Below are 113,665 nucleotides of genomic sequence, written 5' to 3' on the forward strand. Positions count from 1 at the left end.
ATTCTGTCACCTGGTCCAGGACATCCCGTCAGGATTGAAAGAGAAAAAAACGATAACAACAGAGAATTAATCTTAATAAAATAATTACGTCTCACCATGGAAATCCCCTCAGAGCATTTTTATATCCCTCACGTATCACCGACTCAGAAGTATCCCCATCGAGGGTAATATCGGGATATCTTTTATTTTCAAGGTGACTCCAAATTTCATAACCAAATGTTTGCAAAACAAAATTATCTGCAATTATCTGCGCCTGCTGCTCCATCGGATATTCGCTTAAGAGACGACCATCAAGGGTGTAACGATAACTCACCATCCAACTCACCAGCCCTCTGAAGATGACATTCATTCCTTTTGCACGCTGCCAGACATGCCCCATTTCATGGATAAAAAGATGTTGAAAATCGTCAGTTGTCTGTGAGAAATCATCGAAATATTGATTGCGGAAATAGATCTCTCCATTCGGAGTCATCGCCGTATCTTCATTTTGCAGATTAAAAGGCAGGTAACCTGCTCTGTGGATCCATATTTTCGAATAATCAATAGTGGATAAAAAAACAGATTGTGCCAGCCGTATCTCACCCGTCGTAAGTAGCCTGACACCCTCTTCTTTAATTCTGAATTGATCCTGAGTTTCTTCAGTCATGTTTAAACTCCAGCACAGTACCCTCTTCCTCATCCCAGCCAAGCGTCAGGGAGCGTGGTTTCTGCTTCGCCGCCATGTGGGTCAGCAGCTGTTGACTCAGCACCGGCAGAATTTGCTGGTTGAGCAGGCTGTCAACGTTGCGCGCGCCGGTATCCGGCAGCAGGCAGGCGGCGGTCAGCGCGTCATACAAGTTCTCATCAATATGCGTGGTCAGGACGATGTAAGCGCTTGCTGACCTGCTCCAGTTTCATCTGCACGATGGTGCGCATCGTGGTTTCGGCTAACGGACAGTAAATCACGGTCTGGAAACGAGCCAGCAGCCAGTACTCAGGCAGAATTTCCGCATGGGCGCGGGTCTGACAGAGCGAGGCAATCCCTCCCATCGCGCGGGCACAGTACGGATTCAGACGACGTAACAGGATGGCTGGATTTTCCATTTTCTCTCTCTTGATGGCTTCCGGGCACGCTACCGCCCTTCGCTGTTTCCCGTTCAGGGGACCAAAGCGCATATGGCCGGGCAGGCAGATTGTGGGGTTCTTTGCTCAACGCCCCTGCGGGCAGACGCTCAGCAAAAAAGCGGACAGGGAACTCTGCCCGCATCGGGCTTACGCGGTGGCGCGTTCGTTCCAGGAATCGGAATGAATGATGTTGCCGTCTTTGTAGGTCCAGGTGATTTTTTCGTAACGCAGCTCAATCTGCTCGAGGTGGTTGTGCTTCTCGAAAGAAGGATCCTTGACGTCGTGCATCACAGGGTTCACTTTCACCACTTTCACGTTTTCTAACTTCGTGTTGAAGTACTCCACTTCCTGGCCCGCGTCGTTGATTTTGTACCACTTGAATTCCGCAGACTTGAGGGTCTGACCGGTGGTCACAGCCTTGTACAGGTACGAGCTGGACGAGTCGATTTCCTTGGTGAACAGGAACGGGGTGTGAATACGGGTACCGGTCAGTTTGCCGGTGTTGTTGTCAGTCGGGATGTACAGGTTATGTTCCTGAGCGACAACTTCGATGCTGCCGTCACGATCCTGAACGTCCACAGACCCTTTAATGTCCGCACCACCGTCGTCTTTCAGCCAAAGATAAACAGGAATTGCCATCGGATTTACTCCATTAATGTTGAGAAACGTCATCATCCTGCGATGACGCCTGGGCGTTGCCCGGTATCTGGCAGGCATCGGCCTGCGGAACCAGACTGATTTCGACACGGCGGTTGAGCGCTCTGCCCTCCGGGGTGTCATTGGCTGCGACCGGGCGGCTCTCGCCATAGCCCTGCACCGCAAAACAGCTTTCCGGCACATCGCCGGTGTCCCGCATCCAGTCGCGCACCGCTTCGGCACGCTTCAGGGATAACGTTTGATTGAGTTTCGGGTTGCCGGTGTTGTCGGTATGCCCGCTGACCACAATCAGCCAGCCCGGCTTTGCCTTGATACCAACCAGAGAAGTCACCAGCATTTTGGTGGAGCCAGCCTTTAGGTCAGATTTGCCGGAATCGAACAGCGACATGCTGTCGAGGCGAATAGTTTTCGGACCCTGAATGATTTTCTTAATGACAGGTGGAGGCGGTGGCGGAGGTGCCCAGTCACTGATGGCGGCCTCAACGGGCGGAACCAGACGCAGTCCCTGATACAGACCCAGGCGATAACGCAGTGGCTCCCCACGACGCTGCCAGTCATCCAGTAATGCGCCATCGGCGCGCAGACGCTGCTGAGCGCGGAGTTTCGGCGCAACCGGCGTGCCGGTGAGATGGTGGTATAAGGCAAGATGGTCGCCAACATTGCGGATGAGACTCTGGTTGTTCATCCAGGACGCCAGCATCGCCAGCGCGAGGAAAATCCCGCCCACTAATCCGGCGTAACGCCAGAACACCATTCTGCGGCTGACGCCGCGTCGGCGTGGTAACGCCGGCAGCAGCAGTTCAGGCAACGGCAAAGGCTCACCGTTTCCGTTCACATCAGGCGGCAATGCAGTGACAGAGGCTATGTGTTGCTGCCAGAGGTTACCGGCAACACCGTTAACCGGCACCATGCACAACCCCTGCACGCAGGGCTTCATAACCGGCAGCTCGCCCCGTCGTACCGACAGCAGGTCATTCACAGCGGTATTCTGCCAGGCAAGCAGACTGTCCAGCCACAGGCCCTGGCTCAGACGGGAAAGACGTCCGTCTGACCCGGTCTCCCGGGTCCACTCCGTCAGTGACACATTGCCCTGACCGGGCTGATACACCTGGATACAGGTCCGTTGGCTTACGGTGGTAAACCAGACCGGCTCTGCCTCCGCGCAGGCCGCAGGTGGCGATATCCAGGTCACGGTCCACAGCGGGGGGATCGTGCCAAACGCCGCACGGCACTGGACGACAGCACGCTGCCAGCCCCGCAGAGACTGGGTAAAATCATCCCCTGATGTGTGCCGCTCAGGTACCACAGCCAGCATGACGGTGATTTGCGACACCAGTGCCGGGCGGATCAGGCTCAGGTGTTGAGCAAACAAGGGCAGCTGTTCTGCGTCTTTTACCCGCAGATACCAGCCCTGTCGGGTTTCACGATGCAGTGCAGACTCAGCGAACAGCGCGCTGTTATCGCCACACACCAGAATGACCGCGCCCTGAAAATCTTCCGGGGGCAGACTCTCGTCCACAATATCTCTGAGAGCCTGTGCCCGCAGCTGTGATGCCAGGCGCTGACGCCAGAACATCGCCCCGCACACCAGAATGACCAGCAGACTGAATGCCACACGGCTCCCGACCGACAGCGGCCAGAAGCCCAGGATAAGCCACAGCGCCAGTACGCCCGCCAGGGCGATTAACAGACTCCGGTAAACATCACGCATCCTTTACCCCGGTCTGACCGTCTGACTCACCAGTTCAGTGAGGGAGGAGGAGAGGAAGAACCACAGCGTCGCCAGTAGTGCCGCCCCGAGGACCCAGGAGATCCAGTACAGACGACGGCCGCCGCGCAGGCGGGATACCCTGACGACAATCGGTGCATCCTGCGAAAGCGTAAAGGCAGGCACCCGCTCACCTAACGCCCGTACCACATCTTCACGTCGTTCATCGTCTTCAGCCCGGTACTGTCCGACAAAGCCCAGTTGCAGGGTACGGTACATACAGGTCAGAATCGCAATGTCAGGTGCCGTTTCTTTAAGCAGATTGCGAATACGCTCCCATAACTCTTCGCCGGCATTCAGGGTGCCGAAAAAATGCGCCTGTAGCGGATCGCGCCGCCACGTCAGGTAGCCGTCGTCCGTGGTTCCCCGGTTGAGGACACTCTCATCAAGCAGTGCGCACAGGGCATACACCATATGATCACGGCTGATGTCGCTGTAACCTGCCTCCATGAGCATCGCTTTCGCCTGCTGTATCAGGCGGCAGGCCCGGCGATAGAGCCCTTCCCCGTCACGGACTTCCTGACCGCCCCGCAGCTGGCTGGCCATCAGCCAGCCCGGGTAGAAGATACGTTCTATCTGGCTGAGTTCGGATTTATTCATGTGCGTAGCACCGCAAAGAGTTCAAGATCCACATCCCCCAGTGAGCGCGGGGTATAGAAGGTGCAACTGCCCATCTCAAGCATCGCCCGTGCCGCCTCAGTACTCAGATCCAGCGAGAAATACTGATTCTCAAGACGTAACGGAATAGCGGCCGGAACATGCGTCAGAGGCTTGATAAGCATCCCGCTGAGGGCCACATTCACCACATCCGAAACATCATCAAAGCTGCCCGCTTTACACAGCTGCGGGAACTTCGTCTGAAGCTCATGGTTCGGCATGGAGGAGCGTACGGAAAGGTAAAAGTCCGCCCCTTCGCGCAGGCGCGCATCGTGCAGGACACCTTTCCAGATCTGGTCCTGATGCTCCAGGTGGATGCTCACCACCCGCGACGGCAGGCTCGCCTCCAGCAGTTTATCGAGCAGCGTGAGCAACGGTGGGAACACCCGTTCCGGTGCATCGTGCTGATATGCAGGAATGTCCCCGGCGTCGTGCTCCAGGGAGAACGTCAGCAGGCTGCCGCCCAGACGAGTCAGCTCGCGGTACAGTAACTCCGGGTGACGATCCGGTGTCTGCAGGAGTTCCGACAACACCGGCTCGGCGCTGTTCAGGGCATTGAGCAGCCAGAACAGGGACACATCCGCGACCGCAAAGTCCGCCATCCGCTCATTACTCTCACGGCGCATGGCCATCAGACGCTTACGTCGTGCCTGCAGGCGAACCAGCAGATCACCCAGTTCGGTGGTCAGCAACGGGCTTGCAGAAACGGAAAGCATCGGCGGAATGAAAGCCGGATCCCGGCTCCATTGCCCCTTTGCATTACGCACCAGACGGGCGACCGGACAGGTCAGGTATGCGGTATTTTCCTGAGTGGACAAACGCAGCGTGATGGCATTACGCAGAATGGCCAGTTCACCGCTTTCATGACCAGCAAGTTCCTGCACCACCACACGTTCCGCTTTCCAGCGACGCGGGCGTTCACTTTCCTGCCCGTTATCGAGGTTGCCACCACTGGCGCTCAGCAGCGGCAGCGCGGCAACCACCTCAACAGCCTCAGAGCCATTTGCGACGGATAAATCACAGACCGGCGGAAGATTATCTGCCAGATCCGTATCAACAATCGTGCCATCCTGGAAACGCACCACCAGACGGGTGGCATTCAGGCGCGACAACGCCAGGGCTGCATCATCAAACTCTGCCGCAACCACGCCCCAGGGATGAGAAATACCCATACGGGCGACCATGCTGGCAACGTGCTCACTCCAGCGGATCTGCTGCTGGAACTGTTGCGGGGCCAGAGCGGCCCCATCCTCCCAAAGCGGACGATAAATTTTCATCCCTGATTTCCCCTCACCTTACGATTTTGCTTTCGGCATCTGGGAAACCAGTGACAGATTGACGTCCATCCCTTCCACCTGGAAGTGCGGCACAGCGTAGAGCTTCATGCGGAAGAAACCGGGGTTGTCCTCAATGTCTTCCACCACCACCTTCGCGTCTCGCAGCGGGTGAGAGGCCTGCAGCTCATCGCCCGGATCGGTCATTTCGGTGACCAGACCACGAACCCAGGTGTTGAGCTCCAGCTCCAGCAGACGCCTGTCCTTGGTGGTGCCGATGTTTTCACGCTGAATAAGCTTCAGGTAGTGGGCGATACGCGACAGCAGGAAGATGTACGGCAGACGCGCGTTGATACGGCTGTTTGCCGTGGCATCGGCGGTATCGTAGAGTGCCGGCTTTTGGGTGGAATTGGCGCTAAAGAAACAGGAATAATCTCTGTTCTTATAATAGCTTAGAGGAATAAAGCCCAGATTCGCAAATTCAAATTCGCGGGTTTCCGGGATCATCACCTCACTCGGGATCTTCACCTGATTACCGGTGCCCAGATCGTAAAGATGGATAGGCAGGTCCTGAACGGCACCACCGGCCTGCGGGCCACGAATTTGCACACACCAGCCGTTGTTGATGAAGCTGCGCACCATGTTAGACGCAAAGGCAAACGAGGCGTTGGTCCACAGGTATTTGTCGTGATCCGGCCCCTTCACTTCCTCCACATAGTTGAAGCTACGCACCGGTAAGGTGTCCGGGCCATACGGCAGGCGACCCAGCACGCGCGGCATCACCAGACCGATATAACGGGAATCATCCGTCTCGCGGAAGGATTTCCATTTGATGTATTCAGCACGGTCAAAGTAGTTGCCGATATCCTTGATGGCCGCCACATCCTCCATTCTGTCTTTCAGGAAGAATTTCGGGCCGGCAGAGCCGATAAACGGCATGTGCGCAGCCGCAGACACTTTAGAGATATTGCGCAACAGCGCGACATCCTGCGCAGACGCATCAAATTCGTAAGCAGAAATCAGCGCGGCAATCGGCTCACCGCCCGGGGTGTCATACTCATCAATATAGGTATGTTTATACAGTCCGCTCTGGATGATTTCCGGGCTGTCTTCGAAGTCCTGACGCAGGTCTTCTTTGGACATATCCAGCAGTTCCACCTTCACGTTCTGGCGAAAATCAGTTTTGTCGACCAGGGATTTCACGCCGCGCCACAGACTTTCTACCGCCTGGAATTCTTCGCTGTGCATGACCGCATCAAGCTGACGGCTAATCTGGTAGTCCAGCTCAGCGATATGATGGTCAATCAGATTTTTGTCGAGTTTTTCAACCTTTGAGCCCGCTTTTGTCAGGCATTCCAGGAACACCTGCATCCCGGCCGTTAATCGTTCATCCGCAGTCGCATCCGACATCGCCTGCGCGTCCTGCCAGATGTCCAGCGCACTCAGCTCGGACACCGGATTCAGGTTGATTTTTTCAAACAGGGACGCATAAACCCCACCTGCAGCAGGACGTTCCAGCACCACACTCTCGCCACCCGCGGCATTCTCATTTTTTACAGACATCAACATCTTCCTTATTAATCCGTTAAATCATCGTGACCGTTATGACTGTTTCGGGGCCAGAGCAGACAGCTCTGAGCGAAGTTCTGCGCTTAACGCCGGGTCGAGCAGAATTTTTTCCAGCTCTTTACGAAAAGCCTGGTTGTCCAGCAGGTTAGCTTTTAAATCGCGAAGCAGATTGCGCATGGAAAGCATCGCCTTCAGCTGAGGTATTTGCCGGGAGACCTGCTCCGGTGTGAAATCTTTCATGCTCTGGAATGTCAGACTGATGTTGTCTTCGCTACCGTCATCAGCAAGCGTTTTTTTAACGGTCAGATTGACTTTTGGGGAATACCCGGAAAGCACTGAGTCGAAGTTATTTTTGTTCAGATTAACTTTTTTGCGCTCAGATAGCGGAGCAGACTCCTGACCATTACTGAAGTCGCCCGCCACCAGTAATTTCAGGGGGAGCTCCGTTTTCTTGCTCGCGCCCCCCGTATGCAGGTCAAGCTTTAGATTAATACGTGCCTTTGGCACTTCATTCTGGAAACTGTCAGCCATCTCATTATTCCTCGATTTATCGCGGCGCATAGTTTTCACACGAAACGTCTTTTCACGTGATATTAGAATAATGATCGACCAAAGATCAAATTTACCAATTTTTAATCCGCAATAAGGAAATTCTTAAGAATTTTTCACTAAATGTTAATAGTATATAGTGCTGACACAGCAGTAAAATGAACTATAATCATCACATGAAACAAACGTTTATGTCGCAGTAGTTAAAATTAACAGGAGGTTGTTAATAAAATGAGTTTGAATTGATATAAATCAATATTAAAAAAAATGAAAATACCCATATCTCTTGCAAAGATATGGTTTTAGATCAGAAAGAGATAAAAGGGGCAGCAAGTCATAGCCTTGCTTTAAATGGGAAACACGGCGATAACCATGAGGAAAGCGTCAGGAACATAATCGGGTTTATATCCCGACAGAGGGCGTTTCATTTACTGTCAAGACTGTATAGCAATCCGGTCAGGCGTCAGCATAACGGCAGGTTGTGCGTGGGTCTGGGAAACCGCCGTACAGGCAGACAAGTCACCATCCACAAGAAATTCAACTGGCGCAATCAGTTTGCCCTCATCAGAAAATCCATGGGTCAGGGCTGACTTTCTTACCAGTAGTGCATCAGTATCGCTGTACTCTCCGACCAGATGTTCGCCGTCCCGGTCATCATCACTGACCACTACCTTTATCCAGTCTCGTGATTTCAACTGCTCAATAGCGTAAGTCAGCCGGTATAAATCCGACTGAGCGGGTATCGGCCCGGAGCAGGATGACCGCAGAGACTTCACGCGGTTAAGTAAACTGGCAGCAAGGCCTTTGTTGCGCTCCTGCAGGACACCATTTTTCCAACCTGAATCACAATAAACTTCTTACCGCCACGACGCCTCCTGAAGAAACAGAGGTGTGTCGGGCTGCCAAAAAGAGGCTTACATCCGTTTTTCCAGCAGATGAGCCCTCATTAGCTCTGATGCCATTTGCGCATCTCCCTTTTTAATGTGAGCCAGAATTTCTCTTTGCTTCGCAGCCGTATCAAGGAAATACTGACGATCGTTGGCAGGTAACGATTCACTCGTTTTCTCAAAGTAGGTAATTAAAACATCAGAGAAAACCTGGAGAACGCGGTTGCCGCTCGCCTGTAGCAGGAGTAGATGAAAATCTCTGTCGTGACGATCGGCTTCCCTGGGATTGTCGGCATGTTCCTCAATCAGTCTCAGCTCATTTTCAAGTTTGGAAAGCATGGCCGGAAAAATCCTGCGCGTTGCCAGAGGAATAATGGCACATTCGATCAGGATCCGCGCCTCTGTGAATTCCGAGATATCAAAACCGGACAGATCAAACTGCATTAACAACTGATTATTTATGCTGTGCTGTCCGACATTTTTCAACACACTGCCCCGACGTGGGGAGCGTTCAAGCATTCCCATCTGAACAAGAGTGCTGAGCGCCTGGCGGACTTTGTATCTTGACGTATTAAAGCGAGCAGCAAGTTCAGTTTCTGTTTCAATACGACCATCCGCCTCCCGATTGGCATCATCAAGAAGATAATCTTTAATATTTTCAAATAGTTCGGTTTTCTTATCCATAAACACTCGCTAATTAAAGTGTCAACATATTCATTAGTATAAATAATATAAGAAGTTAGGTTACTTAATATACGGTTATGATAAAATCATAATACTTTATTATTCAAATTATATTAAGGCATTTGTTAATAAAAAGGAATTCATTATGATGTTGTTCGTCACTCAGTTTGCGATAGTTCTGACATGTATAGGGATAGGCGGGCGTTTTGGCGGGATCGGCTTAGGGGCAGCCGGCGGATTAGGACTTGCTATTCTGACTTTCGGATTTGGACTCCCTCCCGACTCACCACCGATTACCGTCATTTCAATTATTCTTGCTGTTATCACCTGCATCACCATTCTACAGGCCGCCGGTGGACTTGATTTATTCGTCACGATGGCGGAACGGATCCTGAGAAAATGGCCGGGCGCTATCACCTTTCTGGGACCCGCGGTTGCTTACCTTTTTACTGCTATATGTGGAACAGGATATGTCGCTTTTTCCGTTTATCCTGTGATTGCAGAAATTGCAGCTGATGCCAGGGTACGGCCAGAACGCGCCATGTCGATGTCCGTTATTGCCGCCAATTTTGGGCTCATTGCCAGCCCCGTCAGTGCGGTCGTGACAGGGACAATTGCCGTTCTTGCCGGATTACATGTATCTGCTTTTGATATCCTGTCAGTCACCGTTCCGGGAACTTTCCTTGGCTGTCTGGTTGGTTGCCTGTTTGTTCTTAAAAGAGGACATGAGCTCGAAAATGATCCTGAGTTTCAACGCAGGGTTGCCGAAGGTGAGTTTGAATCGGTAAAAGCGGAAGAGCGAACTGCCAGCATAGTGACAAAAGAGGCGAAGAGAGGATTGCTGATTTTCCTCACCGGTATCATCCTGGTCGTACTGTTGGGGTCCGTGCCTGAATTACGTCCCGTCTGGAATAGCGGCACCGGGACAGAACGCATGAGTATCCCGACAACATTGCAAATAATCATGCTGACAACGGCGTGTATCATTATGGTGGTATGCCGAATTTCACCGTCAAAACTCGACTCAGGTTCCGTTTTTAAAGCAGGCCTGGTGGGGGTCGTCGCCATATTTGGGTTGTCATGGATGATGAACTCCTTCTTTGAAGCCTGGCATGAATTATTTAATACCGCGTTTCACGGTTTTCAGAATCCAATTCTTTTCGGCATTATTGTGTTTGGTCTTTCCGCCGTGATTTACAGCCCGGCGGCTACCGCTGTGGCGCTATTTCCGGCTGGCGTATTAATGGGGTATCCAGCCGAAACCTTGATAGCCCTTCTTCCGGTAACCTGTGGATCGTTTATTATTCCGGGTGGTGCGCAGATTGGCTGCGTGGCGTTTGACCGCACCGGGACAACCCGCATTGGTAAGTATGTGGTGAATCACAGCTATATGTTACCAGGCCTGGTTACCGTACTGGCATCGACCCTTTTCTGCTTCCTCTTTTCCAGCATGTTGATATAGCGCTGAAAAGTGACTTAATTGCGTTAATACCTTTATTCGCAGCATCCTCTTCTGATTCAGAGCAGATGAGGATGCCAGCCGTTTAGTTCAGCGAACTACCACTGTCATTTCTCCCGGCGCGTACCTTACAGAATAACCTGAGCGATTAAGTAAGCAAATATCACCTGAGAGATGACCATTACAAAGCCTGGTCGAATATAGCTGTGATTAACAACAAAACGGCCAATTTTAGTGGTGCCTGTTCTGTCAAATGCAACACAACCGATTTGATTCGCCCCAGGGATTATGAAATCACCGCACGTGCAGGCAAAAATGGCAATCAGATAAGGAGCCGGAATTCCCAACGTAACGCCTAATGGCATGATGGCTGCCACCGTTGCTGCCGGGCTCATAATAACCAGGGAGAAGAGAAAAACCACTATCCCAAATAACATCGGTGCCCCGTTCACAATACCACCAAAAACCTTTATCAGTTCTGGCTGATAAGCATCAAAGAACGTTGCTGTCATCCATGAAACCCCCAGAATAGCGACCACCCCCATCAGACCTGCACGGAAGACAGATCCACTATTCAATGTATTACTGGGAACCTTACTGACAACCATAATAAATAAAGCCGCCGTCAGCATAACCATCTGAATAACCATTGGCGTTGATAATCTTTTGCCATCCCAGGAGGGGAGAAGTCCTGTAAACGAACCCAATATAAGTACCAGCACCACACCTAATGCAAAAATAGCGACCCCTTTCTTTGCTCCCGGTGAAGCAATATACTCTTTTTTCTGCTCGGTATGCATGAATTCATATTCACCAGCCGCTACGCGTCGTTGAAATTCAGGATCGTCTTCCAGCTCTTTACCACGCTTATAGACTGAAAAGCTGGTGACAATTGCGGCCATAAAGAACGAAGGGAGAGCAATTGCCAGTATTTGTCCAAGAGAAATGCCTGCATATTCATGCAGAATAGCCAGCATCCCTGCCGTTGCGGCACTCATCGGGCTGGCAGCAACCGCGACACTGGCTGCGATTACCGTTGCGGACAAAGCGCGTTCCGGGCGAACCTTTGCTTCTGCTGCGACCTCTGCGACAACCGGATACAAAGAGAAAGCAACATAAGTGGTTCCGCAGAATAAAGTAAATATTGAAGTTAAAATTGGTGCCACAAACGTAATTGCCTGTGGTTTTTTTCGAAGTAATTTTTCTGCCACACGGACAAGATAATCAAGTCCGCCTGCGGCTTGTAATACACTGACAGCACCAATGACACAAATAATAATTAGCATTGCAGTAATGGAGGGGGAGGATGGTTTGAGTCCAAAACCCAGAACTAATATAGCAACCCCTAGCCCACCACCCGCACCGAGTCCCATTCCACCGTAACGCCCCCCGATACCAATACAGGCGAGTACAATAAATAATTGTATAAAAAATAAAGTATCCATTTTTCACCTCAAAACCCCTCCCGGATATTGCACCCGGGAGGTATTGATTATTATGCGTGGGATTATTTTAAATATTCTTTGGCAATCTCAATCTGTTTTTTAACGGCTTCCGTTCCGGTTCCACCATAAGACATCCTTGCTTCAATACAGGCTTCCAGTGATATATTTTTATAAATATCACCTTCAATTTTCTCATCAAATGAATGGAATTCATCAAGAGTGAGCTCTTCTAACATTTTTTTATGTTTAATACAGTAATTAACTGCACTGCCAACAATATGGTGGGCCTCCCTGAATGGGATCCCTTTACGGACCAGGTAATCAGCCATATCTGTCGCATTTGAAAATCCTCTGGCCGCTGCACCACGGGTATTTTCGGACAGAATAGTCATTTTATCGAGCATAGGCGCCATAATTTTCAGGCTGGTCTGCAACGTATCCATAGAGTCATAGACCTGTTCCTTATCCTCACTCATATCAGTATTATAGGCGAGAGGGATCCCTTTCATAATGGTGAGCATGGCCATCAGGCTCCCATACATACGCCCCCCTTTCCCCCGCATTTTTTCAGCGACATCAGGATTTTTCTTCTGCGGCATAATACTGGAGCCGGTGCAGAAATCATCCGACAGCTCAATAAATTTAAAGTCCTGGCTGGAGAATAAAACTAATTCCTCTGATAAGCGGGTAAGGTGCATAAAACACATCGCTGCCGCAGCGGTGAATTCAACCATGTGGTCACGATCGCTGACAGAATCAATACTATTTTCAGTAGGTTTATCAAAACCAAGTTCATGGGCGGTGAAATCGCGATCGACAGGGAAAGTGGTACCCGCCAGGGCTGCCGCCCCCAGAGGACATTCCCCCATACGCCGATACAGGTCACCAAAACGTGTCCAGTCACGACGCAGCATCCAGTAATATGCCATTATCCAGTGGGATAAAAGAATTGGCTGACCTGTCTGTAAATGGGTATAGCCAGGCATAATCGCATTAATATTATTTTCAGCTTTGTTGATAATAACTTTTTGAAGATTAACGATATCCTTCTGGATCTCAAGAATGGTTGCTCTCATGTGCATTTTAGAATCGACAGTCGTCTGGTCATTACGGCTTCGACCTGTATGTAACTTCCCGCCCACGGGACCAATGATTTCTGTCATTCGTCTTTCGATAGCCATATGAATATCTTCATCAGCTGTATCGAAAACAAATTCACCTTCCTCAATCTCTTTATTGACCTGTCTTAGCCCGGCAATAATCGTCTTTGCTTCATCCTGCGTGATAATCCCCTGTCGACCCAACATTGTAGCGTGAGCAATACTTCCCTGGATGTCAAAAGGACAAAGACGTTGTTCCAGCATGATTGTCGCGTTATAGGCTTCGACCAGTTTATTTGTTGGCATATCAAAACGCCCGCCCCATAACTTTGTAGACATAAAGCCTCCAGCGTGGTTGTTGCAAAATAGTTAAAATAAATTCTGTCGGTTTTTAATTCAGTCTCAGGTTACAAAACAGCATTTATAATTGTCAACAAATGAGGTAATTAAATCGATTAATAAAGACATTAATTAGACTTATTAAATGTTACTGTTTATTAATATAAATTCCTCTTAAAAACGGATATAAATCACATTTATGCCTCTATAAAGCGCCAGACACATTCACTATTTTTAACCAGATTGCAATCCCCCCCTATAAATAGCCGACAACAGGCCCATTTTGTCGCCATTTTAGAATCAGAGCCTGGGCATATTGCTCTTGCGCAGCGACCGTTTTGAGTAGGGTGGCCCATTCATACCTTCTTACGCATAGATTCCGTTCTGTCTGGCATGACTTTTTTTTTGTTTTCCTGAATTTTCTAACAAAAAGTTTGGGATTACGCGTGATTCTGATCACTTTTTGTTCATTTATTGATTGCATACCGTCCATCTTTCTCGCTATACAATACAAAAAGTTTGTTTGTCTAACTTAAATTCAGGTTTCTATGGAAAGCATCAAAGAGAATTTAGACTTTTTCATTCCGATGATGGAAGGGATTGCCAACCAGTTTGGTGAGAATTGCGAAGTGGTGCTGCACGATCACTCGCAGGGGCTGGAAAGTAGCATTATTGCCATCATCAATGGTCATGTAACCGGACGCCAGGTTGGAGATCCCAGCAGCAATCTCGGCCTGGAGGTACTGCGCGGGAGCGACGTCAATGGCGATCGCCATAACTATTTTACCCAGACTCGCGACGGTAAGACCCTGCGCTCCACATCGGTCTACGTGCGCAACAGCAATAAACAGGTTATAGGCGCGTTGTGTATCAATCTGGATATCAGTGACATTTTGCTGGCGGAAAAAACCCTCAACAAAATCGCTGGTCGTCCGGACGCCACGCAGGTACGCCAGGGCGAGGTTAATGAAGTCTTTGTCAAAGACGTTAATGAACTACTGGATTATCTGATTGCTGAGTGTATGGCTCTGATTAACGTACCGGTGATCAGTATGACCAAACAGGACAAACTGAATGCTATTAAGTTTTTTGATGACAAGGGAGTTTTTCTTATAAAAAAATCCGGCGAGAAAATTTGCGAGTTTCTGAATATATCTAAATATACTCTCTACGCCTATCTGGGGGAGATCCGAGGTGAAAATACGATAATTGACGGTTAGCCGTCAGGAGGAAATATGTTAACCACCCCTTACGTTATGCTTGACCTGGATATCATGGAAAGGAATATTACTGCCATGACCTCCGGCCTGCTCCGTAATAATATACAACACTGGCCACATATTAAAACGCATAAATCGGTTCGTCTGGCAAAACTGGAGCAACGACTGGGGGCCAGCGGTATTACCTGCGCCAAACTCTCTGAGGCAGAGATAATGGCCGCTGGCGGAATAACGTCCATTCTTCTGGCCTACCCCATAATTGGCGACGATAAATGTCAGCGGTATGCCGACCTGGCACGCAAAATAAATATCCGAACCATTGTTGACAGTCGGTCAGGCGCACAGGGCCTGTCACGGGCCGCAGTGAAGAATGGAATGACATTTAGCATTGATATTGCAGTTGATTATGGCGCTCACCGTGAAGGTATCCAGCCAGAAAATATACTGGATTTTGCGCGCGATGTTGCGGCATTACCTGGCCTGAGAATCGACGGGATCTTTACCTATGCCGGGACAATTTATCAATATCATAACGAAGCGGATATTCGTCAGGCGGCGCGTGATGAAGCGGCATTGTTAATTCGCTGTCGGGACGAACTTAATGCGCATGGTTTTGAGATAAAAACATTATCCGGTGGTTCAACCCTTTCTTCTTTTTATGCCGACGAACTGCAGGGGATAACTGAGTCCCGGGCCGGTAACTTTATTTTTGGTGATATGAATGCCATTAACGCCGGGATTTATACACCGCAAGATTGCGCCCTGACGATTTGTGCAACGGTGGTGAGTATTCCCCTGCCCGGTTATGCCACCGTGGATGCCGGAACCAAATCGCTCACTTCCGATCTCTCTGCCACACCGGGATCCTATGGATTGATCCAGGAGAATCCAGACGTACATTTAGTGAAGCTCAACGAAGAGCATGGCTATTTACGTTATGACCCAGAGAAAGTTTCTCTGACCGTCGGTGAACAAATTCATATTATCCCTAACCACTGCTGTGTCGTGGCCAATCTGGTGGATGAAATATATGGCTTCCGTAATGGAGAATTCAGCGAAACGATCACCGTCGATGCTCGCGGAAAAAGTTATTAACTAATCGGGATTATTAATATGTCTGATATTGAATTAACTGCCGATGACAGGCAGGAGCTGCTTACGCTCCTTTGTAGCCTGATACAGCATCCTTCAGAAAACCCTCCGGGCAATGAAAATGCCGTAGCACTGTTTATTGCCAGTATATTGCGCAGTGAAGGTATCGAAACTGAAATAGAGGAAGTCGCCCCCGGACGTCCAAATGTCATTGCCCATCTGAAAGGAATACAACCTGGCAAGCGACTGATTCTGAACGGTCATACTGATGTGGTGCCGTGTGGTGATGGCTGGTCAGTCGACCCTTTCGCCGCAGTCATTGACGGCGATTGCGTGATTGGGCGTGGGGCTGCAGATATGAAATCCGGCGTAGCCGCGATGATATATGCCGCCATTCTGATTAAACGCCGTCAGTACGCCTTTAAGGGTGAAATTACCCTTTTATTTAATGTTGACGAAGAACGCATTAATCTTGGGATGGAACATTTTGTCGCGCAAGGCGTAGAAGCCGATTTCGCCATTATTGGCGAACCCACCTCACTGGAAATTTGTGTGGCGCACAAAGGAGTAAGCCGTACCCGACTGACCACCCACGGAACGGCGGGCCACGCGGCAAAGACCCGGAACCCGGATAGCGCAATTGACAAGATGGCTCTTTTATTACCGAAATTGCTTGAAGAATGCCTGAGGGTAAAACAAAAATACCATCCGTTGCTGGGTAATGCTTCGATGTTGGTCACCACGATTAACGGCGGGAGTGCGCCCAATATCGTACCGCAGTCGTGCAGCATCGAAATTGACCGTCGGGTTCTGCCAGGTGAATTGCGTAATGAAATTAACAGCAGCCTCCAGGATGCACTCATGGTGGACGGTCTGAGTATGGAGCAGGATTATTCACTGGATAATTATCTCTTCATTCCGGCATCTTCAATTGAAGAATCGCATCCGCTGACAGAGACTGCCTGCCGGGTCGTGAATGCGATAACCGGTAATGCTAAAAAAACCATTTTTGACGCCACCTGTGAAGCCCCCTTCTTCTCCGTAGGCTGTCAAATCCCAACAATAATACTGGGTCCCGGTGATTTGTCTCAGGCCCATGTAAAAGATGAGTTCGTCCGTATTGAGGAACTGCACCAGGCAGCCAAAATATATATATCACTGGCATTAAACTTATTGAAATAAACCATCAGGAAAACTGTAATGAATATTGAAAATCGCTTAGCCGAACTGGGGATCGTACTCAGCCAACCCACTACGCCTGAATTTTCTTATATCCCTGTCAAGCAGGTTGGAAAACTATTATATACATCGGGAAATGATTGTCGGATAAACGGTGAACTTATTTACCAGGGGACACTAGGTGACGAGTTATCTGTCGAACAAGGCCAGGAGGCTGCCCGTCAGTGTATTATTAATATTCTTTCTTCACTGAAAAGATACCTTGGCGATCTGGATCGTATTTCCGGATGCATTAAGATGCTGGGATTTGTACAGAGCACAAATGATTTTAAACTTCAACCGCTGGTGATGAACAGTGCTTCAGATCTTCTGATAGCGGTATTTGGCGAGTCGGGTAAACATGCGCGCTCTGCTATTGGTACTAACACCTTACCATTTAATACCCCTGTTGAAATTGAATTAATTTTCGAAGTTAACGACTAAATTATATCACTATTACTATCTCCGGAAAGATATCCGGCCCCTCACCACACTTATTTTCACAATGCGAGTGTGGATAACATAACGAAAGGATAATATATGTCCAGTCAAGCAAGCTCTCGCCTGAAGCGTTTGCAAATTATGGCATTGTTGTTTTTGCTCGTGGCGGGTATTATTAATTTTCTCGACAGAACATCACTTTCTATTGCTAATACCACTATTCGCGAAGAAATGGGATTAACAGCAACAGAAATGGGGATGCTACTGTCAGTATTCTCCTTCGGATACGCACTGTGCCAGCTCCCTATAGGCATGGTAATGGAGCGATTTGGCGTTAAAAAAGTATATGGCTTCGGTATTTTTCTGTGGTCTGCCGCCCAGACTATGCTGGGGTTTGTCGGCTCCTTCAGCCAGATGATTGTCGCCCGTATTGTTCTTGGAATTGGCGAATCTCCGCACCTGCCCACCGGCGTTAAGGTGGTCAATGACTGGTACAACATCCGCCAGCGCGGTGTACCGATGGGGATTGTTAACATGTCGTCCACCCTTGCCCAGGCTCTGGCACCGCCCCTGTTGATTGCGATGATGCTCGCTTTTGGCTGGCGCATGATGTTCATCATTATTGGGATCAGCGGAATTATTCTGTCTGTCCTGTGGTTCATTTTCTATCGTAATCGCGAAGATGCAGGATTATCAGCGGCAGATATCGCACACCTTGAAGAAGAGTCATCGCCGTCCAGCAAAGCGAAAGTGACCCTGAAGGACTGGGCCGGATTATTCAAACAAAAATCCATGTGGGGCATGATTATCGGCTTTAACGGCGTAGGCTACATGGTATGGCTGTTTCTGACCTGGCTGCCCTCTTACCTGGAGATGTCCCGTGGTTTAAGCCTGGAAAAGACCGGCTGGGTTGCTGCTATTCCCTTCCTGTTTGGCGCGGCGGGTATGCTGGTAAACGGCATCATCGCCGACTGGGTGATGAACCGGGGCGCAGATAAGATGAAGAGCCGTAAATGGATGATCTGCCTGGGGCTGCTGTGCGCTGCTGGCTTTACGCTTCCGGCGGCTTACACAGAAAGTACCTTTATGGCCGTGGCCTGTATCAGCATGGCCCTGTTCTCCATTCACTTCGCGGGAACATCGGCGTGGGGTCTGATTCTGGTATCCGTACCGTCACGTCTGATTACATCCGTTAGTGGCATTCAGAATTTCGGGGGTTTTATTGGCGGATCTTTTGCGCCGATCATCACCGGTATGATTCTGGATAAAACCGGATCGTTTACCCTTGCGCTCGTCGCGTCCTCTGTCATCGCTTTTATGGCATCACTGGTTTATTTCTTCATGGTGAAAAAACCGGTGGTCGATCCGGCGACCATTAACTAACCAGACATAGACCGCCTCATCAGAAGCGGTCTTTGGTTACTCATTAACCGCCCTTATTCTGACCGCCAGTACAGCGTTGGCCAGTGATGGATTTTCCCCTGTTCCTGCAACTGAGAACAGGGGTTAACCAGCACCACCTCATCGGCAAAAAGACACAGTGGAAGATCGTTGATCGAATCGGTATAAAACGTCAGCTTACTCTCTGGTTCATTGCGCAACGCCATCCACGCTTTAAGACGGGCAATTTTCCCCTCCCGGTAGCTGGGCGTGCCGTCGATAATATTGGTGTAACGGTTATTCACAATATGAACATCAATGCCTGCCGCCTCTTCAATACCCAGCGCACGGGCGATCGGTTTCACCAGCAGGCTGGCCGACGCGGAGATGATCAGCATCTGCTGTTTTTCAGCTTGAAGTTGCTGAATCAGTTTCAGCGCCTGCGGATAAACACGCGGCATAACCTCGTCGCGAACCCATTGTGCGATGCGCTGGTCGGCCTCGGCGATGGTCATTTTCGCCAGCGGCGCCAGGGTGAGCGCCACATACTGGTGGATATCCATTTTACCTTCGGCGTAATCACGCATCAGGGAAGCTTCCTGCACTAAATAACGCGCGTCCTTCACCAGCCCTTCCCGCACCAGATACCTGCTCCACCATGTACTGCTGTCACCCGCAATCAGGGTATGGTCTAAGTCGAAGATATAGAGATGGCGCAACATCTGAACTCCATGGCTAAAAAAGGAAGGTATAGCGACAAGAGATGACAAGCGGATGAAGATCGGTTAAGACGATAGCGCCCCCTGCGGCGCTATCCTGGACTCCCTCGATCACAGAACCTTGCTTAAGAACTCCGCCGTTCGCGGGTTAGACGGCGAAGTAAATAGCGCTTCCGGGGTGCCTTCTTCCTGAATAATACCATGATCGATGAAAATCACCCGATCGGCCACTTCGCGAGCAAATCCCATTTCATGGGTGACAATAACCATGGTCATTCCTTCATTCGCCAGGTTCTTCATCACCTCCAGCACATCGCCCACCAGCTCGGGATCCAGCGCCGAGGTTGGCTCATCAAACAGCATGATTGACGGATTCATCGCCAGAGCACGGGCAATCGCCACCCGCTGCTGCTGCCCACCCGACAGTCGTGAAGGCCACGCATCCCGCTTATCGCTTAATCCGACTTTTTCCAGCAGCTGCTCTGCGCGACTCACCGCTTCAGGGTGAGACAGCCCCTGCAACATTTCGGGAGCCATCAGCAGATTCTGCAAAACGGTCATGTGCGGAAACAGATTGAAGCGCTGAAATACCATCCCTACGCTTTCACGCATTTTGTTGAGATCGGTCCTGCGGTCATGAACGGCAAAACCATTCACCACGACTTCTCCTTCCGTCACCGTTTCCAGCGCATTCATGCAACGCAAAAACGTACTCTTCCCGGAGCCGGACGGACCGATGATGCACACCACTTCCTGCGGGTTGATCTCGCAGTCAATCCCGCGCAGGACGTGGTTATCTCCAAAGTGTTTATGTAAATTTTTAATGTGGATCACTTTTACCAAACCTTTTTTCCAGACGGTTAACCAATTGCGCAAGCAGGAAGGTGAGTACCCAGTAGACCAGCGAAATCGTCAGATAGGGTTCCCAATAGGTCGCATAGGCGCCCGATACGGTACGCGCTGCATAAGCCAGATCGGCAAGCCCAATTGCGGAGGCCAGGGAAGAGTCTTTTACTATCGCGATGGCATTATTACCCAGCGGCGGGAGAATACGGCGGAAGGCCTGCGGGAGGATAACTTTACGCATGGTTTTCCACCACGGCATCCCCAGCGCGCGCGAGGCCTCCATCTGTCCTGGGTCAATCGACTGGATCCCCGCGCGGAAGATCTCGGATACGTACGCCCCGGCGTTCAGCGTGATGGCAACAATGCATGATAAAAACGCGCCATAACCTGAGCGCAACTCACGCGCCATGTCCGCGCTCATCATCCCGCTGGTGACCAGCATGCCGTCACGAGGATTAATAAACAATGGAACCAGCGCGAAATGGACGACCATAATCTGCACAAAAAGCGGCGTGCCGCGGAAGGCGCTGACATAGAAGCGAACCGGATACTGGACGCAGTAGCGAAGCGCATATTTCCAGAAGCCATGTTCGGCTTTTGCCATCCTGCCAAGGCCCAGCGTCAGCCCCCAAAGGGTCCCAAGGATGACACAGATAATGGTACATTTTATTGTCATCCATGCGCCTTCCATAAATAAAGGCGCATATTCCTGGATGATTTCCCAACGAAATCCCGTCATGGTATTACCCTGCAAAAAAAGCTGACGCATAAATTGCGTCAGCCTGAAACGAATGAAAAAAGAGCGTTATTCAGACGGAAGCGTTGGAACTTCGCTATCAAACCAGGTTTGGTAAATTTTAGCGTAGGTACCATCGGCGACGATTTTTTTCAACCCGGCGTTGATCTTCTGCTGTAGCCCGGTATTCCCCTTCGCAACGGCAATACCAAAATATTGACGTTCAAATTTCGCATCCGGCACCAGTTTGAACTGCTTCTCCGGATGCTGCTTGATGTAATACTTCACGACGCCCACATCGCCCACTGCGGCGCTGACGCCATCTTCAAACAGCTCCTGCAACATCAGGGGGGTGTTATCAAAACGCTTGATGGCGGTGCTGTTTTTCCCCAGTACGGAAGAGACAATAATGTCCCCGGTGCTGGAGTTAACCACCCCGACCTTTTCGTTTTTCAGAGAATCCAGGGAGCTTACGTTTGAATCTGAAGGCACAACTATCGACTGCTCGGCAGGAAAATAAGGGCTGGAGAAATCAACCATCTGTTTACGGTTATCAGTGATTGTGATCCCGGAGATAATAATATCGCGATCCCCGGAACTCAGGGTGGCGAAAATGCCTTCCCACGGCGTGTTGACCAGCCTGACGTTGAAGTTTTCTGCTTTAGCGATGGCTTTAATAATATCAATATCAAAACCTTCCAGCTGTTTCTGACTATTTTCGAACTCAAACGGGCGGTAAGTTCCACCTGCGCCGACAACGTAGGTTTCCTGTGCCGCAAATGCGGTTCCCGCCAGGGCCACCATCAGACAACCTGCTTTCATCCATTTACTGAACATGTCATTCCCCTTCTAATTTTTATGCACATTAATTGCATAAAAATACACATTATAATTTCTTTATGCAATCACTATGTGGGCGACTTGTATGTCCTGTGCGCCATGTCCCGCGCCATATCGACGAACGCGCGTGAAGCAGCGGTTCGCCACGCCCCTTTTCGCTGCATCAATACTGCCGTTCGCTCCAGTAACTGCGGCGTGAGGGCGATTGCGTTCAGATCGTCACTCTGCGCGGCAATGGCTGCCGGAAGCAGCGTTGACAGCGACGTACGACGTACCAGCTCCAGTACGGCGCTAATCGAGTTGGCCTCCATCAGCACCTGCGGGCGTACCCCCACCTGCCGACAATAGCGATCAATCTGTTCCCGGGTGGCAAATTCCGGACTCAGTAATATCAGCTTTTCACTATTGAGCACGTTTAACTCGACACTCTCTTGCTGTGCCAGTGGATGATGGTTCGCCACCACCAGCGCGAGGCTTTCGGTCAGCAAAGGCTGCGCGTCGATATCCTGAGAGTGAACTTCCTCGAAAGCAATGCCGATATCCAGTTCGTCATTAGCCAGCAGCGCTTCAATCTTATCCTGCGACATCTCCCTGATCTGTAACGTCACGTTGGGATAGCGACGGTAAAACGCGGCAATCAGAGGCCCGATAAAATAGGCAGTGAACGTCGGCGTGACGGCAACTCTCAGAGAACCGCGACTCAGATCTTCCACATCATGAATGGCGCGTTTGCCCTCTTCCAGTGACTGTAGAGCATGACGGGCATAACCCAGATAAACCTCGCCCGCGTCGGTCAGCCGGGTCGTGCGACCACTGCGATCGAATAACTGCATCCCCAGCGTCTCTTCCAGCTGTTTGATTTGCTGCGAGAGTGCGGGCTGTGAGACATGCAGCGCCGCCGCTGCACGGGTAAAACCCTGGTACTCTGCGACGGCCAGAAAATAGTGAATATGGCGGAATAACATGGCCTGACCTATAAGTATTTCCAATGGACTCTATTATAAATGAGTCTTTTATCTTATGGAATGAAGCGCGTAGCCTGTGTCCAAAGCATTGCAAGACAGAGGATTAATCGTGAAAGAGATTATTGACGGCTTCCTGAAATTTCAGCGCAACGTGTTTCCTGAACGGGCTGAACTGTTCAAACACCTGGCCACCCGGCAAAATCCGCGTGCGTTATTTATCTCCTGCTCAGACAGCCGACTGGTGCCTGAGCTGGTCACCCAGCGCGAACCCGGCGATCTGTTTGTGATCCGCAACGCGGGCAACATCGTACCGTCATATGGCCCGGAACCCGGCGGCGTCACCGCCTCAGTGGAATATGCCGTCGCCGTGCTTCGGGTAACGGATATTGTTATCTGCGGCCACTCCGATTGCGGCGCCATGACCGCCATTGCAGGCTGTCACTGCATGAATACCCTGCCAGCCGTTGACCACTGGTTGCGCTATGCGGATTCCGCCCGCGTGGTCAACGAATCACGAACTCACGGCTCGCTCCAGGAGAAAACCGCGGCGATGGTGCGCGAAAACGTCATTGCCCAGTTAGCCAATATCCAGACCCATCCATCAGTGCGCCTTGCGCTGGAAGAGGGACGCATCGCCTTACACGGCTGGGTGTATGACATTGAAAGCGGCAATATTGCCGCCTGGGACGGTGCAAACAGACGGTTTGTTTCACTGGCAGAAAACCCCGACACCTGCGCAGTATCTCAACGCCCGCAATCGGCAGCCTGAGCGAATTTTCTTAACCTGTAAACAGAGGTTCCAACATGATTCAGTCACTCATTAATCGCGATATTCGTCTGGCTCTGGCAGATCGGATCCTGCTTATTAAAGCCAAAAAAGATTTCACGTTTGCCCAGCTGGCTGACGGCACCGGCCTGTCTGAAGCTTTTGTTACCGCCGCCCTGCTCGGCCAGCACGCGCTCCCGGAGCAAGCGGCACGCCTGATTGGAGAGAAACTGGCGCTCGACAGCGATGCCGTTCTGTTGTTACAGACCATTCCGCTACGCGGCACTATTGACGATCGCGTGCCGACCGACCCGACGATATATCGTTTTTATGAAATGTTGCAGGTCTATGGCACCACGCTAAAAGCGCTGGTTCATGAGAAGTTTGGCGACGGTATTATCAGCGCTATCAATTTTAAGCTGGACGTGAAAAAAGTGGCCGATCCGGAAGGCGGCGAGCGTGCGGTCATTACGCTTGATGGTAAGTATCTGCCGACGAAGCCATTTTAAAAGAACAGAGCGATACGCCCACGCGTATCGCCCCTCCCCACACGGTCACAGGAGTACACGATGTCTTCACATGAACACTATCTGCAACAGGCGCTGACGCTGGCAGCCCGCAACGTTGAACAGGGTGGACGCCCATTTGGCGCCGTGATTGTGCGCAATGGCGAAGCGATAGCACAAGCTGTCAATACGATGCACCTTGATGACGACCCCACCGGTCACGCAGAGCTGAACGGTATTCGGACGGTTTCCGCGCAGTCCGGTAGCGCTGCGCTACGCGACTGCGTTGTCTATGCCAGCGGGCAGCCCTGCCCAATGTGCCTTAGCGCAATGTATCTTACGGGGGTGAAAGAGGTCTGGTTTGCCAACAGTAATGCCGATGGCGAACCATTCCGGCTCTCTACCGCCGCCATTTATCAGCAGTTGCGGTTACTTACTGAGCAACAGAGTTTACCCGTTCATCATCTTCCACAGCACAACGGCATTGCCCTTTATCAGCGCTGGGCCGAAAAACAGTCATGAATAAATCATCCCGCCCGGTCCTGATGTTGCTGGTTCTGGTACTGATTGGCCTGAATATGCGTCCGCTCCTGACTTCCGTAGGGCCGTTGCTTCCACAACTGCGCGCCGCCAGCGGGATGAGCTTCGCCGTCGCATCTCTGCTCACGGCATTGCCGATGATCGCAATGGGACTTCTGGCGCTGGCCGGTGGCTGGATCACCTTGCATATTCGCGAGCGCAACAGCGTGGCGCTGAGTTTACTGATGATTGCCAGCGGCGCGTTATTGCGCGAACTTGCGCCTCACAGCGGGCTGCTACTGAGTAGCGCCCTCCTGGGTGGAATCGGCATCGGCGTGATTCAGGTGGTTATGCCGACGGTGATTAAGCGCCTTTTTCCTCGTCGCATGCCGCAGGTCATGGGCCTGTGGTCTGCCGCACTGATGGGCGGTGGCGGACTGGGGGCCGCGTTAACGCCGTGGTTCGCCCGGCACAGTGAGGTATGGCACCAGTCGCTGGCATGGTGGGCGTTACCCGCCATGATTGCGCTGTTCGGCTGGTGGATGCAGAGTCGTACGCCAGAAACGCCGCACCACAGTGCGGCAACCAGCGCCACCCGCATCGTGCTCAATCCGCGCGCCTGGACGCTGGGCCTCTACTTTGGCGTGATTAACGGCGGTTATGGCAGCCTGATTGCCTGGCTACCGCCTTATTACATCCAGCAGGGAGAAAGCGCGCAGTTCAGCGGGACGCTACTGGCGTTAATGACCGTGGGGCAAACCGCAGGCGCGCTGATTTTGCCGATGCTGGCGCGCCACCGGGATCGCCGTAAGCTGCTCCTCTTCGCCCTTGCGCTACAGTTGACCGGTTTTTGCGGTTTTATCCTCTGGCCCGCACAGTTGCCGATCCTTTGGGCGGTCACCTGCGGCATCGGTCTTGGTGGCGCCTTTCCGCTGTGCCTGGTTCTGGCGCTCGACCACGCCAGCCATCCGGCGATCTCCGGTAAACTGGTCGCCTTTATGCAGGGTATTGGCTTTATTATTGCCGGACTCTCACCGTATCTTTCCGGTATTTTACGCAGTAAAAGCGGGGATTTTCTGCTCGACTGGACGTTTCACGCTGTCTGCGTGGCCGCTCTGATGCTGCTCACGCTGCGCTTTATCCCCGCTCGCTATCCGCAGGAGTGGTCGGTCACCGAATAAGGCGTATATACGCCTTACAGACCGGCATTAAAATTTATAATGCTCTTTGCTCAGGCCATATTTTTTCATTCTGAGATAGAGCTTTTTACGCGGGATTTGCAGGTATTCCGCAACTTCATTGATGCGCCCCTGGTGGATATTAAGCGCTTCGGTGATGATCTGCCGCTCAACGTCTTCAACCCTTCGGTCCAGAGGCGTCGGTTCGCCAACGTGCATTTGCGGGTTCGCCGCCTCCGCGAGCGGCAAGACGCCAACGGCAAACAGTTCCGCCGCATTCGCCAGTTCGCGCACGTTGTTTAGCCATACCCGACGCATCATCCCTTTCAGCAATTCATTATCCACGCCAGGAACCGGGTGATTCAGTCGCTGACAGGCTTTCTGTAAATAGTGATGGAACAGAGGCTCAATATCATCAGGTCGCTGTGACAACGGCAGGCAGCCGATTTGGGTCATGGCAAAACAGTAATAAAGCTCCGCCACAATGCGACTGGTGGATGCCAGCTCGACCAGCGAGGTATTGCCAATGCCAATCAGACGAAATGGACGTCGCTCCAGGCTCTGCAACTGCACCAGATGCTGCTGCTGTTCGCGCGTCAAATGTTCCGGATGGCTTAACACGAGCGTCCCGCCCTGCGCCTGTGCGATCAGCTCATCAAACTGGCGCACATTGTCAGGCGTCAGTTCCCGAAAAACCAGGGGGCCTTGTGCATTACGTCCTAACTGGTGCAGATAGCGCGCGCCGGTCATCCTTCCGGTTCCCGGCTCGCCATAAAACCAGACCGCAATATCCGTTTCCGCCAGTTGCTCCAGGCGTCGGCGATATTGACCGAGCCATTCACTGCGCCCGATCAGCTCAACCAGGAGCTTCTGCTGACAGTACTGGCGGCGGGCAATCACCGATCGCCTCTGGCGTAACGCCTCTTCCACCAGGGACAGCAGCCTGCCGGGATCCACCGGTTTTTGCAGGAAATCCCACGCCCCTTTCTTTACTGCGTCAACCGCCATCGGCACATCGCCGTGCCCGGTAATGAGCAAAATCGGCAACTGTTGATCATCCTGATGAAACAGCGTCATCAAATCAATGCCGGAACAGCCGGGCATACAGACATCGCTCAGCACGATACCGGGCCAGTCTTTCTGTACCCACTGTCTGGCATCAAAGGGATTGTTGCAGGCGCAAACCTGATATCCCGCCTGTTCAAGCAGCTGCGTGTAGGCATCAAGAACATCAGCATCGTCATCAATCAGCAGAATTGAACATTCATTACTCAACATCATGTAGATCCATCAAATTGAATTGCAGTACAACGCACGCATTACGCGTCAGCGTTGATGCCAGACGAAGCTCCCCTTCTATTTGCGTCATTAGCGAAACGCAAATAGAAAGGCCGATGCCAAGCCCAACATCTTTACTGGTGGTAAACGGTTTCAACAACGACGGCAGCAGGGCTTCCGGCCAGCCGGGACCGTTATCGGCAATCAGCACACAGAGCGCACCGCCCTGAACTTGCCAGCTCACCGTAATTTTTGCCTCCACCGGGCAGGCGTCGAGCGCATTGGCCAGCACGTTGACCAATACCTGCTGGATCCGCACTTCATCACCGCGAACCCAAACGCTGTCGTCAGGAAGTAATATCATCCCGTGCTGGGGCTTATGGCGCATCGCCAGCAGCTCCCACGCCGCGCTAAACGTCTGGCGCAAATCAACCGGATGCAGCGGCGTTTCCAGCTCTGCACGGCGGGTAAACTGACGTAACGAACGAATAATTGCATCAATACGGTTAATCAACCCTTCCGCTTTGGCTAAGGTTGTTCGCGCCTGATCGGCGTGCCCTTGTTCAATCGCCCTTCCTGCGGTGAACAGATACATCGACAGTGCGTTCAGCGGCTGATTGATCTCGTGGGCCAGCGTGGTCATCGTCTGCCCGACCACGGCCAGTTTTGCCGTCTGGATCAGTTCGTCCTGGGTGGCACGCAGATCCGCTTCAATCATTTTTCGCTCCGCGACCTCCAGCTCAAGCTGCTGTCGTTGAGCGCTAAGCTGTCCCAGCGTGTGGCGAAGCAAACCGGCGATGCGTCCCAGCTCATCACGTCCATAAACCGGTATACTGGCATCCGTTCGGCCTAACCCAATCTGTACTACCGCCTGATTCAGCGCGGTAAAACGCTTCACCAGCCGCGAGCGGATAAAGTAGTGGTTAAGCCCCCACGCCAGCAGCAGCGCCAGCAACGTCGCTACCAGAATCAATGCGCCACTGACGCGAACAATTTGCTCCATACGCTGATTGAACATCTGCATTTGCTGGTGGCTACTGCCAAGCTGGACCTCCAGTAATGCCCTGAACCGCCCAAGCGTCTCTTCTCTGGCCCGGCTGGCGTCCACTAACGCTTTTTGCGCCGTAACGTAGTCGCGCAGGGTGTCCGGCATCTTATTTTTCACCATCCCGACCTCCAGCAGCTCATCAATAGTCTGCCGCAGGGTGATGGTGCTTGGCCAGTCGTCCAGCGCACGGATATTTTCATCCGCCGTTTTCTTCAGGTTTTCGAGATAACGGATGTGCGTCTCGACCATCATCCCATCATCATTGCCGGATTTAAGCTCGTTAAGCCTGTCGCGGAGATCGTCAACGATTTGATTCTCGATACGGGCGAGGGTGTAGACCTGCTGCTGCTCATTCTGTACCTCGCGGGAGCGTTTCAGATATTGCGACGCATCGCCCTGCCGGGATTCAATCTGATCGAGCAATGTTCCCTGCTGCCAGGTGAAATCCTGTACCAGGGAATTCAGTTCAGTGTTGAAGTCATCATGCAGCCAGTCAATACGCGCCGACAGCTCGCTCACTTTTTCACGGACCAGGAACATGTTGTAGAGCGCTTTATCCAGTTCAGAAAGTAGCGCCCGACTGTCCTGTAAAATCACGACCAGCTGCTGGCGTTCCGGGGAGGATAACCCCTGACTGAGCCGCTCTATCTTATCCAGATGCTGAATAATCTGATTACGCAACTGGAGCCGGACAGTGGTATTCGGCGCCAGCAAAAACTCATTGAGCTGATCCACCACCAGATTAAGGTTCCCTTCAATCTGAAAAGCAGAGTGGATGCGGGGAAAATACTCATCCAGCGAGTAGCGTATCTGTGAGCTTTGCTCATGCCAGGAGTAGAGACTGACGCTACTGACAATCAGCGTCAGCAGCGCCCCCATTAAAAACGCCCCCCGCAGACTGCTACTGATACTGATTTGCCGCAGGCGTTGCAGCAGTGACCCGCTTTTCATTTCAGCTCTTCCAGTTTGTTGATCGCCTGACGCTGGTTATTAAGAAACCAGAGCTGCCACTCCATCATTTGCTGTTCCGCAAAGCTTTTATTGTCGAACCGGGCCAGCCAGGCCCCATCTTCGCTACTTGCCGCATCCACCGGAATGCGGGTTAACAGGGCGCGGATCTCAGGCAGCGGACGCTTCAGCCGCGCCTCCGCGCTGTGCAGCGCCCGCCAGGCATCTTTCAGCTGCGCAAGACGAAAGCTGATGGCGGTATCAAACATGCGCTGCACCAGCCGCTGTCGCTTCAGAATCAATTGATAATTTAACGGCGGTTGATTCATCAGCACCGCCTGTTGCGCCGCACGTGGGTTATCTGCCGCCAGGGGCGTAACCGGATATTTTCCCGTATTGGCATCGGCAAGGATCCGCTGCCCTTCCGGGCTTAGCAGGTAGCGAATAAAACGCCGCGCTTCGCCAGTATGCTGGCTGTTCTTAAGAACAGCCACATAGGTTGGCGAAACGGCTGACTGCGGAAAATAGGTGAAAGCCAGGTGCGGATCGTTCAGCAATAAATTGGCATAGTTATCAATCACCGGTCCCGCCACCCCCAACCCGCTTTTGATCTTATCCGCCACGCCAAAGCTGCGTGATGAGATAGTCACAAGGTTTCCGGCACTCGCCAGCAGCGTTTCCCACCCCTGCGTCCAGCCTTTTTGTTGTAACAGTGATTCCACCATCAAATGGTTGGTATCCGAACGCGACGGGCTGCTCATCAGTAACGTTCCCTGATACCTGGGATCGGTCAAATCATCCCAGTTCACCGGCGCGGGAAGATGTCTGGCCGCCAGCGCCGGACGGTTAATCAGTAAACCAAAGCCTGAAATTGCCACAGCGACAGACGTTGAACGGATGGATTCCGGCACCAAATGCTGGCTGACGGGCGGAGCACCATCGAAAGCGGCGAGCTTCTGATGCTCCTGTAGATGCTGGAGCAGCATCGGCGACGACGTCAGGATCAGATCGACATTTTCCGCATTTGCCGCGTCAAGCAACTGCTCCAGCGAAGCGCTGGTACGGTTGAGCGTGCGGATCATTACCGATCCCGGCTCCGTCTGCCAGCGTTGAATAATCCACGCGGTGGCACCGGGCGAAAATGTCGTTGCCATCACCAGTTCATTGCTTTGTGCCGCACAGGGTCCGAACGCTGCCCCCAGCAGCAGCGCGAGCGTTTTGCTAAGAATCCTGGCCTTGCGAAGAAACATGTTTGTGATCCCGTTCATAAATATCGATTTGTCGCAAAAATAGTATTGAGACAAAACTTACCCGTTTATAACGACTGGCTGACAAAAGAAGGCGGCTGCGGAAATATCCGCTTGAACGCCCGAAAATATCAGTCCAGATTACCAGAGAATGAACAGGGAATTTGTTAATATCCGCACAGGCCAGGGATAAAATCAGGTGAAAATTAATTCCCCCACGTTCCCATCATTCATAAAGAGTCAAAAATAACCTTTTAACTCATCATTTTGAGTCAATTTTGACACATTTCGTCGACTTGAGTTTCCCCACGGCTTATTTCACTCTTCATGTCGAAAACTCCTGATGTTCATATCAATATAAAATACAGGTGACGACATGTTATCAATATTAAAAACAGGGCAATCGGCGAATAAAGTTCCTGATGAAAAAATTCAGGCAACATATAGTCGATACCGTATGCAGGCGCTGCTTAGCGTATTTCTGGGTTATCTGGCGTACTATATCGTGCGTAATAACTTCACCTTATCCACGCCGTATCTGAAAGAGCAGTTAGACCTCAGCGCCACACAGATCGGTCTGCTCAGCAGCTGTATGCTCATCGCCTATGGGATCAGTAAAGGCGTAATGAGTAGCCTTGCGGATAAGGCCAGCCCGAAAGTCTTTATGGCCTGCGGCCTGGTGCTCTGCGCGATTGTCAACGTTGGGCTGGGCTTTAGTACTGCTTTCTGGATCTTTGCCGCACTGGTCGTGCTTAACGGTCTGTTTCAGGGAATGGGCGTTGGTCCCTCTTTTATTACTATCGCAAACTGGTTCCCCCGTCGGGAACGTGGTCGCGTCGGCGCATTCTGGAATATCTCGCATAACGTCGGCGGGGGCATTGTGGCACCCATCGTCGGTGCGGCGTTTGCCATTCTCGGCAGTGAGCACTGGCAAAGCGCCAGCTACATCGTGCCGGCCTGCGTGGCGGTGCTTTTCGCATTCATCGTTTTGCTGCTTGGAAAAGGCTCGCCGCGAGAAGAAGGGCTGCCTGCGCTGGAAGAGATGATGCCGGAAGAAAAGGTGGTACTGAATACCCAACACGCCGTAGCCGCACCGGAGAACATGAGCGCCTTTCAGATCTTTTGTACCTACGTCCTGCGCAACAAAAATGCCTGGTATATCTCTCTGGTTGATGTGTTCGTTTACATGGTGCGCTTTGGCATGATTAGCTGGCTGCCTATCTACCTGTTGACGGTTAAGCATTTTTCCAAAGAGCAGATGAGCGTCGCGTTCCTGTTTTTTGAATGGGCGGCAATCCCTTCCACCCTGCTGGCCGGCTGGCTCTCAGATAAATTGTTTAAAGGACGCAGGATGCCGCTGGCGATGATCTGCATGGCGCTGATTTTTGTCTGCCTGATCGGTTACTGGAAAAGTGAATCCCTGCTCATGGTCACGATTTTCGCGGCGATCGTGGGTTGCCTGATTTACGTCCCACAGTTCCTGGCCTCCGTGCAAACCATGGAAATTGTCCCCAGCTTTGCCGTCGGTTCAGCCGTTGGCCTGCGCGGATTTATGAGCTACATCTTTGGCGCTTCGCTGGGCACCAGTCTGTTTGGTGTGATGGTGGACAAAATGGGCTGGCACGGTGGTTTTTATCTGCTGATGGGCGGAATTGTCTGCTGCATTCTGTTCTGTTATCTCTCACACCGTGGTGCGCTGGAACTCGAACAACAGCGTAAAAAAGTTCAGCAAGAAGAAAGCACGCTGACACTGGCCGATGCACAATAAGCGTTAAACGCTAACACCTCAGGAAAAGAAAGTGCCAGCATACTGGCACTTTTAATCATAGAGACAGTTAATACAGGAGAAATATCTTAACTTAATATTTAATTCTCATTAATAGTACGGCAAATCAATTAACGCTTTCCGTATCCCACCATAAAGCGAATGATCAAACCACATGCCGGAGCAAGAAAAAGAAACAAGCCTGTGACCATTTCATTACCCGCAGTTAACCACATTGTAAAACAGTAAATTAAAGCCGCGAGGATAACCATGCCAATAAAAGACGTTATTGCCCGGGAGATGCCCATTACCTGACCGATATAACCACTGACGCCCACAATACTAAACGCCAGAAAAGCCCATAAGTAGATCATCGCAATACCTCCTGTCTGCTGCCAGAGCCTCTGTAAGTACTTACTCCTTCTACACTTTCTATTTTAAGATAAACCTTATAAACAAAGCAAACTCCATAACAATTGCACAACAATTTCGTTAACGATTTTTGCAACCGGAAAATGCCGTTTAGATTCTTTTATGTTATTAAAAACAATGAATTATAAGCAGACTCATGAAGCGGCTCGTGAACATAGAAATATTTACGCTTCTTGATTAATTATTTCTGGCTGATATTAATCCTCTGGTGATACATTACACAACCAGCATTCATGGATCTCGTGGTTTTGTCCTGACGTATTTTTACACTATTTACAGGAACCATTGTCGTACATGATGGCCTAATAATTAAAGTGTACCGCTGTAGACAATGAATCTTCTGCGATACAACAGTCCGTATCTACAGAAGGTGTTTATGTTTCCACAATGCAAATTTTCACGCGCGTTTCTGCATCCGCGCTACTGGCTTACGTGGTTTGGTCTTGGCGTACTCTGGTTGCTGGTGCAGCTCCCCTATCCTGTTTTGTGTTTCCTCGGTACGCGTACCGGCACGCTGGCACGCCCATTCCTGAAGCGTCGCGAATCGATTGCCCGTAAAAATCTGGAGCTTTGCTTCCCAAATCACTCACAGGAAGAAAGAGAGCGAATGATCGAAGAAAACTTTCGTTCGCTCGGCATGGCGCTGCTTGAAACGGGCATGGCCTGGTTCTGGCCCGATCGCCGCGTACGCAAATGGTTCGACGTTGAGGGCCTGGATAACCTGAAAAACGCGCAGGCGCAACACCGTGGCGTCATGGTCGTTGGCGTGCACTTTATGTCACTGGAGTTGGGTGGCCGGGTCATGGGACTGTGTCAGCCGATGATGGCAACGTATCGTCCACACAACAATCAGCTGATGGAGTGGGTCCAGACACGCGGTCGGTTGCGTTCCAACAAAGCCATGATCGGCAGAAACAATCTGCGCGGCATTGTCGGCGCACTGAAAAAAGGCGAAGCCGTCTGGTTTGCCCCCGATCAGGATTATGGTCCGAAAGGAAGTTCTTTCGCCCCCTTCTTCGCAGTGAAAAATGTGGCAACCACCAACGGTACCTGGGTGCTCTCCCGTTTGTCCGGCGCGGCTATGCTGACGGTGACAATGGTCAGAAAAACGGATAATTCAGGTTATCGCCTGTTTATTACGCCAGAAATGGAAGGTTACCCGGCAGAAGAAAGCCAGGCTGCCGCCTATATGAACAAGATCATCGAAAAAGAGATTATGCGTGCGCCTGAGCAATATCTCTGGATCCATCGACGCTTTAAAACCCGCCCTTTGGGTGAAGCGTCGTTATACATTTAAAAAGGCCGCAAGGCCTTTTTTATTGTCTCCCTCCCTCCGCCCTGCTTAATAAGCTTGATAAATATAGGGTTTTTTAGCGTCGCTGAATAACGATTTATTACCGTCAGAAATTATACTGTCGCCGAATCCCGACACTTGTAAGTTACTAAAAGTAAAAAAGAAAATGCCTCTTGTCTGACTCCATTTTTAGGCGTACATTAGCGCCGTCTGGAGCGATAAAGCACAGAATTCCGAGGTGATGCCAGACGCGCAAAACGAGAGAGTCTCCGTTTTGCCACCGCTGGCATCAGCTCTCTGTAATCAGGTAAGTAAATTCATTCAGGCGTATCAGTGACGACGCGGAGAGATGAAACGTGAAATATTTCTTTATGGGCATTTCATTTATGGTCATTGTCTGGGCCGGTACTTTCGCCCTGATGATCTAAATAAAAAGATGCAGCAAAAAAACAGGAGCCTTTGGGCTCCTGTTTGCATTTCTATTCGGCACTCTCAGTGGCTGACTTCGTGCCGACCGGCAGTAAGCCATCCGCACGGAACATCGATTTGATCCCCCTGACTGCCTGACGGATACGATCGCGATTTTCAATCAACGCAAATCGGACATGCGTGTCGCCGTAATCTCCAAAGCCGATACCGGGTGAAACACACACTTTAGCGTCATTGAGCAGCTTTTTGGCGAACTCCAGCGAGCCCATCGCCGCATAGGGTTCCGGGATTTTTGCCCAGACATACATCGAGGCTTTCGGCGTCTCCACCATCCACCCGGCTTCGTGCAATCCTTTAACCAGCACGTCCCGACGCCGTTTGTACTGCCCGGCGATGTCGCGCACACACTGTTGATCCCCCTCCAGCGCTGCAATGGCCGCCACCTGTAGCGGCGTAAAGGTACCATAGTCGTGGTAGCTCTTAATACGCGCCAGAGCGCTAACCAGCGTTTTGTTACCCACCATAAAGCCGATACGCCAGCCCGCCATGTTGTAACTTTTCGACAGGGTGAAAAACTCCACAGCCACATCGCGCGCGCCCGGCACCTGCATGATCGACGGCGCTTTCCAGCCATCGTAAACAATATCGGCATAGGCCAGGTCGTGAACCACCAGCACATCATAACGTTTTGCCAGGGCGACCACTTTTTCGAAGAACTCCAGCTCAACGCACTGTGCCGTTGGGTTTGACGGGAAACCGAGGATCATCATCTTTGGCTTCGGATAGCTTTCGCGAATCGCCCGCTCCAGCTCACTGAAAAAATCGACGCCTTCCACCAGCGGTACGGAGCGTACCTGCGCACCAGCGATAACCGCGCCGTAAATATGGATGGGGTAGCTCGGGTTCGGCACCAGCACCGTGTCACCGTGATCGAGTGTCGCCAGCATCAGATGCGCCAGCCCTTCTTTTGAACCGATGGTAACAATGGCTTCTGATTCCGGATCGATCTCCACGTCGTAGCGCTCCTGATACCAGCGGGAAATCGCCCGACGCAGGCGCGGAATACCACGAGAGGTTGAATAACCGTGCGTATCCGGGCGCTGCGCCACGGTACAGAGTTTTTCGACAATGTGAGGCGGCGTGGCGCCATCCGGATTCCCCATGCTGAAGTCGATAATATCTTCGCCACGCCGACGCGCAGCCATTTTCAGTTCAGCGGTGATGTTGAAAACATAGGGAGGGAGACGATCAATACGCGTAAAGCGACGTTCAGGGCGGGAGTCAGCCATAATATCCTCAGAGTAACGTTAGCGCCCGGACCGTCCGAGCGACGCTGCCACGATGGTGGCACGCTTAGAAAATAGCCTGATTATTTTCCTTCTGTCGAGAGGTAAGCGAAAATATTTTTCTGTAGCCAAAAGGGGATATTCAAAACTAAAACGGGAAGTAAAGTATTTTTCCATCGGTATATAATCACCATTATTTAACATTTTATTATTAAATACATTACGTTGTGTTCGGTTCTGGCGGACGAGATATTGTAAATACAACAATAACGCAACAATCCCCTTTTAAAAGTGTGGTTTTTCCTCATTACCCCCATGCTGCGGGCATACTGGCGATCCGGGTTCAGGTTACTTATCATAGTGTTTTATCCCTGTCGCAGAGTCATCCGTGCACGAAATATTCAATATGCTGCTGGCGGTATTTGACCGGGCAGCGCTAATGCTGTTCTGTCTGTTTTTCCTCATCCGCATCCGCCTGTTTCGCGAACTGTTGCACAAGTCAGCACACTCTCCCAAAGAGCTGCTCGCAGTGACCGCCGTTTTCTCGATGTTCGCCCTGTTCAGCACCTGGTCAGGCGTACCTGTTGAAGGCTCGCTGGTTAACGTCCGTATTATTGCCGTTATGTCGGGTGGCATTCTGTTTGGCCCGTGGGTGGGGATCATCACCGGCGTTATTGCTGGCGTTCATCGCTATCTTATTGATATTGGTGGTGTTACCGCCGTCCCCTGCTTTATTACCAGCATTCTGGCAGGCTGTATCTCTGGCTTAATCAACCGTAAAATCCCAAAAGCGCAGCACTGGCGAGTGGGGATCTTAGGTGGAATGCTGTGCGAAACGCTGACCATGATACTGGTCATCGTCTGGGCGCCCACCATCGACCTGGGGCTGGATATTGTCTCGAAAATAGGTATCCCGATGATACTGGGCAGCGTCTGTATTGGCTTTATCGTCATGCTGGTACAAAGCGTTGAAGGGGAAAAAGAGGCCAGCGCCGCGAAACAGGCCAAGCTGGCGCTGGATATTGCCAACAAAACGCTGCCGCTCTTTCGCCATGTGGATAGCGAATCGTTACGTCAGGTGTGCGACATCATCCGTCATGATATCCACGCCGATGCGGTTGCTATCACCAACACCCGGCACGTGCTGGCCTATGTTGGCGTGGGGGAAATTAATTATCGCAATAACGATGATTTCATTAGCCCGACGACCCGGCAGGCGATAAATTACGGGAAAATCATTATTAAAAACAATGATGAAGCGCACCGTACACCAGAGATCCACTCGATGCTGGTGATTCCGTTATGGGAAAAAGGCGTGGTAACCGGCACGCTAAAAATCTACTACTGCCATGCGCATCAGATCACCTCCTCATTGCAGGAGATGGCAATAGGCCTGTCGCAAATTATCTCTACACAGCTGGAGGTTTCCCGCGCCGAGCAGCTGCGGGAGATGGCAAATAAGGCAGAGCTGCGGGCGCTGCAAAGTAAAATAAATCCCCATTTCCTGTTTAATGCGCTGAACGCGATCTCATCGTCGATTCGCCTGAATCCGGACACCGCGCGGCAGCTCATTTTTAATTTGTCGCGATACCTGCGCTATAACATTGAATTAAAAGATGATGAGCAGATCGATATCAAAAAAGAGCTGTATCAAATCAAGGACTACATCGCCATTGAGCAGGCCCGCTTCGGCGATAAACTGACCGTTATTTATGATATTGATGAAGAAGTGAGTTGTTATATTCCGAGCCTGCTAATCCAACCGCTGGTGGAGAACGCGATTGTTCACGGTATTCAGCCCTGCAAAGGGAAAGGCGTGGTTACCATCAGCGTTGCCGAATGCGGTAACCGGGTACGCATTGCCGTCAGGGATACCGGCCACGGTATCGACCCAAAAGTCATTGAACGCGTGGAGGCGAACGAAATGCCCGGTAATAAAATCGGCCTGCTGAACGTGCACCATCGCGTTAAGCTTTTATATGGAGAAGGGCTGCATATTCGTCGCCTGGAACCTGGTACAGAGATTGCGTTCTCTGTGCCAAACCAGCGCTCTGCGGATGCCGTTCCGGCCACGTTATTGCTTTAACCCGGAGTTGATTTGTGAAAGTCATCATCGTTGAAGATGAATTCCTGGCCCAGCAGGAACTGAGCTGGCTGATTAAAGAACACAGCCAGATGGAGATTGTCGGCACGTTTGACGACGGTCTGGACGTGCTGAAATTTTTACAGCATAACCGCGTTGATGCCCTTTTTCTGGACATCAATATTCCTTCTCTGGATGGCGTACTGCTGGCACAAAACATCAGCCAGTTCGCCCATAAGCCGTTTATTGTCTTTATTACCGCATGGAAGGAGCACGCGGTAGAGGCCTTCGAGCTGGAAGCCTTTGATTACATTCTCAAGCCGTACCAGGAATCACGCATTGTCGGAATGCTGCAAAAGCTGGAGACAGCCTGGCAACAGCAGCAGGCAGGGACGACGCCAGCCGGATCCGTCATGCGGGAGAATGATACAATCAACCTGATCAAAGACGAGCGGATCATCGTCACGCCGATCAACGAAATCTACTATGCCGAAGCACACGAAAAAATGACGTTTGTCTATACCAAACGTGAGTCGTACGTGATGCCGATGAATCTCACCGAATTTTGCAGCAAACTTCCGGCTGCGCATTTCTTTCGCTGCCACCGGTCATTCTGCGTGAATCTGAATAAAATCCGGGAGATTGAACCCTGGTTTAATAACACCTACATTCTGCGGCTCAAAGACCGGGAGTTTGAAATTCCAGTCAGCCGGAGTAAGGTGAAAGAGTTCAGGCAGTTAATGCATTTATAGCGCGGGAAAGAGTAATGAAAGAGCCAGGCTTACCAGCAGACCAACAATTTTTTGCCGATCTGTTCAGCGGCCTGGTATTAAACCCCCAGCGTCTCGGCCACGTCTGGTTTGCCACCCAGCCCACCAGCTTACCCGGCGGCAGCTTATGCCTTGATTTTCCCCGCCTGGACATTGTGCTGCGCGGCGAATACGGCAATCAACTGGAAAAACGTCAGCATCACCTCAGCGAAGGCGAGATGTTATTTATTCCAGCCCGCGCCGCCAACCTGCCAGTCAGCGATAAACCGGTCATGTTGCTGGGTCTGGTCTTTGCTCCCGCCTGGCTGGGGGTGTCGTTTTATGATAACCGCACCACGTCCCTGCTGCGTCCGATCAGACGTATCGAGCTGCCACACCTGCAGCGCGGCGAAGGCGAAGCCATGCTCACGGCGCTCACCCATTTGAGCCGCTCGCCGCAGCAGCAGGACGTCATTCAGCCGCTGGTGCTCAGCCTGTTGAATCTGTGCCGGAACGTGGTGAGTACGCGCCCGGATTCACCGCTTCCACGTTCAGAATTCCTTTACCAGAGTATGTGCAACTGGATCCAGGACAATTACGCCCAGCCGTTAACCCGTGACAGCGTGGCGCATTTTTTTAATATCACGCCAAACCATCTATCCCGCCTATTTGCCCGGCACAGCACAATGAGTTTTGTGGAATATGTCCGCTGGGTACGTATGGCGAAAGCCCGAATGATTTTACAGAAATATCACCTGTCGATCGGAGAAATAGCGGAACGCTGTGGATATCAGGACAGCGACTATTTTTGTCGCCTGTTTCGCCGTCAGTTTGGTCTGACACCGGGGGAGTATAGCGCGCGTTTCCAGGGATAATGACCGGATGCCGACGCGCCGGAGTTACTCCATGACGCCGAAGTTCTGCCGATGAATGACGCAGAATTTCGGCACGGATTCAGCCTTAAACCTTGAGCAATTTCACCGTAGCATCCACGTCTATCTCATCTTCAGAAAAGATCAACGTCGATCCCTGAAACGTGGTGATCGCCAGTTTTTTTAGCGAGCGCATTTCACCTGGCTTAGCCTCTGATTTCGGCCTGATGCTGCTCATCAGTACCCCCACAGACAGCACCGCATTCTCTTTATCGATACGGGTATCGGCAGGCACTTCTTCGTGATAAACCAGATAAGACTTAATCGACGTCAGCTTCAGACGCTCGCCCGCGATATAGATGTATTTGCTTTCCGGAATAACCTTCACGGCATAGGCTGACAAACCTTTATTATTGGTCGTAGGCTCAAAAGTCACCGCCGCGTCTTTCTTAATCAGCTCAGGATTGGCAACCTTAATCACATGAAAATAACGGTTATCGCCGTTTTCATCTTTGATAAATCCAAAACCTTTATCTTTAAACCATGTTGTGATCGTTCCGTTCATCGCCATTACCACCTGATTAATTGTTTATACTCTAAATAATTCGAGTTGCAGGAAGGCACCCCCGCAGGGGCGATGCCCAGGGATGGGCCGGGTAACAAAGCCAACGCACCAGCAACCTGAAGTATGACGAGTATACTCAGTTTTTGCAGCGCGCAGTGTAAAGCACAACGCCTGCGCAGACTATGCCTTTGGCTTAAGTCTGGATGATAAATTTCGGCTATGCGAGCGAGGGAGAGCCCCCCGATTCGCCAGTCGTGGGAAAATTGGTTATTATCCGTTCCCCTTATCCATCCGGACAGCCTGATGTCTCCGATTGTCGATACTTTTATTGCCCCGCCCTGCCATGAGCAGATAGAGATTCTCTGGCAGGATGATCACCTGGTGCTTATCAATAAACCCAGCGGACTGCTCAGCCTCTCAGGGAAAAATGCGCAAAATCTCGATTCGGTGCATCATCGGCTGGTCCAGCGATTCCCCGGCTGTACTCTGGTCCACCGTCTTGATTTCGGCACTTCCGGCCTCATGGTCATTGCGCGTAATAAGGCGATTAATGCCGCGCTCTGCCACCAGTTCAGCCAGCGCACCGTCACCAAAGTCTACAGCGCGCTGCTTTGCGGACACCTGGCCGACAACGAAGGGGTGATAGACGCGGCAATTGCCAAAGACCCGGCGCGGTTCCCGCTGATGTCGATCTGCTCAATCCACGGTAAACCCGCCCGCTCCCGGTATCTGGTCGTGGAACGCTTTTATCACGCCCTGGAAGACGGAACCTTATTGCCGCTGACGCGAGTACAGCTCACCCCGGAGACCGGACGCACTCATCAGCTACGCATTCACTGTCAGCTGTCAGGACACCCTATTTTGGGCTGTGACCTGTATGGTGGTCGCCTGCTGCCAGGCACTGAGCAAACGCCACGGCTGATGCTTCACGCCAGTGAGTTGCAGTTTGTACATCCCATCAGCAAAGAGTTAATTAAAGCCCGTCATGCCCCTGCGTTCTGAAAGCGGTTTACCACATCAGATCGTCGGGGACTTTGAAATCGGCATACGGATCGTCCTCATCTGCCTCTTCCTGGCTTAGCGCACTATTTAAAACGATACTGTTTGCATCTCGCTGCGCAATTTTATCGGCCACGATCGCAGGGATAATCGCATATTCACTCTCACCACTGCCGTCAGCCACCAAACGCGCAATAGCAAGACGGCCGCTGATCAGCTGAGTCTGAGTCGCCTTATCGACGGCGACCTTTTTAATCACGTTATTATCGGTAAAGTTAAAATCAATATCGCCTCTTGAAACGGTAATCCTGTTCATTTCAATAAGTTGCTTCACCTGGGCTTTGTATTCTTTGGCTAATGCGGCTTGTTTTTGCTGCTCGCTGAGCTGCTTATCGCGCTCGAGCTGCGCTTTTTTATTTTCTTCAACCGCTTCTCTTGCCTCACGAGCCTGAACGCGTGATTTTTTAGCCGTTCTCTGGACTTTGGCCATTTTTTTGCTGCTCACTAATCCCGCTTTTAGCATCTGCTCTTGCAAGGTAAGTTTTGTCATTGTCGTATCTACACTCGCTGAAAAATTTGGAGAATTATACACGAAATTATTCGATTTTCAGGCAGGCGGTGACGCAACAAATCCCCGCCAGGTGACCTGGATAAGTGAGACGCTAACACAATTTAAACAAGCTGAGTGACTAACCCGAGATACGCTTTTACTGTTTCACCAGGCTCCTGACTGCGGCTTATAAGGACAAGATTAGCGGTTAAATCAGGTTCATTCAGACGGCGATAAACCAGGCCTGGAATATGTACCTGTTGCAAAGGCGCGGGGATCAATGCCAGCCCCAATCCGGTTGCAGCGATAGCCAGAGTGCTCAGCGTGCTTCCTGAACGATAAGCAATATGACAATTCGTCCCAAGCCTCTGCGTAAGCAGCACAAACAGATGCTCATGCGTGTCATGGGCTTCATAGAGAACAAGAGGTTGCCCGGCAAGCATTTCGATCGTTAAACAGGAATGCTTAACGAGGGAGTGATCCTCAGGAAGTGCAACGAGGATTTCCCAGTCACCAATGCTTCTGACGGCAATGTCGGGTACCGCAATATTACTGTGCGCCGGGGTATAACCCACATCCAGAAGTCCTGTAAGAATGGCATCGACTTGTTCCTGTGGGCCAACTTCCCGGATAGTCAGTTCTACATCTGGAAAGTTCTTATGAAAAAGGCGCAGGTCAGATATCAACTTCCCACTAAAGATGGCATTCCCGGCAAATCCCACGCGTAGCCGACCCGTTTCTCCGCGAAGAGAACGTTCCGCAGTACGCCTGGCGTGTTCAGCCTGCTCAAGTATCCGCTTTGCTTCAATCTGCATTAATAACCCGGCCTCGGTAAGCTCAACCCGGCGACTGGTACGGATAAAAAGCGCGCCTCCGAGTTCAGCCTCAAGCGCCTTAATTTGCATACTCAGCGCGGGTTGAACGATGTTAAGCCTTTCGGCGGCGCGACCAAAGTGGCCCTCCTGGGCGACAGCCAAAAAGTAACGCAGGTGTCGTAATTCCATATCCCTCCAGCAATCATAAAAAATGATTAATTAATAACATCCATATATTTTATCTTATCCATTTTATCCGCCAAACTGAATTCAATTGAACAACCGGAGCTAACTCAATGCACAATCAACTGAACGATCGCCAACAACTCAATGACCTGGTCAATGGCTGGATGCACCGGGATCTCGGTGAATGGGAGCAATTACGCGAGCTGTTCCATCCCGATGGCACAATTGAAATTACGTGGTTTGAGGGATTGGGCAGCGATTTTGTCGATGGTTCAAAGCGTATGGGGGCATCGGATTTACGTACAAAGCACCTTATCGCGTCTCCTGCTGTAACGTTCAATGCCGACGGGAATAAAGCAATTCTTGAAACTAACGCAATAATTATCGCTGAGAACGTAAAACTGAATATTGGCTGTGAATGCCACAACCGCTTTTATGATCTGGCAGAAAAGAGAGAGGGCGCATGGAAGCTGTTTCGTCGGCAGAGTGTTTACGACATCGGCACATTTACGTTCCCGTCAGGTCCAGTTGAGATCGACAAGAGCGTGGTCATCAAATACCCACGGGAATATGCTGCGCTGGCTTACTTACTGGAGCAGAGCGGATTTCCACTCGCACGCGTATTTGCGACCCGAGGTAGTGAGCTGGAGACAAAAATGAAAGCCGATGGTCAGCTCTGGCTATCAGCCTGATTTATAAATCCTTTGGCACCTGATTACCCTGTACCGCCGGTGAAAAGCCAACATTCACCGGCCTTGTTATGCCCGTCCAGAAGCACTACTCATTACCCCATTGGTTCAGGAACTCCGCAATCTCATCGATTCGTTGCGCCTCAATACCGGCTTCACTGGCCATCTCTTTCTGCGCATCCTCACTGATTTCCTCATTATTCATCAGGCGGGTTATCAGTAACTGAAAATAGCGAGCCAGGGGATCGCGCTCAGAATCCTTTACAGATTCTGCAGTTTCCGTCGAATACTCATCCACGATGTCATAATATTTCAGCGGTACGTCATTATTCATAAGCAATCTCCTGGTTTATGCCTGTCTTAGTCACTCAGTATCGTTCGGGCTTGAGGATACTATCCTTACCTCATTTTTGTCACCCATCCCGCGAGCAGGCGCTCTGATTCGCCTCGCAGCACTGTAATCAAATTCACGATAACAACGCGGATGAAAGGCTTAACCAGCAACCGTCTGCGTTAAACGGTTCGGTGAAGAATCAAGCCGGAATGCCTCAACTCAGCATCATGCCCTCAGCAGATTAATTGCACGGGCGATAATAGCCACGCCTTCCGTTTTACTCATCAATCAAACGGTCATGACAGACTGGCTAACATTATTTGTCAGGTCAGTGATTCAACGTTTTCCGGTAACCTCATTGCGCTATGAACGCAGGTACGATAATTCAGCTATTCAAACTGCGTATGGGATCACATTTAAACACTTCAATACGGTTCAGCATGTTGAACAAGGCATATTTTTCACTTCTTATTACCGATACCATTAATTTCAATAGCAAGAGGGATCCATTATGGTTCGCAAAGGGTGCAATTCATTAGTGCGTGCCGAAAAAATATTAACTCATATCGCATGGGTAGGTGTGGCGAGTTATATGGAACTATTAAAAGAATTACAGTATCCCAAGAGCAGCCTGCTTAATTTATTAAATGTGATGGTGGAGTGTGGTTTCTTAATTAAAAATAAAAACGGCCACTATGCGCTTGGAATAAAAAACTATGAGCTGGGCTGCCAGGCGCTACATCGCCAGAATATCTTTGAAGTGACGAAGCGTCCCATGCAAGAGCTGTCGCTGAAAAGCGGTCTGGTATGCCATTTAGGGGCGATGGAGAGCTACTCAGCTATCTATCTCGACAAGATTGAAAGTCCGAACTCAGTGCCGACGAAAAAAAGCTGGATTGGTAAAAAACTTGAATTACATATTACCGCGTTGGGCAAAGCGTTATTAGCATGGAAAACGCGGGAAGAGCTGGATTATTTTTTAGACGCGCTAACGCTGACGTCGCACACCAGCAACACATTTACAGATAAAAATTTGTTTCTGGAGGAGTTACAAAAAACGCGGCTTCGAGGTTGGGCCATAGACAACGAAGAATCAACCTATGGTGCGGTATGTTTAAGTATGCCGGTATTCAATATGTATAACCGGGTTAACTATGCGATTTCGCTTTCGGGCGATCCGGTGGTTTATTCAGGAAAAAAGATCGACGGTTATCTGGAACTGCTCCGTAAATGTGCTGAGCAAATATCATATGGGCTGGGATACAGAAACGAAAATGAGTGTTTACGAAAAGGAAAATGAAGGAATGAAAAAATTCAGTGGCATTATTCCACCCGTCTCCAGCACGTTTCATCGTGACGGAACCATTGATAAAACAGCGATGCGCCAGGTTGCCGACTTCCTGATTAATAAAGGCGTCGACGGACTGTTTTATCTGGGAACCGGTGGTGAATTCAGCCAGATGAATACCGCCCAGCGAATGGCGTTCACTGAAGAGGCTGTGGCCGTCGTCGGCGGGCGGGTTCCGGTATTGATTGGCGTCGGTTCCCCTTCTACCGACGAAGCGGTCACACTGGCGCGACATGCAGAAGCCTGCGGCGCTGATGCCGTTGTCGCCATCAATCCCTACTACTGGAAGATTGCCCCACGAAATCTTGACGACTATTACCAGCAAATCGCGCGTAGCGTCACACTGCCGGTGATCCTGTATAACTTTCCGGATCTGACGGGCCAGGACTTAACCCCGGAGATCGTGAAACGTCTGGCCCTGCAAAATGAGAATATCGTCGGCATCAAAGACACCATCGACAGCGTCAGCCACCTGCGCACCATGATCAACACAGTGAAGTCGGTACGTCCGTCGTTCTCCGTATTCTGCGGTTATGACGATCACTTACTGAATACCTTGCTGCTGGGCGGCGACGGCGCGATATCGGCCAGCGCTAACTTTGCTCCGGAGCTGTCCGTCGGCATCTACCGCGCCTGTCGCGAGGGCGATCTGGCAACCGCCGCCGCCCTGAATAAGAAACTGCTGCAACTGCCATCGATTTACGCCCTGGAAACGCCGTTTGTTTCACTGATCAAGTACAGCATGCAGTGTGTGGGGTTGCCGGTGGAAACCTGTTGCCTGCCCCCGATCCTTGAAGCATCACAAGAAGCCAAAGATAAAGTCCATGCGCTGCTGGTCGCACAGGGCATTTTACCGGTCTGAGGAGAAAATCATGTCTGTTCGCGATATTTTTACCGACGAGAGTCACGATATCTACACTGTCAGAACACATGCCGATGGTCCTGAGGGCGAACTGCCGTTAACGGCGGAGATGCTGATCAACCGCCCGAGCGGGGATCTGTTCGGTATGACCATGAATGCGGGGATGGGCTGGACGCCGGACGAGCTGGATCGGGACGGCATTTTACTGCTCAGCACGCTGGGCGGTTTACGCGGTGCTGACGGTAAGCCGATTGCGCTGGCGCTGCACCAGGGGCACTACGAGCTGGATATCCAGATGAAAGCGGCGGCAGAGGTGATCAAAGCGCACCGCGCTCTGCCCTATGCCGTATACGTCTCCGATCCCTGCGACGGGCGCACTCAGGGCACTACCGGCATGTTTGATTCGCTACCGTACCGTAACGACGCGTCGATGGTGATGCGCCGTCTGATTCGCTCTCTGCCCGGTGCGAAAGCGGTGATTGGCGTGGCGAGTTGTGACAAGGGACTCCCCGCCACCATGATGGCTCTCGCCGCACAGCATGACAAATCGACGGTGCTGATCCCTGGCGGCGCGACGCTGCCCGCCAGAGGTGGGGAAGATAACGGCAAGGTACAGACCATCGGGGCACGCTTTGCCAACGGCGAGTTGTCGCTACAGGACGCACGTCGTGCGGGTTGCAAGGCCTGTGCCTCCTCCGGCGGAGGCTGTCAGTTTCTGGGCACCGCCGGAACATCGCAGGTGGTGGCCGAAGGGCTGGGGTTGGCGATCCCGCACTCTGCGCTGGCCCCTTCCGGCGAGCCGGTGTGGCAAGAGATCGCCAGAGCCTCCGCGCGCGCGGCGCTGAACCTGTGCAAAAAAGGCATCACTACCCGGGAAATACTCACCGATAAAGCCATTGAGAATGCGATGATGGTCCACGCAGCGTTTGGCGGTTCGACAAATCTTCTGCTGCATATCCCGGCGATTGCCCATCAGGCCGGCTGCCATATCCCGACCGTTGACGACTGGATCCGCATCAATAAGCGGGTGCCCCGGCTGGTAAGCGTTCTGCCCAACGGCCCGGTTTATCATCCGACAGTAAATGCCTTTATGGCGGGAGGCGTCCCGGAGGTCATGCTACATCTGCGCAGCCTGGGTTTGCTGCATGAGGACGTTATGACCGTTACCGGCAGCACGCTGAAGGAGAACCTTGACTGGTGGGAGCACTCCGAACGTCGGCTGCGGTTCAAACAGCGGCTTCTTGAACAGGAGCAGATCGACGCCGACGAGGTGATCATGTCGCCGCAGCGGGCGCACGAGCGCGGCCTGACCTCAACGATCACCTTCCCGGTGGGCAATATTGCTCCGGAAGGATCGGTGATCAAATCCACCGCCATCGATTCCTCGGTGATTGATGAGCAGGGCATCTACTATCACAAAGGTGTGGCAAAAGTTTATCTGTCTGAGAAAAGCGCGATTTACGATATCAAACATGACAAGATCAAAGCGGGTGACATCCTGGTCATTATCGGCGCCGGCCCCTCCGGCACCGGAATGGAGGAGACCTATCAGGTCACCAGCGCCCTCAAACATCTGTCATACGGTAAACATGTTTCGCTGATCACCGATGCGCGTTTCTCGGGTGTGTCCACCGGGGCCTGTATCGGTCATGTCGGGCCAGAAGCGCTGGCGGGGGGGCCGATCGGCAAATTGCGAACCGGAGATCTTATTGAAATTAAAATTGACTGTCGCGAGCTTCAGGGCGAGATCAATTTTCTCGGAACCCGTAACGATGAGATATTACCCTCGCGGGAGGAGGCTACCGCCATATTAAACGCCAGACCCAGCCATCAGGATTTACTTCCCGACCCGGAACTGCCAGATGATACCCGGCTATGGGCGATGCTCCAGGCCATCAGCGGTGGAACATGGACTGGCTGTATCTATGACGTGAATAAAATTGGTGCTGCCCTGCGTGATTATATTAATAAGAACTGAAAGTTAAAAATAACAACATTATGACAACTGAATAATCCGACCACGCATTCATAATATACGCAGTCGGATTATGACGGCTCACTACCCTATTATGAGAGGACGTTATGCCACTAATTATCGTTGTGGCAGGGATTGCTTTACTCCTGCTTTTAACCATAAAAATTAAGCTCAATACGTTTGTTTCTTTAATTATTGTCTCGATTGCTGTCGCCATCGCCAGTGGAATGCCGTTAAATAACGTTGTCGCCTCGGTCGAATCCGGCCTTGGCGGTACGCTGGGCCATATTGGTTTGATATTCGGCTTCGGCGTAATGCTTGGACGCCTGCTGTCCGACGCGGGTGGGGCGCAGCGAATAGCTCTGACCATGCTGAATTATTTCGGTGAAAAGAAACTTGACTGGGCGGTGGTCTGCTCAGCGTTTATTGTGGGGATCGCACTTTTTTTCGAAGTCGGCTTAATTCTTCTGGTCCCCATTTTATTTGCCATCGCCCGTGAAGCGAAAATATCACCGATGTATATGTGCGTGCCCATGCTCTCTGGTTTACTGGTTGCGCACGGCTTTTTACCCCCACATCCTGGCCCGACGGTTATCGCCAGGGAATATGGCGCTGATGTAGGACTGGTATTGATATACGGCATCATTGTCGGTATTCCTACCTTTATTCTTTGCGGCCCCGTACTGAATAAATTCTGCCAGCGTATTATTCCTGATGCCTTTAAAAAAGAGGGGAATATTGCCTCCCTTGGTGCGACCAGACGGTTCAGCGAAAACGAAATGCCCAGCTTCGGCATCAGTTTCCTCACTGCGATGTTACCGGTGATCCTGATGGCGCTGGTCACAATTATACAGATGACCCATACCAAAAACGCCGCGGATTCAGGCATGTTTTACAATGTGTTGCTGTTCTTAGGCAACTCGACAATAGCCATGCTGATTTCACTGTTGTTCGCGATTTATACCATGGGTCTGGGGCGCGGGAAAACTATCCCTGAGCTAATGGACTCCTGTGGAAAAGCGATTGCCGGTATTGCCGGGCTGTTGCTGATTATCGGCGGCGGCGGCGCGTTCAAGCAGGTGCTAATCGATTCCGGCGTCGGTCAGTACATTTCCACCCTGGTCTCGGGTATGGATATCAATCCGCTTCTGATGGCCTGGGGCGTTGCCGCTTTCCTGCGAATTTGTCTGGGTTCCGCCACGGTTGCGGCGATCTCCACTGCGGGGCTGGTCATCCCACTGCTGGCAGTACATCCCCACACCAATCTGGCATTGATTACGCTGGCAACTGGCGCGGGTTCCTGTATCTGCTCCCACGTCAATGACGCCAGCTTCTGGATGATTAAAGACTTCTTCGGCCTGACAACCAAAGAAACGCTGCTGTCCTGGACGCTGATGTCAACGCTGTTATCCATATGCGGCCTGATATTTATTCTGCTTGCCAGCATCATTCTATAATCGCACCCTCTCCAGTGAACCGTGCAGCCGGTTCACTGGTTCCTCAGTGGATCGCAAAAATTGCTCGCGAAAGAGTGCCAGCTTTGCGTATTGGTGTGCGAAGTTTGCTAAACCAGGCTGGCAGTATTATTTCGACGGCGCAGGCCCAGCAAACCAGAGCAATCAGGCGGTCAAAACGTCAGCTCCGTCTCCAGTAGCGCCAGAATGCTTTCGGCATCCTGCGCGGCAAACAGCGACTGACGGAAGTTTTTATTCACCAGCTTACGCGCCAGCTGCGAAAAGACTTTCACATGATTGATCCCCTCATCCGCGCCCAGCGTCAGCATAATCACCAGCTCAACCTCCCCCATCTCCGACTGCCAGTCAACGGGCTTCGCAAGACGGGCAATACTGATGCTGGAGTGCCCTATCCACTGCGATTTAGTATGGGGGATCGCCACGCCGAACCCGACACCGGTGGTAACGATCTCCTCGCGTTGCCAGATATCTTCCTCCAGCTCAAACGGGCGATCGGTTCGTCCATTCACGCCGAGATTGCCGCAAAGGAACTGAATGACCTGCTCTTTGTTGGCAAGCGATTCCCCCACGAAGATATTTTCCAGCGCCAGCAGCGGACGGACATCTTTTTCCGGCGCAAACTGGTTCAACAACGCTTCAATCTCCTGAGCGCTGCGGCATTCGCAAGCCTGAAGCGCCAGCGCCTGACAGGCCTGACTGTCCAGTTGCCGAAGCTGGCTTTTGACGGCCGGAATACGCGGGCTGCTCATACTCAGCTCATCCAGTCCTAATCCCAGGAGCAGAGGCAGATAACGACTCTCGCCACCCAGCTCACCGCAAATGCCCACCCATTTACCGCGGTCGTGCGCCACGCGGACGATCTGCTGCAACATCCGCAGGAACGACGGCGTAATCGGGTTATACAGCGGAGAAACCCGTGGGTTATTACGATCAACGGCGTAGAGATACTGCGTCATATCGTTCGAGCCAATGCTGAAGAAATCCACTTCATCACAGAAATGGTCGATGATGTAACAGACCGAAGGTACTTCAACCATAATCCCCAACGGAATGGCAGCCGCGTGCCGTAAGCCTTCCGCTTTCAGCTCCGCGCTCGCGTTTTTCAGCTCGCTTTTCACCCATAAAATCTGATCAAGACTGTGCACCATCGGGATCATCAGCTGCGCGTTACCAAAGGTGGCAGCGCGCAGAATAGCGCGCAGTTGGCTGCGAAAGAGTCCGGCAAACTCCGGATAGATCCGCACCGCGCGATAGCCGAGAAACGGATTTTCTTCCTGGGGAATATTGAGATAGCGGATATTTTTATCACCACCGATATCCATTGTGCGAAAGATGACCGGCTTCTCTTCCGCCGCCAGTAATACCTGCTGATAAGCTCCTGTTCATCAGGCGCGCTGTCCCTGTCCATAAACAGCATTTCAGTGCGGAACAACCCAACGCCCTCAGCGCCGTTCGCGAATGCCCCTGGAGCCTCCAGGGCGGTGCCGATATTGGCCGCGATATCAATACGCCGGCCCTCTTTGGTCAGGGCGAGCTTCGCGGCATCACGCGCCTGCTGCTGCTGACGTTTATCCGCCAGCTTTTGCGCAATAGCATAATAGCCGCTCACCGCGGCATTGGGATTGATGGCCAACACCCCGCACTGAGCATCCAGTACCGCTGGCTGACCAACATAACGGCTGAGCGCCTCCAGCGGTAACCCACTCAGAACCGGAATGGCTGACGCCCGCGCCAGGATCAGGGTGTGGGAGGTGCGTCCGGTCTTCTCCAGAATCATGCCCGAAAGGTACTGTAAATCGAGACTCAAAAACTGGCTTGGTGTGAGATCTTCCGCAACCAGAATAGTCGGTTGCTTAAGCACCAGGATGTTGCGCGGACGTCGTTCTGGCCAGGTGATATGCAACAGCTGCTCGCTGATATCACGAATATCGCTCACCCGCTCGCGCAGATAATCACTTGCAGAAGCCAGAAGCTTGTCGCACACCTGCTCCATGTTAGTGATGATGGCGTCGCCAAGCCCTTTCTGCTGCCCGGCCATCAACCGACGAATATTCCCGGCAAATTCATCGTCCTGAATCAGCGAGAGATGCGCGCTGAGGATGGTTTTACTCTCGCCATGCCGTTCACGCAGCTGCTGGTTAAGCTGCTCAGCCAGCGTCCCCAGACTGTGCTCCAGCCGGGTGTTATCTTCAGCGCCGGGCGGAATTGCGCGGTAGCTTTCCAGGCTATCGTTTTGCCACAGGGTAATCACTCCAGTCCCCACGCCGCCGGCCAGAACATTGCCATACAGCAGATCCGGGTTGAGTCGAATCAGGGAACGCGGCAGCGGATGCGCCGCCAGTTCTGCCGCCGTTGGCTGGACGCTGTCGCTATCAATGAAGCGGTGCTGGAGATAATCCTCCAGCGTGCGTCTGGCCTGCTCTTCATCGCTGCCGCTAATGTTCAGGCTACAGCTGTCGTTGAACAGCGTGCTGGTGCCAATCAGCGCCAGCGAACTTTTCGCATCTGCCCGTGTATTTTGCCGATGGTTGATGAACGTGATTTCACTTTGCCACTGGCTGCACTGCTCTTTAAGCTCCCAGGCGGGGCGCGCATGCAGCCCATTCGGCAACGGGCAAAGAAATTGAATCGTTAACATAACAACTCCTGTTAGCGCGAGATCAGCACCTGAAATCCGTCAGATGAGCGACGGTCTCGCGCGTAAGACGTGTAATAAGCGCAGACAACAGTGCCTGGGTTTGCGTAATATCGCGGCAATCAGCAATGGAGGCGGCGCAATGCCCGTGACGGGTAGCCGGGCCGATCACCACGGTTGGGATCCCCGTTCCGCTCAGATGTACCGCCCCACCGTCAGTGCCGCCGTTGCTGAACATATCGAGCTGCAACGGGATGCCTTCCCCTGCGGCGACGCCTTCAATCCAGGCGGTCAGTTTTGGCGGGGCGATAAGTGATTTGTCGCTGAGCACCAGCATCGGGCCTTTGCCGGGCTGCCGGTGGTTTGCGGTGCCATAGTCAAAGTTTTTCGCCCAGCAGGCGGTATCCAGCACAATGGCCACTTCCGGGGCGACCGTCCGGGCCGCCGTTTGCCCGCCGCGTAGTCCCACCTCTTCGCTGGAGCTAGCCACCAGCCAGATCTCCGCAGGCAGTTCAGCGGCGTGCCATTCACGCAGCAGCGCCACCAGCAGATAGCAGCCAAGCCTGTCGTCAAAGGCTTTACCCATCACCCGCTGATGCGGCAAAACCTGAAACACCGTATCAAAGGTCACGCGATCGCCAGGACGGATCCCCGCCTGAATGACCTCATCGTAAGAGCGGGCGCCAATGTCTACCCGTAGCGCATTAACCTCATTGCCGTGGCGTTCGCCGTCGAGCAGGCCGGGAATTTTGCTCTCTTCCCGCGTGGTAATGCGTACTGGCTGGAGCTGACGGGCGGCCATCCGCACGTTGCCCACCGGGAGCACATCGATCGCCCCTTCAGCAGAAATACTGCGCACAATAAAACCCACTTCATCCATATGCGCGCAGATCATCACTTTAGGCCCATCCGATTCATTCAGGCGGATCAGCACCGATCCCAGACCGTCGAAACGCACCTCTTTGTGCAGGCGATCCGCTTCCTCCAGTAAGATTTGACGAACCTCCTGTTCTGAGGAGGCGATCGCGTCAGCCTCGCTCAGGGCTTTCAGCAGTGATAAATCCATTACGCCTCTCCCGTCTGTAACAATGTTTTCGGCATGCTATAGAGCACTTCAGCCCCCTGCGACGTCACCAGCACCACATCTTCAATGCGCACGCCGCCCTGGCCTGGCAAATAGATCCCGGGTTCAACGGTCAGCAGCATACCTGGCGCGAGCAGCGTCGCGTCCGTTGGTGAAAACCGTGGGTCTTCATGGACGTCGATACCAATGGCATGACCGGTGTTATGACCAAAATTATCGCCATAGCCCGCATCACCGATCACCTTGCGCGCGGCGGCATCCACCTCCAGACAACGCACGCCCGGGCGAATCGCCGCAATGGCGGCAAGCTGCGCCTGCAGGACAATCTGATAAACCGCAAACAGCGCGTTTGTCTCTGGCATCCCTGCGCCAGAGACGAGGAAAGTGCGCGTCATATCTGAACAATACCCCTGATACTGCGCACCGAAGTCCAGAGTAATAAGCTCACCTGCCGCCACGATTTTGTCGCTGGCTTTGCCGTGCGGCAGCGCCCCGCGCCTGCCGCTGGCGACAATCGTGTCAAAAGAGGCTTTTTCCGCGCCGAGCGTGCGCATAAACCATTCCAGCTCGGCGGCGATGGCGTTCTCAGACATCCCCGGTTTGATAAAGCGGCGAATATGTTCCGCACTCAGATCGGCAATCCGACAGGCTTCCCGAATGCGGGCGATCTCTTCCGCCGTTTTGATTTGCCGGAGCGCATCCAGCGATACGCCGGACAGCGCCGCGTTTAGTTCCCCCTGCCAGCGACGTGCGGTATCCCAGCTCACCTGTGCGCCTTCAAAACCGATCGTATGCAGATTTTCATCGCTGATAATCTGATTGACGATGACCGCCAGCGTCTGCTTCCCGTCCAGCAGGTGCAGTTGATAGCCGTCAGCGCGGGCCTGAACGTCAGCGTAATAGCGCGGGTCCACCAGAATATGCGCGCTGTCACGACCGATCAGCACATACCCGGATCCACTGGAAATCCCCAGATGCGGCAGCTTGTTCTGCCTTGATGATATCAGCACCGCATCCAGCCGTTGCCGCGCCAGCCACTGGCGCAGCGATACCAGTAATGTCATGTTGCCAGTCCTTATTTTCAGAGGCTATCGATCAGGAGCTTGCCTCTGCGGTACATCATCTGGCGCAGGAAGACAACCATCAGCGCCGTAATCACCGCCCCCAGCAAGATCCCCGCCATATAGACGCCAAGGTTGCTCACCAGCGGCCATGCCCAGATGGCCGACTCAGGGAACCACTGCACCGCCCCCAGCCAGACCGCGGTGGTGGAACCGACGATCGCCCCCACCATATAGGAAGGGATCGCCGTCATCGGACTTTCCAGCGCAAACGGGATAGCCCCTTCGCTGATCCCCATAAACGCAAGAAACATCGCCGTTTTTCCCTGCGGATAAAGCTGTGCGCTGAACAGGCGTTTGCCGGTTAAGCGTCTGTCGAGAAGCGTTGCCAGTCCCAGACCGATGGGGGGAATGACAATGGCGATAGACCGGGCGGTCACCGGCAGGACATGATCGGTGGTGAAGCTAAAGGCGACAAAGCCCGCCGCTTTGTTGATGGGGCCGCCGAGGTCGATAGCCGTCGCGGCAGAAATCCCCATCGCGTACATTAGCGTCCCTTTCTCTCCCGCCGCGGTCAGCAGCGTGCGGATACCGCCGTTAATCCAGCCGCCAAATGGGGTGATGACGTAATACATCGCCAGCATGACGAAAATGGCGGAGAGAATCGGGAGCAAAAAGGTGGTTTTAAATGCCAGCAGGAAATCAGGAAGCTGGATTTTTTGGTTCATACACTTCACCAGATAACCGGCGACGATCGAGATAATCAGCGCCCCGATAAAGGTTGAAGGTACCGGTGCGGTGGTTACCCATTGCAGGCTCGTCGGATCAAAATTCAGCCATGGTGTCGGCTGAGTGGACATCAGGCCACCGATAAAACCGGCAGGAAAGGCGAGCTTGCCGCCAATGGAGTTCGCGACAAACGCGGCAAACATTGGAATAGCGAAACTAAACAGCACGCCGCCGAAAGATTGCGACAGCCAGGCGAACTTCAATAATGAGAGGTCAAAACCGTCGAATTTTCCGCTGTTCAGCGCATCCATAATGCCGGTATCAGCAGGAATTTTCAGCCAGCTATAAGCGATCAGCTGAGAGAAGGCGAGGATCACCCCGCCCATGATTAACGTCGGCACCATGCGCGAAATACCCGACATCACATGTTGCGGTAATTCGCCCCAGAAGCTGTTGCGGGAGGCCTGAGGATTTTTAATTGCCGCCGTGGCACCTGATGCGCCGGGCACAACGGTTGCACTGCGTTTTTTAATGGCCATATCTGTGTCCCTGTCGACAATTATTGCTGTTCGGCGGCAATCATCTCTTCGATTTCTTTAATGATGCCCGCGGCGTTTTTAATCGCGTCCTGCAACGTGATTTCATACACATCACGCGTTTCAAAGCGTTCGTTATCTTCCGGCGTGACCGCGACGGAGTGGATGATTAACGTCGCCTCAGCGATATCCTGCGCGGTCAGGCGGTTCTGAATACCATCCGCCCCCTGGGTCTCAATCTTCACTTCATAACCCGCCTCAACCGCCGCCTCTTCCAGCGCCTGTGCCGCCATAAAGGTGTGCGCCAGCCCCATCGGACACGCACAAACTGCAATCAATTTTTTGCTCATAACAGACTCCCTGAAATAGTTGACGAAGGAAATTATGGCGGTGACACCCGGTGCAGCGTTACCAGACAAATAATGCTTTTACTGGACAAATAATTCCGTTAAATGGAAATGTGACGTGTGTCGGAACTGGAGTGACAGGCGAAAAAAAACCGCGTAAAAACGCGGTTTTAAGCGGGCAATGACTGATGGCGGCTGAATTACAAAATATGCCCCAACGTCTGGCGCATGTGCGCGCCGGAGCCAAGCAGACCAGGATTATCATGGACGATCAGATAGACCGGGATATCCTGAACGTAGGCTTTAAAACGCCCTTTGTCTTCGAATCCCCCGCGAAAGCCGGAGGCTTTGAAGAACTCCAGGAAGCGAGGAACAATGCCACCCGCAATGTAGACACCGCCAAAGGTGCCCAGCGTAAGCGCCAGATCGCCGCCAAAACGGCCCATAATGACGCAAAACAGCGACAGGGCACGACGACAGTCAGTGCAGCTATCCGCCAGCGCCCGCTCAGTCACATCTTTCGGCTGCAAGTTTTCCGGCAGACGCCCGTCAGCTTTCACAATCGCCCGGTACAAATTCACAAGCCCTGGGCCAGACAGCACGCGTTCCGCAGAGACGTGACCAATCTCAGCGCGCAATACCTCCAGGATAATCCCCTCTTCTTCACTGTTTGGCGCAAAATCAACATGGCCGCCCTCGCCCGGCAGGCTAACCCAACGTTTATCAACGTGAACCAGATGGGCCACGCCCAGCCCGGTCCCTGCGCCATATACTGCGATGGGCTTGCCTTCAACAGGTTCAGCGCCGCCAAACTGGATCAGATGCTCTTTTTTCAGCATCGGGATCGCCATTGATACCGCGGTAAAATCGTTGATGATCTCCAGATGATTGAAGCCCAGATTCTTTTTCATCTCCGCAATAGAAAATGCCCAGGTATGGTTGGTCATCGCCACCCAGTCCCCGGTGATCGGACAGGCAATGGCGATACATCCGTCTTCCACTTTGACGCTGTGTTCATCAAGATAAACCCGGACAACGTCTTCCAGACTGGGGTAATCCAGTCCTGAATAGGTTTTGGCCTGCGAGATTTCACCGCTGGCGATATCGCACAGAGCAAGACGCGCGTTGGTGCCGCCGACATCACCTACTAATGCATACTTTGTCATTCTTCTACTGCTCCGCTAAAGTCAAAATGAATCTTTGCCACACTGTAAATTCACGGGGGCATAACAACAACGCCAGAAAGGTGAGCTCCCCAAAAATATCGACCCGGATCACACAATTACTTTATCGTTTCAGCACCATTTGCAGCAATGCCGCCACTCTGGCTGTGCAAAATGCGCAGATGGATCTGAATTAAGGAACAAAACATGCTCCATCCGCGGGCCAGAACAATGCTGGTGTTATCATTTCCGGCGCTAATTATTGGTGTTGCCTCCAGTTTAGTATTGATTGTGGTTATGAAAGTGGCCTCTGTATTACAGAATTTGCTGTGGGAAAGGCTGCCCGGCAGCGTTGGCATCGCACCAGATTCGCCGGTTTGGGTTATCGCGATGCTGACCCTGACCGGGATTATGGTCGGCCTGGTTATTCGCTACAGCCCTGGTCACGCGGGTCCCGATCCCGCCACGGAGCCGCTCATCAGCGCCCCGGTTAACCCTGTCGCATTGCCGGGTTTGTTAATGGCCTTAATCATCGGACTGGCAGGCGGCGTCAGCCTTGGCCCTGAACACCCTATCATGGCGGTGAATATTGCGCTGGCGGTGACGATCGGCGGTCGGCTGTTTCCGCGTATCGGTATGCTCGACTGGACCATTCTGGCCTCTGCCGGAACCATTGGCGCCCTATTCGGTACGCCCGTGGCTGCGGCGTTAATCTTCTCGCAAACCATGAGCGGTTCTGACGACGTGCCGCTATGGGATCGTCTGTTCGCCCCGCTGATGGCGGCGGCGGCGGGCTCTCTGACCACCAGCATGTTCTTTCATCCCCACTTTGCTCTGCCCATCGCCCACTATACCCAGATGCGCCTGGTGGATATTTTCAGCGGCGCGGTGGTGACTGCCATCGCCATCGCGGCGGGCATGGTGGCGGTCTGGTGCTTGCCCCGTCTTCATCACCTGCTGCATCGGCTGAAAAACCCGGTACTGATTCTGGGGGCGGGCGGCTTTATCCTGGGTATTCTTGGCGTGGCTGGCGGACCGCTCACCCTGTTCAAAGGCCTTGACGAGATGCAGCAAATGGCATTCAGCCAGACGCTTAGCGCGACGGACTTTTTTATGCTCGCGGCGATCAAACTTGCTGCGCTGGTGATTGCCGCCGCCAGTGGTTTTCGCGGTGGACGCATTTTCCCGGCAGTCTTTGTGGGCGTGGCGTTGGGACTGATGCTACATGCCCACGTCGAAGCGGTTCCCGCCGCGATCACCGTCTCCTGCGCCATCCTGGGTCTGGTGCTGGTGGTCACCCGGGACGGCTGGCTGAGCCTGTTTATGGCCGCGGTAGTAATACCAGACACCACGCTTCTGCCGCTGCTGTGCATCGTGATGCTTCCCGCCTGGCTGTTGCTCGCCGGGAAGCCCATGATGATGGCCAGCCGTCGGGACAAATAGCTATCCGCCGTTGCGCGACTCCAGCGCCCGCGTAACGGTACGCAACAGATCCGGCAGATCGGCTTTCGGCAGCACGACTTCAATCAACGAAAGCCGCTGCGGATGTTCAAGACGCGCCAGCACCTCTTCAAGCTGAACCGCCTGCGTCACCCGCCAGCACTCCGCCTGGGATGACAGGCTCAGCGCCTGCGGTATCTGCGTCCAGTTCCATGCCGCAATGTCGTTATAGCGCTGGCTGGCTCCGTGAATCGCCCGCTCAACCGTGTACCCCTCATTGTTGAGCAGTAAAATCACCGGTGCCTGCCCGTCACGGAGCATTGAACCGATCTCCTGAATTGTCAGCTGTGCCGCACCGTCGCCAGCGATCAGCATCACCCGGCGTCCCGGACAGGCCGTCTGGGCGCCAAATGCCGCAGGCAGCGAATAACCTATCGATCCCCATAGCGGCTGCACCAGTACTTCAGCTCCGGCAGGTAGCGTAAGCGCCGCAGCGCCGAATGCAGCGGTACCTTGATCGGCCAGAATGATATCGTCAGGCTGGAGAAATTGCTGTACGGTGCGCCAGAAACGTTCCTGAGTGAGCGCTCCCTTATCAACCCGATACTCGCCAGCGCCGGGTCGACGCGGAGGTGGTGCAAAAGAGAGTTCCAGACACAGCTCCCGCAGCGTTGTCACCGCCTGCTCCATCGACAACCCGCTGAACCAGTTTTTACCAACGCGCGATGCCCAGGGCTGAACCTCAATCGTTTGTTCCTGCGCCAGTTGCTGGGTAAAACCGGCGGTCAATGTATCGACAAAGCGGGTACCGACACAGATTGTCGTATCGGTTTCTTCAATGGCCTGACGCACAAATTTACTGCTCGCGCCGCCGCTATATGTGCCGACAAAGCCCGACTGCTGTTCATCAAAAAGCCCTTTGCCCATCAGTAAGGTGGCATGTGCCATTGGCGTTTCGACCATCCAGCGGCGCAGCACCGGCTGCAGACCAAAACGCCGGGCAAGGAAATCCGCCAGCAGCGCAACCCGCCGACTGTTCATTAGCCGCTGACGCGCATGGTAGCGAAATGCCGTGATTACGGCTTCCGAGGATTCAGGCGATCTGACTATCAGCGGATTTACAGGTGGAATAGCCGGTCGTTTCGCCACATCGGCGGGCAGCATGAGATAACCTGGACGGCGAGCGCTTAACATGGCGCGCAGCACACGATCGATCTCATGACAGGCATTTTGCTCATCCAGAATCGCGCTGGCAGCCGTAACGCTCTGGCTTATACGATAAAAATGCTGAAAATCACCGTCGCCGAGCGTGTGATGCATCAGCTCCCCTCGCCGCTGGGCTCCGCTGCAAGGTGCCCCCACAATATGCAGCACCGGAACGTATTCCGCATAGCTACCGGCCAGGCCATTGAGCGCGCTCAGCTCTCCGACGCCAAAGGTGGTCAACAACGCGCCGGCCGCCGCGACACGCGCATAGCCATCGGCAGCATAAGCGGCGTTCAACTCGTTGGCGCAGCCGACCCAGCACACGTCGGTATGGTCGATCACATGGTCAAGAAACTGCAAATTATAATCACCCGGCACGCCAAACAGATGGCCGATGCCGCAGCCAGCCATTCTGTCGAGCAGATAGTCAGCGACGGTATAAGGGGTTTGCATGACAGCTTTCCTTCTGACGGTAACCTCATGTTGAGTATTGAAGAATGGGGATACCTGTCCAGGAAAGCCGAACGATTGTGGTGGAAAGCAGAATTTACAGCAATGAGTGGCGAAATCTCATTGAATTACGCTGAGTGTAACCGTATACACTTAAAGGCAAATTTTACTTTTGGGGGACAACATGGTTTATCAGCCTGATGAAAACCGCTATCAACAGATGGAATATCGCCGCTGCGGTCAAAGCGGAATCAAACTGCCTGCGATTTCCCTGGGGCTTTGGCACAACTTCGGTGATACCACGCATGTGGAAAACAGCCGCGCCCTGCTCCAGCGCGCCTTTGATCTGGGTATCACCCATTTTGATCTCGCCAACAACTATGGCCCGCCGCCGGGATCGGCGGAGCGGAACTTCGGCCGTATTCTGCAGGAAGATTTTTTACCGTGGCGCGATGAACTGATTATCTCCACCAAGGCAGGTTATACCATGTGGGAGGGACCTTACGGTGACTGGGGATCGCGGAAGTATCTTATCTCCAGCCTCGACCAGAGCCTGAAGCGGATGGGGCTGGAGTATGTCGATATTTTTTATCACCACCGCCCCGACCCTGAAACACCGCTGGAAGAGACGATGAAGGCGCTGGACCACGTTGTTCGTCAGGGAAAAGCGCTCTATGCAGGGATTTCCAACTACCCGGCAGATGTCGCCCGTAAGGCCATTGATATCCTCAACGATTTAGGGACCCCGTGTCTTATCCACCAGCCGAAATATTCCATGTTTGAACGTTGGGTGGAAGGCGGCCTGCTGACGCTGCTACAGGAAAAAGGCGTGGGCAGTATTGTTTTCTCACCGCTGGCTGGCGGCCAGCTAACTGACCGCTATCTCCATGGGATCCCGGCAGATTCCCGCGCGGCGAGCGGGAGCCGTTTCCTTAATCCGGAGCAGATCACACCCGAGAAGCTGGAGAAAGTTCGCCAGCTCAATACTCTTGCGGAAAAGCGCGGCCAGAAACTCTCACAGATGGCGCTGGCCTGGGTACTGCGTAACGATAACGTGACATCGGTACTGATTGGCGCCAGCAAGACGTCGCAAATTGAGGATGCGGTCGGGATGCTGGCAAACCGCCATTTTACTCCGACGGAGTGCGCTGAAATCGACGCAATTCTTAACGGTATAACGTAAATCGGTTCTTTAGCAAAACGTGCTCTCCATCCCTGGTTTAAGAGTTAAGGCGATGAAACGGGGCTTTACTGCCCCGTAATATTGCGTTAACAGGCCGGTTACGGCTTCGATCGTGTGTGAAGGAGACAAAGAATGTTCAGGTCACTGATTCTGGCGGCGGCCTTGCTGGCTTTTGCACCGCTTGCCGCAAATGCGGGCGAAATCACCCTGTTGCCATCGATAAAATTACAAATTGGCGATCGCGATAATTACGGTAACTACTGGGACGGCGGGCGCTGGCGCGACCGCGACTACTGGCACCATAACTATAAGTGGCGCAAAAATCGCTGGTGGCGTCATGACAACGGCTACCATCGTGGCTGGGATAAACGCAAAGCTTATGAACGCGGCTACCGAGAAGGCTGGAATGACCGTGACGACCATCGCGGTCGTGGGCGCGGCGGTCACGGGCATCATCATTAAGAAAAGGAACCTGCGGTAACAGAGAATTTTTAACAATGGCAAAGGGTTCCGTTCACCGTATGTTCATTGTTTCTCTGAAACCCTCATTCCCGTAACGGATAAGGGAGGCTCACCGTCTCCCTTGCCACCCAGGCTTCCGGCAGGAAAATCGTCACTTCGTGATCCATTCGCCTTATGTCGTCTTCCTTCGGATCGCTTCAGTACGCTGACTTTCCGTTCAATCCGTTTCGCTTTAATAAAAAATACCTTTGCGGCTAATCAATCCTTAAGTGACCAGCATTAGCCTGCAGGCTGCTTTTTTATGGTCAAATCCTGCGCTTTTTATTTTTCACTATTTGCCCTTGAGCAAAAATCTCCTGAACGTATCTTATCCTCAAGAGAATTCACGTCAGGATTAACTTATGAATGCTAATTTTAAGAATGAAATTCAGACATTCGGTCGATCGCTATTATTGCCGATCGCCGTACTGGCGCCTGTGGGGATGGTCATGGGAATTAGCGCTGCGTTAGGGCAGAGCTATATGATTGATAAACTCCCCTTTCTGGGCAATGAAATTTTCAGAGCGATTCTCTCTTCTCTGGGATTAATCAGCAGCGTCGTTTTTAATAATATTCCTTTACTGTTCGCGATGGGTGTCGCCTATGGCATGTCTAAAAAAGAAAAAGGGATTGCTGTATTTGCGTCCGTCGTGGCTTACCTGACTCTGCTTATCGCCATGCATGTGCATCTTAAGCTGGCGGGTACGCTGGCGAAAGAGGATATGGCTTTCGTCGGACAGGGGATGGTATTAGGTATTCAGACGCTGAAAATCGAAGCGCTGGGCGGCATTATTGCCGGGCTGCTGGCAGCTAAAATAACCGACCGTTTTTACCGGCTGCAATTACCTCTCGCTTTCGCCTTTTTCAGCGGTAAAAAATCCGTCGCGATCTTAGCCATCGCTTTTTCCATTCCCGTCGGCTTGATCATTCCTTTTATCTGGGATCTGTTTACCGCAGGTATGCGCGCCATATCAACAATAATGATGGCGCCCAACATTGGTGCAGGTATCTATATGACGCTCAATCGCCTGCTGATCCCGTTTGGCCTGCACCACGTCCTCAGTTCCACCGTGCGTTTCACCGCGGCAGGCGGTACGTACCTGATTGACGGGCAGACCTATGTCGGTATTTTGCCCGCTATCAATAAAATCCTGTTTGAGCTTGGTCCCACCCATCCGGCCTGGAAAGAGTATATGCCGACGCTCACCAGCTATCTTGCCTCATCACAAATGCTTACGACGCTGTTCCGCGTTCCGGCGATTGGTCTGGCGATGTACCACATGGCCTATTTCAAGAATAAGAAATTTGCTAAAGGAATGATCCTGACCGTGGTGCTGACCGCCATGCTGGGGAATATTACCGAACCGCTGGAGTTCTCCTTCCTGTTTATCGCGCCAAAACTCTTTATTGTCTATGCGGTACTCTGTGGCTTACTGACCATTCCACTGCAATTACTGGAAGTCTCCATCGGCTATATTCGCGGCACCATTTTTGATTTTGGTATTTTCGGTTTGATGTATGAACACACCCAATGGATTAATTTAATTATCCTCGGCGTGATTAACTTTGTTGTCTTCTATTTCGTCTTCCGCTTCGCGATCGGTAAATTTGATATTAAGACCCCAGGCCGCGAGAGTGAAATCGCTGACAGCACCTTACTGAACAATAAAGAGTACGACAAAGTCGCCGAACTGGTGATTCAGGGGCTGGGCGGGACAGACAATATCAAGCGTGTTGAAAACTGCGTGTCACGGTTACGTATTGATTTGAAAGATCAGAAAAAAATGGACATGGCCATTCTTAAAGAATCTGGCTCGCTGGGAACCTTTATCCCCTCCAGCAACCATGTTCATGTGGTATTCGGCCCACACGTAGAATTTGTCCGTAACGCGGTAGACGACCGCCTCGTCGGTGCGAAATAAATTCAAGGAGATAGTAATGCGTGCACTGTATGATTCAAAAAGCAAAACGATCGACGATCGAGGAATGAAATCTCTGCTCGCGCAGCCAGCGCGGGTGCAGTCATGGCTCGATGTTGAAGCCGCCCTGGCTCAGGCACAGGCCGGACACGGCATGATCCCCGCCAGCGCCGCAGTCAATATTACCGCTAACTGCCACGTGGATAAGATTGACCTGACGGAAATGGAACGCCTGCTGCGCGAGATTGGTCACGGCTTCGTTCCGGTCATCAAAGTGCTGGTCAAAGCCTGTGACAGTGAAAGCGGAAAATATGTGCATTACGGCGTCACCACGCAGAATATTCAGCAAACCGCACAGCTTTATCTGGCAAAGCAGTTCGATACCATCATGCAGGGTTTTGTAGACGATATTCTGCGTAACCTGGCAAAGATGGCATCTGACCATAAAGCAACGATTATGGCCGGACGTACCCACGGTAAGCACGCGCTACCCATCACCTGGGGCTATAAAGCCGCCGTGTGGATTGATGAGTTACTGAGCGCCCGGCAGCGCATGCGGGAAGCGGAAAAACGCGTCTTTACCGTGATGATGGGGGGAGCCGTGGGCGCCTTCCACGCGACCGGTGAAACCGGCCGCCGGGTTCAGGATAGCGTTGCCCAAAAGCTGGGAATGCATTCAATGGCGATTCCCTCCCGCAACTCGCGCATTTACCGCACTGAATACATCAGTAATTTGTGCCTGCTGGCGACGACGTTACACAAAATCGCCGAAGAGGTTTATCAGACCTCAAGCGAAGAGTTTGCCGAAGTTTCAGAAGCCTTCACTAAAGGCACCGTTGGCAGCAGCACCATGCCGCAAAAAGTGAATCCTAAACTGGCGAAGGGGATCATCGCCAACGCGCAGAAATTGTACTCAGTAATGACCTCCTGCCTGTATGTCAGCCCACGTCCCTTCGAAGCAGACAGCTCCGCTTACTTTATCTTTGACGGTAATATTCAGGAGAGCATGGAGTTAATGGCTGAGATTGTGATGCGAGCCGAAGAGTTGACGCGAACGCTGGTCATCAATCCAGGGCGTATGCGCCAGAATGTGCAGTTAACGCATGGTCTTATTAATAGCGAAAAAATCATGATGCAGCTGGTGGAAAGGCTGGGCAAAGATGCCGCACATGAACGCGTCTACCAACTGGCAATGCGCAGCACGCATGAAGGCATCCCCTACGCTGATGTGCTGCGTGATGACCCTCTTATTCGCCAGCACTTTAGCGATTCAGAAATTAATACGCTGCTGGATCCTGCTCACTACATCGGCCTTTGCGCAGAAATCGCCGAGGAAACGGCCGCTCGCGTATGGGAGAAAGACAATGGCTGATCCCCTGCTTTCTCTGGCAAGTGAACGCATTGTCACCCCGAATGGAATCGAAAGCGGCTATCTGCATATTGAAAGCGGACGTATTTCTGGCCTCGACAGTACACCGCGAGGGAAAATCGTCGATTATCGCCATGCCATGCTGATGCCCGGTTTTGTGGATATTCACGTTCACGGCTGGGGGAGAGGGTCGTTTGCCTGGAGAGGTGAACGCCGTTCTTTGCAGGCGATGAGCCGGGATCTGGTTAACGCTGGGGTTACCGCGTGGCTTGCAACATCAGCTACCCAGCCGGAAACGTTCTTGCTGGAGAGTCTTTCCACCGCCGCGGACTGGATTGCAGACGCAAAAGCGGAAGATGGTGCCGAAGCGGTGGGTATTCATATGGAAGGCCCCTTTATTAACCCTGCATACAGCGGAATGCAGAGCAAGGACGCGATTCAACCACCCGGTATCGAAGGGTTCAAACGCTATCAGCACGCCGCAAGGGGAAATATCCGTCTGATGACGCTCGCACCCGAACTGCCGGGCGCCCTGGCGCTAATCCGCTATTTACGCCAGTCAGGCGTCACCGTGTCAGCCGGTCATACCGACGCCACCTTTGATGAAACCACCCTCGCCATTGAAGCCGGTTTAACCCACTTTACCCATGCCTTTAGCGCCATGCGCGGGCTGCATCACCGGGAGCCTGGCGTGGTGGGGGCGCTGATGTACCATCAGAATACGTATGCCGAGGTGGCAAAGCAGAGCGGGATTACGTTGCGACCAGAAGTGTTCGACATTCTCTATCGGTTGAAAAAAGATCGTCGGTTGGTCATGGTCAGCGATTGTCTGGGATATGTGGATTTTCCCGAAGGATCTGAATTCCACCATTACCTGCGCCAGGAGACGTTTCGCATTCACAATCATTGTCTTGAAATCACCGACCACAGCGGAAAGACCCGAACGGTTTCACCCACGGAGTGGTCCGAAGTGTGCAAACTGGAGATGAGTTTTCTGGACTCCGTGAAAAATGTGGTCGACAGGCTGGAAAAAGGCTGGGTTTCAGCCGCGCAGATTGCCTGCCTTAATCCGGCAATCCTGGCGGGTGTTGACGCGAGAAAAGGCAGCCTGACGTCAGGAAAAGATGCCGATATTCTCGTGTTGGGTGCAGAATTAAACCTGGAAGCCGTCTGGTGTCGCGGCGTTTCGCAACCTCTGGCTAAATAAAAATATCACTGTAATGCGTATCAAGAAAAATTTTTAACGCCTCCTGGCTCATTCCCTGAACCTGCTGAATAAAGTCCTCAGCAGGTATTTTTGCGCGCGCGGAGGGAAGTCCATTTTCGCGTAATAACAGGAGATCGTCCTGCGTGAGCCAGAAATTCACTTTGACATAATCCAGCCCGGCGTACCGGAGATGACTCGATATCTTGTTTGTAAAGGTAATCAGCAGGTCGAATTCGAGCTGCTGAAGCCGCGCAATCTCATTGATGTTGATGCAGGCGGGGATTTCAATATGGAAGCGGGAGAAAAGCATCTCTTTAAAATAGCCGACCTTACTCTCTGACGAGTTCGTCACAATAATGACCCGCTTCTTCTTATCGCCAACAACCCGATTTTTGAGCGCATACTTTTTGATAATCAGCACCAGGGTTGCCAGGTGAATAGCAGAAAAGGTCGTTTGCCAGTGATGTTCAATCTCCTTCACCGCATACTGGACATGATCCCATAGCTCAGGATAGCGTCGCTGGACATCATGGAGCTTTTTATCATCGAACCAGAGATGAAATTTATTCTGGATGATGGCGGCATAGATAAAATTATAAATCTCCGCAAACCAGGCGTGCTGATTGTGAATGGTGTTCTCCAGACATCCGGCTAAAGCATGACAGGTGCGCTTAACGTAAGAGACCAGCCGGGCGTCGTATAATGTGAAGGGGCGATGAGTAAACGTCAGTGAAGCAATCAGCAGATCCAGACAGATATTTTCATCCGCATCAGGCAATACGGCATAAGGAAAGGTCGTCAAAAACTCAGCCGCCGAACTCTCCGTAATTCTGTGTCCCCTGCGGATACGGTGCAGGGCAAGGCTAAGATAGACCAGTAAGTATTTTCTGCCGTTATATCCCAGGGCAATGACCGGACTGATTTTCTCTTCGTAATAATCTGCCGCCTGGTTTATCTGTGCAGCACACTCATGAAGAAACTGTTCGGCAATCGAACGGCCTGTCGGCTCATTGGCCTGGTGGGCGATAAGTCGGTGATCCTCACCAATTTCAACCGTTTTTAATATCGTCATGCACGCCGCCAGCCGCAGCTGGAACTCATCCCCCGCAAGCCGGGAGCCCTTACGCGGGATACTTTGCACAATCAGATCGCGTTCCTGCACCAGGCTCATCATGACGGGATTATCATTTTTTACCGTTCCCGCACTGACATAAAATTTTTTGTAATAATCATTTTTATTCACGACATCGTGCAAACAGAGCGCCACAAAGAGATCCTTCACCCTCTCTTCTGCCGTAGTGATATAGCGATTAAACTGGACGCGCGCTAAAAACTGTCGGTATTCACTGTAGCCAATCCGGGTGGTAATAAACTGATTATCCTGATGTAGCTGTACATTTTCTGGCAGAAGTTCATTGAGCTCTTTCATTGTCCGTTTTAGCGTGGAGAGCGTTTTACCGAAACGCTGAACGGCCTCTTCAACGGGGAGCGGACTGTTGTCCTGGAGATATTTCAGGAAAGAGAGATCAAAGTGATTCATGAACGCCTGCCAGTTAATTATGCAGGGCACATAATAGAGGAAAAGCTCAAATAAAACCGTGACCCTTCGCGAGTCACGGTTGATTATAGCCCCATCGCCGTGCCTGCCAGCAGCCAGAGATTGAGCGCCACGACCAGTATCACAATGACCCAGCCAATCTGTTTAACCCAACGACGATTGACCAGATCCCCCATCAGCTTACTGTCGCTGGTGAAGATCAGCAGCGGCACCAGCGCCAGCGCGATACCAAAGCTCAGCAACACCTGACTCATCACCAGAATACGGGTGGGATCCAGCCCCATCAGAATAACAATAAACGAAGGGAGCATCGTCACGGCACGGCGCACCCACAGCGGAATATGGAAGCGGATAAACCCCTGCATCACCACCTGTCCGGCCAGCGTCCCGACAACCGTCGAGGAGAGACCGGCGGCCACCAGGCTTAAGCCAAAGACGGTCGCTGCCGCATGGCTGAGCAGCGGCTCCAGCGTCAGATAAGCCTGATCGAGATCGGCAATGCCAGTATGACCACTGAAGTGAAACGCGGCGGCGGCGGTCGCCATCATCGCCAGATTGACGAATCCGGCAATGGTCATCGCAATTGCCACATCCCATTTGGTTGCCGCGTAGCGCTGCTGACGTGAGCCACCATGCAGATGCTGGGTTAAAGACGAGTGCAGATAAATGACGTGCGGCATGATCGTCGCGCCCAGCACCCCGGCTGCAAGGAAGACAGCTTCGGAATCAGGCAAACTGGGGATGATCATCCCTTTACTCAGCTGTGCCAGATTCGGCTGCGAGAAAACCAGTTCGACAATATAGGCCGCCGCCACAAACAGGAGCAGTCCGCCAATCACTTTCTCCAGCGGCTTTTGCCCACGGCGCTGTAGCATCAGGATCAGGAAGGTGGCGATCCCGGTCAACACAGCTCCCTGCAGCAGCGAAACGCCAAGAATTAATTTGAAGCCAATCGCTGCGCCGATAAATTCGGCCAGATCGGTGGCCATGGCGATGATTTCCGCCTGCACCCAGTAAAACCAGACCACCGGGCGCGGATAGTGATCGCGAATTTGTTCCGCCAGGTTTTTACCGGTGGCAATGCCGAGCTTGGCAGAAAGCACCTGAATCAGCATCGCCATCAGGTTGGCCCATACCACCACCCACAGCAGTTGATAACCGAAGCTGGCTCCGGCCTGGATATTGGTCGCAAAGTTACCGGGATCGATATAACCGATAGCCGCGATGAACGCAGGTCCCATTAATGCGAGCCTCAACTTGCGCGCTGCCCGTCCGCTGCTACTCTCAACGCGATCGTTTGTCATCTTTTGCCTCGAAAACATAGCCTTTGCTATGTTTTATGCTATGCCTAATGAGAATAGTTATCAAGTGCGTTTAAAGGGGTAATAGTGATTGCTCTGATAGAGCAGAACTCTGGTTCGATGAGAAATTCAGGAATACGCTTGAGTTGTTTAATAATTGTAATAATGTTAGCACAATAACATAACTTTTCACTTCAGCTCCTAACATAACAGAAGTGTATTACAGATCACTATTTTTGAATCTCGTCACAGGACCTGATTATAGTGTGTGTTTGATCTCGTTTTCTTTGCTGCTGTTACATAGAATGTGCACGAAAACTAAACCTGCCTCATATTTGGAGCAAATATGGACCGCGTCCTTCATTTTGTCCTGGCACTTGCCGTTGTTGCGATTCTCGCATTGCTGGTAAGCAGTGACCGTAAAAAAATTCGCATTCGTTATGTTATTCAACTGCTTGTTATTGAAGTGTTACTGGCGTGGTTCTTCCTGAACTCTGACGTCGGTCTGGGCTTCGTGAGAGGCTTTTCCGAAATGTTTGAAAAACTGCTCGGATTCGCCAACGAAGGGACAGACTTCGTCTTCGGCAGCATGAATGATAAAGGTCTGGCTTTCTTCTTCCTGAAGGTTCTGTGCCCTATCGTCTTTATTTCTGCCCTGATCGGTATTCTTCAGCATATCCGCGTTCTGCCGGTTATCATCCGTGCAATTGGCTTCCTGTTGTCCAAAGTCAACGGGATGGGCAAGCTGGAATCCTTTAACGCCGTCAGCTCCCTGATCCTGGGTCAGTCTGAGAACTTTATCGCCTATAAAGATATTCTTGGCAAAATGTCCCGCAACCGCATGTACACCATGGCGGCAACGGCAATGTCCACCGTATCCATGTCTATCGTGGGTGCGTATATGACGATGCTGGAGCCGAAATACGTTGTTGCGGCGCTGGTTCTGAACATGTTCAGCACCTTTATTGTTCTGTCGATTATCAACCCGTACCGCGTTGACGCCAGCGAAGAAAATATCCAGATGTCCAACCTGCACGAAGGACAGAGCTTCTTCGAAATGCTGGGCGAATACATTCTGGCAGGCTTTAAAGTCGCGATTATCGTTGCGGCGATGCTGATCGGCTTCATCGCGTTGATCGCAGCGCTGAATGCGCTGTTCGCGACCGTTACCGGCTGGTTCGGTTACAGCATCTCCTTCCAGGGCATTCTGGGCTACATCTTCTATCCAGTCGCATGGGTGATGGGCGTCCCTTCCGGTGAAGCGCTGCAGGTGGGCAGTATCATGGCAACCAAACTCGTTTCTAACGAATTCGTTGCTATGATGGATCTGCAGAAAATTGCGTCCACGCTCTCTCCACGCGCAGAAGGCATCATCTCTGTCTTCCTGGTTTCCTTCGCTAACTTCTCCTCTATCGGGATTATCGCTGGCGCGATTAAAGGCCTGAACGAAGAGCAAGGTAACGTGGTTTCCCGCTTCGGCCTGAAGCTGGTGTACGGCTCTACGCTGGTGAGCGTACTGTCTGCGTCTATCGCCGCGCTGGTTCTGTAAGAGAACGCGGTCGAGTAAAAACCGGGGAAACTCCCCGGTTTTTTTATGCCTGTCAGGGTACTAACGGCTGAGGACGGCCAATCAGATAGCCTTGCAGATAATTCACGCCAAGACTTAGCAATAGCTCCCGCTGCTCTGCCGTCTCAACAAACTCCGCCACCACGCTTAATGATTTGGCTTTCGCCAGATCGGTGATCGATTTAACAATCATCGCATCCAGCGAATCAGTCATAATGTCTTTCACGAACACGCCGTCTATTTTAATAATGTCAGCCTGCAATCGCTTGAGGCGTTCGTAGTTGGCATAACCGGTACCGAAATCATCAATAGCGATTCGGAAGCCAAAAGAGTGCAACAGCTCAATATTGTGCATACTGGCTTCAGAGTTGGAAAATGCCTGCTCTTCGGTGATTTCGATAATCACGCTTTCTGGCGTAATGGCGTAGCGGGTAAACAGACGAATAATACGCGCTGCCGTCTCCTTTTGAAGCAACGTCAGCGGCATAAGATTGACCGAGAAGCGCGGACCGGTTTCAGTGGATGGATGGGCTGACAGCCATTTGAGCAGTGCCTCCACGACCTGCAAGTCGAAGCGGGCGCTGAGGTTAAACTGAGCAATCAGTGGAATAAACTGGTCCGGCATCATAATGCCGTTATCGCTCTTCAGGCGCGCCAGAATTTCATCATATCCCTTACCATGCGCATCACGTATAGGCTGCGCATAGAGGAGCAGATCGCCATTATCCAGCGACTTACGTATTTTTTGCAGCAGCAGAACACGCTCTGTCGTTTGTCCGGTCGCCACTTCAAGGCTGTTGGTTAGCGCCAGCACCCGATTGTTACTGCACGATTGTTCCGCAAGCCAGCTTAACTGACCGAGCAACGGTTGCAGCGTCTCTTGTTTGCCATTCCAGGTTCCCCAGGATGCGCCATAGCCCATGTCCAGCCCGCTGTTATTCCAGTAAATCTTGCGGCTATTGAGGACATCAACCATATGCTGCATCCGCGCTTGCGTCTCTGGGCCGGTTAGCACCAGCAGCAGTTCGCTACCCGGTAGCTGGAACACTTTTTCGTTCTCCTGCATCAGCGGTTGCAGAGCACGAACAACCGATCTTTTACAGTGAACACGCATCAGCATCCCGTAGTGTCGACTGAGAAATTCCAGGTTATCCAGTCGCAGGCAGCAGACGCTCTGCCCCACATCTTTTTGCAGAAACTGCTCCAGCGCACGCAGGTTAGGAAGGCGCGTCAGCGGGTCAGTCATGGCCTGCTGATGCCAGCGCCGGTTCAGCCATTCACTACGATAATAAATGCGCATCATATAAAGCAGACAGATGCTGAATGAGACCAGCACCGCGATGATAAACGCCAGCGAATACTCTGATCCAAACCCCTGCAGGAAATTCTGGTTCCAGGTCAGCAGACAGAGCGTTGAAATCGCCCAACTCAAGTTCAGAAACGGATAGCTCAATTTCCCCACGCCAAGCGTGAAGATAATAAAGAAAACGGGAACCAGGTAACCCGCAATATAGCTACTCTCCAGCGAAGAACACATCAGCACCAGCATCGCGGTAAGCGTTACGAGCCAGCTGAGCGTGAAACAACGGTTGTCTTTATTCAGGGCAGGCTGAATATTTTTGAGCCAGAATGCGCGGGCGTAGCGCAGATTTACGATCATCCGCATCGGGTAGTAAAAGAGCGGCGTGAAAATCAGCGCAGCGGAAATGAGACTCAGGACATCGACAATGGTAAAGATCGGTGCCGCAGCACCAAAAAATGTGGATACCGCGACCGGAAAAGCAAGATAGTATCCGGCCAGATACATCCCCATTTTCATACCAAATGGCACCACAAATCCAAACCAGAATACACGGACCCAAATTTTTTTATTCGGTATCCCATAGCGCCAACGCGACCCAAGCTGCCAACGCACGATCGCGCAAACGCCTAAAACAGATAATGCCTGACACAGCAGCAGCACCAATGACTGGGTAAATGGCAAATGAAGATTCCAGTAATTGGTCAAAAATAACCCAAGAACAACCGGGACTACCCCGTAACGGCCAAAGATAAAAATAACGGCTAACATCACGCACAGCGGTAGCCAGGCCAGATAGATATAGCTGGAATCAAAGGTAGTCGTTGGCGAAATCAGGCGGGAAAACTGGATTGCGACGACAGAGAGCGTGAACGCCAGAGCGAAAGTTTTAATATTTTTTATCAGGTTATGCTTCACTGGCATTGGTTCAATGCTCTCACAAAACGATATATAGGCGCACGAATAATAAGTTTATTCGCATTGCGAAGCAAACCTGTGCCACGTCGACGCTGGTGCATACTGAAACTGTATTACAAAAATGAAGAAAATGCAGAGATAAAAAAACCCCCGCTTCTCAGCGAGGGTTCAAATTTTGGTGGAGCTAAGCGGGATCGAACCGCTGACCTCTTGCATGCCATGCAAGCGCTCTCCCAGCTGAGCTATAGCCCCACGATGCTTTTACGTACCAAATTTATTGGGAGTAAATTTGGTGGAGCTAAGCGGGATCGAACCGCTGACCTCTTGCATGCCATGCAAGCGCTCTCCCAGCTGAGCTATAGCCCCGTCACGTAAAGCTTGTCGAGTTGACGGGCGGCATCATATGAATTCCCTTCGCATGTGTCAACGGCAAATTGATTTCATCGTTTCTAATCGCTGAAAAATCAGGCAAATGAAAAACATTGCACAACAACTCGCATTCAGTAGTTAAACGCGTCACGGTTTCCTCTAAAATGGTGCTATAAAATGAACCACTAATTAACCCCACGACTATTCAGGGAATCGTTATGTTCAAGGAACGGATGACGCCAGAAGAACTCGCTAATCTGACCGGCTACAGTCGGCAGACCATCAATAAATGGGTACGCAAAGAGGGCTGGGCGACATCACCTAAACCTGGTGTTCAGGGAGGGAAAGCGCGTCTGGTACATGTCAACGAACAGGTTCGTGAATATATCCGGAGTGCAGAACGTCCTGCCGAAGGTACACCGGACGCGTTTACTTCTCCGGGCGATGCTTCCCTGGAAACGCTGCTCATTACGCTTGCCAAAGAGATGACCCCAGTTGAACAGAAACACTTTACGTCTTTGCTTCTGCGTGAAGGGATTACCGGTTTGTTACAGCGCTTAGGGATTCGCGATAGCAAATAATATGAAAAGATTACGTAGTAAAATGACCACCGAAGAGCTGGCAGAGTGTCTTGGCGTGGCTAAACAAACCGTCAATCGTTGGATCAGAGAACAACATTGGGAAACCGAGAAATTTCCGGGTGTCAAAGGAGGTCGGGCAAGACTCATCCATATCGATGACCACGTGCGCGAGTTTATTCTGAATATTCCAGCCTTTCGCAACCACTCTGCGCTTTATCAGGCGGAAGAAACGCTTGCCGAATATAACCACGTTGTGCGCTCGCATGCGTATCGCCAGATTATGGATGCGGTGGAAAACATGACCTCAGCAGAGCAGGAAAAGCTGGCGATGTTTATTTCGCGCGAAGGTATTCGCAATTTCCTTGCACGTCTGGGTATCAATGAATCTGAATAACGGATAAAAAAAACGGCAGGATAAAATCCTGCCGTATTGCTATTGACGGGTTCAGATTTACTGCTGACTTTCGCGCTCAGCGATAAACGCCAGCGCTTTATTGATACGCTCAATGCTGCGGGATTTACCAATCGCATGTACCGTGACGTCTAAACCCGGAGACTGTCCAGCGCCGGTAACGGCAACGCGCAGCGGCATACCCACTTTGCCCATGCCGACTTCCAGTTCATCGGCCGTAGCCTGAATCGCGTGGTGGACGTTTTCTGCGGTCCATTCGGTAATAGCGGCAATTTTATCACGCACCACTTCTAACGGCTGACGTGCGACCGGACGCAGGTGTTTCTTCGCGGCATCCGCGTCAAACTCGGTGAAATCTTCATAGAAATAACGGCAGCTTTGCGCCATCTCTTTCAGCGTCTTGCAGCGTTCACCCAGCAGTTTCACCAGTTCAGCCAGCTGTGGACCGTTGCGGGTGTCGATATTTTCCTGCTCAATGTGCCATTGCAGATGCGTCGCCACATATTCCGGCGCCAGTGAATTAATGTAGTGATGGTTCAACCACAGCAGTTTATCAGTGTTGAACGCGCTGGCCGATTTGCTGACTGCCCCCAGGGAGAACAGCTTAATCATCTCTTCACGAGTGAAGATCTCCTGATCGCCGCTGGACCAGCCCAGACGCACCAGATAGTTCAGCAGGGCTTCCGGTAGATAGCCATCGTCACGGTATTGCATAACGCTTACCGCGCCATGGCGCTTGGAAAGCTTTTTACCATCATCGCCGTTGATCATAGAAACGTGCGCATAGACCGGCACTGGCGCATTCAGCGCTTTCAGAATGTTAATCTGGCGTGGGGTATTGTTGATATGGTCTTCACCGCGGATCACGTGGGTGATCTCCATATCCCAGTCGTCCACCACCACACAGAAATTGTAGGTCGGGGAGCCATCGGTACGGCGAATGATCAGATCATCCAGTTCCTGGTTGCTGAATTCGATCGGCCCACGGATCTGATCGTCAAAAATAACAGAGCCTTCCTGCGGGTTAGCGAAACGTACAACGCACGGTTCATCATCAGCGTGATGCTCGTGTCCATGGCGGCAGCGACCGTCGTAACGCGGTTTCTCACCTTTCGCCATCTGCTCTTCACGCAGCTGTTCCAGACGCGCTTTAGAGCAGTAGCATTTATATGCTGTGCCCGCTTCCAGCATCTCATCAATTACCGCGTTGTAACGATCAAAACGTTTAGTCTGGAAGTACGGACCCTCATCCCATTCCAGATTCAGCCAGTTCATCCCATCCATAATGGCTTCGATAGCTTCGGGCGTGGAGCGCTCAAGATCGGTGTCTTCAATACGCAGTACAAACTCACCACCGTGGTTACGAGCAAAAAGCCAGGAGTAAAGAGCAGTACGAGCACCGCCGACGTGCAGATAGCCTGTCGGGCTGGGCGCGAAGCGAGTTTTGATTTTCATGAAGTGGCCTTACGTTTATAAAGATGCCGACAACCGGCAAATCCGGGAAAATAATGGCCGTTATTCTATCACTCCCGCCTGATTCCTCAATCTTGTTCAGGCCAGAACGTTATGCTTTGCAATTTTCGTATAGAAATCATGCGCCACGGAATGATTTGCGATCGTTTTGCTTAAATTTACGACGAACGAACAATTTCTTTAGAAAATGCGTTGACTCATTTTCAACTCTCCCTATAATGCGACACCACACAGCGGGGGTGATTAGCTCAGCTGGGAGAGCACCTCCCTTACAAGGAGGGGGTCGGCGGTTCGATCCCGTCATCACCCACCAACTACTTTATGTAGTCTCCGCCGTGTAGTAAGAAATTGAGAAATGGGTGATTAGCTCAGCTGGGAGAGCACCTCCCTTACAAGGAGGGGGTCGGCGGTTCGATCCCGTCATCACCCACCACTTTCTCGCCAGCTGGATTTCTTACTGAAAATAGTGTGCAAAAAATGAAGTACCGAAGTGGGTGATTAGCTCAGCTGGGAGAGCACCTCCCTTACAAGGAGGGGGTCGGCGGTTCGATCCCGTCATCACCCACCACTTCGGGTCGTTAGCTCAGTTGGTAGAGCAGTTGACTTTTAATCAATTGGTCGCAGGTTCGAATCCTGCACGACCCACCAGTGTAAAAAGGCGCCCTAAAGGCGCCTTTTTGCTATCTGCGATTTATAAGATTCGAACCTGCAGCAGGTCGAGTCGAACGTAGTGAGACAACGGAGCCGTTTACGGCGACGGCCCGAAGGGCGAGCGAAGCGAGTCATCCTGCACGACCCACCAATGTAAAAAGGCGCCCTAAAGGCGCCTTTTTACACTGCAGCGAATTTAACGATTCGACAAAATTGTCGCGGATAATTTTGAACAACGCGACAGCTGTCGCCGAAGGAAAAGCAGGAACATAAGCAGTTAAAAGCAGAGAAGAACCATTTTCCCCTCTGATAACCATCAGCGTGAGCGTTATATCTGATACAGCGGATCCCGCGAGCGGGCAGAGGTCAGCGCACTGGCCTGCATACGAACCACGTTCCACAGCGCCTGGGCTGCGGTAGAGAGCGAACGGTTTTTGCGTCTTGCCAACATCAGCTGCCGCTCAACAACTGGCGTAAGCCGCTTAACCTGCAGGTGATTCCCTTGCGGCAACGGTAACGCCAGCGCGGGTAAAATACTGATCCCAATCCCCGCCTCTACCATCGGGAACAATGTCGCCGGATGGCCAATCTCCTGCACAATATCGGCATCAATGGAAAAATGGGCCAGCGCGGCGTCAATGAGCGGTCGGCTGCCGGAGGCGTAATCCTGTAAAACCAGCCGCTGCTGTTGCAGGTCCTGCCAGCTTACCCACTCCTGATGCATTAGCGGATGATCCTGACGACACAACAGCAGGAACGGCTCAGAGAGGATCGTCTCACATTGCAGGTCGGTAACCGCACCGGGATCGATAACAATGCCAAAATCCACCTCCCCCTGACGAATGCTCTCCAGCACCCACTGCTGCGGCCGGTCATGAAGGACAAAATCAATCTCAGGATAGCGCTGGTTACTCTGCGCAATACACTGCGGGATCAGATGCGCGGAAATCGTCTGACTGGCCGCCACGCGCACGGTACCCGTAAGCTGAGTTCCCACCCTGCCCGCTTCGCGTAGCGTGATATGCAGCTCATCCAGGACACGCTCCAGCCGGGTCGCCAGCTGCTGCCCCGCTTCCGTCAGAACCACTTCCCGCGTGGTACGATCCAGCAGCCTGACCCCCGTCTGGCGTTCCAGCTCCTTCACGCTATGGCTAACCGCCGACTGGCTCAATCCAATCATATCTCCCGCCCGGCTGAAGCTTTTTGCCTGAGCGACGGTAACAAACACACGAAGTTGACGCAGAGAGTAATTCATCGAATTTATTCATATATGGATGCAATAAATCAATTTTATTTCTCAAACAGAAAAACGCAAAATGTCAGTACAGATTTTCAGGAGCCTTTATGAAACTTTTTCGTATTCTTGATCCGTTCACGCTGACGCTGATTACCGTCGTTCTGCTGGCCTCTTTCTTTCCGGCCCAGGGCAGCTTCGTCCCGTTTTTTGAGGGGCTGACCACTGCCGCAATTGCGTTGCTGTTTTTTATGCATGGGGCAAAGCTCTCTCGTGAGGCCATTATTGCCGGCGGCAGCCACTGGCGACTGCATCTGTGGGTGATGTGCAGTACATTCATTCTGTTCCCGGTTCTGGGGGTTCTCTTCGCCTGGTGGGCACCCGTTAACGTCGACCCAATGCTCTACAGTGGTTTCCTCTATCTGTGCATTCTGCCGGCAACCGTCCAGTCCGCGATTGCCTTTACCTCTCTGGCGGGTGGGAATGTTGCGGCTGCGGTATGTTCTGCCTCTGCATCCAGTCTGTTAGGGATCTTCCTTTCGCCGCTGCTGGTTGGTCTGGTAATGAATATGCACGGCGCGGAAGGCAGCCTGGAGCAGGTGGGAAAAATCATGCTGCAACTGCTGCTACCTTTTGTTCTGGGTCATCTTTCGCGCCCGTGGATCGGCAACTGGGTCGCGCGAAATAAAAAATGGATTGCGAAAACGGACCAGACCTCAATTTTGCTGGTTGTCTACTCAGCGTTCAGCGAAGCGGTGGTTAACGGTATCTGGCACAAAGTGGGATGGGGCTCGCTGTTGTTCATCGTGGTGGTCAGCATTGTGTTGCTGGCAATAGTCATTGCCGTGAACATTGTTGTGGCCCGCAAATGTGGATTCAACAAAGCTGACGAAATCACCATTGTTTTCTGCGGCTCGAAAAAGAGTCTGGCAAACGGCATTCCAATGGCGAATATTCTGTTCCCGACATCGGCTATCGGTATGATGGTGCTGCCATTAATGATTTTCCACCAGATTCAGCTGATGGTCTGCGCGGTTCTGGCGCGTCGTTATAAGCGCCAGACCGAACAATTGCAGGCACGGCAGGAAAGCCGCGCCGCGAAAGCTTAAAGCGGCCGTTTCAGGGGCTGAACCAGCTGCGTCAGCCCCTCGGTTTTAATCAGCAGCGTGATTTGCATCAGCTCACCCAGTTTACCCTGCGGAAACTCATCCTTGCGGGCAAACCACAGCAAATACTCTTCCGGAACGTCAATCAACCGCTGCCCTTTGTACTTGCCGAACGGCATTACCGTATTGGCGATTTCAATCAGCTGCTCTTTTTCCATCTCAGACACCCAGTAAACGGAGCATTTCCGCCTCGTCGATCACCTCAATCCCCAGCTCCTGCGCTTTGGCAAGCTTAGAGCCGGCCGCTTCTCCGGCAATGACCAGATCGGTTTTCTTCGAAACGCTCCCGGCCACTTTTGCCCCCAGTTCCACCAGACGCGCTTTGGCGTCATCGCGGGACATCTGGCTCAGGCTACCGGTCAGTACTACCGTTTTTCCGGCAAATGGACTGTCGATCTCTTCGGCGTTAATGACGACCGGCGCAGGCCAGTGGATACCTTCCGCCAACAGCTGAGCAATCACATCACGATTACTCTCTTCAGCAAAGAAGTTAAACACATGCGTGGCAACTACAATCCCCACATCAGGTACCTTCTGCAACTCCTCAATCGTCGCGGCTTCCAGCGCCTCCAGGTTACCGAAAAATGCAGCCAGTCCGGCGGCGGTTGCCTCACCCACTTCACGGATGCCAAGGGCATAAAGGAAGCGGGCAAAAGTGGTCTCTTTCGCTTTCTCCAGCGCATCCACCACGTTTTGCGCTGACTTCGGCCCCATCCTGTCCAAACCGGTCAGCTTGCCTGCCGTAAGCCGGAACAGATCCGCCGGAGTGAGTACATACTCTTTCTCAACCAGCTGGTCGATGATTTTATCGCCCATGCCATCAACGTCCATCGCCCGCCGGGAAACGAAGTGTTTTAGCGACTCTTTGCGCTGCGCGCCGCAGATTAAGCCGCCCGTACAGCGGGTAACCGCTTCACCTTCCACACGCTCCACGTCGGAACCACATACCGGACAATGCGCAGGGAACTCAACGGGGCGCGTCTGTTCAGGGCGTTCGGAGAGCACCACGTTGACCACCTGCGGGATAACATCCCCGGCGCGCCGAATCACAACCTTATCGCCAATACGCAGGCCAAGACGTTCGATTTCATCCGCGTTATGCAACGTAGCGTTACTCACCAGCACGCCTGCCACCTGAACCGGTTCAAGACGGGCAACCGGCGTAATGGCTCCCGTACGTCCTACCTGGAACTCAACGTCGCGCACAAAGGTCATCTGTTCCTGCGCCGGGAATTTGAACGCCACCGCCCAGCGCGGCGCTCGGGCAACAAAACCTAATTGCTCCTGAAGCGCCATCGAGTTGACCTTAATTACCACGCCGTCAATGTCGAAACCCAGCGTCGGGCGGTCTTCTTCCACTTTGTGGTAAAACGCCAGCACCGCCTCTGGTGAATCACATAGCGTCACCCGATCGCTCACCGGCAGTCCCCACGCTTTGAACTGTAGCAGACGGCCCAGGTGGGTATCCGGCAGTTCACCGCCTTCCAGCACGCCCACGCCGTAGCAAAAGAAAGTAAGTGGTCGCTTCGCGGTAATGCGCGGATCGAGCTGGCGTAAAGACCCGGCTGCCGCGTTACGCGGGTTAGCAAACACTTTATTGCCGGTGCGGCGCGCCTCTTCATTGATTTTTTCAAATCCGGCCTGCGGGAGTAATACTTCACCGCGCACTTCCAGTCGGGCTGGAATGTTATCGCCATGCAGCTTTAGCGGAATGGCGCGAATAGTGCGCACGTTGGAGGTGATATCCTCCCCGGTGGTGCCATCACCACGCGTTGCAGCACTGACCAGCACGCCGTTCTCATACAAAATACTGACTGCCAGACCGTCCAGCTTCAGCTCGCAGCACCAGGTCAGCTTGTCGACGCTTTTCAAACGGTCCTGCACGCGCTTGTTAAACGCCAGGAAGCTCTCCTCATCAAACACGTTATCCAGAGAGAGCATCGGGACTTCATGACGAATCTGGCTGAAGGACGCCAGAGGAGCCGCCCCCACGCGCTGGGTCGGTGAATCCGGCGTAATCAGTTCAGGATGCTGCGCTTCCAGCTCACGCAGTTCGCGCATCAGGCGATCGTATTCCGCATCGGGAAGTTCCGGGGCGTCCATCACATGGTAAAGATACTCATGATGGCGAAGCGTGGTTCGCAGTTCTGTCAGTTGTTGTTCGATTGATTCCATATCGCACCATCAATGATAAAAAACCCCCGACAGGCGGGGGTTCAGAAAGGAAGTGTCGTACCTGTATTGTATCAGGCGTTCGCGTCTTTCACTTCGCGGATACGATCCTGATACTCACGTAATTTTTGCGGCGTCATCATTCTGCGCTGATCGTCGAGCACCACGCCACCGACTTCATCAGCAATGTGCTGTGCCGATTGCAACATCAGCTTGAAGTTTTGCAGCTCATCACCATAGGAGGGCACCTGCATAAAAATTGTCACGCCAGGGGTAGTGAAATCGGTCATTTCAGGATCAAACGTTCCTGGATTCACCATATTAGCCAGGCTGAACAATGCCGGGCCGCTGCCGTCCGGACTCAAATGACGATGGAAGATATTCATATCGCCAAATTTGAAACCGGCCTGCTGGATGCTGTTAAGCAGCACTTCGCCATTCAGCTCGCTGCCATGATGCGCGGCAACGTTCATGATAATAACCGCTTCTTTACGCTGTGGTTTTTCAACAACCGGCGTCTCTTCGACAACCGGTTCAGGCTGCGGTTGCGGCTCTGCAACAGGTTCCGCTGGCTGGAAAGCCTGAGCCGCAGGCTGTGGTGCGGGCGCGGCGGGTTGCTGAACAGGCTGGGCCTGTGGCGTGGTGGGCTGTTGCACTGGCTGAACCTGTGGCGTGGCGGACGGCTGCACCGGCTGCGGCGACGCTGCCTGTTGTACCGGCTGTTGATGCACCGGTTGCGGCGGGCGCTGAGCGTGCTGCGGTTGCACCGGCGCTTCGGACGGCGCGACCGGCTGACGCGGTTGCGCAGACGCATAAGGCGGCTGGTACTGATGTTGTGGCGACTGACGAGGGGCATCATGCTCCTGCGGGTTGCCGGGGGCATGATTCACGCGGTGAACACGAACTTCACCCACGCCTTCGTCAGCTTCGATGTCATCCTCATACGAATCGTCATCGTCGCGTTTTGATTTCATGCGTTTCAATGGACGATCGCGGAACATAGAAGATCGTTCTTTACGGCTGGTCCAGAAACCATGTACCAGTAAAGCGATTATGGCGATCGCGCCAACAATGATTAATATCAGACGCAAATCCTGCATCATTATATTCTCTGTTGTTCTAACACCTTGCCACCACGGCAAACATTTACTCACTAAGAGTATTTGCCGATTACGTCAAGTGCAAGTGTACTCTTAGCTTTCACAGCATAAAGATGAACGAAATCGTGCTTTTTGCTGTTTTTTCGAACATTTCCGAACTGTCCAGGTCTTAATAACCCTGTAAGATACGCAACGTTTAATAAGATTTATACATATAAGGAGCATGTCCTGACCATGGCGCCATCATCTGCAACGGTTCCTCGCAGCGGTTTTTACTATTTTTCTCAGGGATGGAAGCTGGTCTCACAACCCGGAATTCGTCGCTATGTCATTCTGCCACTTTTGGTCAACATAGTATTGATGGGCGGCGCGTTCTGGTGGCTGTTCACCCAACTGGACGTCTGGATCCCGTCGTTAATGAGCCACGTTCCTGACTGGCTGCAGTGGCTGAGCTATCTGCTATGGCCAATTGCCGTTATCTCAGTTCTGTTGGTTTTCGGCTACTTTTTCTCAACGCTCGCCAACTGGATTGCCGCACCGTTTAACGGACTGCTGGCGGAGCAGCTTGAGGCCAGACTGACGGGCGCAACGCCACCGGATACCGGCGTGCTCGGCATGATGAAAGACGTGCCGCGTATTATGAAACGCGAGTGGCAAAAGTTTGCCTGGTATCTGCCGCGCGCGGTTCTGCTGCTGATCCTCTATTTTATTCCTGGGATTGGACAAACCGTCGCCCCGGTTCTGTGGTTCCTGTTCAGTGCCTGGATGCTGGCCATTCAGTATTGCGATTATCCGTTTGATAACCATAAGGTGCCATTTAAAGAGATGCGTACCGCCCTGCGCACGCGCAAGGTGACGAATATGCAGTTTGGCGCGCTGACCAGTCTGTTCACCATGATTCCGGTGCTCAATCTGTTCATCATGCCGGTGGCGGTATGCGGTGCAACGGCGATGTGGGTCGATTGCTATCGTGTTAAACACGCGTTATGGAAATAAGGTCAATATGCGGCAATTACGCCGGGATGGGCCAGGCTCTTAGCAGTGGTATATGCCGTTTCTTATTCCATACTGATTTCCATTATTTCTTCATAGAATATAGATATGCGAAATCCTTACTTCCCCATATCTGTCTGACGGGTATGCTGGGAAGGTATCCCAATTTCATACAGTTAAGGACAGGCCATGAGTAAGATTTATGAAGACAACTCGCTGACTATCGGTCATACGCCGCTGGTTCGACTGAACCGTATCGGTAATGGACGCATTCTGGCAAAGGTAGAATCACGCAACCCGAGCTTCAGCGTCAAATGCCGTATCGGTGCCAATATGATTTGGGATGCCGAAAAACGTGGCATGTTAAAACCTGGTATTGAGCTGGTAGAACCGACCAGCGGCAACACCGGCATCGCTCTGGCTTATGTGGCAGCAGCCCGTGGCTATAAGCTAACGCTGACCATGCCGGAAACCATGAGCGTCGAACGCCGTAAGCTGCTGAAAGCGCTTGGCGCGAATCTGGTGCTGACGGAAGGCGCTAAAGGCATGAAAGGCGCGATTCAGAAAGCCGAAGAGATTGTCGCCAGCGATCCGGCAAAATACCTGTTGCTTCAGCAGTTCAGTAATCCGGCTAACCCGGAAATTCACGAAAAGACAACGGGCCCGGAGATTTGGGAAGATACCGACGGCCAGGTGGATGTCTTCATCGCTGGCGTCGGCACCGGCGGTACGTTAACCGGCGTAACCCGCTACATTAAAGGAACCAAAGGTAAAACGGATCTTATCACCGTTGCGGTAGAGCCTACCGACTCCCCGGTCATCGCTCAGGCGCTGGCTGGTGAAGAGATCAAGCCTGGCCCACACAAAATTCAGGGTATCGGCGCTGGCTTTATTCCTGGCAACCTGGATCTGAAGCTGATTGATAAAGTGGTGGGCATCACCAATGAAGAGGCGATCTCCACTGCGCGTCGCCTGATGGAAGAAGAAGGCATTCTGGCTGGTATCTCTTCCGGCGCAGCGGTTGCTGCAGCGCTTAAGCTTCAGGAAGATGAAGCCTTTACCAATAAGAATATTGTGGTTATCCTGCCTTCATCGGGTGAGCGTTATCTTAGCACTGCACTGTTTGCCGATCTCTTTACTGAGAAAGAATTGCAACAGTAATATCAGCATGTTAAAACCGCGTAAAAAAGCACCTTTTCAGGTGCTTTTTTGTGGTCTGGTTCAAAGTTTTACCCCTCCTGCCATTGATTCACCCCGTCTGGTCTGGTATTTAACCTGACTAATTATTTTGAAGCGCGAAATTAATCGTTACAGGAAAACTGCTAGCTGAATCGATTTTATGATTTGGTTCAAGTCTTCCTTTCGCGGCATAATGTTTAATGACGAACGTAACGTCAGCGGCCAGAAGTTGCCTGCAACGGATTGCGTAAAACACCTGGTGTGTCGCGCCCGTTTATGCCGGCGCTAACAATACAGGCTAAAGTTGAACCGCCAGGCTAGACTTTAGTTCCACAACACTAAACCTATAAGTTGGGGAAATACAATGTTCCAGCAAGAAGTTACCATTACCGCTCCGAACGGTCTGCACACCCGCCCTGCTGCTCAGTTTGTTAAAGAAGCGAAAGGCTTCACTTCTGAGATTACTGTGACTTCCAACGGCAAAAGCGCCAGCGCAAAAAGCCTGTTCAAACTGCAGACTCTGGGCCTGACTCAGGGCACCGTTGTCACTCTCTCTGCTGAAGGTGAAGACGAGCAGAAAGCGGTTGAACATCTGGTCAAACTGATGGCGGAACTCGAGTAAGTTTTCCGGGTTCTTTTAAAAATCAGTCACAAGTAAGGTAGGGTTATGATTTCAGGCATTTTAGCATCCCCGGGTATCGCTTTCGGCAAAGCACTGCTGCTGAAAGAAGACGAAATCGTCATTGACCGGAAAAAAATTTCTGCCGACAAGGTTGATCAGGAAGTTGAACGTTTTCTGAGCGGTCGTGCCAAAGCATCTGCGCAGTTAGAAGCGATCAAAACGAAAGCTGGTGAAACGTTCGGCGAAGAAAAAGAAGCCATTTTCGAAGGGCATATTATGCTGCTCGAAGATGAGGAGCTGGAGCAGGAAATCATAGCCCTGATTAAAGATAAGCACATGACGGCTGATGCAGCTGCGCATGAGGTTATCGAAGGTCAGGCCACTGCCCTGGAAGAACTGGATGATGAATACCTGAAAGAGCGTGCGGCTGACGTACGTGACATCGGTAAGCGCCTGCTGCGCAACATCCTGGGTCTGGCAATTATTGACCTGAGCGCAATCAAGGATGAAGTGATCCTGGTTGCCGCTGACCTGACCCCGTCTGAAACCGCACAGCTGAACCTGCAAAAGGTGCTGGGTTTCATCACCGACGCGGGCGGCCGTACTTCCCACACCTCTATCATGGCGCGTTCTCTGGAACTGCCAGCCATCGTGGGTACCGGTAGCGTCACCTCTCAGGTGAAAAACAACGATTATCTGATTCTTGATGCCGTAAACAATCAGGTTTACGTCAACCCGACCAACGAAGAAATTGAAAAACTGCGCGCCGTTCAGGAGCAGGTTGCAACCGAGAAAGTAGAGCTTGCGAAGCTGAAAGATCTGCCGGCAATTACGCTGGACGGGCATCAGGTCGAAGTTTGCGCCAACATCGGTACCGTTCGTGACGTTGAAGGCGCAGAGCGCAACGGTGCGGAAGGCGTTGGTCTGTACCGTACTGAATTCCTGTTCATGGACCGTGACGCGCTGCCAACTGAAGAAGAACAGTTTGCTGCCTATAAAGCCGTTGCTGAGGCCTGTGGCTCTCAGGCGGTCATCGTCCGTACCATGGACATCGGCGGTGACAAAGAGCTGCCGTACATGAATTTCCCGAAAGAAGAGAACCCGTTCCTGGGCTGGCGTGCCGTGCGTATCGCGATGGATCGTAAAGAGATCCTGCGCGATCAGGTCCGCGCTATCCTGCGTGCATCTGCTTTCGGTAAACTGCGTATTATGTTCCCGATGATTATCTCTGTTGAAGAAGTGCGCGCACTGCGCAAAGAGATCGAAATCTACAAACAGGAACTGCGCGACGAAGGTAAAGCGTTTGACGAGTCAATTGAGATTGGCGTGATGGTGGAAACACCGGCTGCGGCAACGATTGCTCGCCATTTAGCCAAAGAAGTTGATTTCTTTAGTATCGGTACCAATGATTTAACGCAGTATACCCTGGCAGTTGACCGTGGTAATGATATGATTTCACACCTTTACCAACCAATGTCGCCATCTGTCCTGACGCTTATCAAGCAAGTCATTGATGCTTCTCATGCTGAAGGGAAATGGACTGGCATGTGTGGTGAGCTTGCAGGCGACGAACGTGCTACACTTCTGTTGCTGGGGATGGGTCTGGACGAATTCTCTATGAGCGCCATTTCTATCCCGCGCATTAAGAAGATTATCCGTAACACGAACTTCGAAGATGCGAAGGTGTTAGCAGAGCAGGCTCTTGCTCAACCGACAACGGACGAGTTAATGACTCTGGTTAACAAGTTCATTGAAGAAAAAACAATCTGCTAATCCACGAGATGCGGCCCAATTTACTGCTTAGGAGAAGATCATGGGTTTGTTCGATAAACTGAAATCTCTGGTTTCTGATGATAAGAAAGACACCGGAACTATTGAGATTGTTGCTCCGCTCTCTGGCGAGATCGTCAACATCGAAGACGTGCCGGATGTAGTATTTGCTGAAAAAATTGTTGGTGATGGCATCGCTATCAAACCAACCGGTAACAAAATGGTTGCCCCTGTTGACGGCACTATTGGCAAAATATTTGAAACCAACCATGCGTTCTCTATCGAATCCGATAGCGGTATCGAACTGTTCGTTCACTTCGGTATCGACACCGTTGAACTGAAAGGCGAAGGCTTTAAGCGTATCGCTGAAGAAGGCCAGCGTGTGAAAGTTGGCGATCCGGTTATCGAATTCGATCTGCCACTGCTGGAAGAGAAAGCCAAGTCTACCCTGACTCCGGTTGTTATCTCCAACATGGACGAGATCAAAGAGCTGATCAAACTGTCCGGTAGCGTGACCGTGGGTGAAACTCCGGTTATCCGCATCAAGAAGTAATTCTTGCCGCAGAATAGAAGAATGGCGCCTGATGGCGCCATTTTTTTGGTTTGCTGGTCTGATAAGCGCTGCGCCATCAGCCCCCCGTGGCACTGCTGGCGGATGACGGCGTCAACGCCGACGGATTTACAACGCCGACGTCATAGGACGATAACACTTCTCACGCATCAGGATTTTCATCCCTTCCGGTCCACTCTCCAGCATCCGCTTTTCCGAATCTGACACCAGAAGCTCACACTGATAGCCGCCCGTAATGCCAAACATCGCCCGCGCCACGCAGGCATCTTCGAGCGCGTCCTGACCACAGGTTTCAAAATGACCGACCAGACGTCCGTTATGATGAACAACCAGACGATAACTCTTCATCGCGCCTCCCCTGCCGGTGGCAGTATCAATTCATCGCAGCCGCATTGCTGCGTCCAGGTCATCACCTCCAGAACGCGTTCAGCGGCATATTGCGTCGCCTTAGTCAGCGGGATGCCCTGAACAATTCCACTGATTAATTCCGCGCAGAACAGATCGCCGGTGCCTTTCAAATCCGTTTCCACACGCGGATGCTCAATCACATCCAGTGATTCGGCAGTCACCACCGCCACGTTAATCGTCCCGCAGGTTAGCCCTGGCGCACTGGTGATCACTATCCACTTCAGCGTGTCGGTCAGCATCGTTCTCGCTGCCGCAACGGCTTCTTCCAGCGTGCGGCACGGCTTGCCGCTCAGTATCTCAAGCTCAAAAACATTCGGCGTCAGCCCCTGGGCCAGCGGCAGCAGATGATGACGATAGGCCTCCGGTATTTCAGCTTTCACATACATCCCACTGTCGGTATCCCCCATCACCGGGTCAACCAGTACAGAAACGTCAGGATGAGTTTCGCGAACGGTTTTCAGCCACTGTGCGAGCAGGGCAATTTGCTCCGCGCTCCCCATATAACCGGTGGTCACCGCCTTCAGCTCGCGCAGCGCATCACGCTCGCTCAACGCCTGCAAATAGCCGCTGAACCAGTCGGCAGGGATAATGCCGCCATAGAACGTTTCATAATGCGGCGTATTACTGAACAGCACCGTTGGCACCGCCGTCACCCGCAACCCCCTTGCTTTGATGGCCGGAACCGCAATGCTGTTACCTACACTGCCGTACACGACCTGTGACTGAACGGCGACAATGTCGGTCTGTAAGGCCCGATGTTTATCGTCAAAGAGCACTGACTGTATTTCACTATCCTGCCCCATCACCTTCTCCTCTCACTGGACAGCGGGCTGGTGCCTCACTATTATCGTCATATGCTAAAATTCATTTTGTCATAGGTCAATAATGATCGACGGAAAAACCGCCAGCGAAATCTTCGACAGTATACGTCAGCACGTCACCAGCGGTATTTTACCGGCAGGTGAAACGTTGCCCCCGGTACGGGAACTGGCGTTACAGCTCAACGTAAACCGTAATACCGTTGCGGCGGCCTACAAGCGACTGGTCACCTCGGGTCTGGCGCAAAGTCAGGGTCGCAACGGCACGGTGATCAAGGCTCCGTCGGCACCTGCTGCGCTGGAAGGCGGGGATCCGCATACACCACTCATCGATCTCTCCGGCGGTAACCCTGACCCGGCTCGCCTGCCCCATCTGAACCGTTACTTTGCCAAACTTAAGTCAGGTCATCATCTGTATGGCGACGCGCCTGTCTCCCCGGAGTTGAAACACTGGGCCGCGCGCTGGATGCAGGATGCAATTCCTGACGCAGGCGAAATTGATATTACCAGTGGCGCAACGGATGCCATTGAGCGCCTGCTGAGTGCCCACCTTCTGCCGGGTGACAGTGTGGCGGTTGAAGATCCCTGTTTTTTAAGCAGTATTAATATGTTGCGATATGCCGGATTGAGGGCCAGCCCGGTGAGCGTCGGTAGCGAAGGAATGCAGCCGGAGATGCTGGAAGACACCCTCCGCAAAGGCGCACGGGCGGTGATTATTACGCCACGAGCGCATAACCCAACGGGATGCAGCTTAAGCGTCGCGCGCGCCGTAGCGTTACGGGAGATCCTCGCACGTTATCCGCAGGTGCTGGTCATTGTCGACGACCATTTTGCCCTGCTCTCATCATCGGCCTGGTATCCGGTGATTGCCGCAGAAACGCTACGCTGGGCGGTGGTTCGCTCGATGTCAAAAACCCTGGGGCCGGACCTGCGCCTGGCCATCGTCGCCAGCGATCCCGCAACTTCGGCAAGGCTACGGCTGCGGCTTAACTCCGGCAGCCAGTGGGTCAGCCATCTGTTACAGGATTTAGTCCATGCCTGTCTCAGTGATGAGGATTATCAGCAAACGCTGGCGCAGACCCGGTTGTTCTATGCTTCGCAGCAGCAAAAGCTGGCCAGCGCTTTACAACACGACGGTCACCCCCTCTCCCCCGGCGACGGCCTGAATTTCTGGCTTCCGCTGGAAACCCCCAGCCAGACGCTGGCTTTCAGGCTGGCAAAAGCAGGCTGGCTGGTACGCGAAGGCGAAGCCTTTGGCGTCAGGACCCCCGCTTACGGTCTGCGTATTACCCTGTCGACCTTAAGCGACAGTGATATCAACACGCTGGCGACTGACATCCATCAGGCGCTGAAACGATAACAGGAGAAAAAAATGCGAGTACATTTTGTTGTTCATGAGTCGTTTGAATCTGCTGGCGCGTACCTGCCCTGGGCAGAAGAACGCGGTTATGCCCTCTCCTGGTCCCGCGTTTATGCCGACGAGCCTTTACCGATAAATGCCGATGGGTTTGATATGCTGGTTGTCTTTGGCGGGCCGCAATCACCGCGCACCACGCCGGAAGAGTGTCCCTGGTTTGATGCGCAGGCAGAACAGCATTTAATCAACCAGGCGATTGCCGCTGGTCGTATGGTGGTGGGCATCTGCCTTGGTTCACAGCTGACTGGCGAAGCGCTGGGGGCAAAAGTTTGCCAAAGCCCGGAAAAAGAGATTGGTCATTATCCCATTACTCTGACCGAGGCGGGCAAGCAGCATCCGCTTATTGACCACTTTGGCTCTCCGCTGATGGTTGGTCACTGGCATAACGATATGCCGGGTCTCACCGATCAGGCCATCGTTCTTGCCACAAGCGAAGGGTGTCCACGGCAGATCGTGCAATACGGCAATTTCGTCTACGGCTTCCAGTGCCATATGGAGTTTACCCGCGAGGCGGTTGAAGGGCTGATTCAGCACTCTGAGCAAGAGCTGGAAGAGGCCAAAGGGAAGCGCTTTATTCGCTCTGATGCCCAAATGCGCGAGTGGGATTACCAGCAGATGAATGAAAAGCTCTGGCTGTTCCTGGATAAACTGACCCAGGCGTATTCACAAAAATAACGTCACCCGGCGTGCAACTATACTCTAAATAATTCGAGTTGCGGGAGAAAACGCGTCGTCGTTTTGAACAGCGCTTGCGCTGGCCCCGGGATGGGCCGAATAATTAAGCCAGCGCACCAGCAACCTGAAGTATGACAAGTATAAACGTGACATTAAAAGTCAGATAAACACGATGGATGAGTGACTTAAAAGGATATTTTGATGAAAAAAATCGCATGTGCCCTGTTTGCACTCCTGATGACGCTTTCGGCGTGGGCAAAGCTCAACGCGCACGAAGAAGCGCGTATCAACGCCATGCTTGATGCGCTGGCGCAGAAGAAGGATTTAGTCTTCGTACGCAATGGCGATGCGCATAATAGCGAAGAAGCGGTTTCCCATCTGCGCTTAAAGCTCGGCAATACCCGCAATCGTATTGATACCGCAGAGCAGTTCATTGATAAGGTGGCCTCCTCATCATCAATTACCGGTAAACCTTACATCGTTAAGATCCCCGGTAACAGCGATGAAAATGCCCGGCCTTATCTGCATGCGTTAATCGCAGAAACAGATAAGACGCTGTAAAACCTCAACAGCCTGTCTCATGACGCCGGGGTTAAATCCCCGCTCCCTGGCTGAAATGTTCTTCGCCAAAGACGCCGGTGGAAAGGTAGCGATCGCCGCGATCGCAGACGATCGCCACCACCACCGCACCCGGATTGTTGTTTGCAATCCGCAACGCACCGGCGACCGCGCCGCCGGAGCTGACCCCGCAGAAAATGCCTTCACGAACCGCCAGTTCACGCATGGTGTTTTCCGCGTCCGTCTGATGGATATCCAGTACCTCATCCACCAGCGAGGCATTGAAGATGCCCGGCATATATTCCGCAGGCCAGCGACGAATCCCCGGAATGCTGCTCCCTTCTTGCGGCTGCAAACCCACAATAGTGACCGTCTTAGGCTGCTCGCGCAGAAAACGCGATACGCCGGTGATCGTGCCGGTGGTGCCCATACTGGAGACAAAATGGGTGATACGCCCGGCAGTCTGCTGCCAGATTTCCGGGCCGGTAGAGGCATAGTGTGCGTACGGGTTATCGGGGTTATTAAACTGATCGAGCAGCTTACCCTCACCGCGTGAAGCCATTTCCAGCGCCAGATCCCGCGCCCCTTCCATCCCCTGCTCTTTGGTGACCAGAATCAGCTCTGCGCCATACGCACGCATCGCCGCACGCCGCTCCTGGCTCATGTTGTCCGGCATCAACAGCGTCATGCGATAACCTTTCAGCGCAGCAATCATTGCCAGCGCAATACCGGTGTTACCGCTGGTGGCCTCAATTAATACGTCACCCGGCCTGATCTCACCGCGTTTTTCCGCCTGCACAATCATCGACAGCGCGGCCCGATCTTTCACCGACCCCGCCGGATTATTGCCTTCCAGCTTGACCCAAATTTCGCTACCGTTGGCAGGCGTCATACGTTGCAGTCTGACTAATGGCGTATTGCCAATGGTTTGTTCTAATGTGTTCACGTTCACTGTCCTGATTTTCATAGAAAAAGCGGCCACGCGGGCCGCTTGCTCAGTGTGATGGCCTTAAGCTATCAGTCTGTGTAAGTCAGGTCTACCGATTCGGCGGGCAAATATCCCGTACAGGGGGATAAAAAAAAGCTCATGTTGATATGAGCCTTTTTTCTGCCTGGCGATACGCTGACGTCAGGCCGTTTCCGCCAGAGGGATGACGCCCGGCCCAGCGATACCTTCAATACGCAGGTCGCCGTTATACAGGCGCGCATTTTGCAGCCCCACGAACAGCCGCTCGCCGCGCTGCGGGGCGTCGTCACCCTGCATCACCACCGTCAGCGGTTCGTTGTACCACCCCAGCGGCTGGACAACCAATTGGGTGTAGTGGCCTTTTGGACTGGCCTCCAGCACCTGCACCGGCAGCGGCGAGTCAAGGCTGGTGCGACGACTGATATCCACTTCCCACGGGCGCAGGAACAGATCGACCGGTCCCTGATACGCCGGGGTATAGCCCAGCGGCCAGCGGTGTGCGCCAACGTGGAACTGTCCGCCGCGAATCATTCCCTGCAGGCGGTTCACTTCGCCCATAAACTCCAGCACAAAACGGGTTGCCGGTTCACGCCAGACCTGATCCGGCGCATCGGCCTGTTCAATATTGCCCTGGCTCATCACCACCACCCGATCCGCCACTTCCGTCGCCTCTTCCTGATCGTGTGTGACAAAAACGCTGGTAAACTTCAGCTCCTCATGCAGCTGCCGCAGCCAGCGCCGCAGCTCTTTACGCACCTGGGCATCCAGGGCGCCAAACGGTTCATCCAGCAGCAGAATCTGCGGTTCGACGGCCAGGGCACGCGCCAGCGCCACGCGCTGTTTCTGACCACCAGAAAGCTGCGCCGGGAAGCGATCCGCCAGAGCGCTAAGCTGCACCATCTCCAGCAGCTTCATCACTTTCTCTTTGATGGCGGTCGCGTTCGGGCGCTCACGGCGGGGCAATACCGTCAGGCCAAACGCGATGTTGTCAAACACCGTCATATGGCGAAACAACGCATAGTGTTGAAACACAAAGCCCACCTTACGTTCGCGCGCATGGAGACGGCTGACGTCGGTGCCGTGGAAGCGAATATGCCCGCTGGACTGGTGTTCCAGCCCGGCAATAATGCGCAGCAGCGTGGTTTTCCCCGAGCCGGATGGCCCCAGCAGCGCAACCATCTGACCTGAAGGAATATCCAGCGAGATATCGTTCAGCACCTGGGTGCGACCAAAAGACTTCTTAATATTGGCAATCTCAATGCTCATGATTTTCCTCCTGTTGCGCGCGTTTTTCCTGATTCTCCAGGCGCCATTGCAACATGCTCTTCAAAAACAGGGTAATAATCGCCATCAGCGTCAGCAGCGCGGCAGCCGTAAAAGAGCCGACGGTGTTGTAGTCCTGTTCCAGCAACTCAATCTGTAACGGTAACGACAGGGTTTCACCGCGAATCGAGCCGGAAACCACCGACACTGCGCCAAACTCGCCAATCGCGCGGGCGTTGGTTAACACCACGCCATACAGCAGCGCCCAGCGAATGTTCGGCAACGTCACGCGGCGGAACATCTGCCAGCCGGATGCGCCCAGCAAAATCGCCGCCTCATCCTCCTGACTTCCCTGGCTGAGCATCACCGGCACCAGCTCACGTACCACAAACGGACAGGTGACAAATATCGTCACCAGCACCATTCCCGGCCAGGAGAACATAATCTGTAAATTATGCTCATCCAGCCAGCCGCCTAATGGACCGTTGGAGCCATAAAACAGCAGATACACCAGGCCGGCCACCACTGGCGAAACGGCAAAAGGGATATCCAGGAGCGTCAGCAGCAGCTGGCGCCCCGGGAAGTTAAAGCGCGTCACCAGCCATGCCAGCAGAATGCCAAACACCAGGTTTATCGGTACCGCAATAAGGGCAATCAGCACCGTCAGCCAGATGGCATGCAGCATGTCCGGGTCGGCCAGATTCTGTAATACCGGCATCAGCCCCTTGCTGAACGCCTGTACAAAAATGTAGATCATCGGCACCAGCAGGATAAATGCCGATACCAGCATCCCGGTGCCAATCAGAAACCATTTTCCCCAGTCGATGCGGGGCGCGTCATAACGCTTCAATTGAGCAACAATCGCCATTAATGACCTACCACACGTCGACCAAAGCGACTTTGCAGAGTGTTAATTGAGAACAGCAGCAGCAGCGATGCCGCCAGGATCACGGAGGCAATCGCGCTGGCGGCAGGATAGTCAAACTCCTGCAGGCGCACGAAAATCATCAGCGAGGTCACTTCCGTTTTCCATGCGATGTTCCCGGCGATAAAGATCACCGCGCCGAACTCGCCCAGGCTACGGGTAAACGACAGCGCCACGCCCGCAATCAGCGCAGGCGACAGCTCCGGCAGCACCACTTTACGAAAGCTCTGCAAACGCGTAGCCCCCAGCGTTTCTGCGGCTTCTTCATATTCCGGTCCTAACTCTTCCAGCACGGGCTGCACGGTACGCACCACAAACGGAATACTGGTAAACGCCATCGCCACCGCGATACCAAGCCAGGTGTAAGTCACCTTGATATCAAACTTCGCCAGCCACTCGCCGTAAAAACCGTTCACCGAGAACAGTGAGGCCAGCGTCAGGCCCGCCACCGCCGTCGGCAGCGCAAACGGTAGATCCATCAGCGCATCCAGCAGCGTGCGGCCGGGAAAGCGGTAACGGGTTAAGATCCACGCCATCAGCAGGCCAAACACGCCGTTAAAAATCGATGCCACAAACGCCGAGAGCAGCGTCACTTTATACGCGGCCACCACCTGCGGGTTGGTAATCACGTCCCAGTATTGCGCCCAGCTCATCTCAGAAAGCTGTATCACCAGCGCACTGAGCGGCAGCAGCAAAATCAGGCAGACGAACAGCAGGCTGGTGCCCAGGCTTAAGGTAAAGCCGGGCAGCACGCGTCTGGAAGAGACAGCAAACATCACTTCCGCCCCGCCGCCAGCAGTTTGTCCAGTTCACCGCCGCTGGCAAAGTGGGTTTTCATCACCTCAGGCCAGGAGCCAAACTTTTCTTCCACGCGAAACAGCGCGGTCTGCGGGAATTTATCCTTCAGCTTGTCCATCACTTCCGGGTTGTTCACACGGTAGTAGAAACTGGTGATGATGGTCTGCGCCTGGGGGCTGTAGAGCCAGTTCAGATAGGCTTTCGCGGCTTTCTCTGTCCCGTTGGCCTGCACGTTTTTATCCACCCACGCCACCGGGAATTCGGCAAGAATGTTCGTTTTCGGGATAACCACTTCAAATCCCTGCGCTTCATACTGTTTACGGATGTTGTTCACTTCCGATTCAAAGCTAATCAGCACATCACCCAGGCCACGTTCAGCAAAGGTGGTGGTGGCGCCGCGACCGCCAGTATCAAACACTTCCACATTTTTCAGGAACTGGGTCATGAACTGCTCAGTTTTGGCTTTATCGCCGCCGTCCGCGTTATCCGCGGCGCCCCATGCTGCCAGATACGTGTAGCGCGCGTTGCCGGAGGTTTTAGGATTCGGGAATATCAACTTGACGTCAGAGCGCACCAGATCATTCCAGTCGTGGATATTTTTCGGGTTCCCTTTACGCACCAGGAATCCCATTGTGGAGTAAAACGGTGAACTACTGTTCGGCAGACGGCTTTGCCAGTCGGCCGGGATCAGCTTGCCTTTGTCGTGCAGGATCTGCACGTCGGTTACCTGGTTATAGGTCACCACATCCGCTTTCAGCCCCTGCAAAATCGCCAGCGCCTGTTTTGATGACCCGGCATGAGATTGTTTAATCGTCAGCTTATCGCCACCGTTGTCTTTCGCCCATTGTTGCTCAAACGGCGGATTCAGGGCGGCAAACAGCTCGCGGGAGACATCATAAGAGCTGTTCAGTAGCTCCGTCGCATGTGCCTGGCCGATCAGTAACAGAACGGCAGCCAGCGTCAGAGCGCTTTTTTTCGGGAAGTTAACGGCCATTGCGCACCCTTTCAATGTGATGATTTACTGCTGATCATCATATTTATAACGGCTATGAAAGGAGTAACGGTTTTATATACCGTTTGATGATTTGAAAGTTGAAAAGGGAATAAGAGAATCCCTCCCCACGCCGGGTGAGGAGGAGACCGGCGTCAGTCAGACGCCAACGCTAACACTTTCTGGCAGGGTACTGCCGCCATCAATCACGTTTTGCGTTCCTGTCAGATAACTGGACTCATCGGAGGCCAGGAATGCCGCCAGTTCACCCACTTCGAGCGGACATGCCAGACGACGTAGCGGAATCGCCTTCGCCATCTCCGTCAGTACGGATTCCGGATCGTCCGGGTTCGACTGACGCGCAATACTTTCCGCCATCGGCGTACGGACATAGCCAGGACAGATCGCATTCACACGAATGCCAGACTGCGCGTACTCCACCGCCAGGGATTTAGTCAGCCCAACGATTGCCGCCTTTGACAGCGCGTAAGCCGTTTCTCCTGGGTCTGCCACCATATCGCCGGTCACGGAAGACATCATCACAATGCGTCCGTCCTTGCGCGCAATCATCTCCGGCAGAACCGCCTTCGTGACGTTCCAGACGCCTTTAATATTGATATCGATATGGAAATCGCGATCTTCATCGCTCATGTCGAGGAAACTACCTAACCGGCAAACGCCAGCATTGTTGACCAGAATGTCAATGCGCCCCTCAATCTCCTTCGCGCGCCTGACTGCCGCAGCCACGGACGCCGGGTCCCGGACATCCGCATGAACCGCAGTGCAACGGTGACCGCGCCCACCGAGTTCATCCGCCAGCTTTTCAATCTCATCGGAGATATCCAGCAAGATTAAGTTTGCGCCGTGCCGTGCAAATACTCTGGCGATCCCTTCGCCGATACCCTGCGATGCGCCCGTAATCAGTGCCGTCTTGCCCGTGAGTTTACCCATTTCAATGTTCTCCTTTTGAAGATGGAGCCTTACACCCCATTAACACTGAAAATACAGTAATAACAAATAAGTGCTGAGGAATGGCTCACTCTTTCGGGTAAATCTTAGATAAAAAAAATCCCCGACGATGCGGGGATAGTCAGAATACGCGGGATAATTACAGCGCCATTAACCGATCCAGTGACGGGGCAAAGTAGTATCCACCGGTGACCGGCTTCGTGAAGCGCAGCATCGCGTCACGCTTACCGTCTGTGTCGCCAAACATACTCAGCAATTGCTGTTCAATGTTGTGCAGACGTGCGCAGTAAGCGCAGAAATAGAGACCGTGGACGCCGCTGGCGGTGCCGTACGGCAGGCTCTGGCGAACAATTTTCAGCCCTTTGCCTTCTTCTTTCAGATCCACACGGCTCAGGTGCGAGGTTACCGGACGCTCGTCGCCATCAATCTCTTCGTTAGCGTCCTTGGTACGACCAATCATCATCTCCTGATCGTGGATGCTCATGCGGTTAAGCTGCCTGAGGTTATGTTCCCAACGCTGAACGAAGACGTAGCTGCCGCCCGCATCCACGCCATCTTTGATCACCGCCACTTCACGACGCGTCTCAACACCTGCCGGGTTTTCTGTTCCATCGACAAAGCCGCTGAGATCGCGCTCTTCCACCCAGCGGAAGCCGTGGATCTCTTCCTTCACGTCGATGCAGTCGCCAAAGGCTTCCATTGCCGCCTGAGCGACAGAGAAGTTCACGTCCTGACGCAGAGAGAGAATATGAATTAACACATCGTACTGGGTCGCTGGCGCCAGACCTTTACCGTAAGGGATAAAGTCTTTCAGCTCTTCAGCACCCACGCCGCCGCTCAGGGCACGCCAGGTATTGTTGCCGAACGCCACAACCGCCCCCAGATGCGCATCCGGGAATTTCGTTTCAAAGGTCGCCAGTTTATCCGCGAAGACTTTGCTGGCCTTACGCAGCGCATCAACGTCACCTTTGACATTCGCTTCAATCCAAATCGCCGCACGGCAATGCTCTGGCAAAATGCCACTCTGAACCTGAGACATCATTCCTCCTGAAAAATGAGAATGCCACGCAATCGTGGCATTGATGACGGCTATTTTACCCTGTTTTTGCGCGCAGCGGTTTGTTCAGACGCAAATTACCGACGCCAGATAATTTTGCTCACTTTCCAGTCTTTCAGGGTGTCATCTGACGGCATTAAACCTTCCGGTCCTTTCCACTCTCCTGCGAAAATGTAGCTGATATGCTGGCTCCCTTCGGCTTTACACTCGACGGCGCTGTGGTCATCGCCGGAAGCTAACTCACAGTTACCGAACGCCTTGCTGTAAAGGTCGCTAAACGGCGTACCAATTTCACCCCCGGCGCTGGAGGGGATATCACTGTCCAGCACGTCAATGCGGCTGATGGTGCCCTGCTCGCCGTTGATGACCATCGCCACCTTGTCCCCCTTCATCGCCTCAAAGAAACGCACCACGTTGCCGTTGGCGGTTTTCATCCCGCTGCGCAGGCGATAGTCGCCGTCCAGCGCGTCGGCAATGGCCTGTTCATTCAGCGGCGTCGCGCCCGTTAATGCCCCAACGCCCTGCTCGGTGACTTTTGTTGATGAGCCGAACCAGTTCCACGGATTGGCAGCGGACCAGTTCACAGACGAGAGCGTCGAACAACCGGTCAGCACCAGCGGCATCGCACATAACATCAAACGCAGTAATTTCATTGCACTTCATTCCTCATCTGTACACAAAATCATTCAGGATGCAGTCTATATAACGGATTCTATCCGATCCAATATGCTAAGAGCCTGGTGGACCAGGCTCTTAATCATTGCAGGCTTTACTGTACCATCAATGTGTAAATCATTCTGCAATGCCTCCAGCGCTAATGCTTTTGCATCCGCTCAGTAAGGCATCCAGATCTGGATCATTCAGGGGTAAAACAGGCACGCAGTCGTTGATGGGTTAATAGCCATACCAGCGCGACGACATCCGCCACGACCAGCGTCAGGCCAATTCCGTTTACAGGGTCGCCATTGAACCACAGCACAGGCTGCCAGCAGAGCAGGACAAACTGAGCGCCAACCAACAGGCCATGTAGCGCACGCCACAAACGGGGAAACGTGTGACGACGTCCACTGAGCAAAAAAGCCAGCACAGCCGGGATACCAGGCAGCAGCCCCAGCCAAAAGTTATCGTGATCGGGATAAAACAGATTCAGAAGCGCGGTTCCCTGCTCGCGGGAAGAACCGGCAATAACAAACAATACCCAGGTGCGCGCCTGAAGCAGCAGCACGCACCAGAATAAAAAAGGGAGGCGTAGATTACCGTGACTATCATAGTCCGTGGGATGAAAATCAGTACTCTTCATCTTCAATCAGACGCTTGCCCAGACTCAGGATGTCTGAATGCTCATAGCCGAGACGTTCATACATACCCAGCACCACATCGTTGTCTTCACGCACCCTGATCTGAATTTTCGGGCAGCCGCGGGCAATCAGTTTTTTCTCCAGCCGGTTGAGCAGCGCGTTGGCGATCCCCCGCCCGCGAAACTCAGGATGCACGCCAAGATAGTAAGCCGAACCGCGATGACCGTCGTAGCCGCCCATCACCGTACCGACAACTTCGCCATTCACTTCCGCGACCAGGAACAGGCTGACGTCATGATTCACCTTACGTTCGATATCCATTTCCGGATCGTTCCACGGACGCAGCAAGTCGCAGCGCTCCCAGAGGGTAATCACCTCTTCGAAATCTTCCTGGCGAAATACGCGTATCTCCATGGTACTGGTTGCCTTTTCAGGGGGAAAACCCTGATTATACACGTCATCCTTCAAACTGCCTCATTGTTGGCAGCGCCCGGAAACGCCGGGCACAGCGTTATCGATGCCCCTGGGGATTGACGAGAGACATCCCGGTCTCACCGGCGGACAGCCAGCGGTAGTTGACAGTCCCTTGCCGCCTCGACGCACGTGGAGTGATTTAGGGTAAATGGCGCAAACAACCGATTTAGCCAATATCTGACGCGAAACGGCGAAAAAAATGGCATAATAGCAACCAGTCACGTACAGAATTGAAAAGTATACTCTAAATAATTCGAGTTGCAGGAAGGCGGCGACACAGGGAATCCCCAGGAGCTTACATAAGTAAGTGACTGGGGTGAGCGAGGAAAGCCAACGCATCTGCAACTTGAAGTATGACGAGTATAAAACAATTCTCAACATCTGCAGTCGTAATAGATTACAAGATACGATATATACCCTAAACAGTTCGCGTTGCAGGAAGGCGGCAAGTGAGTGAACGAATGCAGCCAACGCACATGCAACCTGAAATATGACGGGTACATCTGGACTTTTTATTTAACCATTCGGGCCGTATGAGCACTTTTAAACCCCTAAAAACTCTCACATCGCGCCGCCAGGTGCTGAAAGCCGGACTGGCTGCCCTGACGATCTCAGGGATATCCGCAGCCACAGCGAAAGAAGCGCCGCTCACAACCAGCAACGGTCACAGCAAGCCAGCGGCAAAAAAACCCGGCGGCAAACGTATTGTGGTACTGGATCCTGGTCACGGCGGTATCGACACCGGCGCCATTGGTCGCAACGGCTCACAAGAAAAGCACGTCGTTCTGGCGATTGCCAAAAACGTGCGATCAATCCTGCGCAATCAGGGAATTGATGCACGCCTGACACGCACAGGCGACACCTTTATCCCTCTGTACGATCGCGTCGAAATCGCCCATAAGCACGGTGCCGACCTGTTTATGTCCATCCACGCTGACGGCTTTACCAATCCCAGCGCGGCGGGCGCATCCGTGTTTGCCCTGTCTAACCGCGGCGCCAGTAGCGCAATGGCAAAGTATCTCTCCGATCGCGAAAACCGCGCCGATGAAGTGGCCGGAAAAAAAACGACCGATAAAGATCATCTGCTTCAGCAGGTATTGTTTGACCTGGTACAGACCGACACCATCAAAAACAGTCTGACGCTGGGATCGCATATCCTTAAGAAAATCAAACCGATTCATAAGCTACACAGCCGCAACACGGAACAAGCCGCCTTTGTGGTGCTAAAATCACCGTCAATTCCTTCGGTGCTGGTGGAAACGTCGTTCATCACCAATCCGGAAGAAGAGCGCCTGTTAGGCACCACAGCGTTTCGCCAGAAAATCGCCACCGCCATCGCCAATGGTGTGATCAGCTATTTCCACTGGTTTGATAATCAGAAAGCACATTCGAAGAAACGTTAATCATGAAACCCGATGCACAACGCGTGAAACCCTTCCTGCTTGCACTACAGGACTCTATTTGCCAGCAGCTCTCCGCCATTGACGGCACGGCGTTTGTTGAAGACAGCTGGCAAAGGGCGGCGGGCGGCGGCGGACGCAGTCGGGTATTGCGTGACGGCAGCGTCTTCGAACAGGCCGGGGTTAATTTCTCCCACGTTCACGGCGATGCCATGCCCGCCTCTGCCACGGCGCATCGTCCGGAGCTGGCCGGGCGCAGTTTTGAAGCCATGGGCGTGTCATTAGTGGTGCATCCGCACAATCCGTACATTCCCACCAGCCATGCCAACGTGCGTTTCTTTATCGCTGAAAAACCGGGGGCCGCGCCGGTCTGGTGGTTTGGCGGTGGTTTTGATTTAACCCCCTACTACGGCTTTGAAGAAGATGCCGTTCACTGGCATCGCACGGCGCGGGATTTATGTCTGCCTTTTGGTGAAGACGTTTATCCGCGCTACAAAACATGGTGTGACGAGTACTTTTTCCTGAAGCATCGCAATGAGCAGCGCGGCATCGGCGGGTTATTTTTCGACGACCTGAACACCCCGGATTTCGCCAGCTGCTTCAATTTTATGCAGGCGGTAGGCCACGGCTTTACCGATGCGTATCTGCCGATTGTTGAATGCCGTAAGGCGATACGCTGGGGTGAGCGGGAGCGGAATTTCCAGCTCTATCGCCGGGGCCGCTACGTGGAATTCAATCTGGTGTGGGATCGTGGGACGCTGTTTGGCTTACAGACCGGCGGGCGCACCGAATCTATTCTGATGTCAATGCCGCCGCTGGTGCGCTGGGAGTACGACTGGCAGCCGGAGGCGGGCAGCCCGGAGGCCGCCCTGAGCGAATTTATTCAGGTTCGCGACTGGGTTTAACCCCCCAGGCCGCGTTAGTGCCGGACGGCGGCTGCGTCGTATCCGGCCTGACCGGTTCGTAGATCGCTATCTGACGCAGCCGTTGATGCAGCGTCCATTCGCAGGCCGGATAAGACACAAAGCGTCGCCATCTGGCACAACAACCGCATATTACGCCCAATGGCGCATCCGTTGATGCAGCGTCAGCGACGGTTTCTCAGCAAACAGCTGCTGGTAGTCGGTGGCAAACTGCCCCAGATGCCAGAATCCCCACTGCATCGCCGCATCCTTGACCGTCGTACTTTGCGACCACGGGCTGATCAGCTCCCTGCGCACCGCATTCAGGCGGATCCGTTTGAGCCACGCGTTCGGGCCAATCCCAAGAATGATGTGAAACGCGTTTTGCAGCGTCCGACGGCTGACGTGCAGCTGATTGCACAGGTCAAGCACCGTCAGCGGTTCCGACATATTTTCCAGCACGTATTCGCGGGCGCGAGACAGCAGACGGCGATAGCTCTGATGGCTGATACTCTCTGCGGTTATCATCGGTTGCGCCTCTTCGAGCATCGTGCCCATCGCCAGCAGGAGATTATCCCCCAGAACTTTACGTACGGCGGTCTGCTGAAGGTTTTCCGGATTCTCGCTGAATGTCGCCAGCGCCTGCTGGACGAAACCCCAGAGCGCCGCTTTGTGCTGCTCTTTAACCTCCAGCGCCGACTGGTTACGCAGCATATGCAGCACTCTCTCCGGGTTATGTAAGAAGTTGGCCTGACGGGAAATCACATCTTCAGAAATAACGACGCCCAGGATGGTGTAATCATCTGGCGTGCTCAGCTCAAATTCGGTTCCTCCCGGGCGGGTGGCTATTTCGGCGCTACCGAGACACTGCGCACCGATAAACCCCTGCTCGCCTCGCGCCGCCGGAATACCAAACCAGAACGAATTGGGCCACACCAGACAAGACTGACGCAGCGCCAGACCAGTGTATTCACGGAACACCTGAATATCATCGAGCAGGATTTCCGTGAACTCGCCATGAAATTTTCCGGGGTGCAGCTGATCGTAAATCTGCTGCCAGGCGGTGATCGTCAGGGCGTGTTCATAGACATCCGTTGTCCGCCGCTGATGAACATTGTCTACCTCGACTTTCGGCGTGAGTTTAACGTCTTCGGGTAACGCTTCATGATAAAGATGGTGCAAGTTGACTGTACGGGTCTTTTTCATGATCTTTTGAGCCGGGTGTTTTACAACACCCGGTACCTCCGACTGGTTAATTTTTTAAGCGATAGCGACTACTGCGTTTACGCAACGCTCCATCAGAAAAGAGCTGTTCCAGCGCATTTCTGGCCTGTTCCAGTGGCCAGCCAAAGTGCGCGGCCACCTCCCCTGCCGTCATTCCCTGACGTACAGATGCCAACAACGCCAATAACGCTTCTGCATATTCAGACGTGGCGGGCACGTCTGGTACCTTCTCAGGTTGTTGCTTCGACGCACGCTTAAAACCGCCGATCAGCCACTGGGTGTCATCTTCCGGCCGACCAATCTCTTTGCGGCTGATAACGCGGCCTGTTCGCTGCGCTGCGGCGCTTCCGGCATCCAGCGCCGCACGACACGCCGCCAGATCGCCTTCTACCACCAGCGTTAACCTGCCGGGGTCGAGCACTTCATGGCTGAGCAGACGCACGTTAGCCGCTTTCAGCATGGCATCTGCCGCATCGACGGCGGCCACCATCCCGTCCACTTCCAGCAATCCCAGGGCATTGATCATCGCGACCTCCATTACGCACGCTGTACAGGGTTACGGGCAATATCGAGTACGGCATCGGTAAAGGCGTTACAGGCGGCTTTACAGGCGGCCTGGCTACCGGTCAGAAACGCCGCTGAATAGTTGGTTTCTGACGGCGGCGGCACATAGGTCACCAGCTGGACATCGGCCGATTTCATTGCGGCATCAATACCGTATGTGGCCTCCAGCGGCGGCGCCACCAGATAGGCCAGCGGATCGCCCAGCGCGATACCGGAAGTTGAGGAGAGATAAGAACCCGTGCGCGAAACCACATGCGCCAGGAACGCCGTATCTTCTGCATCGTTTGCCCACTGGAACGCCGCGCCGCTTTCGATGCTGGCCACCATCGCATCCAGCCCCGCACGGACTTCCGCCGGATTCGGGCCGCCCAGCATAATCAGGACTTCCCCGGCGGTCGGTGACGGCCCATGAGCCGCCCCGGCATACAGCGAACGACCATAGACCACTTCTACCATCGCCTGCTTCGTCGCTTCGTCTGCGGCAATATACGTCACGTCATCAGAATCTGCCGTGATGAGTCCGAGGCTACGTATATGCGGCGGTAATTTAAGTTCGCGTGCGAATCCATCGTTCACGGAGGCAATCACGCGCATCGCGGTGACCGAGGGTCGAATTAAATCTAATGCTGGCATGATGTCTCCTTAACGGGTCATGTTGATGCCTGAAGCTTTCTGCTCCAGCATACGTTTGGCTAAATCCACGATAACGGCTGCGGCCTCTACCGGCGGCGTACCGCCCTGGTGGATGTTGGAGATACAGGTACGATCCGCCTCAACGGTGGTCGCCACGCGCGGCGAGTACACGGCATAGCAGGAGAGGCTTTCTGACTGTCCCAGTCCCGGACGTTCCCCCACCAGCAGGATCACCACCTTCGCGCCGAGGATCTCCCCGATCTGATCTTCAATCTTCACCCGGCCATAACGCACGAAGAACGGCGTCCCGACCTTCAGTCCAGCCTGTTTCAGGCCAGAGAGCAGCGGCGGGAGGATCTCGTCATAGTTGGCGGTGATCGCATCCGTAGACAGACCATCGGAAATCACCACCTGCACATCCGGGCTCATGACGCACTGCGATTTCAGCGCCTCAATGGCTTCCTGGCTCAGACGGCGGCCCATATCGGGACGCGTCAGATACAGGTTTTTGTCACTGATTTCCGAACGCACTTCCAGCAGCCCCTGCGCCTTCACCCACTCTTCAGGAACCTCTTTCAATACGGTATCTTTCGAGCGGGAGTGATCCGCCAGAAAGCGCAGCAGCGCCTGGGTACGCGGGCGCGGCCCTGCACGACCGGTACAGACGCGTGCCGCGGTACTGCGGCGCAGTTCGGTCAGCACGTCTGCGCGATGCGGCTCCTCAACGCCAATCCAGGCTTTCGCTTCTGCCGATCCCAAATCCAGCGCACAGCTTTCGGCGGCGGAAGGCGCAGCGCACGATTGCGTTTCACAGGCAGGCGTCGACGCTGCGGGGGCCTGCGGCTGTCCCATTGACGCCATCACGCTGCGTACAATTTCTTCAATCTGTTTTTGATCCATTATTTGTCATCCCCGCGTCATCAGAAGAACAGTGACGGATCGCCCGCCCGTTTGGTCAGACGACCATTTGCCATAATGCCCATCGTTTCCAGCCAGCGTTCAAACTCCGGTGACGGACGCAGATTCAGCAGCTGGCGTACGGTCGCGGTATCGTGAAAGGCGGTGGTCTGGTAGTTGAGCATGATGTCGTCGCCGAGCGGCATACCCATAATGTAGTTACAGCCCGCGGTGGCGAGCAGAATCATCAGGTTTTCGTTGAGGTTCTGGTCAGCGTCAGCGTGGTTGGTGTAGCAGCAGTCGCAGCCCATTGAGATGCCGCTCAGCTTGCCCATAAAGTGATCTTCCAGACCGGCACGAATAATCTGGCGATCGTTGTAGAGATACTCCGGCCCGATAAAGCCCACCACGGTGTTCACCAGGAACGGATCGTAGTGACGCGCCAGACCGTAGTTACGTGCCTCCATCGTGACCTGGTCGGCGCCGAAGTTTGCCCCAGCCGAGAGCGCAGAGCCCTGCCCGGTTTCAAAATACAGGCAGTTTTCCCCGGCGATACGGTTAAACTCCGCGCCAACGGCACGCGCTTCATCCAGCATTGCCAGCTCGACGCCGAACTCTTTTAACCCCTTCTCACTGCCGCAGATACTCTGGAAGATAAGCCCGCCCGGCGCACCGCGACGAATGGCCTCAATCTGGGTGGTGACGTGCGCCAGAACGCAGCCCTGGGTGGGAATATTGAATTTGTCGATGACCCCGTACACGGTATCCAGCACGCGGCTTAAGTTCTCCACGTCATCCGTTACCGGGTTAACGCCAATAACGGCATCGCCCGCCCCGAAAGAGAGCCCTTCGTAGATTTGCGCGGCGATACTCTGCACGTCATCACGGGTGTCGTTCGGCTGTAAACGACAGCTGAAAGTGCCCGGCAGACCAATGGTGGTGTTGGCCTTTTTGATCACCGGCATCTTCTTACCGCCGTAGATCAGGTCCGCGTTGGAGCAAATTTTCGCCACTGCCGCCACCACTTCTGAGGTTAACCCCTTACGCGTGAAGGCAATGTCATCAACGGAGGTTTCATCGCTCAACACGTATTCGCGCAGATCGCTGATGCTCCAGTTTTTAATACGGTTATAGGCCGTTTCGTTAACGTCGTCCTGAATCAGACGCGTCACGCAGTCCTCTTCATAGGAAATCACCGGATTGTTGCGAACATCCGCTACCGTCATTTCCGACAACACCTGTTTCGCCGCCACGCGCTCCTGCGAACTTTGCGCCGCAACGCCCGCCAGCACATCCCCCGAACGCAGTTCGTTGGCTTTGGCCAGCACCTCTTTTACATCCTTAAACTGATAAACATTGCCGAACAATGTGGTCTTTAGTTTCATAAGTCGTTCCCTCAGGAAGGAAATGCGAGTGATTTCACCGTCACCGGCACAACCGATCCGCCAAAAAGAGGCGTACCAATGTCGATATAGTCCCCCGCCCGGACAACCACCTCATCGATGACCGCCAGCGGGAGCTGCTGTAATTGCGGGCGTAACAACATGCCCAGAGCCTTACCAAAATCCTGCCCGGCCACCACCAGCAGGGGATGCGGATTGGGAAAACGCGCGACGAATGCAAGCAGCGCGTCGATGACCGTGAGTAATGCGGCGTAACGCACCGGCAGCGAGGCGGGAAGCGCCAGCACGTACGCATCGGTCTGTGGATCCAGATCGAGCTGTATTAACGCCTGTTGCCAGCCGGCGACCAGATCGGTCTCATCTTGTGGGATCGCCACCGGCAGATTGCGCAGCGGAAGCGCCACGTCCGTAAGCCAGATAGTGCTGCCCGACAGCGACAGCGTATGCGCCCCGGCGCCAATCACCGTGGCGCGCACGGTTTGCGCCGGGAACTGCACGTTCAGCTCGCGCAGGCGCGGATGTTCATGCAGCGCCGTCGCTAACAGCGGCCCAATATCGGAAAAACAGAATGGGTCAGCGGGCTGGTTGCGGTAGCATTCGCCAACGCCGCCGGACAACGTAATCACTTCCGGCTTAACCCCCGTCGGCAACAGACCGGTCTGCATCAGCGCCTGCGCCAGCGGCGACAGCGTGCCGTCAATCACCTCCACGATCAGCGCCGCCATCCGTCGGGCCACCTGAACAAGCTGCGCCGCATTAAGGGTTCGGGCGTCGGTGCCTGGACCAGATACGTCATCAACAATCTTCTGTCCGGGCTGATGGGCATAAACCACGCGCCCCTGACCGTCGGTCTCCAGCAGGCGACCGCCGACGTTAAGACAGGCGGTACCGCTGACTTTACCCGCGTCAAACAGGGCGTAGTTCGACGTGCCGCCGCCGATATCAATATTCAGCACCCGGCACATCCGCTGTTCCGACAGGGTTTGTGCCCCGGCGCCGTGACCGGCAATCACCGATTCCAGGTGCGGTCCGGCGCTGGCGACCACGAAATCCCCCAGCGACTGCGAGAGCGTCATCACCGCCGGACGGGCGTTGCGGGTTTTCGCACTCTCACCGGTGATGATGATGGCCCCGGAGTCCACTGACTCAGGCGCAATGCCAGCGGCCTGATACTGAGCCAGAATCAGCGCCTTGAGTTCGGCCTCTTTTAACCCGCCCTGCTTATCAACGGGAGTGAAGAAGACCGGGCTTTGCCAGCTAATTTCGCGTTTGATGAATTCGTAGCGCGGCACCTGCGACACTGCCGCACGGTTCACCAGCTCCAGGCGCGAGAAGATCACCTGAGTGGTGGTGGTGCCGATATCGATACCGACGCTCAGTAGCTGGCGAGTCTTCACGATTGCGCCTCCGGGTTGGTTTCTGCTGGTGCCGGAACATCTTCGTCTTTCGGTACCAACAGCATAGCCACGCCAATCGCCGTCACGCCGCCAATCAGCTTGCCGACAATCATCGGGAAGATCATGGCGTTCATGTTGGCCGCGGCGAAGCCTAAATGGTCACCCAGTGCGAAGGCTGCGGAAACCGCAAAGGCGCAGTTGATCACTTTGCCGCGGGTATCCATATTCTTCATCATGCCGAACATTGGGATGTTGTTCGCCAGCGTCGCCACCATGCCCGCAGCCGCAATATTATTGATTTTTAACAGGTTACCGACGCTCATCAGCGGCTTTTCAAACCAACGGGTCAGCAGCAGCACCATCGGATACGCACCCAGCAGCACGCAGGAGATAGAACCGATAACTTCGATGGCGCGCATCACTTCACCCGGCTTGTCACCCGGTGCCATGAAGATAGGATCAAGACCCGGAATCAGTTCCCAGCCGAGCAGGAATTTGATCACCGCTGCCGCCAGACCGATGGTGATCAGCGCCACCAGGAATTTCGCGAAGATCTGGAAGCCGTTGATCATTTTTTCCGGGATGAATTTCAGTCCCAGCGCCACCAGCACGGCAACGATCAGCACCGGGATCATGTTCATCAGGATCAGCGCGAAGGTGAACTCCACCGGCTGCCCGTTGATTTCGACACCGGAGTACATCGCGATCAAACCACCCGCAATACAGCCAATCGGAATGGTGACGATCCCTGCCAGCACGCCCAGCGCCAGATAACGACGGTCAGACGGTTCAATAATCCCCAGCGCAACCGGAATAGAGAAGACCAGCGTCGGCCCCATCATCGCCCCGAGGATCAGACCAGAGTACAGCCACGCCGCAACGTCGCCGCCCGCCAGCTCTTTGGCGAGGAAGAAGCCGCCCATATCGCACGCCAGCAGCGTTCCGGCAAACATCGACGGGTTCGCGCCCAGCATTTCGTACAGTGGAATAATCACCGGCCCGAGCACATGCGCCAGTACCGGTGCCAGCGCGGTCATACCGACCATCGCCAGACCCAGCGCGCCCATCGCCATAAAACCTTCTTCAAACTGGCCGCCCGATCCCTCAATACTCTTACCGAACTTACCGAGGAAGCGTGCCGAACCGCCGAACTGCGACAGGATCCTGTCCACGGCGGCAATCAGCATAAAGAACATCATGATGTACATGATGATTTCGTTAATTCCCATAACCTTCACTCCCTGTCATATGTGTATTTATTGTGCCGCCGCATACAACGCGATAATGTCGGCCTGCGTGGCGGTGCGTGGGTTACTGCGAATACAAATATCCTCCAGCGCGGCCTGCGCCCATGCGCCGTATTGTTCGGGTTTTGCGCCAACGTCGGCGAGCCGCTTACTCTGGCCCACTTCCGCAATCAGTTCGCTTACCGCGGCGATCGCGTCACGATCGTCAGCTTTCTTATTGGTGAGCGCCCGCCCGATATGGCTGAAGCGTTCGCGACAGACCATACGGTTAAACCCCATGACCGTCGGCAGCAGCATGGCGTTAGCCTGCCCGTGTGGAATGTGCAGCTCCCCACCCGGCGGGTGCGCCATGGCATGGCACAGCCCCAGACCCGCGCTGGAAAACGCCATCCCCGCCATGCAGGAGGCGAGCAGCATGCTCTCCCGCGCGGCCAGGTCATGACCGTAGCCCACCGCTTTTGGCAACGATTTGCCGATCATCGCAATCGCGCCAATCGCCAGGCTGTCGGTAAACGGCGTCGCGTTCAGGGCGCTGTATGCCTCAATGGCATGGGTCAGCGCATCGATCCCCGTCATCGCCGTGATGTGAGGCGGAACTCCTTCGGTCAGCACCGCATCAAGAATCGCCACATCCGGCATCAACGACGCGTGTGCCAGTACCTGCTTGCGTCCGCTGACGGCATCAATGATTACCGTGACGTTGGTCGTTTCTGAACCGGTTCCGGCGGTGGTAGGGATCGCAATCAACGGTAAACGCGGGCGTAATGCGCTCTGTTCCGTCATCTCAGCCAGCGTCTGACCAGGGTTAGTCACCAGCAGCGAAACCGCTTTTGCCGCATCCAGTACCGAACCGCCGCCAAATGCCACCACGCCGTCGCACTTCGACTCGCGCAGCTGCGCGACCGCCGCGCAGACATCGGTAATGCACGGCTCACCCACAGGACATGGCCACACCGTCATCGCCACGCCTTTCATCGCCAGACTCCGTTCCAGCGGCGCGGTCATTCCCGCCTGATGCAGGTAACTGTCGACCATGACGAACATATGCGTCAGGCCGCGCGTTTGTGCTTCCTGTCCGCAGGTACTGAGCGCTCCCAGTCCACACAACGTAACCGGTGGAACGCTAAACGTTTTTACGCGTTGCAGATTCAGGGTATCGAATGCCTGAAAGAGCGCGGTCTGCAATTCAGCTTGCATAGATTCCTTCCGCTTTTTCTTTTCCGCTGTTGGCAATCGCCAGCGGGGTCATAAACAGGCTGTGCTGGGGTAAATGCACCGTTAAGTCCGGGAAGCGCTTACTGAACAGATCCGCCACTCCCGGCTGCATACAGGAACCGCCCGCCAGCCATAAATCGGCTATCCCTTGCCCTTCAATATGTCGGGCGACGATCTCCGCCATCTTTTCGTAAACCGGCTTTACCACGGGCCAGATGTCCTGCGCGTTGCTGCGCTTGATCTGTTCCGCCTCTTCCAGCTGAATACGGCGGTTCCCGGCAAGCGTCAGAGAGATGTGATGACCGCCGGTCGCTTCGTCCGCCGAGTACGTCACCAAACCCCGCTTCACAATCGCAATCCCGGTGGTACCGCCGCCGATATCCACCACGCCAGCGTTATCAAGCTGCAACAGGTCCGCCACCGCGGTCGGTTCGTCGAGCACATGACTGACTTCAAGCCCGGCAGATTCCAGCACGTTGATCGAGATTCGTGGGTCAGTTCCCGGTGGAAACGAGGTTGCCGCGTGGGTAAAGCGGCAACCCAACTGTTGTTCGAGCGTATCGAGATGGCGACGAACGATGGTCACCGCACCGAAGAAATCCCAGACGATGCCATCGCGCACGACGTCGGCCCAGTCCAGACAAACCGCAACCGGCTGGCCGTCGCTGTCGACAACCATCGACACCACATCGCAGGTGCCTAAATCAACGCCCAGCCACAGCGGTGATTCGCTGGCAGCGGGTGTCTGATTACACAAAGCCGCCGCTTTTTGCAGCCTGGGCGTCAGCCAGCGTTGTTCGTCGTGCGCCATGTCGTTCACTCCTTATACAATTCTGAAGGCGTCCACCAACACACAGCGACGCAGACGCACAAACGTGCGTGCGCTGGTCACCCCTTCCCCGGTTGGCGTGGTAATGGTCATCGTGGTCCAGCCTTCGCCGCCGAGTCCAAGACCGGCGATACACGGCCCGTTTTTGACGAAAATGCTGGTATCAATGGCATTCGCCATCTGGTTCATATTCTCGATATTGCGCGAGTGCATCGCCGCCGTATGGTGGCAGCCGCCCTCAAGCGTGACCGCAAGCGCAATAGCCTCTTCGACGTTGGCGACCCGCACCACCGGCAGCACCGGCATCATCAGTTCGGTGACGGCAAAGGGATGCGTGGCGGACGTTTCGACGAACAGCAGACGCGTTTGCTCCGGTACCTGCAGGCCAATCGCCGCGGCAATCTTGCTGGCGTTGCGCCCAACCCAGTCACTGCTGACGGTGCCTTTGCCATGCTCATCAATATTTTTCAGCAACACCGGCTGCAGCTGTTCAGCCTGGGCGGCGGTCAGTTTCACCGCCTGCTGGCCTTCCATCAGGCACATCAGTTCGTCGGCAACGCTATCGACCACAATCAGCACTTTTTCGTCGGCGCAGATGATGTTGTTATCAAACGATGCGCCTTTGACGATCGACTGCGCTGCGCGTGCCAGGTCAGCCGTTTCATCCACCACCACCGGCGGGTTACCGGCTCCTGCGGCAATCAGACGTTTATTGGTGTGTTTGCGCGCGGCCTCAACGACCGCTTCGCCACCGGTAACGACTAACAGCCCAATGCCGGGATACTTAAACAGGCGCTGGGCGGTTTCGATATCCGGGTTCGCCACGGTCACCAGCAGGTTTGCCGGTCCACCGGCGGCAACCACCGCCTGGTTGAGCAACGTAATCGCCCGTTGTGAAACGCCTTTCGCTGCCGGATGGGGCGCGAATACCACGCTATTGCCAGCGGCAATCAGGCTGATGGCGTTGTTAATTACCGTCGCCGCCGGGTTGGTAGACGGCGTCACCGATGCCACCACGCCCCACGGCGCATTTTCAATCAGCGTCAGGCCGTTATCGCCGGTCAGCACCTGTGGAGACAGACACTCCACGCCCGGCGTGCCGCGCGCCTGCGCCACATTTTTGGCAAATTTATCTTCGACGCGTCCCATGCCGGTTTCAGCCACGGCAAGTTCCGCTAATTCTCTGGCGTGTTTTTCGCCCGCGTCACGCAGAGCCGTGATGGCAAGCTGGCGCATCGCCACGCTCTTAAGTCCCTGCTGCGCCACTTTTGCTGCCGCGACGGCATCATCCAGGGAGGCAAAAACGCCCATTTCTTGAACGGGGCTGCCCGTCTGGCTGCTGTCTTTCATTTTCAGCAGCACCGCTTTGACCACCTGTTCAATATCCTGTTGATTCATGATGTTATGCCCTATTTGTGAAATACCACTTTTCCGCCAGCCACCACTTCATCGACGATGCCAATCACACACAGGTCGACAGGTGACATTTCGCTGCGGTGAGCCTGACGCGCTGAGCTGCCGCTAACCAGCAACACCCATTCCCCGGTTCCCGCCCCGATGCTGTCGATAGCGACGGCACACTGCCCGTCGGGATTTCCCTGGCCATCAATCATTTCCACCATCAGCAATTTGTCATGTGCCAGTCCCTGATGGCGCACGGTACAAACGATTTGTCCTGTGACGACTGCCAGTTTCATACCCGCCTCCGTGTGTTGTGTATTGCGTGCCGAAACGGTAGGCCGGATGGCGACGCATACGCGTCTTATCCGGCCTGTACGATCCGACGTAGCCGTCCAGCTTAGATGTTGCTGTCGCCCTTGAAGCTGATCGGGAACACTTCTTCCAGATCGCCATGCGGACGCGGAATAACGTGTACGGAAACCAGCTCACCAATGCGCTGCGCTGCGGCGGCACCGGCATCAGTTGCCGCTTTACAGGCGGCCACATCGCCACGAACCATTGCGGTAACCAGACCGCCGCCAATCTGCTTCACACCAACCAGCTTCACGCGAGCGGCTTTAACCATTGCATCAGAAGCCTCAATCAGTGCAACCAGGCCCCGGGTTTCAATCATTCCTAATGCTTCCATTGTGTTTTCCTCTCATTAAGGGGGTCCAGAACGGGACCGTTCATTCAACCAGTGTTTGTAAGCGGCAATCGCTGCTTACGTCAGTCTGGCGCGGCACTGCTGCCACCAACGCCAGTTCGATAATTTCCTGTACGCTACAGCCTCGCGAGAGGTCATGGAGCGGTGCGGCAAGTCCCTGAATCAGCGGACCAACCGCGCGATATCCGCCCAGACGCTGGGCGATTTTGTAACCAATATTTCCCGCTTCCAGCGACGGAAAGATCATCACGTTTGCCCGGCCCTGAAGCGGGCTGTCGGGCGCTTTCTGCGCAGCGACATCCGGTACGAAAGCCG

General features: G+C 53.2%; 109 protein-coding genes, 6 tRNA genes, 1 other RNA gene and 2 pseudogenes (2 of these 118 cut by a window edge). 47 read left to right on the forward strand and 71 right to left on the reverse strand.

Annotated features, from left to right (window positions below):
* The 11 genes and pseudogenes from C3432_RS04025 to C3432_RS04075 all read right to left on the reverse strand — a co-directional run.
* A protein-coding gene (locus C3432_RS04025; protein ID WP_103775376.1) for a putative T6SS immunity periplasmic lipoprotein crosses the window boundary here: on the reverse strand, nt 1-98 show its beginning. Its footprint begins 370 nt before the window's first position; the window shows 98 of its 468 coding nt (coding positions 1-98); its start codon is at nt 96-98; its stop codon lies off the left edge, out of view.
* Complete coding sequence (locus C3432_RS04030; RefSeq protein WP_103775377.1) at nt 92-646, reverse strand: type IV secretion protein Rhs; 555 nt, start codon at nt 644-646, stop codon at nt 92-94. Before C3432_RS04030 ends, C3432_RS04025 begins: the two co-directional genes overlap by 7 nt.
* Nucleotides 639-1,083: pseudogene (locus C3432_RS04035) on the reverse strand (hypothetical protein). The gene C3432_RS04030 and the pseudogene C3432_RS04035 overlap by 8 nt, the downstream one beginning before the upstream one ends.
* A gap of 168 nt (nt 1,084-1,251) precedes the next feature.
* A complete protein-coding gene (hcp, locus tag C3432_RS04040; RefSeq protein WP_103775378.1) occupies nt 1,252-1,743 on the reverse strand; it encodes a type VI secretion system effector Hcp in 492 nt (163 codons plus the stop codon).
* A 13-nt stretch (nt 1,744-1,756) separates the two neighbouring features.
* A complete protein-coding gene (locus tag C3432_RS04045) occupies nt 1,757-3,472 on the reverse strand; it encodes an OmpA family protein (RefSeq protein WP_181012867.1) in 1,716 nt (571 codons plus the stop codon).
* 3 nt (nt 3,473-3,475) lie between these two features.
* Complete coding sequence (tssL, locus tag C3432_RS04050) at nt 3,476-4,129, reverse strand: type VI secretion system protein TssL, short form (RefSeq protein WP_103775379.1); 654 nt, start codon at nt 4,127-4,129, stop codon at nt 3,476-3,478.
* Nucleotides 4,126-5,463 (reverse strand): type VI secretion system baseplate subunit TssK, encoded by a 1,338-nt coding sequence (gene tssK, locus C3432_RS04055; RefSeq protein WP_103775380.1) that lies wholly within the window; start codon nt 5,461-5,463, stop codon nt 4,126-4,128. The genes tssL and tssK overlap by 4 nt, the downstream gene beginning before the upstream one ends.
* Before the next feature lie 18 nt (nt 5,464-5,481).
* On the reverse strand, nt 5,482-7,029 hold the full coding sequence (gene tssC, locus C3432_RS04060) for a type VI secretion system contractile sheath large subunit (RefSeq protein WP_103775381.1): 1,548 nt from the start codon (nt 7,027-7,029) through the stop codon (nt 5,482-5,484).
* Between the two features lie 33 nt (nt 7,030-7,062).
* Nucleotides 7,063-7,560 (reverse strand): type VI secretion system contractile sheath small subunit, encoded by a 498-nt coding sequence (gene tssB / locus C3432_RS04065; protein ID WP_103775382.1) that lies wholly within the window; start codon nt 7,558-7,560, stop codon nt 7,063-7,065.
* A 452-nt stretch (nt 7,561-8,012) separates the two neighbouring features.
* The gene (locus C3432_RS04070; protein WP_103775383.1) at nt 8,013-8,399 is read right to left on the reverse strand and encodes a DUF2913 family protein; all 387 of its coding nucleotides are present in this window, start codon (nt 8,397-8,399) and stop codon (nt 8,013-8,015) included.
* Between the two features lie 93 nt (nt 8,400-8,492).
* Nucleotides 8,493-9,149 carry a FadR/GntR family transcriptional regulator gene (locus C3432_RS04075; protein WP_103775384.1) on the reverse strand — a complete coding sequence of 219 codons (657 nt, stop codon included), beginning with the start codon at nt 9,147-9,149 and terminating at the stop codon, nt 8,493-8,495.
* Nucleotides 9,150-9,294: 145 nt separating this feature from the next.
* Between C3432_RS04075 and C3432_RS04080 the strand changes: the two genes are divergently transcribed.
* Nucleotides 9,295-10,611 (forward strand): anaerobic C4-dicarboxylate transporter family protein, encoded by a 1,317-nt coding sequence (locus tag C3432_RS04080; protein ID WP_103775385.1) that lies wholly within the window; start codon nt 9,295-9,297, stop codon nt 10,609-10,611.
* Nucleotides 10,612-10,736: 125 nt separating this feature from the next.
* Here C3432_RS04080 and C3432_RS04085 read toward each other — a convergent pair whose 3' ends face one another.
* Both C3432_RS04085 and argH read right to left on the reverse strand, forming a co-directional pair.
* On the reverse strand, nt 10,737-12,053 hold the full coding sequence (locus tag C3432_RS04085) for an anaerobic C4-dicarboxylate transporter family protein (RefSeq protein ID WP_103775386.1): 1,317 nt from the start codon (nt 12,051-12,053) through the stop codon (nt 10,737-10,739).
* 62 nt (nt 12,054-12,115) lie between these two features.
* On the reverse strand, nt 12,116-13,492 hold the full coding sequence (argH, locus tag C3432_RS04090; RefSeq protein WP_103775387.1) for an argininosuccinate lyase: 1,377 nt from the start codon (nt 13,490-13,492) through the stop codon (nt 12,116-12,118).
* A gap of 548 nt (nt 13,493-14,040) precedes the next feature.
* Between argH and C3432_RS04095 the strand changes: the two genes are divergently transcribed.
* From C3432_RS04095 to C3432_RS04115, 5 genes are all read left to right on the forward strand, one after another.
* Entirely contained in the window at nt 14,041-14,712 is a 672-nt protein-coding gene (locus tag C3432_RS04095; RefSeq protein ID WP_103775388.1) for a helix-turn-helix transcriptional regulator, read from the forward strand.
* A gap of 15 nt (nt 14,713-14,727) precedes the next feature.
* Nucleotides 14,728-15,807, forward strand: coding sequence for an alanine racemase (locus tag C3432_RS04100; RefSeq protein WP_103775389.1), 1,080 nt, complete (start codon nt 14,728-14,730; stop codon nt 15,805-15,807).
* 18 nt (nt 15,808-15,825) lie between these two features.
* The gene (locus C3432_RS04105) at nt 15,826-16,986 is read left to right on the forward strand and encodes a M20 family metallopeptidase (RefSeq protein WP_103775390.1); all 1,161 of its coding nucleotides are present in this window, start codon (nt 15,826-15,828) and stop codon (nt 16,984-16,986) included.
* A gap of 18 nt (nt 16,987-17,004) precedes the next feature.
* The gene (locus tag C3432_RS04110) at nt 17,005-17,466 is read left to right on the forward strand and encodes a RidA family protein (RefSeq protein ID WP_103775391.1); all 462 of its coding nucleotides are present in this window, start codon (nt 17,005-17,007) and stop codon (nt 17,464-17,466) included.
* A 96-nt stretch (nt 17,467-17,562) separates the two neighbouring features.
* Entirely contained in the window at nt 17,563-18,846 is a 1,284-nt protein-coding gene (locus C3432_RS04115) for an MFS transporter (RefSeq protein ID WP_103775392.1), read from the forward strand.
* A 53-nt stretch (nt 18,847-18,899) separates the two neighbouring features.
* On the opposite strand, the gene C3432_RS04120 is transcribed toward C3432_RS04115, so the two are convergent.
* From C3432_RS04120 to cynR, 5 genes are all read right to left on the reverse strand, one after another.
* Nucleotides 18,900-19,565 (reverse strand): HAD family hydrolase, encoded by a 666-nt coding sequence (locus C3432_RS04120; RefSeq protein ID WP_103775393.1) that lies wholly within the window; start codon nt 19,563-19,565, stop codon nt 18,900-18,902.
* 108 nt (nt 19,566-19,673) lie between these two features.
* Nucleotides 19,674-20,396, reverse strand: a complete 723-nt coding sequence (locus C3432_RS04125; protein ID WP_103775635.1) for an amino acid ABC transporter ATP-binding protein — start codon at nt 20,394-20,396, stop codon at nt 19,674-19,676.
* Nucleotides 20,383-21,147: an amino acid ABC transporter permease gene (locus tag C3432_RS04130; protein ID WP_103775634.1), complete on the reverse strand. Its 765-nt coding sequence runs from the start codon at nt 21,145-21,147 to the stop codon at nt 20,383-20,385. The genes C3432_RS04125 and C3432_RS04130 overlap by 14 nt, the downstream gene beginning before the upstream one ends.
* A gap of 66 nt (nt 21,148-21,213) precedes the next feature.
* Nucleotides 21,214-21,981, reverse strand: coding sequence for a basic amino acid ABC transporter substrate-binding protein (locus C3432_RS04135; RefSeq protein WP_103775394.1), 768 nt, complete (start codon nt 21,979-21,981; stop codon nt 21,214-21,216).
* A gap of 71 nt (nt 21,982-22,052) precedes the next feature.
* Nucleotides 22,053-22,949 (reverse strand): transcriptional regulator CynR, encoded by an 897-nt coding sequence (gene cynR, locus C3432_RS04140; RefSeq protein WP_103775395.1) that lies wholly within the window; start codon nt 22,947-22,949, stop codon nt 22,053-22,055.
* Nucleotides 22,950-23,058: 109 nt separating this feature from the next.
* On the opposite strand from cynR, the gene C3432_RS04145 reads away from it, so the two are divergent.
* From C3432_RS04145 to C3432_RS04160, 4 genes are read left to right on the forward strand one after another with little or no spacing between them, the layout of a single operon-like run.
* Nucleotides 23,059-23,718 carry a carbonic anhydrase gene (locus C3432_RS04145; protein WP_103775396.1) on the forward strand — a complete coding sequence of 220 codons (660 nt, stop codon included), beginning with the start codon at nt 23,059-23,061 and terminating at the stop codon, nt 23,716-23,718.
* Between the two features lie 35 nt (nt 23,719-23,753).
* Nucleotides 23,754-24,224, forward strand: a complete 471-nt coding sequence (gene cynS, locus C3432_RS04150) for a cyanase (RefSeq protein WP_103775397.1) — start codon at nt 23,754-23,756, stop codon at nt 24,222-24,224.
* Nucleotides 24,225-24,284: 60 nt separating this feature from the next.
* The gene (locus C3432_RS04155) at nt 24,285-24,743 is read left to right on the forward strand and encodes a nucleoside deaminase (protein ID WP_103775398.1); all 459 of its coding nucleotides are present in this window, start codon (nt 24,285-24,287) and stop codon (nt 24,741-24,743) included.
* Entirely contained in the window at nt 24,740-25,921 is a 1,182-nt protein-coding gene (locus tag C3432_RS04160; RefSeq protein ID WP_103775399.1) for a cyanate transporter, read from the forward strand. The genes C3432_RS04155 and C3432_RS04160 overlap by 4 nt, the downstream gene beginning before the upstream one ends.
* 27 nt (nt 25,922-25,948) lie before the next feature.
* Here C3432_RS04160 and pgtA read toward each other — a convergent pair whose 3' ends face one another.
* Genes pgtA through pgtC form a run of 3 tightly spaced genes read right to left on the reverse strand, consistent with a single transcriptional unit; the run spans nt 25,949 to nt 30,442 of the window.
* On the reverse strand, nt 25,949-27,196 hold the full coding sequence (gene pgtA, locus C3432_RS04165) for a two-component system response regulator PgtA (protein ID WP_103775400.1): 1,248 nt from the start codon (nt 27,194-27,196) through the stop codon (nt 25,949-25,951).
* Nucleotides 27,186-29,180, reverse strand: coding sequence for a two-component system sensor histidine kinase PgtB (gene pgtB / locus C3432_RS04170; RefSeq protein ID WP_181012878.1), 1,995 nt, complete (start codon nt 29,178-29,180; stop codon nt 27,186-27,188). The genes pgtA and pgtB overlap by 11 nt, the downstream gene beginning before the upstream one ends.
* 11 nt (nt 29,181-29,191) lie before the next feature.
* Nucleotides 29,192-30,442 (reverse strand): phosphoglycerate transport regulator PgtC, encoded by a 1,251-nt coding sequence (pgtC, locus tag C3432_RS04175; RefSeq protein WP_103775402.1) that lies wholly within the window; start codon nt 30,440-30,442, stop codon nt 29,192-29,194.
* Nucleotides 30,443-30,815: 373 nt separating this feature from the next.
* Between pgtC and pgtP the strand changes: the two genes are divergently transcribed.
* Nucleotides 30,816-32,207, forward strand: coding sequence for a phosphoglycerate transporter PgtP (gene pgtP, locus C3432_RS04185; RefSeq protein WP_103775404.1), 1,392 nt, complete (start codon nt 30,816-30,818; stop codon nt 32,205-32,207).
* 128 nt (nt 32,208-32,335) lie between these two features.
* Here pgtP and C3432_RS04190 read toward each other — a convergent pair whose 3' ends face one another.
* Complete coding sequence (locus C3432_RS04190) at nt 32,336-32,578, reverse strand: YfdY family protein (RefSeq protein WP_103775405.1); 243 nt, start codon at nt 32,576-32,578, stop codon at nt 32,336-32,338.
* 434 nt (nt 32,579-33,012) lie between these two features.
* On the opposite strand from C3432_RS04190, the gene lpxP reads away from it, so the two are divergent.
* Nucleotides 33,013-33,933: a kdo(2)-lipid IV(A) palmitoleoyltransferase gene (lpxP, locus tag C3432_RS04195; RefSeq protein ID WP_103775406.1), complete on the forward strand. Its 921-nt coding sequence runs from the start codon at nt 33,013-33,015 to the stop codon at nt 33,931-33,933.
* Between the two features lie 353 nt (nt 33,934-34,286).
* Nucleotides 34,287-34,358, forward strand: coding sequence for a membrane protein YpdK (ypdK, locus tag C3432_RS04200; protein ID WP_010723117.1), 72 nt, complete (start codon nt 34,287-34,289; stop codon nt 34,356-34,358).
* Between the two features lie 51 nt (nt 34,359-34,409).
* Here ypdK and alaC read toward each other — a convergent pair whose 3' ends face one another.
* Entirely contained in the window at nt 34,410-35,648 is a 1,239-nt protein-coding gene (alaC, locus tag C3432_RS04205; RefSeq protein ID WP_103775407.1) for an alanine transaminase, read from the reverse strand.
* Between the two features lie 385 nt (nt 35,649-36,033).
* Between alaC and ypdA the strand changes: the two genes are divergently transcribed.
* The 3 genes from ypdA to C3432_RS04220 are packed head-to-tail and all read left to right on the forward strand — an operon-like array spanning nt 36,034 to nt 39,352.
* The gene (gene ypdA / locus C3432_RS04210; protein ID WP_103775408.1) at nt 36,034-37,731 is read left to right on the forward strand and encodes a two-component system sensor histidine kinase YpdA; all 1,698 of its coding nucleotides are present in this window, start codon (nt 36,034-36,036) and stop codon (nt 37,729-37,731) included.
* Between the two features lie 14 nt (nt 37,732-37,745).
* Nucleotides 37,746-38,480: a LytR/AlgR family response regulator transcription factor gene (locus C3432_RS04215; protein ID WP_103775409.1), complete on the forward strand. Its 735-nt coding sequence runs from the start codon at nt 37,746-37,748 to the stop codon at nt 38,478-38,480.
* Nucleotides 38,481-38,494: 14 nt separating this feature from the next.
* Nucleotides 38,495-39,352 (forward strand): AraC family transcriptional regulator, encoded by an 858-nt coding sequence (locus C3432_RS04220; protein ID WP_103775410.1) that lies wholly within the window; start codon nt 38,495-38,497, stop codon nt 39,350-39,352.
* 85 nt (nt 39,353-39,437) lie between these two features.
* Here the strand turns inward: C3432_RS04220 and C3432_RS04225 are convergent, their stop codons facing one another.
* Entirely contained in the window at nt 39,438-39,920 is a 483-nt protein-coding gene (locus tag C3432_RS04225) for a cold-shock protein (RefSeq protein WP_103775411.1), read from the reverse strand.
* A gap of 297 nt (nt 39,921-40,217) precedes the next feature.
* Here C3432_RS04225 and C3432_RS04230 point away from each other — a divergent pair, with 297 nt between their 5' ends.
* Nucleotides 40,218-40,916 carry an RluA family pseudouridine synthase gene (locus C3432_RS04230; protein WP_103775412.1) on the forward strand — a complete coding sequence of 233 codons (699 nt, stop codon included), beginning with the start codon at nt 40,218-40,220 and terminating at the stop codon, nt 40,914-40,916.
* Nucleotides 40,917-40,923: 7 nt separating this feature from the next.
* Here the strand turns inward: C3432_RS04230 and C3432_RS04235 are convergent, their stop codons facing one another.
* Entirely contained in the window at nt 40,924-41,463 is a 540-nt protein-coding gene (locus C3432_RS04235) for a DUF2058 domain-containing protein (RefSeq protein ID WP_103775413.1), read from the reverse strand.
* 122 nt (nt 41,464-41,585) lie between these two features.
* Nucleotides 41,586-42,467, reverse strand: coding sequence for a LysR substrate-binding domain-containing protein (locus C3432_RS04240; RefSeq protein WP_103775414.1), 882 nt, complete (start codon nt 42,465-42,467; stop codon nt 41,586-41,588).
* Between the two features lie 107 nt (nt 42,468-42,574).
* On the opposite strand from C3432_RS04240, the gene C3432_RS04245 reads away from it, so the two are divergent.
* Nucleotides 42,575-43,156 (forward strand): nuclear transport factor 2 family protein, encoded by a 582-nt coding sequence (locus C3432_RS04245; protein WP_103775415.1) that lies wholly within the window; start codon nt 42,575-42,577, stop codon nt 43,154-43,156.
* Between the two features lie 85 nt (nt 43,157-43,241).
* On the opposite strand, the gene C3432_RS04250 is transcribed toward C3432_RS04245, so the two are convergent.
* A complete protein-coding gene (locus C3432_RS04250; RefSeq protein ID WP_103775416.1) occupies nt 43,242-43,487 on the reverse strand; it encodes a YmjA family protein in 246 nt (81 codons plus the stop codon).
* Between the two features lie 511 nt (nt 43,488-43,998).
* Here C3432_RS04250 and C3432_RS04255 point away from each other — a divergent pair.
* From C3432_RS04255 to C3432_RS04270, 4 genes are all read left to right on the forward strand, one after another.
* Nucleotides 43,999-44,787: an IclR family transcriptional regulator gene (locus C3432_RS04255; RefSeq protein ID WP_103775417.1), complete on the forward strand. Its 789-nt coding sequence runs from the start codon at nt 43,999-44,001 to the stop codon at nt 44,785-44,787.
* Between the two features lie 4 nt (nt 44,788-44,791).
* On the forward strand, nt 44,792-45,697 hold the full coding sequence (locus tag C3432_RS04260) for a dihydrodipicolinate synthase family protein (RefSeq protein WP_146050909.1): 906 nt from the start codon (nt 44,792-44,794) through the stop codon (nt 45,695-45,697).
* Nucleotides 45,698-45,707: 10 nt separating this feature from the next.
* Nucleotides 45,708-47,675: a xylonate dehydratase YjhG gene (gene yjhG, locus C3432_RS04265; protein WP_103775419.1), complete on the forward strand. Its 1,968-nt coding sequence runs from the start codon at nt 45,708-45,710 to the stop codon at nt 47,673-47,675.
* Nucleotides 47,676-47,779: 104 nt separating this feature from the next.
* The gene (locus tag C3432_RS04270; protein WP_103775420.1) at nt 47,780-49,129 is read left to right on the forward strand and encodes a GntP family permease; all 1,350 of its coding nucleotides are present in this window, start codon (nt 47,780-47,782) and stop codon (nt 49,127-49,129) included.
* 170 nt (nt 49,130-49,299) lie between these two features.
* On the opposite strand, the pseudogene ptsP reads toward C3432_RS04270, so the two are convergent.
* From ptsP to glk, 6 genes and pseudogenes are all read right to left on the reverse strand, one after another.
* A pseudogene (ptsP, locus tag C3432_RS04275) lies at nt 49,300-51,785 on the reverse strand (phosphoenolpyruvate--protein phosphotransferase).
* Between the two features lie 22 nt (nt 51,786-51,807).
* Entirely contained in the window at nt 51,808-52,848 is a 1,041-nt protein-coding gene (ypdE, locus tag C3432_RS04280; RefSeq protein WP_103775421.1) for an aminopeptidase, read from the reverse strand.
* The gene (ypdF, locus tag C3432_RS04285; RefSeq protein WP_103775422.1) at nt 52,848-53,930 is read right to left on the reverse strand and encodes an aminopeptidase; all 1,083 of its coding nucleotides are present in this window, start codon (nt 53,928-53,930) and stop codon (nt 52,848-52,850) included. The genes ypdE and ypdF overlap by 1 nt, the downstream gene beginning before the upstream one ends.
* A 17-nt stretch (nt 53,931-53,947) precedes the next feature.
* Entirely contained in the window at nt 53,948-55,195 is a 1,248-nt protein-coding gene (locus tag C3432_RS04290; protein ID WP_103775423.1) for a PTS fructose transporter subunit IIC, read from the reverse strand.
* A gap of 20 nt (nt 55,196-55,215) precedes the next feature.
* The gene (locus C3432_RS04295) at nt 55,216-55,542 is read right to left on the reverse strand and encodes a PTS fructose transporter subunit IIB (protein ID WP_103775424.1); all 327 of its coding nucleotides are present in this window, start codon (nt 55,540-55,542) and stop codon (nt 55,216-55,218) included.
* 197 nt (nt 55,543-55,739) lie between these two features.
* Nucleotides 55,740-56,705, reverse strand: a complete 966-nt coding sequence (gene glk, locus C3432_RS04300; RefSeq protein WP_103775425.1) for a glucokinase — start codon at nt 56,703-56,705, stop codon at nt 55,740-55,742.
* A gap of 204 nt (nt 56,706-56,909) precedes the next feature.
* Here glk and C3432_RS04305 point away from each other — a divergent pair, with 204 nt between their 5' ends.
* Entirely contained in the window at nt 56,910-58,145 is a 1,236-nt protein-coding gene (locus tag C3432_RS04305; protein ID WP_103775426.1) for an ion channel protein, read from the forward strand.
* On the opposite strand, the gene C3432_RS04310 is transcribed toward C3432_RS04305, so the two are convergent.
* Nucleotides 58,146-59,801 carry an alpha-keto acid decarboxylase family protein gene (locus tag C3432_RS04310; RefSeq protein WP_103775427.1) on the reverse strand — a complete coding sequence of 552 codons (1,656 nt, stop codon included), beginning with the start codon at nt 59,799-59,801 and terminating at the stop codon, nt 58,146-58,148.
* Between the two features lie 181 nt (nt 59,802-59,982).
* Here C3432_RS04310 and mgrA point away from each other — a divergent pair, with 181 nt between their 5' ends.
* From mgrA to C3432_RS04340, 5 genes are all read left to right on the forward strand, one after another.
* Nucleotides 59,983-60,981, forward strand: a complete 999-nt coding sequence (gene mgrA / locus C3432_RS04320; protein WP_103775429.1) for an L-glyceraldehyde 3-phosphate reductase — start codon at nt 59,983-59,985, stop codon at nt 60,979-60,981.
* A 132-nt stretch (nt 60,982-61,113) separates the two neighbouring features.
* Complete coding sequence (gene ypeC / locus C3432_RS04325; protein WP_103775430.1) at nt 61,114-61,443, forward strand: DUF2502 domain-containing protein YpeC; 330 nt, start codon at nt 61,114-61,116, stop codon at nt 61,441-61,443.
* Between the two features lie 401 nt (nt 61,444-61,844).
* Entirely contained in the window at nt 61,845-63,404 is a 1,560-nt protein-coding gene (locus C3432_RS04330; protein WP_016153907.1) for a PTS transporter subunit EIIC, read from the forward strand.
* 16 nt (nt 63,405-63,420) lie between these two features.
* Complete coding sequence (locus C3432_RS04335; protein WP_016157081.1) at nt 63,421-64,773, forward strand: class-II fumarase/aspartase family protein; 1,353 nt, start codon at nt 63,421-63,423, stop codon at nt 64,771-64,773.
* The gene (locus C3432_RS04340) at nt 64,766-65,977 is read left to right on the forward strand and encodes an N-acetylglucosamine-6-phosphate deacetylase (protein ID WP_047358786.1); all 1,212 of its coding nucleotides are present in this window, start codon (nt 64,766-64,768) and stop codon (nt 65,975-65,977) included. The genes C3432_RS04335 and C3432_RS04340 overlap by 8 nt, the downstream gene beginning before the upstream one ends.
* Here C3432_RS04340 and C3432_RS04345 read toward each other — a convergent pair.
* From C3432_RS04345 to C3432_RS28515, 3 genes are all read right to left on the reverse strand, one after another.
* Entirely contained in the window at nt 65,970-67,517 is a 1,548-nt protein-coding gene (locus tag C3432_RS04345; RefSeq protein ID WP_103775431.1) for a hypothetical protein, read from the reverse strand. The two genes, C3432_RS04340 and C3432_RS04345, sit on opposite strands and share 8 nt — an antisense overlap.
* 83 nt (nt 67,518-67,600) lie before the next feature.
* Nucleotides 67,601-68,839, reverse strand: a complete 1,239-nt coding sequence (locus C3432_RS04350; RefSeq protein ID WP_103775432.1) for an Nramp family divalent metal transporter — start codon at nt 68,837-68,839, stop codon at nt 67,601-67,603.
* The gene (locus tag C3432_RS28515; protein WP_445432936.1) at nt 68,820-68,903 is read right to left on the reverse strand and encodes a hypothetical protein; all 84 of its coding nucleotides are present in this window, start codon (nt 68,901-68,903) and stop codon (nt 68,820-68,822) included. Before C3432_RS28515 ends, C3432_RS04350 begins: the two co-directional genes overlap by 20 nt.
* A gap of 279 nt (nt 68,904-69,182) precedes the next feature.
* On the opposite strand from C3432_RS28515, the gene nupC reads away from it, so the two are divergent.
* Nucleotides 69,183-70,385 carry a nucleoside permease NupC gene (gene nupC / locus C3432_RS04355; RefSeq protein WP_103775433.1) on the forward strand — a complete coding sequence of 401 codons (1,203 nt, stop codon included), beginning with the start codon at nt 69,183-69,185 and terminating at the stop codon, nt 70,383-70,385.
* A 52-nt stretch (nt 70,386-70,437) separates the two neighbouring features.
* Here the strand turns inward: nupC and C3432_RS04360 are convergent, their stop codons facing one another.
* The 3 genes from C3432_RS04360 to C3432_RS04370 all read right to left on the reverse strand — a co-directional run bounded on the left by C3432_RS04360 (nt 70,438) and on the right by C3432_RS04370 (nt 72,987).
* Entirely contained in the window at nt 70,438-72,627 is a 2,190-nt protein-coding gene (locus C3432_RS04360) for an EAL domain-containing protein (RefSeq protein WP_103775434.1), read from the reverse strand.
* Between the two features lie 170 nt (nt 72,628-72,797).
* Nucleotides 72,798-72,873: transfer RNA gene (locus C3432_RS04365), tRNA-Ala, on the reverse strand.
* Between the two features lie 38 nt (nt 72,874-72,911).
* Nucleotides 72,912-72,987, reverse strand: a tRNA-Ala gene (locus C3432_RS04370).
* A gap of 221 nt (nt 72,988-73,208) precedes the next feature.
* Between C3432_RS04370 and C3432_RS04375 the strand changes: the two genes are divergently transcribed.
* Complete coding sequence (locus tag C3432_RS04375; RefSeq protein ID WP_103775435.1) at nt 73,209-73,571, forward strand: MerR family transcriptional regulator; 363 nt, start codon at nt 73,209-73,211, stop codon at nt 73,569-73,571.
* A 1-nt stretch (nt 73,572) separates the two neighbouring features.
* A complete protein-coding gene (locus tag C3432_RS04380) occupies nt 73,573-73,965 on the forward strand; it encodes a MerR family transcriptional regulator (RefSeq protein ID WP_103775436.1) in 393 nt (130 codons plus the stop codon).
* Nucleotides 73,966-74,022: 57 nt separating this feature from the next.
* Here C3432_RS04380 and gltX read toward each other — a convergent pair whose 3' ends face one another.
* Entirely contained in the window at nt 74,023-75,438 is a 1,416-nt protein-coding gene (gltX, locus tag C3432_RS04385) for a glutamate--tRNA ligase (protein WP_103775437.1), read from the reverse strand.
* Nucleotides 75,439-75,693: 255 nt separating this feature from the next.
* Between gltX and C3432_RS04390 the strand changes: the two genes are divergently transcribed.
* From C3432_RS04390 to C3432_RS04410, 5 genes are all read left to right on the forward strand, one after another.
* Nucleotides 75,694-75,769: transfer RNA gene (locus C3432_RS04390), tRNA-Val, on the forward strand.
* Nucleotides 75,770-75,813: 44 nt separating this feature from the next.
* A tRNA-Val gene (locus C3432_RS04395) sits at nt 75,814-75,889 on the forward strand.
* 59 nt (nt 75,890-75,948) lie between these two features.
* Nucleotides 75,949-76,024 (forward strand) — tRNA-Val (locus C3432_RS04400).
* A 4-nt stretch (nt 76,025-76,028) separates the two neighbouring features.
* Nucleotides 76,029-76,104 (forward strand) — tRNA-Lys (locus tag C3432_RS04405).
* A gap of 29 nt (nt 76,105-76,133) precedes the next feature.
* Nucleotides 76,134-76,258, forward strand: a non-coding RNA gene (locus C3432_RS04410) — RtT sRNA.
* A 177-nt stretch (nt 76,259-76,435) separates the two neighbouring features.
* Here C3432_RS04410 and C3432_RS04415 read toward each other — a convergent pair.
* A complete protein-coding gene (locus C3432_RS04415; RefSeq protein WP_103775438.1) occupies nt 76,436-77,362 on the reverse strand; it encodes a LysR family transcriptional regulator in 927 nt (308 codons plus the stop codon).
* Nucleotides 77,363-77,451: 89 nt separating this feature from the next.
* Here C3432_RS04415 and C3432_RS04420 point away from each other — a divergent pair, with 89 nt between their 5' ends.
* Complete coding sequence (locus C3432_RS04420) at nt 77,452-78,450, forward strand: bile acid:sodium symporter family protein (protein WP_103775439.1); 999 nt, start codon at nt 77,452-77,454, stop codon at nt 78,448-78,450.
* Here the strand turns inward: C3432_RS04420 and C3432_RS04425 are convergent.
* From C3432_RS04425 to zipA, 3 genes are all read right to left on the reverse strand, one after another.
* The gene (locus C3432_RS04425) at nt 78,447-78,665 is read right to left on the reverse strand and encodes a DUF3820 family protein (protein WP_103775440.1); all 219 of its coding nucleotides are present in this window, start codon (nt 78,663-78,665) and stop codon (nt 78,447-78,449) included. The genes C3432_RS04420 and C3432_RS04425 overlap by 4 nt on opposite strands.
* Nucleotide 78,666: 1 nt before the next feature.
* Nucleotides 78,667-80,682, reverse strand: coding sequence for an NAD-dependent DNA ligase LigA (gene ligA, locus C3432_RS04430; protein ID WP_103775441.1), 2,016 nt, complete (start codon nt 80,680-80,682; stop codon nt 78,667-78,669).
* 71 nt (nt 80,683-80,753) lie between these two features.
* Nucleotides 80,754-81,782, reverse strand: coding sequence for a cell division protein ZipA (zipA, locus tag C3432_RS04435; RefSeq protein ID WP_103775442.1), 1,029 nt, complete (start codon nt 81,780-81,782; stop codon nt 80,754-80,756).
* A gap of 231 nt (nt 81,783-82,013) precedes the next feature.
* Between zipA and cysZ the strand changes: the two genes are divergently transcribed.
* From cysZ to crr, 5 genes are all read left to right on the forward strand, one after another.
* Nucleotides 82,014-82,775 carry a sulfate transporter CysZ gene (cysZ, locus tag C3432_RS04440; protein WP_103775443.1) on the forward strand — a complete coding sequence of 254 codons (762 nt, stop codon included), beginning with the start codon at nt 82,014-82,016 and terminating at the stop codon, nt 82,773-82,775.
* Between the two features lie 186 nt (nt 82,776-82,961).
* On the forward strand, nt 82,962-83,933 hold the full coding sequence (gene cysK, locus C3432_RS04445; RefSeq protein WP_103775444.1) for a cysteine synthase A: 972 nt from the start codon (nt 82,962-82,964) through the stop codon (nt 83,931-83,933).
* Nucleotides 83,934-84,315: 382 nt separating this feature from the next.
* Complete coding sequence (gene ptsH / locus C3432_RS04455) at nt 84,316-84,573, forward strand: phosphocarrier protein Hpr (RefSeq protein ID WP_002913505.1); 258 nt, start codon at nt 84,316-84,318, stop codon at nt 84,571-84,573.
* Between the two features lie 45 nt (nt 84,574-84,618).
* Nucleotides 84,619-86,346, forward strand: a complete 1,728-nt coding sequence (gene ptsI / locus C3432_RS04460; RefSeq protein WP_103775446.1) for a phosphoenolpyruvate-protein phosphotransferase PtsI — start codon at nt 84,619-84,621, stop codon at nt 86,344-86,346.
* A 40-nt stretch (nt 86,347-86,386) separates the two neighbouring features.
* Complete coding sequence (gene crr, locus C3432_RS04465) at nt 86,387-86,896, forward strand: PTS glucose transporter subunit IIA (protein ID WP_000522253.1); 510 nt, start codon at nt 86,387-86,389, stop codon at nt 86,894-86,896.
* A 126-nt stretch (nt 86,897-87,022) separates the two neighbouring features.
* Here the strand turns inward: crr and C3432_RS04470 are convergent, their stop codons facing one another.
* Nucleotides 87,023-87,262: a cytoplasmic protein gene (locus C3432_RS04470; RefSeq protein ID WP_103775447.1), complete on the reverse strand. Its 240-nt coding sequence runs from the start codon at nt 87,260-87,262 to the stop codon at nt 87,023-87,025.
* Nucleotides 87,259-88,125: a pyridoxine/pyridoxal/pyridoxamine kinase gene (gene pdxK, locus C3432_RS04475; protein WP_103775448.1), complete on the reverse strand. Its 867-nt coding sequence runs from the start codon at nt 88,123-88,125 to the stop codon at nt 87,259-87,261. Before pdxK ends, C3432_RS04470 begins: the two co-directional genes overlap by 4 nt.
* Nucleotides 88,126-88,207: 82 nt before the next feature.
* Here pdxK and ptsJ point away from each other — a divergent pair, with 82 nt between their 5' ends.
* The 3 genes from ptsJ to C3432_RS04490 all read left to right on the forward strand — a co-directional run bounded on the left by ptsJ (nt 88,208) and on the right by C3432_RS04490 (nt 90,793).
* Nucleotides 88,208-89,500, forward strand: coding sequence for a MocR-like B6 salvage transcription factor PtsJ (gene ptsJ, locus C3432_RS04480; RefSeq protein WP_103775449.1), 1,293 nt, complete (start codon nt 88,208-88,210; stop codon nt 89,498-89,500).
* A 12-nt stretch (nt 89,501-89,512) separates the two neighbouring features.
* Complete coding sequence (locus C3432_RS04485; RefSeq protein ID WP_103775450.1) at nt 89,513-90,232, forward strand: type 1 glutamine amidotransferase; 720 nt, start codon at nt 89,513-89,515, stop codon at nt 90,230-90,232.
* Between the two features lie 201 nt (nt 90,233-90,433).
* On the forward strand, nt 90,434-90,793 hold the full coding sequence (locus C3432_RS04490; protein WP_103775451.1) for a YfeK family protein: 360 nt from the start codon (nt 90,434-90,436) through the stop codon (nt 90,791-90,793).
* 31 nt (nt 90,794-90,824) lie between these two features.
* Here the strand turns inward: C3432_RS04490 and cysM are convergent, their stop codons facing one another.
* From cysM to C3432_RS04540, 10 genes are all read right to left on the reverse strand, one after another.
* A complete protein-coding gene (cysM, locus tag C3432_RS04495) occupies nt 90,825-91,736 on the reverse strand; it encodes a cysteine synthase CysM (RefSeq protein ID WP_103775452.1) in 912 nt (303 codons plus the stop codon).
* 183 nt (nt 91,737-91,919) lie between these two features.
* Nucleotides 91,920-93,023 carry a sulfate/thiosulfate ABC transporter ATP-binding protein CysA gene (gene cysA / locus C3432_RS04500; protein WP_103775453.1) on the reverse strand — a complete coding sequence of 368 codons (1,104 nt, stop codon included), beginning with the start codon at nt 93,021-93,023 and terminating at the stop codon, nt 91,920-91,922.
* A complete protein-coding gene (cysW, locus tag C3432_RS04505; protein ID WP_103775454.1) occupies nt 93,013-93,888 on the reverse strand; it encodes a sulfate/thiosulfate ABC transporter permease CysW in 876 nt (291 codons plus the stop codon). Before cysW ends, cysA begins: the two co-directional genes overlap by 11 nt.
* Nucleotides 93,888-94,721 carry a sulfate/thiosulfate ABC transporter permease CysT gene (gene cysT, locus C3432_RS04510; protein WP_103775455.1) on the reverse strand — a complete coding sequence of 278 codons (834 nt, stop codon included), beginning with the start codon at nt 94,719-94,721 and terminating at the stop codon, nt 93,888-93,890. Before cysT ends, cysW begins: the two co-directional genes overlap by 1 nt.
* On the reverse strand, nt 94,721-95,737 hold the full coding sequence (gene cysP, locus C3432_RS04515; RefSeq protein ID WP_103775456.1) for a thiosulfate/sulfate ABC transporter substrate-binding protein CysP: 1,017 nt from the start codon (nt 95,735-95,737) through the stop codon (nt 94,721-94,723). Before cysP ends, cysT begins: the two co-directional genes overlap by 1 nt.
* 156 nt (nt 95,738-95,893) lie before the next feature.
* Nucleotides 95,894-96,685: an SDR family oxidoreductase UcpA gene (gene ucpA, locus C3432_RS04520; RefSeq protein WP_103775457.1), complete on the reverse strand. Its 792-nt coding sequence runs from the start codon at nt 96,683-96,685 to the stop codon at nt 95,894-95,896.
* Nucleotides 96,686-96,842: 157 nt separating this feature from the next.
* A complete protein-coding gene (locus C3432_RS04525) occupies nt 96,843-97,742 on the reverse strand; it encodes a Dyp-type peroxidase (RefSeq protein WP_103775458.1) in 900 nt (299 codons plus the stop codon).
* Between the two features lie 95 nt (nt 97,743-97,837).
* Nucleotides 97,838-98,413, reverse strand: coding sequence for an RpoE-regulated lipoprotein (locus C3432_RS04530; protein ID WP_103775459.1), 576 nt, complete (start codon nt 98,411-98,413; stop codon nt 97,838-97,840).
* A 203-nt stretch (nt 98,414-98,616) separates the two neighbouring features.
* Nucleotides 98,617-99,060, reverse strand: a complete 444-nt coding sequence (locus tag C3432_RS04535) for a DUF2919 domain-containing protein (protein WP_103775460.1) — start codon at nt 99,058-99,060, stop codon at nt 98,617-98,619.
* Nucleotides 99,047-99,472: a GNAT family acetyltransferase gene (locus C3432_RS04540; protein WP_103775636.1), complete on the reverse strand. Its 426-nt coding sequence runs from the start codon at nt 99,470-99,472 to the stop codon at nt 99,047-99,049. The genes C3432_RS04535 and C3432_RS04540 overlap by 14 nt, the downstream gene beginning before the upstream one ends.
* A 593-nt stretch (nt 99,473-100,065) precedes the next feature.
* On the opposite strand from C3432_RS04540, the gene amiA reads away from it, so the two are divergent.
* Together amiA and hemF are read left to right on the forward strand one after the other, a co-directional pair.
* Nucleotides 100,066-100,935, forward strand: a complete 870-nt coding sequence (gene amiA / locus C3432_RS04550) for an N-acetylmuramoyl-L-alanine amidase AmiA (protein ID WP_103775462.1) — start codon at nt 100,066-100,068, stop codon at nt 100,933-100,935.
* 2 nt (nt 100,936-100,937) lie between these two features.
* A complete protein-coding gene (hemF, locus tag C3432_RS04555) occupies nt 100,938-101,837 on the forward strand; it encodes an oxygen-dependent coproporphyrinogen oxidase (protein WP_103775463.1) in 900 nt (299 codons plus the stop codon).
* Here the strand turns inward: hemF and C3432_RS27620 are convergent.
* The 14 genes from C3432_RS27620 to pta form a co-directional block, all read right to left on the reverse strand.
* Nucleotides 101,812-101,955: a hypothetical protein gene (locus tag C3432_RS27620; RefSeq protein ID WP_181012869.1), complete on the reverse strand. Its 144-nt coding sequence runs from the start codon at nt 101,953-101,955 to the stop codon at nt 101,812-101,814. The genes hemF and C3432_RS27620 overlap by 26 nt on opposite strands.
* A 32-nt stretch (nt 101,956-101,987) precedes the next feature.
* Nucleotides 101,988-103,040 (reverse strand): HTH-type transcriptional regulator EutR, encoded by a 1,053-nt coding sequence (gene eutR / locus C3432_RS04560; RefSeq protein ID WP_103775464.1) that lies wholly within the window; start codon nt 103,038-103,040, stop codon nt 101,988-101,990.
* Between the two features lie 46 nt (nt 103,041-103,086).
* Nucleotides 103,087-103,584 (reverse strand): ethanolamine utilization microcompartment protein EutK, encoded by a 498-nt coding sequence (gene eutK / locus C3432_RS04565; protein ID WP_103775465.1) that lies wholly within the window; start codon nt 103,582-103,584, stop codon nt 103,087-103,089.
* Nucleotides 103,585-103,595: 11 nt separating this feature from the next.
* A complete protein-coding gene (eutL, locus tag C3432_RS04570; protein ID WP_103775466.1) occupies nt 103,596-104,255 on the reverse strand; it encodes an ethanolamine utilization microcompartment protein EutL in 660 nt (219 codons plus the stop codon).
* Nucleotides 104,256-104,264: 9 nt separating this feature from the next.
* Nucleotides 104,265-105,155 carry an ethanolamine ammonia-lyase subunit EutC gene (gene eutC, locus C3432_RS04575; protein ID WP_103775467.1) on the reverse strand — a complete coding sequence of 297 codons (891 nt, stop codon included), beginning with the start codon at nt 105,153-105,155 and terminating at the stop codon, nt 104,265-104,267.
* 20 nt (nt 105,156-105,175) lie between these two features.
* Nucleotides 105,176-106,537, reverse strand: a complete 1,362-nt coding sequence (gene eutB / locus C3432_RS04580) for an ethanolamine ammonia-lyase subunit alpha (protein ID WP_103775468.1) — start codon at nt 106,535-106,537, stop codon at nt 105,176-105,178.
* An 11-nt stretch (nt 106,538-106,548) separates the two neighbouring features.
* On the reverse strand, nt 106,549-107,952 hold the full coding sequence (gene eutA, locus C3432_RS04585) for an ethanolamine ammonia-lyase reactivating factor EutA (protein ID WP_103775469.1): 1,404 nt from the start codon (nt 107,950-107,952) through the stop codon (nt 106,549-106,551).
* The gene (gene eutH / locus C3432_RS04590) at nt 107,949-109,181 is read right to left on the reverse strand and encodes an ethanolamine utilization protein EutH (protein WP_016153950.1); all 1,233 of its coding nucleotides are present in this window, start codon (nt 109,179-109,181) and stop codon (nt 107,949-107,951) included. Before eutH ends, eutA begins: the two co-directional genes overlap by 4 nt.
* Before the next feature lie 27 nt (nt 109,182-109,208).
* Nucleotides 109,209-110,396: an ethanolamine utilization ethanol dehydrogenase EutG gene (eutG, locus tag C3432_RS04595; RefSeq protein ID WP_103775470.1), complete on the reverse strand. Its 1,188-nt coding sequence runs from the start codon at nt 110,394-110,396 to the stop codon at nt 109,209-109,211.
* A complete protein-coding gene (gene eutJ / locus C3432_RS04600; protein ID WP_103775471.1) occupies nt 110,386-111,225 on the reverse strand; it encodes an ethanolamine utilization protein EutJ in 840 nt (279 codons plus the stop codon). The genes eutG and eutJ overlap by 11 nt, the downstream gene beginning before the upstream one ends.
* 12 nt (nt 111,226-111,237) lie before the next feature.
* Nucleotides 111,238-112,641 carry an aldehyde dehydrogenase family protein gene (locus C3432_RS04605; RefSeq protein WP_103775472.1) on the reverse strand — a complete coding sequence of 468 codons (1,404 nt, stop codon included), beginning with the start codon at nt 112,639-112,641 and terminating at the stop codon, nt 111,238-111,240.
* Between the two features lie 11 nt (nt 112,642-112,652).
* Nucleotides 112,653-112,940 (reverse strand): ethanolamine utilization microcompartment protein EutN, encoded by a 288-nt coding sequence (gene eutN, locus C3432_RS04610; protein ID WP_103775473.1) that lies wholly within the window; start codon nt 112,938-112,940, stop codon nt 112,653-112,655.
* A 101-nt stretch (nt 112,941-113,041) separates the two neighbouring features.
* Entirely contained in the window at nt 113,042-113,332 is a 291-nt protein-coding gene (gene eutM / locus C3432_RS04615; RefSeq protein WP_000387720.1) for an ethanolamine utilization microcompartment protein EutM, read from the reverse strand.
* A gap of 40 nt (nt 113,333-113,372) precedes the next feature.
* Nucleotides 113,373-113,665, reverse strand: the 3' end of a protein-coding gene (pta, locus tag C3432_RS04620) for a phosphate acetyltransferase (RefSeq protein ID WP_103775474.1). Its footprint extends 724 nt past the window's final position; the window shows 293 of its 1,017 coding nt (coding positions 725-1,017); its start codon lies beyond the right edge, outside the window; its stop codon occupies nt 113,373-113,375.

It is taken from the genome of Citrobacter amalonaticus, from assembly GCF_002918555.1.
Lineage (GTDB): Bacteria > Pseudomonadota > Gammaproteobacteria > Enterobacterales > Enterobacteriaceae > Citrobacter_C > Citrobacter_C amalonaticus_A.

What these genes read in the sequence shown, in the direction of transcription:
- C3432_RS04030 (WP_103775377.1), bottom strand. Translation starts at nt 646, where the DNA reads ATGACTGAAGAAACTCAGGATCAATTCAGAATTAAAGAAGAGGGTGTC.
- hcp (WP_103775378.1), bottom strand. Translation starts at nt 1,743, where the DNA reads ATGGCAATTCCTGTTTATCTTTGGCTGAAAGACGACGGTGGTGCGGAC.
- C3432_RS04045 (WP_181012867.1), bottom strand. Translation starts at nt 3,472, where the DNA reads ATGCGTGATGTTTACCGGAGTCTGTTAATCGCCCTGGCGGGCGTACTG.
- tssL (WP_103775379.1), bottom strand. Translation starts at nt 4,129, where the DNA reads ATGAATAAATCCGAACTCAGCCAGATAGAACGTATCTTCTACCCGGGC.
- tssK (WP_103775380.1), bottom strand. Translation starts at nt 5,463, where the DNA reads ATGAAAATTTATCGTCCGCTTTGGGAGGATGGGGCCGCTCTGGCCCCG.
- tssC (WP_103775381.1), bottom strand. Translation starts at nt 7,029, where the DNA reads ATGTTGATGTCTGTAAAAAATGAGAATGCCGCGGGTGGCGAGAGTGTG.
- tssB (WP_103775382.1), bottom strand. Translation starts at nt 7,560, where the DNA reads ATGGCTGACAGTTTCCAGAATGAAGTGCCAAAGGCACGTATTAATCTA.
- C3432_RS04075 (WP_103775384.1), bottom strand. Translation starts at nt 9,149, where the DNA reads ATGGATAAGAAAACCGAACTATTTGAAAATATTAAAGATTATCTTCTT.
- C3432_RS04080 (WP_103775385.1), top strand. Translation starts at nt 9,295, where the DNA reads ATGATGTTGTTCGTCACTCAGTTTGCGATAGTTCTGACATGTATAGGG.
- C3432_RS04085 (WP_103775386.1), bottom strand. Translation starts at nt 12,053, where the DNA reads ATGGATACTTTATTTTTTATACAATTATTTATTGTACTCGCCTGTATT.
- argH (WP_103775387.1), bottom strand. Translation starts at nt 13,492, where the DNA reads ATGTCTACAAAGTTATGGGGCGGGCGTTTTGATATGCCAACAAATAAA.
- C3432_RS04095 (WP_103775388.1), top strand. Translation starts at nt 14,041, where the DNA reads ATGGAAAGCATCAAAGAGAATTTAGACTTTTTCATTCCGATGATGGAA.
- C3432_RS04100 (WP_103775389.1), top strand. Translation starts at nt 14,728, where the DNA reads ATGTTAACCACCCCTTACGTTATGCTTGACCTGGATATCATGGAAAGG.
- C3432_RS04105 (WP_103775390.1), top strand. Translation starts at nt 15,826, where the DNA reads ATGTCTGATATTGAATTAACTGCCGATGACAGGCAGGAGCTGCTTACG.
- C3432_RS04110 (WP_103775391.1), top strand. Translation starts at nt 17,005, where the DNA reads ATGAATATTGAAAATCGCTTAGCCGAACTGGGGATCGTACTCAGCCAA.
- C3432_RS04115 (WP_103775392.1), top strand. Translation starts at nt 17,563, where the DNA reads ATGTCCAGTCAAGCAAGCTCTCGCCTGAAGCGTTTGCAAATTATGGCA.
- C3432_RS04120 (WP_103775393.1), bottom strand. Translation starts at nt 19,565, where the DNA reads ATGTTGCGCCATCTCTATATCTTCGACTTAGACCATACCCTGATTGCG.
- C3432_RS04130 (WP_103775634.1), bottom strand. Translation starts at nt 21,147, where the DNA reads ATGACGGGATTTCGTTGGGAAATCATCCAGGAATATGCGCCTTTATTT.
- C3432_RS04135 (WP_103775394.1), bottom strand. Translation starts at nt 21,981, where the DNA reads ATGTTCAGTAAATGGATGAAAGCAGGTTGTCTGATGGTGGCCCTGGCG.
- cynR (WP_103775395.1), bottom strand. Translation starts at nt 22,949, where the DNA reads ATGTTATTCCGCCATATTCACTATTTTCTGGCCGTCGCAGAGTACCAG.
- cynS (WP_103775397.1), top strand. Translation starts at nt 23,754, where the DNA reads ATGATTCAGTCACTCATTAATCGCGATATTCGTCTGGCTCTGGCAGAT.
- C3432_RS04155 (WP_103775398.1), top strand. Translation starts at nt 24,285, where the DNA reads ATGTCTTCACATGAACACTATCTGCAACAGGCGCTGACGCTGGCAGCC.
- C3432_RS04160 (WP_103775399.1), top strand. Translation starts at nt 24,740, where the DNA reads ATGAATAAATCATCCCGCCCGGTCCTGATGTTGCTGGTTCTGGTACTG.
- pgtA (WP_103775400.1), bottom strand. Translation starts at nt 27,196, where the DNA reads ATGTTGAGTAATGAATGTTCAATTCTGCTGATTGATGACGATGCTGAT.
- pgtC (WP_103775402.1), bottom strand. Translation starts at nt 30,442, where the DNA reads ATGTTTCTTCGCAAGGCCAGGATTCTTAGCAAAACGCTCGCGCTGCTG.
- pgtP (WP_103775404.1), top strand. Translation starts at nt 30,816, where the DNA reads ATGTTATCAATATTAAAAACAGGGCAATCGGCGAATAAAGTTCCTGAT.
- C3432_RS04190 (WP_103775405.1), bottom strand. Translation starts at nt 32,578, where the DNA reads ATGATCTACTTATGGGCTTTTCTGGCGTTTAGTATTGTGGGCGTCAGT.
- lpxP (WP_103775406.1), top strand. Translation starts at nt 33,013, where the DNA reads ATGTTTCCACAATGCAAATTTTCACGCGCGTTTCTGCATCCGCGCTAC.
- alaC (WP_103775407.1), bottom strand. Translation starts at nt 35,648, where the DNA reads ATGGCTGACTCCCGCCCTGAACGTCGCTTTACGCGTATTGATCGTCTC.
- C3432_RS04220 (WP_103775410.1), top strand. Translation starts at nt 38,495, where the DNA reads ATGAAAGAGCCAGGCTTACCAGCAGACCAACAATTTTTTGCCGATCTG.
- C3432_RS04225 (WP_103775411.1), bottom strand. Translation starts at nt 39,920, where the DNA reads ATGGCGATGAACGGAACGATCACAACATGGTTTAAAGATAAAGGTTTT.
- C3432_RS04230 (WP_103775412.1), top strand. Translation starts at nt 40,218, where the DNA reads ATGTCTCCGATTGTCGATACTTTTATTGCCCCGCCCTGCCATGAGCAG.
- C3432_RS04235 (WP_103775413.1), bottom strand. Translation starts at nt 41,463, where the DNA reads ATGACAAAACTTACCTTGCAAGAGCAGATGCTAAAAGCGGGATTAGTG.
- C3432_RS04240 (WP_103775414.1), bottom strand. Translation starts at nt 42,467, where the DNA reads ATGGAATTACGACACCTGCGTTACTTTTTGGCTGTCGCCCAGGAGGGC.
- C3432_RS04245 (WP_103775415.1), top strand. Translation starts at nt 42,575, where the DNA reads ATGCACAATCAACTGAACGATCGCCAACAACTCAATGACCTGGTCAAT.
- C3432_RS04250 (WP_103775416.1), bottom strand. Translation starts at nt 43,487, where the DNA reads ATGAATAATGACGTACCGCTGAAATATTATGACATCGTGGATGAGTAT.
- C3432_RS04255 (WP_103775417.1), top strand. Translation starts at nt 43,999, where the DNA reads ATGGTTCGCAAAGGGTGCAATTCATTAGTGCGTGCCGAAAAAATATTA.
- C3432_RS04260 (WP_146050909.1), top strand. Translation starts at nt 44,792, where the DNA reads ATGAAAAAATTCAGTGGCATTATTCCACCCGTCTCCAGCACGTTTCAT.
- yjhG (WP_103775419.1), top strand. Translation starts at nt 45,708, where the DNA reads ATGTCTGTTCGCGATATTTTTACCGACGAGAGTCACGATATCTACACT.
- C3432_RS04270 (WP_103775420.1), top strand. Translation starts at nt 47,780, where the DNA reads ATGCCACTAATTATCGTTGTGGCAGGGATTGCTTTACTCCTGCTTTTA.
- ypdE (WP_103775421.1), bottom strand. Translation starts at nt 52,848, where the DNA reads ATGGATTTATCACTGCTGAAAGCCCTGAGCGAGGCTGACGCGATCGCC.
- ypdF (WP_103775422.1), bottom strand. Translation starts at nt 53,930, where the DNA reads ATGACATTACTGGTATCGCTGCGCCAGTGGCTGGCGCGGCAACGGCTG.
- C3432_RS04290 (WP_103775423.1), bottom strand. Translation starts at nt 55,195, where the DNA reads ATGGCCATTAAAAAACGCAGTGCAACCGTTGTGCCCGGCGCATCAGGT.
- C3432_RS04295 (WP_103775424.1), bottom strand. Translation starts at nt 55,542, where the DNA reads ATGAGCAAAAAATTGATTGCAGTTTGTGCGTGTCCGATGGGGCTGGCG.
- glk (WP_103775425.1), bottom strand. Translation starts at nt 56,705, where the DNA reads ATGACAAAGTATGCATTAGTAGGTGATGTCGGCGGCACCAACGCGCGT.
- C3432_RS04305 (WP_103775426.1), top strand. Translation starts at nt 56,910, where the DNA reads ATGCTCCATCCGCGGGCCAGAACAATGCTGGTGTTATCATTTCCGGCG.
- C3432_RS04310 (WP_103775427.1), bottom strand. Translation starts at nt 59,801, where the DNA reads ATGCAAACCCCTTATACCGTCGCTGACTATCTGCTCGACAGAATGGCT.
- mgrA (WP_103775429.1), top strand. Translation starts at nt 59,983, where the DNA reads ATGGTTTATCAGCCTGATGAAAACCGCTATCAACAGATGGAATATCGC.
- ypeC (WP_103775430.1), top strand. Translation starts at nt 61,114, where the DNA reads ATGTTCAGGTCACTGATTCTGGCGGCGGCCTTGCTGGCTTTTGCACCG.
- C3432_RS04330 (WP_016153907.1), top strand. Translation starts at nt 61,845, where the DNA reads ATGAATGCTAATTTTAAGAATGAAATTCAGACATTCGGTCGATCGCTA.
- C3432_RS04335 (WP_016157081.1), top strand. Translation starts at nt 63,421, where the DNA reads ATGCGTGCACTGTATGATTCAAAAAGCAAAACGATCGACGATCGAGGA.
- C3432_RS04340 (WP_047358786.1), top strand. Translation starts at nt 64,766, where the DNA reads ATGGCTGATCCCCTGCTTTCTCTGGCAAGTGAACGCATTGTCACCCCG.
- C3432_RS04345 (WP_103775431.1), bottom strand. Translation starts at nt 67,517, where the DNA reads ATGAATCACTTTGATCTCTCTTTCCTGAAATATCTCCAGGACAACAGT.
- C3432_RS04350 (WP_103775432.1), bottom strand. Translation starts at nt 68,839, where the DNA reads ATGACAAACGATCGCGTTGAGAGTAGCAGCGGACGGGCAGCGCGCAAG.
- nupC (WP_103775433.1), top strand. Translation starts at nt 69,183, where the DNA reads ATGGACCGCGTCCTTCATTTTGTCCTGGCACTTGCCGTTGTTGCGATT.
- C3432_RS04360 (WP_103775434.1), bottom strand. Translation starts at nt 72,627, where the DNA reads ATGCCAGTGAAGCATAACCTGATAAAAAATATTAAAACTTTCGCTCTG.
- C3432_RS04375 (WP_103775435.1), top strand. Translation starts at nt 73,209, where the DNA reads ATGTTCAAGGAACGGATGACGCCAGAAGAACTCGCTAATCTGACCGGC.
- C3432_RS04380 (WP_103775436.1), top strand. Translation starts at nt 73,573, where the DNA reads ATGAAAAGATTACGTAGTAAAATGACCACCGAAGAGCTGGCAGAGTGT.
- gltX (WP_103775437.1), bottom strand. Translation starts at nt 75,438, where the DNA reads ATGAAAATCAAAACTCGCTTCGCGCCCAGCCCGACAGGCTATCTGCAC.
- C3432_RS04415 (WP_103775438.1), bottom strand. Translation starts at nt 77,362, where the DNA reads ATGAATTACTCTCTGCGTCAACTTCGTGTGTTTGTTACCGTCGCTCAG.
- C3432_RS04420 (WP_103775439.1), top strand. Translation starts at nt 77,452, where the DNA reads ATGAAACTTTTTCGTATTCTTGATCCGTTCACGCTGACGCTGATTACC.
- C3432_RS04425 (WP_103775440.1), bottom strand. Translation starts at nt 78,665, where the DNA reads ATGGAAAAAGAGCAGCTGATTGAAATCGCCAATACGGTAATGCCGTTC.
- ligA (WP_103775441.1), bottom strand. Translation starts at nt 80,682, where the DNA reads ATGGAATCAATCGAACAACAACTGACAGAACTGCGAACCACGCTTCGC.
- zipA (WP_103775442.1), bottom strand. Translation starts at nt 81,782, where the DNA reads ATGATGCAGGATTTGCGTCTGATATTAATCATTGTTGGCGCGATCGCC.
- cysZ (WP_103775443.1), top strand. Translation starts at nt 82,014, where the DNA reads ATGGCGCCATCATCTGCAACGGTTCCTCGCAGCGGTTTTTACTATTTT.
- cysK (WP_103775444.1), top strand. Translation starts at nt 82,962, where the DNA reads ATGAGTAAGATTTATGAAGACAACTCGCTGACTATCGGTCATACGCCG.
- ptsH (WP_002913505.1), top strand. Translation starts at nt 84,316, where the DNA reads ATGTTCCAGCAAGAAGTTACCATTACCGCTCCGAACGGTCTGCACACC.
- ptsI (WP_103775446.1), top strand. Translation starts at nt 84,619, where the DNA reads ATGATTTCAGGCATTTTAGCATCCCCGGGTATCGCTTTCGGCAAAGCA.
- crr (WP_000522253.1), top strand. Translation starts at nt 86,387, where the DNA reads ATGGGTTTGTTCGATAAACTGAAATCTCTGGTTTCTGATGATAAGAAA.
- C3432_RS04470 (WP_103775447.1), bottom strand. Translation starts at nt 87,262, where the DNA reads ATGAAGAGTTATCGTCTGGTTGTTCATCATAACGGACGTCTGGTCGGT.
- pdxK (WP_103775448.1), bottom strand. Translation starts at nt 88,125, where the DNA reads ATGGGGCAGGATAGTGAAATACAGTCAGTGCTCTTTGACGATAAACAT.
- ptsJ (WP_103775449.1), top strand. Translation starts at nt 88,208, where the DNA reads ATGATCGACGGAAAAACCGCCAGCGAAATCTTCGACAGTATACGTCAG.
- C3432_RS04485 (WP_103775450.1), top strand. Translation starts at nt 89,513, where the DNA reads ATGCGAGTACATTTTGTTGTTCATGAGTCGTTTGAATCTGCTGGCGCG.
- C3432_RS04490 (WP_103775451.1), top strand. Translation starts at nt 90,434, where the DNA reads ATGAAAAAAATCGCATGTGCCCTGTTTGCACTCCTGATGACGCTTTCG.
- cysA (WP_103775453.1), bottom strand. Translation starts at nt 93,023, where the DNA reads ATGAGCATTGAGATTGCCAATATTAAGAAGTCTTTTGGTCGCACCCAG.
- cysW (WP_103775454.1), bottom strand. Translation starts at nt 93,888, where the DNA reads ATGGCGATTGTTGCTCAATTGAAGCGTTATGACGCGCCCCGCATCGAC.
- cysT (WP_103775455.1), bottom strand. Translation starts at nt 94,721, where the DNA reads ATGTTTGCTGTCTCTTCCAGACGCGTGCTGCCCGGCTTTACCTTAAGC.
- cysP (WP_103775456.1), bottom strand. Translation starts at nt 95,737, where the DNA reads ATGGCCGTTAACTTCCCGAAAAAAAGCGCTCTGACGCTGGCTGCCGTT.
- ucpA (WP_103775457.1), bottom strand. Translation starts at nt 96,685, where the DNA reads ATGGGTAAACTCACGGGCAAGACGGCACTGATTACGGGCGCATCGCAG.
- C3432_RS04525 (WP_103775458.1), bottom strand. Translation starts at nt 97,742, where the DNA reads ATGTCTCAGGTTCAGAGTGGCATTTTGCCAGAGCATTGCCGTGCGGCG.
- C3432_RS04530 (WP_103775459.1), bottom strand. Translation starts at nt 98,413, where the DNA reads ATGAAATTACTGCGTTTGATGTTATGTGCGATGCCGCTGGTGCTGACC.
- C3432_RS04535 (WP_103775460.1), bottom strand. Translation starts at nt 99,060, where the DNA reads ATGAAGAGTACTGATTTTCATCCCACGGACTATGATAGTCACGGTAAT.
- C3432_RS04540 (WP_103775636.1), bottom strand. Translation starts at nt 99,472, where the DNA reads ATGGAGATACGCGTATTTCGCCAGGAAGATTTCGAAGAGGTGATTACC.
- amiA (WP_103775462.1), top strand. Translation starts at nt 100,066, where the DNA reads ATGAGCACTTTTAAACCCCTAAAAACTCTCACATCGCGCCGCCAGGTG.
- hemF (WP_103775463.1), top strand. Translation starts at nt 100,938, where the DNA reads ATGAAACCCGATGCACAACGCGTGAAACCCTTCCTGCTTGCACTACAG.
- eutR (WP_103775464.1), bottom strand. Translation starts at nt 103,040, where the DNA reads ATGAAAAAGACCCGTACAGTCAACTTGCACCATCTTTATCATGAAGCG.
- eutK (WP_103775465.1), bottom strand. Translation starts at nt 103,584, where the DNA reads ATGATCAATGCCCTGGGATTGCTGGAAGTGGACGGGATGGTGGCCGCC.
- eutL (WP_103775466.1), bottom strand. Translation starts at nt 104,255, where the DNA reads ATGCCAGCATTAGATTTAATTCGACCCTCGGTCACCGCGATGCGCGTG.
- eutC (WP_103775467.1), bottom strand. Translation starts at nt 105,155, where the DNA reads ATGGATCAAAAACAGATTGAAGAAATTGTACGCAGCGTGATGGCGTCA.
- eutB (WP_103775468.1), bottom strand. Translation starts at nt 106,537, where the DNA reads ATGAAACTAAAGACCACATTGTTCGGCAATGTTTATCAGTTTAAGGAT.
- eutH (WP_016153950.1), bottom strand. Translation starts at nt 109,181, where the DNA reads ATGGGAATTAACGAAATCATCATGTACATCATGATGTTCTTTATGCTG.
- eutG (WP_103775470.1), bottom strand. Translation starts at nt 110,396, where the DNA reads ATGCAAGCTGAATTGCAGACCGCGCTCTTTCAGGCATTCGATACCCTG.
- eutJ (WP_103775471.1), bottom strand. Translation starts at nt 111,225, where the DNA reads ATGGCGCACGACGAACAACGCTGGCTGACGCCCAGGCTGCAAAAAGCG.
- C3432_RS04605 (WP_103775472.1), bottom strand. Translation starts at nt 112,641, where the DNA reads ATGAATCAACAGGATATTGAACAGGTGGTCAAAGCGGTGCTGCTGAAA.
- eutN (WP_103775473.1), bottom strand. Translation starts at nt 112,940, where the DNA reads ATGAAACTGGCAGTCGTCACAGGACAAATCGTTTGTACCGTGCGCCAT.
- eutM (WP_000387720.1), bottom strand. Translation starts at nt 113,332, where the DNA reads ATGGAAGCATTAGGAATGATTGAAACCCGGGGCCTGGTTGCACTGATT.